General features: G+C 75.8%; 53 protein-coding genes. 23 read left to right on the top strand and 30 right to left on the bottom strand.

Features of this window, described 5'->3' with window-relative positions; genetic code table 11:
- Positions 1 to 187: 187 nt before the first annotated feature.
- Positions 188 to 976: a PP2C family protein-serine/threonine phosphatase gene (locus ACZ3J7_RS27880; RefSeq protein ID WP_465625682.1), complete on the top strand. Its 789-nt coding sequence runs from the start codon at positions 188 to 190 to the stop codon at positions 974 to 976.
- A gap of 39 nt (positions 977 to 1015) precedes the next feature.
- Here ACZ3J7_RS27880 and ACZ3J7_RS27885 read toward each other — a convergent pair whose 3' ends face one another.
- The 8 genes from ACZ3J7_RS27885 to ACZ3J7_RS27920 form a co-directional block, all read right to left on the bottom strand.
- Positions 1016 to 2377, bottom strand: coding sequence for a hypothetical protein (locus ACZ3J7_RS27885; protein WP_465625684.1), 1362 nt, complete (start codon positions 2375 to 2377; stop codon positions 1016 to 1018).
- The gene (locus ACZ3J7_RS27890) at positions 2374 to 3342 is read right to left on the bottom strand and encodes a hypothetical protein (protein WP_465625686.1); all 969 of its coding nucleotides are present in this window, start codon (positions 3340 to 3342) and stop codon (positions 2374 to 2376) included. Before ACZ3J7_RS27890 ends, ACZ3J7_RS27885 begins: the two co-directional genes overlap by 4 nt.
- Positions 3339 to 4829 (bottom strand): hypothetical protein, encoded by a 1491-nt coding sequence (locus tag ACZ3J7_RS27895; protein ID WP_465625688.1) that lies wholly within the window; start codon positions 4827 to 4829, stop codon positions 3339 to 3341. The genes ACZ3J7_RS27890 and ACZ3J7_RS27895 overlap by 4 nt, the downstream gene beginning before the upstream one ends.
- Entirely contained in the window at positions 4830 to 8390 is a 3561-nt protein-coding gene (locus ACZ3J7_RS27900) for a hypothetical protein (protein WP_465625690.1), read from the bottom strand.
- Positions 8387 to 11143 carry a hypothetical protein gene (locus ACZ3J7_RS27905; protein ID WP_465625692.1) on the bottom strand — a complete coding sequence of 919 codons (2757 nt, stop codon included), beginning with the start codon at positions 11141 to 11143 and terminating at the stop codon, positions 8387 to 8389. The genes ACZ3J7_RS27900 and ACZ3J7_RS27905 overlap by 4 nt, the downstream gene beginning before the upstream one ends.
- A gap of 179 nt (positions 11144 to 11322) precedes the next feature.
- Positions 11323 to 11910: a hypothetical protein gene (locus ACZ3J7_RS27910; RefSeq protein ID WP_465625694.1), complete on the bottom strand. Its 588-nt coding sequence runs from the start codon at positions 11908 to 11910 to the stop codon at positions 11323 to 11325.
- Entirely contained in the window at positions 11907 to 13754 is a 1848-nt protein-coding gene (locus ACZ3J7_RS27915; RefSeq protein WP_465625696.1) for a hypothetical protein, read from the bottom strand. Before ACZ3J7_RS27915 ends, ACZ3J7_RS27910 begins: the two co-directional genes overlap by 4 nt.
- Before the next feature lie 329 nt (positions 13755 to 14083).
- Positions 14084 to 16990 (bottom strand): ABC transporter substrate-binding protein, encoded by a 2907-nt coding sequence (locus ACZ3J7_RS27920; RefSeq protein ID WP_465625698.1) that lies wholly within the window; start codon positions 16988 to 16990, stop codon positions 14084 to 14086.
- Between the two features lie 480 nt (positions 16991 to 17470).
- Between ACZ3J7_RS27920 and ACZ3J7_RS27925 the strand changes: the two genes are divergently transcribed.
- Positions 17471 to 18493, top strand: a complete 1023-nt coding sequence (locus ACZ3J7_RS27925) for an ROK family protein (RefSeq protein ID WP_465625700.1) — start codon at positions 17471 to 17473, stop codon at positions 18491 to 18493.
- A 152-nt stretch (positions 18494 to 18645) separates the two neighbouring features.
- Here ACZ3J7_RS27925 and ACZ3J7_RS27930 read toward each other — a convergent pair whose 3' ends face one another.
- Positions 18646 to 20553: a PxKF domain-containing protein gene (locus ACZ3J7_RS27930; protein WP_465625702.1), complete on the bottom strand. Its 1908-nt coding sequence runs from the start codon at positions 20551 to 20553 to the stop codon at positions 18646 to 18648.
- Between the two features lie 910 nt (positions 20554 to 21463).
- Here ACZ3J7_RS27930 and ACZ3J7_RS27935 point away from each other — a divergent pair.
- The 3 genes from ACZ3J7_RS27935 to ACZ3J7_RS27945 all read left to right on the top strand — a co-directional run bounded on the left by ACZ3J7_RS27935 (position 21464) and on the right by ACZ3J7_RS27945 (position 24860).
- On the top strand, positions 21464 to 22264 hold the full coding sequence (locus ACZ3J7_RS27935) for an aminoglycoside adenylyltransferase domain-containing protein (protein WP_465625704.1): 801 nt from the start codon (positions 21464 to 21466) through the stop codon (positions 22262 to 22264).
- 312 nt (positions 22265 to 22576) lie between these two features.
- The gene (locus tag ACZ3J7_RS27940) at positions 22577 to 24247 is read left to right on the top strand and encodes a phytoene desaturase family protein (RefSeq protein ID WP_465625706.1); all 1671 of its coding nucleotides are present in this window, start codon (positions 22577 to 22579) and stop codon (positions 24245 to 24247) included.
- A gap of 121 nt (positions 24248 to 24368) precedes the next feature.
- On the top strand, positions 24369 to 24860 hold the full coding sequence (locus tag ACZ3J7_RS27945; protein ID WP_465625708.1) for an SRPBCC family protein: 492 nt from the start codon (positions 24369 to 24371) through the stop codon (positions 24858 to 24860).
- 42 nt (positions 24861 to 24902) lie between these two features.
- Here ACZ3J7_RS27945 and ACZ3J7_RS27950 read toward each other — a convergent pair whose 3' ends face one another.
- Complete coding sequence (locus tag ACZ3J7_RS27950; RefSeq protein ID WP_465625710.1) at positions 24903 to 25898, bottom strand: hypothetical protein; 996 nt, start codon at positions 25896 to 25898, stop codon at positions 24903 to 24905.
- A 239-nt stretch (positions 25899 to 26137) separates the two neighbouring features.
- Between ACZ3J7_RS27950 and ACZ3J7_RS27955 the strand changes: the two genes are divergently transcribed.
- Both ACZ3J7_RS27955 and ACZ3J7_RS27960 read left to right on the top strand, forming a co-directional pair.
- Positions 26138 to 26716: a hemerythrin domain-containing protein gene (locus ACZ3J7_RS27955; RefSeq protein WP_465625712.1), complete on the top strand. Its 579-nt coding sequence runs from the start codon at positions 26138 to 26140 to the stop codon at positions 26714 to 26716.
- 369 nt (positions 26717 to 27085) lie between these two features.
- On the top strand, positions 27086 to 28249 hold the full coding sequence (locus ACZ3J7_RS27960; protein WP_465625714.1) for a carboxylate-amine ligase: 1164 nt from the start codon (positions 27086 to 27088) through the stop codon (positions 28247 to 28249).
- Between the two features lie 39 nt (positions 28250 to 28288).
- Here ACZ3J7_RS27960 and ACZ3J7_RS27965 read toward each other — a convergent pair whose 3' ends face one another.
- Positions 28289 to 29518 (bottom strand): amidohydrolase, encoded by a 1230-nt coding sequence (locus ACZ3J7_RS27965; RefSeq protein WP_465625716.1) that lies wholly within the window; start codon positions 29516 to 29518, stop codon positions 28289 to 28291.
- Positions 29519 to 29813: 295 nt separating this feature from the next.
- The gene (locus tag ACZ3J7_RS27970) at positions 29814 to 31133 is read right to left on the bottom strand and encodes an MFS transporter (RefSeq protein ID WP_465625718.1); all 1320 of its coding nucleotides are present in this window, start codon (positions 31131 to 31133) and stop codon (positions 29814 to 29816) included.
- A gap of 55 nt (positions 31134 to 31188) precedes the next feature.
- Here ACZ3J7_RS27970 and ACZ3J7_RS27975 point away from each other — a divergent pair, with 55 nt between their 5' ends.
- From ACZ3J7_RS27975 to ACZ3J7_RS27995, 5 genes are all read left to right on the top strand, one after another.
- Positions 31189 to 32190, top strand: coding sequence for an ArsR/SmtB family transcription factor (locus ACZ3J7_RS27975; RefSeq protein ID WP_465625720.1), 1002 nt, complete (start codon positions 31189 to 31191; stop codon positions 32188 to 32190).
- A 267-nt stretch (positions 32191 to 32457) separates the two neighbouring features.
- The gene (locus ACZ3J7_RS27980) at positions 32458 to 33564 is read left to right on the top strand and encodes a serine hydrolase domain-containing protein (protein ID WP_465625794.1); all 1107 of its coding nucleotides are present in this window, start codon (positions 32458 to 32460) and stop codon (positions 33562 to 33564) included.
- Between the two features lie 70 nt (positions 33565 to 33634).
- Complete coding sequence (locus ACZ3J7_RS27985) at positions 33635 to 34816, top strand: serine hydrolase domain-containing protein (RefSeq protein ID WP_465625722.1); 1182 nt, start codon at positions 33635 to 33637, stop codon at positions 34814 to 34816.
- 170 nt (positions 34817 to 34986) lie between these two features.
- Entirely contained in the window at positions 34987 to 35952 is a 966-nt protein-coding gene (locus ACZ3J7_RS27990; protein ID WP_465625724.1) for an acetylxylan esterase, read from the top strand.
- Positions 35953 to 36011: 59 nt separating this feature from the next.
- Positions 36012 to 36833, top strand: coding sequence for a PhzF family phenazine biosynthesis protein (locus tag ACZ3J7_RS27995; protein WP_465625726.1), 822 nt, complete (start codon positions 36012 to 36014; stop codon positions 36831 to 36833).
- Between the two features lie 31 nt (positions 36834 to 36864).
- On the opposite strand, the gene ACZ3J7_RS28000 is transcribed toward ACZ3J7_RS27995, so the two are convergent.
- The gene (locus tag ACZ3J7_RS28000; protein ID WP_465625728.1) at positions 36865 to 37392 is read right to left on the bottom strand and encodes a hypothetical protein; all 528 of its coding nucleotides are present in this window, start codon (positions 37390 to 37392) and stop codon (positions 36865 to 36867) included.
- Between the two features lie 478 nt (positions 37393 to 37870).
- Between ACZ3J7_RS28000 and ACZ3J7_RS28005 the strand changes: the two genes are divergently transcribed.
- Positions 37871 to 50236, top strand: a complete 12366-nt coding sequence (locus ACZ3J7_RS28005) for a LamG-like jellyroll fold domain-containing protein (protein WP_465625730.1) — start codon at positions 37871 to 37873, stop codon at positions 50234 to 50236.
- 35 nt (positions 50237 to 50271) lie between these two features.
- Positions 50272 to 50883: an SMI1/KNR4 family protein gene (locus ACZ3J7_RS28010; protein WP_465625732.1), complete on the top strand. Its 612-nt coding sequence runs from the start codon at positions 50272 to 50274 to the stop codon at positions 50881 to 50883.
- 6 nt (positions 50884 to 50889) lie between these two features.
- On the opposite strand, the gene ACZ3J7_RS28015 is transcribed toward ACZ3J7_RS28010, so the two are convergent.
- The 12 genes from ACZ3J7_RS28015 to ACZ3J7_RS28070 all read right to left on the bottom strand — a co-directional run bounded on the left by ACZ3J7_RS28015 (position 50890) and on the right by ACZ3J7_RS28070 (position 74251).
- Complete coding sequence (locus ACZ3J7_RS28015) at positions 50890 to 51702, bottom strand: class I SAM-dependent methyltransferase (protein ID WP_465625734.1); 813 nt, start codon at positions 51700 to 51702, stop codon at positions 50890 to 50892.
- Between the two features lie 90 nt (positions 51703 to 51792).
- Positions 51793 to 53022: an ATP-grasp domain-containing protein gene (locus ACZ3J7_RS28020; protein ID WP_465625736.1), complete on the bottom strand. Its 1230-nt coding sequence runs from the start codon at positions 53020 to 53022 to the stop codon at positions 51793 to 51795.
- Positions 53019 to 54638 carry an amino acid adenylation domain-containing protein gene (locus ACZ3J7_RS28025; RefSeq protein ID WP_465625738.1) on the bottom strand — a complete coding sequence of 540 codons (1620 nt, stop codon included), beginning with the start codon at positions 54636 to 54638 and terminating at the stop codon, positions 53019 to 53021. The genes ACZ3J7_RS28020 and ACZ3J7_RS28025 overlap by 4 nt, the downstream gene beginning before the upstream one ends.
- Positions 54635 to 56218, bottom strand: a complete 1584-nt coding sequence (locus tag ACZ3J7_RS28030; RefSeq protein ID WP_465625740.1) for an ABC transporter substrate-binding protein — start codon at positions 56216 to 56218, stop codon at positions 54635 to 54637. Before ACZ3J7_RS28030 ends, ACZ3J7_RS28025 begins: the two co-directional genes overlap by 4 nt.
- Positions 56215 to 57285, bottom strand: a complete 1071-nt coding sequence (locus ACZ3J7_RS28035; RefSeq protein WP_465625742.1) for a MupA/Atu3671 family FMN-dependent luciferase-like monooxygenase — start codon at positions 57283 to 57285, stop codon at positions 56215 to 56217. Before ACZ3J7_RS28035 ends, ACZ3J7_RS28030 begins: the two co-directional genes overlap by 4 nt.
- 10 nt (positions 57286 to 57295) lie before the next feature.
- Positions 57296 to 57499, bottom strand: coding sequence for an MbtH family protein (locus ACZ3J7_RS28040; protein WP_465625744.1), 204 nt, complete (start codon positions 57497 to 57499; stop codon positions 57296 to 57298).
- A 76-nt stretch (positions 57500 to 57575) separates the two neighbouring features.
- Positions 57576 to 58895, bottom strand: coding sequence for an MFS transporter (locus ACZ3J7_RS28045; protein ID WP_465625747.1), 1320 nt, complete (start codon positions 58893 to 58895; stop codon positions 57576 to 57578).
- A gap of 44 nt (positions 58896 to 58939) precedes the next feature.
- Positions 58940 to 62929: a non-ribosomal peptide synthetase gene (locus tag ACZ3J7_RS28050; RefSeq protein ID WP_465625749.1), complete on the bottom strand. Its 3990-nt coding sequence runs from the start codon at positions 62927 to 62929 to the stop codon at positions 58940 to 58942.
- A 78-nt stretch (positions 62930 to 63007) separates the two neighbouring features.
- Positions 63008 to 69694, bottom strand: a complete 6687-nt coding sequence (locus ACZ3J7_RS28055) for an amino acid adenylation domain-containing protein (protein WP_465625751.1) — start codon at positions 69692 to 69694, stop codon at positions 63008 to 63010.
- Positions 69694 to 72876: an amino acid adenylation domain-containing protein gene (locus ACZ3J7_RS28060; protein WP_465625753.1), complete on the bottom strand. Its 3183-nt coding sequence runs from the start codon at positions 72874 to 72876 to the stop codon at positions 69694 to 69696. Before ACZ3J7_RS28060 ends, ACZ3J7_RS28055 begins: the two co-directional genes overlap by 1 nt.
- Positions 72873 to 73169: an acyl carrier protein gene (locus tag ACZ3J7_RS28065; protein ID WP_465625755.1), complete on the bottom strand. Its 297-nt coding sequence runs from the start codon at positions 73167 to 73169 to the stop codon at positions 72873 to 72875. The genes ACZ3J7_RS28060 and ACZ3J7_RS28065 overlap by 4 nt, the downstream gene beginning before the upstream one ends.
- A gap of 473 nt (positions 73170 to 73642) precedes the next feature.
- The gene (locus ACZ3J7_RS28070) at positions 73643 to 74251 is read right to left on the bottom strand and encodes a TetR/AcrR family transcriptional regulator (RefSeq protein ID WP_465625758.1); all 609 of its coding nucleotides are present in this window, start codon (positions 74249 to 74251) and stop codon (positions 73643 to 73645) included.
- Positions 74252 to 74388: 137 nt separating this feature from the next.
- On the opposite strand from ACZ3J7_RS28070, the gene ACZ3J7_RS28075 reads away from it, so the two are divergent.
- Complete coding sequence (locus ACZ3J7_RS28075) at positions 74389 to 75180, top strand: phosphatase PAP2 family protein (protein WP_465625759.1); 792 nt, start codon at positions 74389 to 74391, stop codon at positions 75178 to 75180.
- A 72-nt stretch (positions 75181 to 75252) separates the two neighbouring features.
- Here ACZ3J7_RS28075 and ACZ3J7_RS28080 read toward each other — a convergent pair whose 3' ends face one another.
- Entirely contained in the window at positions 75253 to 75927 is a 675-nt protein-coding gene (locus tag ACZ3J7_RS28080; protein ID WP_465625796.1) for a CBS domain-containing protein, read from the bottom strand.
- Between the two features lie 29 nt (positions 75928 to 75956).
- Positions 75957 to 76457: a universal stress protein gene (locus tag ACZ3J7_RS28085; protein WP_465625761.1), complete on the bottom strand. Its 501-nt coding sequence runs from the start codon at positions 76455 to 76457 to the stop codon at positions 75957 to 75959.
- Between the two features lie 216 nt (positions 76458 to 76673).
- Here ACZ3J7_RS28085 and ACZ3J7_RS28090 point away from each other — a divergent pair, with 216 nt between their 5' ends.
- Positions 76674 to 77561, top strand: coding sequence for a universal stress protein (locus tag ACZ3J7_RS28090; RefSeq protein WP_465625763.1), 888 nt, complete (start codon positions 76674 to 76676; stop codon positions 77559 to 77561).
- Positions 77562 to 77667: 106 nt separating this feature from the next.
- Here the strand turns inward: ACZ3J7_RS28090 and ACZ3J7_RS28095 are convergent, their stop codons facing one another.
- The gene (locus tag ACZ3J7_RS28095) at positions 77668 to 78102 is read right to left on the bottom strand and encodes a DoxX family protein (protein WP_465625765.1); all 435 of its coding nucleotides are present in this window, start codon (positions 78100 to 78102) and stop codon (positions 77668 to 77670) included.
- Between the two features lie 291 nt (positions 78103 to 78393).
- On the opposite strand from ACZ3J7_RS28095, the gene ACZ3J7_RS28100 reads away from it, so the two are divergent.
- Positions 78394 to 79002: a GNAT family N-acetyltransferase gene (locus tag ACZ3J7_RS28100; RefSeq protein ID WP_465625767.1), complete on the top strand. Its 609-nt coding sequence runs from the start codon at positions 78394 to 78396 to the stop codon at positions 79000 to 79002.
- Between the two features lie 187 nt (positions 79003 to 79189).
- Positions 79190 to 80257 (top strand): phosphatidylinositol-specific phospholipase C domain-containing protein, encoded by a 1068-nt coding sequence (locus tag ACZ3J7_RS28105; RefSeq protein ID WP_465625769.1) that lies wholly within the window; start codon positions 79190 to 79192, stop codon positions 80255 to 80257.
- A 30-nt stretch (positions 80258 to 80287) separates the two neighbouring features.
- Here ACZ3J7_RS28105 and ACZ3J7_RS28110 read toward each other — a convergent pair whose 3' ends face one another.
- Complete coding sequence (locus tag ACZ3J7_RS28110) at positions 80288 to 81316, bottom strand: TIGR03617 family F420-dependent LLM class oxidoreductase (protein WP_465625798.1); 1029 nt, start codon at positions 81314 to 81316, stop codon at positions 80288 to 80290.
- A 191-nt stretch (positions 81317 to 81507) separates the two neighbouring features.
- On the opposite strand from ACZ3J7_RS28110, the gene ACZ3J7_RS28115 reads away from it, so the two are divergent.
- The 4 genes from ACZ3J7_RS28115 (at position 81508) to ACZ3J7_RS28130 (ending at position 90126) form a co-directional block, all read left to right on the top strand.
- A complete protein-coding gene (locus ACZ3J7_RS28115) occupies positions 81508 to 82071 on the top strand; it encodes a dihydrofolate reductase family protein (RefSeq protein WP_465625771.1) in 564 nt (187 codons plus the stop codon).
- A gap of 228 nt (positions 82072 to 82299) precedes the next feature.
- Entirely contained in the window at positions 82300 to 83733 is a 1434-nt protein-coding gene (locus ACZ3J7_RS28120; protein WP_465625773.1) for an esterase/lipase family protein, read from the top strand.
- Complete coding sequence (locus tag ACZ3J7_RS28125; protein WP_465625775.1) at positions 83730 to 88970, top strand: tetratricopeptide repeat protein; 5241 nt, start codon at positions 83730 to 83732, stop codon at positions 88968 to 88970. Before ACZ3J7_RS28120 ends, ACZ3J7_RS28125 begins: the two co-directional genes overlap by 4 nt.
- Before the next feature lie 187 nt (positions 88971 to 89157).
- Positions 89158 to 90126: a hypothetical protein gene (locus tag ACZ3J7_RS28130; RefSeq protein ID WP_465625777.1), complete on the top strand. Its 969-nt coding sequence runs from the start codon at positions 89158 to 89160 to the stop codon at positions 90124 to 90126.
- Between the two features lie 97 nt (positions 90127 to 90223).
- On the opposite strand, the gene ACZ3J7_RS28135 is transcribed toward ACZ3J7_RS28130, so the two are convergent.
- Positions 90224 to 90466 (bottom strand): chaplin, encoded by a 243-nt coding sequence (locus ACZ3J7_RS28135; RefSeq protein WP_465625779.1) that lies wholly within the window; start codon positions 90464 to 90466, stop codon positions 90224 to 90226.
- Between the two features lie 448 nt (positions 90467 to 90914).
- Between ACZ3J7_RS28135 and ACZ3J7_RS28140 the strand changes: the two genes are divergently transcribed.
- Positions 90915 to 92172, top strand: a 1258-nt coding sequence (locus ACZ3J7_RS28140; RefSeq protein ID WP_465625781.1) for a putative Ig domain-containing protein, incomplete at its 3' end; no start/stop codon positions are given.

Genomic DNA, 92172 nt, shown 5'->3' on the forward strand with positions numbered 1-92172 from the left:
GCCCCCCGGCCCAGGGCCCCCCACCCGCCGGCGGGCGCCCCGCCAACGCCCCCTTACCGGCGCGCCCCCCCCCCCCGGGGGGGCCCCCGCCCCCCGGCGGCGGGGGCCCCCGCGACACGCCCGGGGAACGGGATGGGCACAATGGCGGCGACAGTTCCGTCGGGGGCTCGGTGAAGGGGCAGTGGAGTTGCCGTACGTCGTCGTCAGCGCGCTCAGCCATGACGGAGTGGTCCGGGACCACAACGAGGACAGCCTGGTCCTCGGACCGTGGACGCTCTGCGCCACCTCGACCGACAGCCCGCAGAGCCTGGTCTTCCCGTACGGGGAGACCCCGGTGGTGGTCGCCGTCGCGGACGGGCTCGGCGGGCACCCGGCCGGGGACGTCGCCTCCGCGCTGACCGTCCGCCACCTCGCCGCCGCCGGGCCGCACCTGCGCGGCGAACAGGACGTCACCGACGAACTGCACGCCTGCCACGCCGCCCTGCGGGAGGCCGCCGAAGCCGACCCCGCCCTGGCCGGGATGGCGACCACCGTCGCCGGGGCGGTGTTCGGCGACGGCCACGTCACCGTGTTCAACGTCGGCGACAGCCAGGTCTACGAGATCACCCCGGACCTCGGCGAGGGCGTCGGGCTGCGCCTGCTCAGCACCGACGACAGCCCGCCGCCCGCCCCCGGCCGGCGCACCAGCCACCTGGTCACCCGGACCGTCGGCGGCGCCACCTCCCCCGAGGACTTCCGGCCGCACCTCACCCGGCTGCCCGCCGGACCCGGCGCCCGCTACCTGCTGTGCACCGACGGCCTCACCGACCCGGTCGCCCCCGAGGAGCTCGCCGCCCTGCTCACCGAGGCCGACGCCGAGGCCGACGGCGACGCGCAGGGCGATGACCAGCGCGCCCTCGTCGACCTGTGGCGGGCCGCGATCCGGGCCGGCGGCCCGGACAACGTCACCCTCGCACTGGTGCGGATCGAGGAGTAGCGGGCGCCCCGGGCGCTCCGGGCACCGCGGGCACCTCGGTCACCGGTCGGCCGCCGGGGCGGCCCGCTCGGCGAGGCGGGCCTGCCCGAAGTCCCAGACCGCGACCAGGCTGCGGTCACCGCCGGTGTCCGTCCGGGCCGCCAGGTTGACGTCCGCCAGGAACGCGGTCAGGTCCGGCTGGCGGCCCGTCCAGCGGTCGGCGAACCAGCCGCCGGTGTCCGGGTGCGCCAGCAGGTCCGCCATCGCCCGCCCCGCGACCACCAACACGTCACCCGGCACGGTCTGGAACCGCGTCCAGGTCACCGCCGTCGGCGAGGCCGGCAGCCGGCGCGACCGCGCCGCCGCGTCCGCCTCGAACACCGGCACCCAGCGCGGCCCCGCGCCCTCGTCGCGCAGCCGCATCACCACCCCGTCGCCCACGCCGAACGCGACGTGCCGCCGCACCCCGCCGTCCCGCTCCAGGTCGTCGACCTCCGACAGCACCGCGAACAGCGAGGTCGCCGCCGCCCGGTCGCGCTGCGCGTCCCGGCCGCCGAGCGACGCCGTCGCACCGTCCGCGATCAGCCGCACCGTGTGCGCCGTGCCGCCCAGCGCGACGCTCAGCATGCCCGCCACCTCCGGGTCGTGCCCGGCCGCGAACAGCTTGCCCTGCAACCTCGGCGCGTAGTCCGCGAGTTGCTGCGCCAGCGCGCGCCCCGCCGCCGAGGCCGCGGTCTGGCTCAGCGGCTCGCCCGGCACGCCCGAGGCCACCGAACCCAGCAGCACCGGCGAACCGAAACCGTCGATCCGACTCAGCAGCACCGCGTCCCGCCGGTGCTCCTTGCCCCGGCGGTTGGCCTCGCCGCGCACCGACGCCGCCCGCACCACCAGCGGCCCCAGGTCCGCACCGTCGACCAGGCTGTCCGCCACCGCGTCCCGCCCCAACGGCAGTTCGCGCGGCACCGCAGGCGAAGGCAGCTCCAGTGGAACGGACTTGGTGGCCACCAGGTCGTCCAACTCGGCCCGCAGCGCCAGCGCGTCCCGCTCGGCCCGGGAGCGCCCGGCCCGGGCCTGGTCCAGCTCCGCGTCCAGCGTCCGCACCCCCTCCTCCGCCCGGGCGCGCCCGAACGCCTCCGCGTCCCGCTCCGCCCGCAACTGCTCGACCAGCCCGGACAGACTGCTGTGCTGCGCCGCCGTCTGCGCGTCGGCCGACCGGCCCGCCGACAGCTGCGCGTTCAACTGGGCCCGCAGATCGGCCCGTTCACGATCCGCCAGGACGAAGTCGTGCCGCATCCGGGCGATCAGGTTCTGCTGCGCCTCACCGGTGGCACGGTGCTGCGCGACCGTACGGGTGCGGTGGACGGCCTGCCAGGCGTTGGCCGCGACGCTGAGCGCCAGGAGCACGAGCAGCAGGACGGTCACGGTCTCTCCTCTCGGGGGCCGCGACCGGAAGCGCCGCGGCGGGGGGAATCGGTAACGTGCGGAAGGGAATCGGGGTCCGGACGGGGAGCCGGGCGCACGCGCCGGGACGCCCGGCGGGCGGCCGGGGGCGCGGCGAACACGTCCAGGCGGTGCCAGTGCGCGGCCGGGTCGGCCAGGTCCGGCGGGCGGTCGCGGGCGAGGACCGGGCGGGGCAGGCCGCGGGCGTCCAGCGTCCAGCCGAGCACCGCCGCCTGCGCCCGGCCCTCCAGCCGGACCTCGCGCAGCGCCGAGGCCAGCCGCGCCAGGGTCAGCGCCGTCACCACGCCCCGGGCACCCGTGACGGCCGGCCGGACCACCTGCGCCAGCAGTTCCGGCAGCCCCGAGTGCGCCCGCTCCCCGTCCCACCAGCCCGGCACCACGGCGTGCACCGGCAGGCCGGCCGTCGCCGGGCCCCACCACTCCCGCCGCCAGCGGCGGTGCCAGCCCGCCACCGCCGCCAGGCCGACCCCGCGCCAGTCGTCCGCCGCCACCACCACCAGCGCCGCGCCCGGTGCCCCCGCCCCGCCCAGGACGGCCGTCACCGGCGCGGCCAGCCGCCGCTCCGCCTCGCTCGGCGGGCCCTCGTGGTCCGCGACCGCGAACAGCAGCAGGTGACAGCCGGACGGCGCCGCCGCGCAGTCCGGGGGCTCGGGGACGTCGTGCGCGCCTGGTGCGGGGTTGGGGCCGGGGTCGGGGCCGGGGCTGGAGTTGTGGGCGGCTTCGGCGGTCAGTGCGGTGGCCAGCCACTCCCGGACCGGCCCGGCCGCCGGGCCCGCCACCGCGATCCGCAGCCGCGGTGCGCCACCTGCCGCCAACAGCTCCGCGTCCCTCGCCAGTTCGGGGTCCAGGCCGCAGGAGCGCCCCAGCGGCAGCGCCGCCAGCAGGGCGGCGACCCGTGCCGTCAGCGGGTCGACCGGGCCGGTCATCCGGTGGTCCGGGCGCGGCCGAGCAGGAGCCTGCCGCGGCCGACGGACTCGGCACCGGCCCGGGCCGGGGCGGGCAGGGCCGGGGCGGCCAGAGTCGGGGTGGGCAGGACCGGCGTGGTCAGGACCCACAGCACCGCCAGCCGGCTGTCGTGGACCGGCACCACGTTGTCGGCGCTGTGCGCGTCCCGCAGTTCGTCCCCCCAGCCCGCGACCTCCGTGGGAAGGGCCGGCCGCAGGTCCAGGGCGGCGGCCGGCACGGTCAGCAGGTCCGCGACCCGAGAGCGCCACTGCCACCACCAACTTCCCTGCTGAGCAGGTACCTTGTGGCACATCCGGCCCAGCGTCCCGTCGAGTTTCCGGGCCAGTCGGAGGAACAGGTCGGCGCTCTCCGGGTCCCCCAGCACCCGGCGTAGGCCGTCCCCGGCGGACGGATCGGCCTGCCCGCTCCGGGAGACCGGGAGGGCCAGGCTCTTCAGCTTCTCGTTCCACGCCGGGGGCAGTGCCGGGTTCCGGGACCACGACCCGCCGCGTTCGCTGTACCCGCCGAGCGTGGTGTCCCACGCCCACAGCCGGTGGGCCTGGGCGATCCGCGCCACCCAGGGCAGCAGCCCCGCCCGGTCGGCCCGCGCGGCCGGGACCGCCGCGAACACCGCTGCCACGTCCGCCCGTTCGGCTTCGGACGGCTCCCCGTCGGGGGCCAGGTCGAGCGGTACCACCAGCGCCGTCCCGCACACGCTCGGCAGGGCCGGGACCAGCACATCCGGGTCGTACGGCCCGTCGAAGCCCGCCGGGTCGAGTCGCCGTGCCGCCTCCGCCAGTCGCAGCCGTCCGGCGTGCGCCTGTTCGGCCGGCAGCTTCAGCAGCGACAGGTGCAGGACCCGCCAGAGCGTCGCCGGGTCCGACCCCGCGACCCGCTCCTGCCAGGGCGGGGTGGACGCCAACTCCACCAGTTCGGCGGCGAACTGCTCCCGGTCCCCCTCGTCGTCGCCCGGCGGGGGAGGGGTGTCGGTCGACTCGGGGTCGTCTGACGGACCGTCAGTGTCCGCCGGAGGAGGCTCGATCGCGGTCACGGCCTCGTCGACGGCGGTGACCGGTTCGGCCGCGTCGGCATCGGCCTCGGCTTCGACCTCGGCATCGGTGCCGGTCATGGTGGCGGCGTCGACTCCCGGCTCCACGATCGGGTCCGGCTGGGTTCGGCCCGCGAGGCGGAGCACCTGGTAGAGCTGGGTGTCGAGCAGGAAGAGCAACTGCTCGGCCTCGTCGGCGTCCCGGTCCGCCGGGGGCGGCGCGGCCGGGTCGACGGCGGCGAGAGCGTGCGCGTCCAGGCGGCGCAGCAGGGCGTACAGCTCGGCCAGGAAGACCGTCCGGGTGGGGGAGGGGAGGGCGAGCAGGTCGTGGGCCAAGTCGGCGCTCCGGTGCAGCAGTTCGTACAGCCGGTCGCCGTCGGCCGCAGGTGCGGTGGTCGTGCCGCGGTGGTCGTCGTCCATTCAGTGCCTCCCGCTGGTGGGGTCCCAGTAACTGTTGAAGTCGCGTCGCCCGGGCTCGAGTTCGATCCGGTGGACCCATCCGGGCCGCTGCTCGATGTGGGCGAACGCCTCGGCGTCGGCGTACGGCACGTGGCCGCGGTGGACCCGGAGCCAGCCGTGGGCGTCCAGGGTGAAGCGCAGGTCGCCGTCGGCGGACTCCGGGTTCGCGGGCGGGACGGGGACCCGGCCGAGCCGGACCGGCTCGCCCCGGGCGGGACGGAGGTGGACGTCGAGGTGGTCCTCGGTGCCGGCCGGGCGGGGCAGGCGGGCGATCCGGCCGGGGACGGGCGGGATCTGCGGGTCGGGGCGGACGGAGGTGTGGAACAGAAGGTCGAGGTACTCGCGCGGGGCGTGGCCCTCCGGGTGGGCGGGGAAGACCTCGGTGAGCGGGCCGGGCTCGCCGTCCGGGCGGGTCGGGGAGACGCAGAGCGCGCCGGGGACGGCCAGCCGTCCCAGCCGATGGTCGAAGGAGAGCGCGCCGCCCGCCGCCCCGTCCAGGGCGAGCCCGCCCTCGCCGCCCGCCTCCCCGGAGGCCACGTGGTAGTGCGGGTCGCCGTGGCAGAACAGCACGAACAGCCGTAGCCGGTTGTCGACCTCAGCCTGGTACCGGATCTCCGGGCTCCCCTCGAAGTCCCACACCGACGGGGTGGCGTGCCGCTTGTAGTCGGGGATCCGCTCGATGTGGATCTGCCCCCACTGGATCGCCTTGCTGCCCGCCCGCGGCCGCTGCACCACGATCCAGCGCACCACCCGCAGCCACTTCGACCGCAGGCCGAGCCGCCCGTCCGGGGTCAGCTCCTCGTACGGGGTGCCGGAGCGGAACAGGCTGTACGACTCGCCCTCCTGGCCGAGCCGGTCGAAGTCGCAGGGCAGGCAGGCGAACAGGCCCTTGGTCTCGACCGACAGCTCGGAGGCCTGGGCCTCGGCGTTCAGCGGGTCCTCGTCCTGGATGCCCTGCACGGTGCCCTGGAACGCCCGGATGGTGTGCAGCCAGGCCGCGCCGATCGAGGTGGCCTGCTTGGCCAGGTAGCCGGTCTCGGTGTGGATCCGGGACGCGTTCCAGACCGAGGTGCGGCGCGCGCCCGCGCCCTGGGTGGTGAGCAGCCGGGCCGCCAGCCGGCTCTCCAGCGCCCGGCGGACGCCCTTCATCGCGCTGGTCCGGCCGGACAGCACCACCTGGTCGAGCACCGGATCGGCCCGCCCGTCGGCGGCGGCGATCCGGGCGAAGGCGTCGGCCACCAGCGAGGCGGCCATGGTGGCGGCCTGGTCGAGCACCGGCTGCACCAGCAGCCGGAACTCGGCGAGCGGCAACTCCACCGCCGAGGTGGGCTGTTGGAGCTGGACGCCGCCACCCTCGGTGAGCTCGATGATGTCGGCGAGGTCGATCCGGAACGACTCCTCCTCCTGCCCCAGCACCCGCTTGGCCTGCTCGGCGATCCGCCACAACCGGTCGAAGCGCTCCTTGCGCACCGCCCGCTCGGCGGCCTCCTCCGGCGGCAGGTCGCGCCAGTCGGTGGGCAGCACCCGGCGCAGCTCGGCCCGCAGCTCGGGGGAGACCAGGTGCTTGCGGTGCTCACCGGTCTGCTCGGCGACCTGCGCGGACAGCGACTTGGTGCCGGTGCCGGTGCCGGTGCCGGTGCCGGTGCCGGTACCTGTGCCACTGCCGGTGCTTCCGCTGCCGCTGCTCCCGGGGGTGTTCCGGCCGGTGGCGTGCGGGCCGAGGACGTCGGCCAGCCGGGCCTTCACCCAGTACAGGACGTGCAGGGTCAGCAGGTCGCCGCCCAACTGCCCGTGGCCGATGGTGCCCAGGATCCGCGGGCTCAGCTTGTAGTGCCGCCCCACCACGGACGCCCGGGCCGGGTCGGGCGCCGGGGTGTCGTCGGTCAGCGTCAGCTCCAGCAGCGCGATGTCGCTGGTTCCGCCGCCGATGTCGACCACCAGCATGATCCGCTGCCACTGGTCGGTTCGGCCCGGCACCGGCCGGGACGCCGCCCGGATCGCCTCCAGGCCCTGCTGCTGGTTGGCCGACAGGTCCCGCATCAGGAAGTACAGCCCGGCCGCCAGCCCCTCGTCCACCCGCAGCTCGACGGTGTCGATGGACAGGCCCTCCTGCACCAGCCGGCGCAGCTTGTCCCGGTCCGGCGGCAGCGCCGAGGTCGGGTAGGTCAGCAGCGCGGTGCCCATCCGGGGCGTCTCGGCGTCCTCTCCGTCGTGGACGTGCCGCTCGGCTCCTTCGATCATCAGCCGCAGCAGGTGCTGCGTCAGGTGCACCGGCGCCGGCAGGCCCTCGCCCGCGTACGAGGTCTGCCGCTCGAAGAACATCCGCTTCAGGCCGGTCACCCCGCCCGCGTCCTCCGCGCACATCTCCCACCCGGTGTCCCCGTACGCGGACACCCCCGGCCGCTCCAGCGGCTCGGCGGCGCGGCGCACGGCCGTCGCCGGGGCGAAGGTCGTCCCGCCGTGCCCGTCCGGGTACGGCACCGGCGTCAGCGAGTGGAAGTCCAGCGGCGGGGTGGAGACCGTCGCCCGCACCAGCCGGTGCAGCCGGTCGGCCAGCCAGGAGCGCAGCTGCTCGTCGGCGACGGCGCTGCCGCGGACCGCCTCGATCCGCAGCAGGACGGCGGTGGCGATGTCCAGCTCGTCGAGCCGGCCCAGCGCGTCCGCACCGGTGATCGTCCGGTACTGCTGCTGGTCGATCCGCAGGTGTTCGGCGCGCAGCTCCTGCAGCGCCCGCCGCCAGGAGTCCGGGGAGTCCGGCGGCGGCGCGGTCAGCTCCTTCAACTCCCTGGCCAGGGTGCGCTGCTGGTTGGCGTCCACCGGGCGGTCCGAGGTCTCCGAGACGTCCACCACGGTGGCCGTGGACGCGGTGGTGCCGAAGTCCACCGCCACCACCCGGCCGTGGTCGCCGCGCGCCCGGTGCCCGCGGGTCCGGGCGTCGCGCAGCACCAGCAGGGCCGGCTCCGCCTCCGGGACGGCGGCACGGCTCGCGCCCGGCGGCAGGAAGGTCAGCAGCACCGCCTCGTGCGCCGTCCCCGGCGCCGACGTGCCCGTGTAGCGGATCGTCCAGGTCACCGACAGCACCAGCGGCTCGGCGTCCGGCGCCGCGTCCGTCCCCTCCGGGTGCACCACCTCCAGCGGCAGCACCGCTCCCGAGACCAGCACCCGGCGGCCGGTCACCGTCAGCCGGGCCGCCTCCGGCGGCGCCCACACCGCGCGCAGCGCCTCGCCGAGCGCGGCCGAGGACGGCGCGTCCTCGTCGTCGACCGCCTCCAGCAGGGCGGGCAGGTGTGCCGTCAAGTTGCCCTGGTAGCCCGCCGGTTCGAGGAACACGTCGGGCAGCAGGTAGCCGGCGGCCGACGGCGTCAGCGAGAACTGCCGGGGGCCGTCCGCGACGACGGTCGCACCGTAGGCGGGCGAAGCCGCCCCGGGCATCGAGGCGGGCGGGCCCGACGAGCCGGTCGGGACGGCCCGGGGGGCCGAGGTGTCCGGGGCGGCGAACGCGATGGTCAGTGCGGTGCTCATTGCTGGTCCTCGTCCTCGTCCTCGTGGTCGCTGCTGCCGTGGCCGTCGCTGCCGTCGCTGCCGTCGCTGCGGGCGTGGCCGGTGCCGGTGCCGGTGCCGGTGTCGTCGTGGCGGTCGCCCGGTGCGGCCGGTCCGCCGCCGCCCCACTCGCGCAGCAGCGCGTCGATGTCCCGCACCTGCGGGGGCAGCGGGCGTTCCTCGGCGGCGTCCGGGGCCCCGGCCGGGACGCGGAAGTCGGCCGGGCCGAGCAGGGCCATCGACGCGTCGGCGAACACCTGGGTCAGCTGGGCCAGCACGAAGTCCATCAACCGGTCCAGCTCGTCGCCGACCCGGGAGGCCGCCGCCTCCGCCATCGCCGCCCGCAGCTGGGCCACCGCCAGCGGGTGCCGCCGGCGCCGGTCCACGGACTCGTTCGGCACCGCCATCGCGTGGTGCCAGGGCAGCGCGTGCCGCGACTGCGCCGGGAACGCCCCCGACCAGTCGACGGCCCGCCGGGACGCCTCCTCCCGCGCCGCCTCCTTCAGCTCCTGCGCCACCTGGTCCACGTCCAGCGCGAACTCGACGTACTCCAGCAGCGTCTCGTCGTGCCGGCGGCGCCGGTACACCTCGGGCAGCAGCAGCGCCGACTCGTCCTCCTCGTCGCGCAGCCAGCGCAGCAGCCGCCCGCACTGGCCCTGCCAGTACTCGGCCCACTCGTCCAGCCACTCCTGCACCGCGCCCAGGCAGCGGCCCGTCGCGTCCTCGACGGCCGCCTGGAACGCCGCCTCGTAGACGGTGGTGAAGTCCGGCGACAGCGACTCGTCCTGCTGCCGGGAGCTCCGCGCGCCCGGACCGATCGTCCGGCGCCCCGGCGGCACGCTCCGCGACACCAGCGACTGCGGGTCGCCCGCCGCCCGCTGCATCAGCTGCGTCCACTGCTGCCAGTCGTACACCTCGGCCCGCACCTGCCGGCCGATCTCCGCGAACGACGGCGGCGGCGGGCCCTCGGCCGGCTCCCCGCCCGGATCCCGCAACTGCCGCAACTGCAGCGCCGTCCGCTGGAACAGCACCCGGATCGACTCGAACCGGGACGCCGCCCCGCCGTACTCCGCGCTCGGCACCGCCAGGTCACGGCACATCCGGCGGCGCAGCTCGCGCAGCGCCGCCTCCAGCTTCTCCAGCGACTGCTCGGCGCGCTCCGCCTTCTGCCGCACCCCGTGCTCCCGCACGTGCGTCTCCAGCAGCCGCCGCAACGCCCGCAGGCCGCCGTCCTCGTCGTACCGGCGCAACCGGGCCGCCCAGTCGTCCCCCGGCAGCTCGGCCTCCAGCCGCGCCGCGACCGCCCCCCAGTGCGGCAGCGGCGCCAGCTCCAGCACCGCGCCGAGCGCGGCCAGCCTGGTCCGGGTCTCCGGCGAGGCGTCCTCGTAGGTCAGCCCGGCGGTGGCGATCGCGGCCGCGGCCGACACCGCGACGATCCGCTCGGTGCGGCGCCCCACGTACTTGCCGCCCTGGGTGCGGATGCCGTTCAGCGCGTCGGTCAACGGGCCCGCCGCCGCCCGGTCGCCGTTCCGCACGGGTCCGCTCCGCGCGGCCTCCGGGGCGGTGTCCGGTCCGACGCTCGACCCGGTGCCCGGACCGGATCCCGGCTCGGCCAGGTCCGGTACGCCGATCAGGTCGAACAGGTTGGCCGCGACCAGCGCCGCGTCGGCCAGCGCGGCCGGTGAGCGGTTGTCGTCCGTCAGCATCTCCCAGAACGACAACGCCTCCCGGGAGTAAGGTCGTTGGGCGTGCAGCACGACCAGGATGGTGTGCATGTCGGCCAGCACCCGGCGGCTCAGGTTCCGGTCCCGCCCGTACGAGCCGACCGCGCCGATCCCCGGGAAGTCCAGCACCTGCACCTCGTGCTCGTGCAGCAGCCCGCCGATGTCCCACTGCTCGGGCGACACGCGTACCGTCTGCACCACCCGCTCGATCAGCGGGAAGCTCGCCCGCAGCGCGTCCCCGCCCTCGGCCACCCGGGCCCGGTTGAACCGCAGCGGCGCCTGCAACCGGGGCGCCTCCTCCGGCGTCGCCTGCACGGGCGGCAGCAGCAGCGCCGCCCGCACCGCGGCCGAGTCGATCTCCAGCGGACCGGAGTCCACCAGCCCGCTCTGCCGGCGCAGCGCGTCCCGGATCCGGCACAACTCGACCGCCGCGTCCCGGTGGGTCGGCGCGATCTTCGCCGGGTTCACCGGCTCCACCCCCGGCACCGAGTTCCCCCACAGGCACGGGTACCAGCTGTCGAACGCGGCCCAACCCCCCTGCTCCAGCACCGGGTTGCGCCCGCCGATCAACTGCCGCGCGCGCAGCGTCGGATGGCGCGCCTCGATGCCCTCCACCAGCTCCGTCAGGATGTCCTCGACGCAGGACGCCAGCTGCGCGGTGCTCATGTAGTGCACCACCGTCCGCGGATCCACCCCCGTCCGGCTCCCCGCCGGCCCCTGCACCAGCCGCAGCACCGTGATGTTCCCGGTCGCCGGCCGCTCCTCCACCGCGAGCAGGTCCGGCCGCCCCAGCAACGTCCCCACCAGCAGCGACTTCCCGACGCTGTACTCGCCGACCACCGCGATCGACACCGGAGCCTCGGCCCGCTCCCGCAACTCGTCCGCGAGATCCAACACCCGCTCCCGCAACGCGGCCTCCTCGGCCCCCTCCGGCGGATCGAACCCCGCCACCAACGCCTCGACGGCCCGGGCACGCCCGCTCAGCGTCGAGAAATCCATCGGACGTGACAACAGACGACTCCTTGGCCTGGCTGGATGACGCACGACACCCGCACCCGGCCCACCCCGCCCACCCCGCCCCGTACGGGAGGCGAGGGGACGGGACCGGGCGGAGCGGGCCGTACGGCGGGACGGTGGTGCTGCGTGTGCTGCGTGGGCTTCGGGGTTCAGGGCTTCGGGTCTTCGGGGCTTCAGGTACGGAGGAAGAACAGCTCCAGCCGGATCGTTCCGGCCTGCCCGCTGCCGTCCAGGTACGGGCGGATCAGCCGCGGATCGTCCGCCGGGAAGAACGCGGGGGCGACCGCCTGCACCAGCGGCGCGGCCGCCGCCGCCAGCGCCTGACTGCGGTCCAGGTCCGTCCGGCAGGAGCCGCAGTCGCGCACCGTGCCCCAGACGAACACCATCGCCGCCTTCCGCCCGGCGTACGGCCCGATCTCCGACTTCAACCGCTCGGCGAACGCGCTCCGGGCCCCTGCGGAACCCGCCAGCAACCCGTCCACGTCCACCTGCACCACCACCGAGGTGCTGTTCGGATCCAATCCCGGCGGGGGAGCGGGCGTCACCACCGGGGTCGGCGACGGACGCGGGGACGGAGACGGGGTGGGGGAGGCCGACGGGGTGGCCGCCCCCGACGGCGGCGCCGAGGCCGCCGTCGGCAGCGGGGTGCGCTGGCCGCCGAGGACGACCAGCACCATCACCACCATCAGGTCCGCGAACAGCCAGCCCGCTCCGGCCAGCAACCAGTCACCGCCCGCGCCTCCACGCCGACGCCCGCTCACTCGGTCTCCCGGTCGGAGCGGCTGTTGCGCGTCGTCTCGTGGTGCGGCGGGGTGGCGCGGGCCGGGAGGGCGTCCGGCACGTGGTTCGGTGTCGTGTCATTTGTTGTCGTGTCACTAGGTGACGTGTCATTTGATGCTGCGGCATTTGATGTCACGTCCACTGATGACACGTCACGTGTCGTGCTTCCGTCGCCGCCCGGCTGCGCCTTCTGCAACCGGTCCGCACCGAGGCGTCCCAGCCGGTCCAGCCGGTTGCCGGTCTCGGCCAGGGCCGTCCGGAGGCCGTCCGACGAGGTCAGCAGGTCGCCGCAGTGGGTGCCGAGTTCGGCGACGCCGGTGCGCAGGTGCCGTTCGTGTCGGGCGAGTGCGTCCCCCAGGTCGGTGAGGCGTCCGCCCAGGGTGTCGCCGTGCGCGGTCAGGGAGCCGATCCGGCCGGTCAGGGCGTCCACCGCCGCGCGGGCGTGCCCGATCGCGTCGAGCAGTGCGGTGCGGTCGGCCGAGGCGTCCTGCCGGCCCGCGGCCCGCCGGTCGGCGTCCACCCGGATCAGTTCGTCCAGTGCCGCCACCCGGTCGCCGATCACGGCGGCGGCTTCCTCCACCTCGCCGCGCAGCGACGCGGCGAGTGCGGTGACGGCCAGTTCGTAGGCGGTGCCGATCCGGTCGGCGCCGTCCTCGGCGGCGGTGCCCAGGGCCTGCGGGAGGGACGCCACCGCACCGCCCAAGCCGCCGACCGCGTCGACCAGTTCGCGGGTACCGGCCGTCAGGCTGTCCGTCGCGGACAGCAGCAGCCGCTCCGCCGCCAGGCTGCGCTGCTCCAGCCCCTCGGCGTGCAGCACCGCCTGCTGCTCCTGGGCCTCGACCGCGCCCGCCAGGACGCGGTCGAACCGTTCGGCGGCCGACTCGGCCGCCTCCGCGATCCGTACGGCCGTGCGTTCGGCGCTGCGTTCGACGCCCGCCGCCAGGCCGGTGACCGCCTGGGCCACCCGGTCGCCCAGCAGTTCGCTGCCCCGGGTCAGTCCGCCCGTCGCGTCGGCCGCCGTGGTCGCGGCCTGCGAGACCCGCTCGGTGCCCGCCCGCAGCGCGGCCGTCGCCTCCTCCATCGACCGGGCGGTGTCCACCGCCGCCCGAGTGGCCAGGGCCGCCTGCGCCAGCACCTCGCGGGAGCGCTCGCCCGCGTCCGCCGCCAGGGCGACGATCTCCCGTAGGCCCTCCGCCGCCGACTGCAGCTCGGCGGCGAAGCGGCGCGGCTCGGTGTGCGCGGCGGCCGTCGCGGTGATCTCCACCTGGGCGAGGGCGAACGCCAGCCGACGGGCCAGCGCCCGGCCGGACTCCTCCTCGCGGCGGGCCAACACCTGCCGGACCACCCCCGCCGCGATCAGCCCGAACAGCAGCAGCACGGTGTACACCACCAGCCAGTCGAACCTGGCGGGACCGATCAGGTGCCCCCCGAAGCCCTGCTGCCACAGCTCCAGGAAGGAGGCGCTGTCCGGCCCGCCGGTCACCCGCCCCGCCACCCGGTCGTCCAGCAGTGCCCGGTACGCGGCGACGGCCAGCCCCAGCCCGCCCCAGGTCAGCATCAGCGGGAACAGCACCATCACCGAGGACGCGGTCTGCAGGCCCCCGGCCCACCGCCCGCGCCGCCCCGCGGCCGGCCCCAGCGCGGCCTCCGTCCCGTACGCGACCACCAGGCTCCCCCCGGCCCACCGCGCCAGCCCCTCGCGGAGCCGGACCGCCCCCGCCAGCTCCGTCAGCACCGCGCTGAACGCCGCCGTTCGGGGCTCGTCCGCCAGCGCCTCCAACTCCAGGGCCAACCCGGCCGGATCGGAAGCCCGCGGCGAGACCACGACCGCGGTCCCGCCCCGTCCTCCGGAGTTCGTCTGCGCACGCTTCGACAGGACCACGCGTCCCAGCCCTTCCGTCCACCCCGACCGGTTCTCTGTACACGCCGAATGGGCTTGAGAAGCAAGCAAGTTGACGACCCGTCGGCAAATCCCCCGGGCACATCGTAGGGACCTCCGGGCAACCGGACGCCACGCTTTCCTTTCCATTTATGAAATCGACACACACATTCCGGATGTGACATGACCTTGCAGACTCGGGGAATCGCGGAACGGGCCGCCCGCGGGCGCTCCGGGGAGGCCCCGGGGGCGTCCCGGGGCCGGACGCCGGTCGTTCAGGGCGCGCAGCCGGTGAGCGGGGCGGTGTCGCCGGCCGGGCGGCCGCAGCGGTGGTCGGTGACGGGGACGCCCTGGGCGTCGCGGTGGACGCGGATGACGTGCAGGCCGTGTCCGGGCTGGGGGTCGGTGGAGAGGGGACGGACCTCGCGGAAGTCGACGGTGCCGGTGGGGCGGTTGTTCAGCTGGACGGCGCGCAGCGCGGCCATCACCGAGCCGGTGCCGGTCAGTTGGGAGGCGCCGGCCTTCGCGGCACCGGCCTGCAGGGCGGCGGTGGCGTCGTAGGCGAGGGCGAGCGAACCGTCGGAGAAGACGTCGTCCTCGTAGGGGTTGGCCGTGCGCGGGACCAGGTGCAGGACGCTGGCGGCGGTGTCCGCCAGGTCGGAGCCGCGCGCCGTCTCGGCCGGGTCGCTCAGGGCGGTGTAGTACAGGGTGGCCTGCGGGGCCATCGAGGTGCCCCCGGTGCGGAACTGGGCCTTGGTCAGGTCGTCCCCGGTCAGGACGGCCAGCGGCCGGGCGCAGCCCTTGTCGTCGGCGAGGCGGCGCATCAGCTGGTTGACGTCGTCGGCGCGGCCGGCCAGGTACAGCACGGCGGGCGGGTGCCCGCCGTGGCAGGTGGCGGCGAGGGCGGCCTCGTAGTCCGGGTCGCCGTTGCTGGTCAGCCCGTACTGGAGGGGCTGACCGCCGATCAGCCGGTAGCCCGCGTCGGTGAGCATCGCGCTGCCGTACGTGGCGTGCTCGGCGCTGTAGCGGTCGTCCGGCGTGGGCGTACGGGTCAGTACGGCCGCCCAGCGGTCCGCCGGCGGCGTGTTCAGCCCGTCGACGATCAGGCGCAGCGCCGCCGCCTCCTCCTGGTCGGTGGCGGCCAGCCCGAAGTAGTTGACGTGCCCGGGGGCCAGGTAGCTGGCCGAGTTGGTGGTGCTGACCACCGGCAGGCCGGCCTGCTGGAGCAGGGTGAGCGCGGCGTCGCTGTCGGCGGTGTCCCGGCCGAGGCCGACCACGCCGGCGATCGAGCGGTCACGGGCGGCGAGGTCCACGATCCGGCGGACCATGTCGGTCTGGAAGTACATGTCCTGCCCGCCGTTGGCGACCAGCACCTTGAGCTTCAGCGGGTCCCCGGCGTTGTTGCGCACCTGCGCGAGGTGCACGCCGGCCAGCTCCTTCAGGCCGTTCAGCGCCCGCCCCTCCTGCCCCGCCGCGGTGGTCAGCGACCCCGCGTACACGACGGTGACGTAGCGGACGTCCGGCAGCGCCGCCACCCGGTCGTTCTCGCGGCGGATCGCCTCCTCCAGTGCCCCGAGGCCGATGTCCGCGCCGGTGCGGTCGCTCTCCCGCCCGGGCAGCGCCCCGTTCAGCCGGATGCCGCCGCCACCGCCGTCCCCGCCGCCGCCCGCGAAGGTCACCGACCCGGTGGCGACGCCGACGCACTCCGGGGTGCCGGCGGGCCCGGTGCGCCAGACCGCGTCCGGGTTCGAACCGACCAGCCGGGCCTCGCAGTACTGCCCGTCCAGCTGCTGCACCCGCAGCCCCGCACCCGCCGCCACCAGCACCAGCGCCAGCAGCAGCGTCCAGCGCGACCACAGGAACCACCACGAGCGGCCCACCGGGACGGGCGCCAGCCGGGTGGTCTCGCCCGCCTGCAGCTGCATCCTGGTCAGCCGCACCGGCAGCGTCCACGCCAACGCCCGCCCTCGACTCGGTGACTGACGGACCCTCAGGTCGCTCACCCAGTCCTCGTACGGGCCCCGGCGCGGACCGAAGGCGTGTCCGACCAGCGGCGCGGTGCGCTCGTCCTCCAGCCAGGCGGTCACGTCGGCGTGGGCGACGGCGGCCAGCACCAGCAGCGGGTCCTGCTCGCTGCGGCGGCTGCGCACGTCGGAGATCGCGCCGAGCACCCGCAGCGCGCCGCCGGACGCGTCCGCCCCGGGGACGAACACCACCGGCGGGACGCGGCGCTTGCGCCCCCGGGCGTCCGGCGCCCACGAGCGGTGCGCCCAGCGCAGGTCCTCCAGCAGGGCCAGGGTGCGCAGTTGGAGGTGGAACTGCTGGGCGCGGTCCCGCTCCGGGGCGGCGGTGCCGGGCAGTTGGGCCTTGAGGATCTCCCCGGCGACCTCGCGGGCCCGGGCCTGCGTGACGTCCCAGGACATCCGGGGCCGCCACAGCGACCAGGCCGCCGCCTGCCGACCCGAGGCCGCCAGGAAGGTCGTGGTGGCGAACCAGCGGCTGGCGGGCCCCAGCCAGGACAGCGGCGCGGTGTTGCGCCGCACCCAGCCGGTCGCCCCGAGCACCGCCACCGCGCCCAGCAGCACCGCCGTGACCAGCTGCCAACTCGCCTGCGTCAGCAGGCTGGTGAGCGCCGCCAGGACGAACGCCCCGATCAGCGTGGTGGAGTTGAGCACCGGTGACAGCAGGCGCTGTAGCTCCCCGGCGCCGCGGGCCGGCGGCTCGGGCCGCCAGTGCAGGTCGCGCAGGCGGGCCAGGACGGCCTCCACCAGATCGTCGAACGGCCGCGCAGACGAAGGGAGTTCGGTCTCCTCGACGTCGTTCAGGACGTGCCGGGTGGCGGCCTCGATCGCCGCGATCAGCCGCGAGCGGGGCGCCGGGTAGCCGCGGTACCAGGACGGGCCGCGACGCGCCCAGCCGCCCTTCGCCAGACCGTCCAGGACGGCGATCGCGTTGTCGTGCGGGTCGCCCTCCGCCGGGTGCGGCACCGAACGGTGCGGCAGGTCGCCGCCCTCCTGCGCCTCCTGCACCGCCCGGACCACGGCCCGCACCTCGGCGTCCAGCCCCGGGTCGTCCTCCTCGGCGTACAGCACCACCACCGGCATCGGCAGCCGGGCCGCGCTGAACTGCGCCACGAGGTCCTGGAGCAGCGCGTCCACCTCGTACTTGGCGGTGGTCCGCACCCCGCCGATCCCCGCCCCGCCGCCACGCACCGAACCCGACGCCATCCGCCACCCCCGTAGCCGCCGCCCCGCGGCCGGAGCCGCGCCGGTCGTGCCCCGACCGTGCCCTGACCGTGCCCCCTGCCGCCGGGCCTGAACCCGAACCGGCACCCGTCGGTCCCCGCCGGTCCCCGTCGGCGCGCGCGGGCCGACGGTCCGGCCGCGCGCACGGGTGCACGCAGGGGTTCACGCACGGAGGGCCGCAGCGGTTCCCGGGCCTCGGGGAGTGATTGTGGGAGCGCTCCCATATTTGCTCCCGGCCGTGTACGATCACGCCGCGGACGCCGGACGAACCGGCCTCCGACCTGCTGGCCTGCCGACCCGTGGACCGTTCGATCCGCCGTTCGATCCGCCGGCCGGTCGGCCGGCCGATTTGCCGACCTGTCGACCTGCCGACACACGCCCAGCGGCGCGCGAGCGCCGAAGCCCGGGGAGTAAGCCTTGTCCGACCTCGCGTACACCGTCATCGACCTCGGCGGCACCACCCTGCGCACCGCCCGCTACGGGGCGGGCGACGACACCGTCACCGACGTCCGGCGGGTGCCCACCGACGGCATAGCCGCCCGACCCGGCCTGCCGGTGGCCGAGTTGCAGGACCGGGTGGTGGAGCAGGTCGCCGTGCTCGCCGCCGAGGCGGTGGAGCGGCACGGCAGCACCGCCATCGCCGTCGCGTTCGCGGGCCCGGTCACCGCCGACGGGCGGGCGCTGGCCGCGCCCACCGTCTGGGGCGGTCCTGGCGAGCCGGTGCCGGTGCGGCAGCTGCTGGAGGAGCGGATCGGCCGCCAGGTGGTCGTGGTGAACGACCTGACCGCCGCGGTCTGGCGCTACGTCGACCCGGCGGACGACCGGCCGTTCTGCCTGATCACGGTCAGCTCCGGCATCGGCAACAAGGTCTACCGGGCGGGCGAGGTGCTGCTCGACACCGAGGGCCACGGCGGCGAACTCGGCCACTGGACCGTCGACCCGTCGCCCCGGGCGGCCCCCTGCGACTGCGGCGGCCGCGGCCACCTCGGCGCCCTCGCCTCCGGCCGCGGCGCGCTGGCCGCCGCCCGCCGCGCGGCCCTCGCCGACCCGGCCGGCTACGCCCGCTCCGCGCTGGCCGACAGCGCCCCCGATCCCGAACTCCTCGACAACCACGCCCTGGTGGCGGCCGTCCGGGCCGGCGACCCCTTCGCCACCGAGGCCCTGCGCGGCGGGATCACCGCGCTCGCCTCCGCGATCACCGCCGTGTTCACCTCGATCGGCGTCCGCCGCTACGTACTGATCGGCGGCTTCGCCCTCGCCGTCGGCCCCCGCTACGCCGAGCTGCTCACCGAGGAGCTGCAGCGCCTCGGCTGCTTCGGGCTCACCGCCGATGAGGTCCGCGAACTGGTCGTCCTGGGCGAGGCCGACGACGACTCCGGCCTGATCGGCGCCGGACGCCTGCTCGCGGCACGGGAGTCGGCGGCGACGTCCGCCCGCTGAGCGAACGGCCCGCCGAGCAGGCGTCCCGCTTCCGGCGGTCCTCGCACCACCCGTGAGGGCGGGGGCTGCGAGGACCGTGGACGGGAGGAAGCGCGCGGGACGCGCGTCCGGGACGCCCCGCGACCGTGCCGCGGGGCGGTGGGGCCGGTGGGTCAGCTGAACTGGAAGAGGGCGGTGTGGGTGGTGCCGTCGTCGAGGCCGAGGGAGAAGCGCTGGCAGGTGCCGGCGGAGGTGGCCGGGGTCTTCCAGACGTAGGTGTAGGTGCCGGTCGCCGCGTCGTACTGCAGGGCGCTGTCGCCCGGGGTGCCGGTGGGGGCGGGCTGCCCGGTCGGGGTGCCGGTGGTGCAGTCGATCTGCTGGGCGGTCGGCTGGCCGGGGGCGAGGACGTCCAGGCCATGGTCGCCGCCGAGGCCGAACTTGATCGGAATCGCCCGGCCTGCGCGGGCCTTGTTGACGGCGGGCGGGTTGCCGACCGGGGAGCCGAAGCCGAAGAAGGCGTAGGCGTAGCTGTAGCGGTCGGCGCCGGTGGCGGCGCTGGTGCCGGCGGGAGTGGTCACGGTGACGTCCACGCCGCCGACGCTGGCGGAGGGCGGGGCGGTGGCGGTGATCTGCGTATCGCCGTCCACGGTGAAGGAGGTGGCCGGGGTGGAGCCGAAGGCGACGGCGGTCGCGCCGGAGAAGCCGGTGCCGGTGACGGTCACGGTGGTGCCGCCGGCCTGCGGGCCCTGGTTCGGGGTGACGCCGGTGACGGTGGGGGCGGGCGCGTCGTAGGTGTAGCGGTCGGCGCCGGAGGCGGTGCTGCTGCCGGCGGGAGTGGTGACGGTGACGTCCACGGTGCCGGGGATGCCGGCGGGGGCGGTCGCGGTGACGGTGTGGTCGTTGACGACGGTGACACCGGTGGCCGGCGTGGTGCCGAACAGCACCGAGCGGGTGCCGGTCAGGTGGATGCCGGTGATCGTGACGGTGGCGCCGCCGGCCGCGGGGCCGTGGTTCGGGGCGACTCCGGTGACGGTCGGCGCGACGGTGGCGACGGCCAGGCCGAAGGGGGTGTTCCCGGTGCCGGCGGTGCCGGTGACGGTGTTGGTGGCGGTGTCGATCACCGACAGGCTGTTGGAGCCGCTGTTGGTGACGTAGGCGGTGCCGCCGGCCGGGTCGGCCAGTACGGCGACCGGGCCGGAGCCGACGGGGACGGTGCCGGTGACGGTGTCGGTGGCGGTGTCGATGACCGCCACCGTGTTGTTGGTGGCGTTGGCCACGTAGAGGTGAGCCCCGTCGGGGGTGATCGTCAGGCCCTCGGGGCCGGACAGGCCGGGGACGGTGGCGGTGATCGTGTTGGTGGCGGTGTCGATCACCGAGACGTTGTTGCTGTTGAAGTTGGCGGTGTAGGCGTGCGCCCCGTCGGGGCTGACCGCCACGGCGGCGGGGGTGCGGGCGGCGGCACTGCTGATCGTCGCACTGACGGTGTTGCTGGCGGTGTCGATCACCGACACCGAGCTGCCGACGAAGTTGGCGACGTAGGCGTGCGCGCCGTCGGGGGTGAGCGCGATGCCGAAGGGCTGGTTGCCGACCTCGACGGTGGCGGTGACCGTCTGCGTGGCGGTGTCGACGACGTCGACGCCGCCCACGCCCGGGCTGACGAACCGTCCGACGTAGGCGTGCGCGCCGTCGGTGGAGAACGCCACCGGGCCGGGCAGCCGGCCGACCGGGAAGGTGCTGGTGACGGTGTTGGTGGCGGTGTCGATCACCGACACCGAGTTGTCGCTGTCGTTGGCGACGTACGCCTGCGTGCCGTCCGGCGAGACCGCCACTCCCTCGGGGTTGCGACCGACCGGGATCGTCGCCACCGCCGTGTTGGTCGCGGGGTCGTAGGCCGTGACCGAGTTGCCGCGCAGGTTGGCGACGTAGACCAGCCGCTGCGCCGGGGCGGCGTGCGCCGACGTCAGCGGCACGACCGCTCCCAGGGTGCCGACCGCGCCGACCGCCAGGGCGGCCGTCGCCCGGCGTCCCAGCCGTCGCAGGCGTCCGGGAGGAGTGCTGCTGCGGTGACCGACCAATGCCATGTGTTCGACCTCTCCGTGGGGCACACCGGTCCGACCGTCCGTCCCGGGCGTTACCACGAGACGGTAGGGCGGACCACGCCGACGGCCTGCCACTGCGCGCCGGTCGGTGTGCGAATCGCTCTGGCGAAGAACCCGGTCGGCCGACCGGCCGCCCACGGAAGCCTGTCCTGCCCCGGCCACCGGCACCAGGGCGTGCGGGCGTACCGGCGCATCCCAGGCGCACGCCCCCCGGCGGCAGCAGCGCGCCACACCGACATCAGAGCGCGTCATCACGGGAGTCGTGTCAGTCCCTGTGCAACGCAAGGGAGTTCTGGCCCGGCAGCCGTGGCGCCGCGCAGCGGTCGCAGGGCCCGTTCGGGCCGGTGGGGTCGCAGGCGGGGGACCAAGGCTGCGGTCGGTCAAGCCGTCCGGCCCGCAGGCGAGGTCGAGCAGCACGTCGGGGGCGGCACGGCCGTCGGAGGCACGGCGTGTTCGTCTCCGGATCACTGGCCCGGGCCATGGCGGTGGACGGCTGCCGACCTGACCCGACCGCGCCGATGACACCGAGCCCCTGGACCGCCCGGCCGGTGTCGCCGTCACCACGGACGCCCCGCGCCGCCACCGCGCGATGCGATCTGCCGACCCGCACGACCAACGACGGCGGCCCCCATGTCGAACAACGGAGCCAGGGCTGCGAACCGCCCGGCGGCTGAGCGCTGTCACCCGAGGTCGACGGCCACTGGGTTCGTGCCATCGAAGGCTGAGCGACCGGGACTCGGGAGCGATGCGTGTCCTCGTCGGATGACTTGCGGGCCCTGCTGGGCGAACCGGCCCACCGGGCGACGTCAGCGGCGGTGGCCGTCCGCAGCTGCGGTGGGGTTCCCGGCCCGCAGGTGTCCGCGTCGCCGCCGAGCTGTTCCATACTGGCCGGATGAGCGCGGAGACCGAGCCGTTTCGTACCGTTCCTGCCGAGGTGCGGCCCTACCTGGCGGAGCTCGTGCGCCGCACGCGCGCGGTGTGCGGCCCCCGGCTGACCGGAGTGGTGGCCGTCGGCTCCCTCGCGCTCGGCGACTACCGGCACGGCCGCAGCGACGTCGACGTCACGGTGGTCCTGGAGACCCCGCCGCCGGCCGCCGTCCTGCGGGAACTGGCCGACACCCTCGACCACCGGCGGCTGCCGTGCCCGGCGGCAGGGCTGGAACTGGTCGTCTACGCGGCGGACTTCGCCCGCGTCCCGTCCGGGGAGGCCGGCTACCTGCTGGACCTCAACACCGGCGCGCAGCTGCCGGGCCGGTCCGCCTTCGACCCGGCCGGGGCGCCGTCGTTCTGGTACGTCATCGACCGCTCGGTGGCCCGACAGGACGGGATCGCACTGTACGGCCCGCCCGCGGCGGAGGTGATCGCGGAGCCCGGGCCGGCCGACCTGTACGCCGCGATCCGGGCCTCGGTGCGCGAACACGGTGACGGCGAGGGGCACCTCGCCGACAACCGGGTCCTCAACGGCTGCCGCTCCGTGGTCCACTGCCGCACCGGGCGCTGGTTCGCCAAGCGCGACGCGGCCGCGCAGGTCGCCGCCACGGAAGAGGACTTCCGTCCGCTGATCGAGGCGGCGGTCCGGAGTTTCGAACGCCCCCGTGCCGCCGCGCTGTCCCTGCCCGGGCCGGAGGTCCGGGAGTTCCTGGCCTGGGTGCGAGCCCGGGTGGAGGAGAAAGCCGCGACGGTCGGCGCCTGACCGGGCGTTGCCGCAGTGGGCGGGCGGCCGTGGGGGCGCTGGGGATGGATGACGTGACATGGGTGTCGCTTCATCGATGTTCTGTCATCCATGTCGCGTCATCCATGTCGCGTCATGCGTGCTGCGTCATGGATGACGCAGCACCTGTGTCGCGACAGGTATTGCCACGTCATCCATGACGACTCATGCGTGACACGTCATCGATGTCCTGTCACGGATATCCCGCGTCCGCCCGGTTGCCGTGTACGTCCACGGCAACCGGGCAAGCGCGGGCCGGACGACGCCCGGAGGAGAACACCGGAGGAGGCCGACATGGCGGACGCGATCGTGATCGGAGCGGGCCCCAACGGGTTGGTCGCGGCCAATCTGCTCGCGGACCAGGGCTGGCACGTGGTCGTGCTGGAGGCGCAGCCGTGGCCCGGCGGTGCGGTCCGCAGTGACCGGGGAGTGGATCCGCGCTTCGTCTCCGACCTGTTCAGCTCCTTCCACCCGCTGGCCGTCGCCTCCCCGGCACTCGGCTCGCTGGGCCTCGACGCCTTCGGACTGCGCTGGAGCCACGCCCCCGCAGTGCTCGCCCACCCGCTGCCCGGCGGCCGCTGCGCGGTCCTGCGCCGTGACGGCGGTGCCCGGGGAACGGGAGAACGGGAGCCGGGGGAGTGGGAGCCGGAGGAACGGCTGGAGCGGGAGTTCGGCCCGCACGACGCCCGGGCCTGGCGGCGGCTGGCACAGCGCTGGGACCAGCTGGAACCGCACCTGGTCGACGCGCTGCTCTCGCCGTTCCCCCCGCTCCGCCCGGCCGCGGCGATCGCGGCCCGGCTGCGCGTCGCCGGCCTGCTGGACCTGGCCCGCTTCCTGACGCTACCGGTGCGGCGGCTGGCCGAGGAGGAGTTCGAGGGGGACGGCCCGGGCATGCTGCTGGCGGGCTGCGCCCTGCACGCCGACCTGCTCCCGGACGCGGCCGGCAGCGCGGCGTTCGGTTGGCTGATGGCCATGCTCGGGCGGCGCCACGGCTGGCCCGTGCCGGTCGGCGGCGCGTCCGAGCTGACCGCGGCCCTGGTGCGGCGGCTGGAGGCCAGGGGCGGGGAGGTGCACTGCGACCAGCCCGTCCGGGAGGTGGTGGTGCGGGACGGCCGGGCGCTCGGCGTCCGCACCGCCGACGGCTGCGCCCACCGGGCCCGGCGGGCGGTCCTCGCGGACACCTCGGCCACGGCCCTGTACGGCGGCCTGGTCGCTCCCGAGCACCTGCCCGCCCGGCTGCGCCGGGACATCCGCCGCTTCGAGTGGGACTTCGGCACCGTCAAGGTCGACTGGGCGCTGTCCGGGCCGATCCCGTGGGAGGCGCCCGCCGCCGGCCGGGCCGGCACCGTGCACCTCGGTGCGGACCTGGACGAACTCGGCGACTGGGCCCACCAGGTCCGCACCGGCCGACTCCCCGCCCGCCCGTTCGCGCTGCTCGGGCAGATGACCGTCGCCGACGCCGGCCGTTCGCCCGCCGGCACCGAGTCCGCCTGGGCCTACACGCACGTCCCGCAGCGCATCACCACCGACCTCGGCCCCGACGGCGTCACCGGCCGCTGGGACACCCGGGAGGGCGAGGTGATGGCGGACCGGCTGGAGGCGCAGGTCGAACGGTTCGCCCCGGGCTTCCGCGCGCTGGTGACCGCCCGCCGCGTCCTCACCCCGCCCGTCCTCCAGGAACTCGACGCCAACCTGGTCGGCGGCGCCCTCAACGGCGGCACCGCCGCCCCGCACCAGCAGCTCTTCCTGCGCCCCACCCCCGGCACGGCCGGGGCCCGCACCCCGATCGAGCGCCTCTACCTGGCCTCCGCCTCCGCCCACCCCGGCGGCGGGGTGCACGGGGCGTGCGGCGCCAACGCGGCCCGCGCCGCCCTGAACGCGTACCGCCGCTCGCCCGCCCGTTACCTCCCGTCCGCCCCGTGCCCGCACCCGCGCCGAGGTCCGCACCAGCGCCCGCAGGCCTGAGCCGGGCACCGCAGGCCTGAGCCGGACCCTGCGCGAACTCGTACGAACCCGCACAATCCCCGTACGAACCTCGTGTGAACCCGCACGACGAACGACTGTCGCCCGAAGGAGGCTGACCCCCATGGCACAGCGCCAACGCCTGATCGACTCCCCGCCCGGACAGGTCTGGGACGTGCTGGCCGACGCCCACAGCTACGCGCAGTGGGTGGTCGGCACCCAGGACGTCCTCGCCGCGGACGACAACTGGCCCGAGGTCGGGGCCGAGCTCCGGTTCCGGGTCGGGATCGGCCCGGCCACCCTGGAGGACACCTGCGTGGTCCGGATCTGCGACCCGGGCCGTCGACTCGAACTGGAAGCCGAAGCCGCCCCCCTCGGCAGCGCCCGGATCGCGTTCTCCGTCATCCCCTGGGGCGCCCACACCCTGCTGCTCCTGGACGAGCACCCGCTCCGCGGCCTGGGTGCCCGGCTGGAGAACCCCCTGACCGAGCTGCTCCTCCACCTGCGCAACCGCCGCCTGCTCGGCAACCTCGCCCGCGCCGTCACCCGGCACTCCGACCCGCGCGACCCCGACGCGCGCCACTCCGGCGGACGGTACTCCGACGCGCGTCGGTGACCCGGGGGAGCCGGGGGGCCCGGAGGACCCGGGGCGGGCCGTTCAGCGGTGCCGGGACGGCCGGTGGGCCAGTATGAGCGTCAGGCCGACGGCACCCAGGGTGATCAGGACGACGCCGCTGACCAGCAGAGAGGCCGAAGGACGGCCGCCGTCGGCGGCGGTCGGCAGGCTCCCGGCCGCGACGGCGCGCTCGCTCGGGGCGGACGTGCCGCCGGTGGCCGGGGGCCCGGAGGTGCCGCCCTTGGCGGGCGCGGGACGGTCGCCGACGCCGAGCACCCCGGTGCGGGGCACCGGGGCGGCGGCGTCCGCGGCCGGGCCGGTCGGGGCCGGGCCGTCGGCGGGTGGCGCCTCCTCGGCGGGGGCCTGCCGGGTGACCAGGAGGGTGGTGTGCGGGGCGGCCTCGAAGGACTCCGTCGTGCCGGAGCGCAGGCCGAGCCGGACGTCCACCTGCTGCGCGGCGGCGTCGCGGGTGGTCACGGAGAGCCGGAAGGCGTAGCGGACGGTCCGGCCCGGTGCGACGTCCGCGGCCGCGGCGACCGGGACGCCGGAGAGCGAACCGTCGCGGCCCGCCGAGAGCGGGAGGGCCTCCCAGCCGGCGGCGGTCCGCACCTGGAGGAGCAACTCGTCGGCGCGCAGAGCATGCCGGGCGTCGCGGGCGGCGTCGTTGCGCAGCACCGGCAGCGGGGCCGCGGCGGGCAGGACGGCGGTGCCGTCGTTGCCGATCTCCGCGGTGAACTCGGCCGGCGCGCCGCCCGCGACGAGCGTCCGGTCCGCCGGCGGCAGGAGCGTCACCTCGGCGGCCGGCCCGGTCTCCCCGGCCGACGCGGATGCCGACGGGGACGGGGACGCGGACGCCGTTTCGGACGGGGCACCCGACGCGGGGGCGGAGGGGACCGCCGAGGACGACGGGTCCGCGGTGGTGGCGGCGAGCGGCCGTGCCGGGCCGGCCAGGGCGGGAGCGGCGCCGACGCCGAGGGTGAGGGCGCCGCCCAGGACGGTGCCGGCGCCGAGGACAGCGAGACTGGAGCGGACGGACACGGGATCTCCCCCAGCGACGGGAACGACAGGAACGACGGGAACGACGGACGCGACGCGAGCGGCCGACCGCACGAGCGGCGGCCGCGCTCCCCGTCTCCCCGGTGTCCTCCGGAGAATGCCGCCCGAACCCGACGGATCCGCCGGGCCGCGACCGGACCGGCGGGCAGCAAGGTCGTTTGGCCGCAGGCGCCCGGGTCAGACGACCGTCGACCCGATCCCACAGCGAGAGGAGCCGGACCATGAGCGACACGACCACCGCCACCGGTACGGAGCAGGCCCCGCAGGAGGACGTCGTGGCGGTCCTGCTGGCCCAGCACGAACGCATCCGGAGGCTGTTCGCGGACGTCCGCGACGCGCGGGGCGAGCAGCGGCAGCGGGCGTTCGACGAGTTGCGGGCGCTGCTGGCGGTCCACGAGACCGGGGAGGAGATGGTGGTGCGGCCCGCCGCCAAGCGCGCGCTGGGCGAGCCGGAGGTGGAGGCCCGCAACAGCGAGGAGGCCGAGGCCAACCGGGCCCTCCAGGAACTGGAGGAACTGGACGTCCAGAGCGCCGAGTTCGACGCCCGGCTGATCGCCTTCCAGCAGGCCGTCGAGGCGCACGCGCAGCACGAGGAGACCGAGGAGTTCCCCGTCCTGCGGGACTCGTACGACCCGGAGCAGCGCCGGACGATGGGCCGCCGCCTGCTGGCGGTCGAGCGGATCGCACCGACCCACCCCCACCCCGGCACGGCGGGCAAGCCCGCGCTGCAGTGGACGGTCGGGCCGTTCGCCTCGCTGCTGGACCGCGCCCGGGACGCCTTCGCCCGGAACGGCGACTGACACCCCTCCCGAACACCCTCCGCCGTGGGGGGGGGCCCCCCCCCCCCGGGGCCCCCCCCCCCCCCGGGGGCCCCCCGGCCCCCCCCCCCCCCCCCCCCCCCCCGGCGGGGCCCCCCCCCCCCCCCGGGGGGGGCCGTGCGCCCGGGGGCGGCCCCCCCCCGGGCCCCCCCCCCCCCCGCCCGCGCACCCCCCCCCCCCCCCCCCCCCGGCGGGGGGGGGGGGCCCCCCCCGGGGGGGGGCCCCCCCCCCACGGCCGTGTCCGCTCGTCCGCTCGTCCGCTCGTCCGGCCGAGCGGAGTGCCCGGCGACGGACGGAGGTTGGCGGAGGCCGACGGAGGTTGGACGTCCGTACCGGGGGTAGCCGCCGTCCATGGCGAACGTGACCGTGGGTGTGGAAGAGGAGTACCTGCTGCTGGACGCGACCACCGGGGTGCCGGTGGCCAGGGCCGAGCAGGTCAGGAAGGCGGCCGGCCGACAGCCGGGACTGGACGACTCGGAGGTGCAGCGCGAACTCCTGCAGGCCCAACTGGAGGTCGCCACCCCGGTCTGCCACTCCCTCGACGAGGTCGGCGCCCACCTGGAACGGTTGCGCCACGGGCTCGCGACGACCGCCGCCGCCCACGACTGCCTCCTCGCGGCCAGCGGCGCGGCCCCCTTCACCGACCGCCTGGCGGTGCCCGTCAGCGACACCCCCCGCTACCGGGCGATCCGCGCCGACGCCCCGCGCCTGACCGACGAACAGCTGATCACCGGCATGCACGTGCACCTCGGCGTGCCCGACCGCGCCGCCGGCGTCGCCCTGCTCAACGGCCTGCGCCCCTGGCTGCCGCTGGTCGTCGCGCTGTCGGCCAACTCGCCGCTGTGGAACGGCACCGACACCGGGTTCGCCGGCTGGCGGACCGTGGTCTTCAGCCGCTGGCCGGTCAGCGGCGTGCCGCCGCTGTTCGACGGCGCCGCCGACTACGACGAGCGCATCCACGCCCTCGTCGACGCGGAGCTGATCGCCGACCTCGGGCAGCTCTACTGGCAGGCCAGGCTCTCCGAGCGGTACCCCACCGTGGAGGTCCGGGCGATGGACGTCCAACTCCGGGTCGACGAGGCGGTGATGCTGACCGGCCTGCTCCGGGCGGTCGCCGCCACCCTGCTCGCCGACCCCGACGCGCTGTCCACCGCCCGCACGCCCCAGCCCGAGGCACTGGCCGCCGCGGTCTGGTACGCCGCGCGCCACGGCTGCACCGAACGGCTCCACAACCCCCTCACCGGCCGCCTGGACACCCCGCCCGCGGTGGTGGACCACGTCCTGGACGCCCTCGCCCCCGCGCTTCGCCGGGCCGGCGACACCGACCACGTCGTCCCCGTCCTCCAGCGCTTCCTCAGCGAGGGCAACGGCGCCGTCCGCCAGCGCCGCGAACTGCGCCGGGCCGGACGCGAAGGGCTCGTCGCCCTGGTGAGCGGCGGAGCGCCCCGGGACGGCGGGACCCCCGAGGACGAGGCCGCGGCGGACGGCGCCCCGGCCGACGCCCCGGCCGTGTGAGGCCGTGACGCCGTGAGGCGGTGAGGCCGGGACGCGCGACTACTGGGCGCGCGTCCCGGCCTCACCGCCGTGTCCCTCCCAGGCGGCCCGCCGCAGCTCGGTGTCGACCAGGACGTCCACGGCGGTGCACGCCAGCGCCTCCGTGACGGACGCCAGGACCGTCCGGGCCCGGGGCGAGGCCGCCGCGAGCGCGAACTCGGGCGTGTGGTCGGACCCGTCCTCGCCCGTGATCGCGACGAAGGGGTGGATGGCGGGCACCCGCGCGCTGACGTTGCCGACGTCCGAGGAGCCGAGCAGCACCCCCGGGCGCGGCGGGGTGAGCACGGTTCCCGCGCGTGCCAGGTGCGCGGCGAAGCGCTCGGAGAGCGGCGCGCTGTCCCGGAAGTGCTCGTAGCGCACACCGGCCCGTTCCACCGTCACCGTGGTGCCGGTGGCCGCGGCCACGCCCTCGGCGCAGGCGCGCACCCGCGCCGCCAGGTCGTCGAGTTCGGCGGTGGTCGCCGCCCGCAGCCCGAACAGGCCCTCGGCGAGGTCGGGCACGATGTTGGTCGCCGTCCCGCCGACCGTGACGATGCCCTGCACGTGGGAGGCGGGCGGGAGCCGCCGACCCACGGCGAACAGCACGTTGAACAGCTCCACCAGCGCGGCCAGCGCGTCCACGCCCGCCGTCGGGTCGCCGGTCGGGTGGGCGGCGCGGCCGTGGAAGGCGATCCGGTACTGCTCCTGGGCGGTCAGCACCGCCCGGGCCCAGTCGTGGACGCCCGGGTGGAACATCAGCGCCGCGTCCACGTCGTCGAAGACCCCGGCCCGCACCTCCAGCGCCTTCCCGCCGCCGCCCTCCTCCGCCGGGCAGCCCACCGCCAGCACCGTCCCGGCCGTGCCGCCGAGGACCGCGTCGGCGGCCAGTGCGGCCCCGAGCCCGGCCGCCGCGATCAGGTTGTGGCCGCAGGCGTGCCCGAGCCCGGGCAGTGCGTCGTACTCCAGCAGCAGCGCCACGGTCGGACGGCCCCGGCCCGCCGAGGCGGTGAACGCCGTCGGCAGCTCCGCGACCCCCCGGCGCACCGCGAAACCGGCCCGCTCCAGCTCGCCGGTCAGCAGCGCGGCCGCCCGGTGCTCCGCGAACGCGCCCTCCGGATCGGCGTGCAGCGCGCGGGCCACCTCCCACAGCCGCGCCTCCCGCTCCCGGACCGCCGCCCGGACGCGCCGGTGGAGGTCCTCGTGCGCACCGGACGCCCCGGCGCCCTCGGTCGTCCCGGTCGTCCCGGTCATCTCGACTCCCCGCTCCCGTGCGTGCGTTCCTCCCTCCCGTCTGCCACCCGTGGACCGCCCCACACCTCGCCCCGCCGACGGCCGCGGGTCGTACGCCGCCCCGGGGCCCCGAACCGTCGGCGGCGGCCGGCGGCATGCTGAGGGGGGCATCGTCCGGCTGGCCGAGGACCGGCACCTGCCCGCCCTGCGGACCGGGGCCGTCCCCGAGGACGGCTTCCGGTCGACGAGCGGCCGCGCGCTGCCGCGGGAGGCGGCCGGGGCACCGGGCGGCGGGGACCCGCCGAGTGACCGGGGCTCACGTCGCCGTCGTGGCAAGGGCCGTGCGGTCGGCCGGGGCGCCCGCCGGGGCGTCCGCCGGAGCGTCCGCCGGGGCGCCCGCCGGGGCCCGGTGGGGCCGTCGTCGTTCGGCCCAGCGGGCGGTGGGTGGCATGGCGCAGGAGGCGGCGGCCAGCAGCGCGGCGAGGGCGGCCCAGCCGAGCAGGCCGTGCGGAAGGACGAGGGCGGTCAGCAGGACGGGCCCGGCGGCCCCGGCCACGGAGATCCCGAACTGGTAGACGCCCTGGTAGGCGCCGTGCGCGGTGGGCGGCGCCAGGTCGTACCCGAGGGTCCAGCTGCCGGCCTGGGACCTGACCTCGCCCAGGGTCAGCAGGACGACGGCCGTTCCCATCGCCAGGGTGGCGGCGACGGGCCCGCCGTAGGAGGCCAGGGCCGCCGCGGGCGCGCACGCGGCCACCAGCAGGCCGCCCCCGCGGAAGGAGCGCCGGGCCGAGGCGAGGGTGTGGGCGGAGCGGGTGGCACGGACCTGCAGCAGGACGACGAGCACGGTGTTGGCCATCAGCAGCGGCCCGACGAGCGCGTGCGGCGCGCGGGTGTGGCCGACCGTCCAGAGCGGGAACAGCACCTCCAGGATCACGTACACCCAGTTCACGACGGCGTTCAGGCCGGTGACCGCGAGGTAGGGCAGGTCGCGCAGCGCCGACCGGGACGGCGCGGACCCGGCCGTCCGGCCCCGGGCACCCGGGGGAGCGGGCACCCGGCGCAGCGACCCGGCGGCCGCGGTGAGGCAGGCGGCGGTGGCGAGCAGGGCCCCGGTGTGGGCGGCGCGGGTGTCCCAGGCCAGGACCAGGGCGCCCGCACCGGCCCCGGCGCCGATGCCGCAGTTGGTGACCGCGCGCAGCAGCCCCAGGGTCGCGCCCCGCCGCCGTCCGGTCAGCACCTGGGCGTACAGGGCGGAGCGGGTGGCGGCGGCACCGCGCTCGCCCGCGGCGGCCAGGCAGGCCAGGGCGACGAAGGCGGCGTACCCGGACACCAGCGGGTACAGCGCCGTGCAGGCGGCCTGGGTGAGCTGCAGGGCGGTGAGCACGGCGCGGCTGCCCCACCGGTCGGCCAGCCGCCCGGCGGGCACGGTCGCGGCCGCGCCGCACACCCCGGCGGCCGTCAGCGCGACCCCGGCGGAGGCGGCGGAGAAACCGAGGCCCCGGGTGAACCAGAGCAGGGCGGTGGTCAGGTACAGGCCCTTACCGAGGGCGGACAGCGCGGCGGTGGCCGCGAGGCGGCGGACGAGCGGCTCGTCGAGCCCGAGGCGCGCCAGGAGCGGGGAGGAAGTGCGGTGCATGGCCCCACTGCACCGCCGGCCCGGCGGTCCCGGAACGGATTTAGACTGGCGCTTAATGATCCGGTTCCGGCTGTCCCTCGCCGACCTGGCCGCGACGAGCTTCGCCTGCTCCCCGCTCCAGGAGACCGTGCTGAGCCTGCGCATGTGGACCGGCCACGCCGCCCGGTTCCCCCTGCTCGTCCCGGTCTTCGCCCGGATGCGGCCCGGGTTCGAACGCCTGGACACGCAGCTGCTGACCTCGCTGGTGGCGCGCAGCCGCTACTGGGTGCCCGACCTGCTCACCCCCAGGCCCACCAGGCCCGCCCCCGACGTCCGGGACGAACTCGCCCTGCTGCGCGCGACCGACCCCGAACTGCTGCCCGGTGCGCTGGAGGCGGTCTTCGCCCCGCTCGGCGAGGCCGTGCCCGAACGGCTCGCCCGCGGCCTGGCCGACCCGGCCCGGCTCCTCGGCGAGATCGCCGACGCGCTGGAGGCGTACTGGGACACCTGCCTGGCCACCGACTACTGGCCGCGCGCCCGCTCCCTGCTGGAGGCCGACCTCGTCCACCGGGCCCGCGTGCTGGCCGAACAGGGGGCCGGCGCCCTGTTCGCCGGCCTGAGCCCCCGCCTGTCCTGGCACGACGGCCTGCTGTCCCTGGTCTCCAGGGGGCCGCGCCGGCACGAGGAGGAGATCCCGGTCGCCGGACGGGGCGTGCTGCTGACCCCCACCTGCTTCGTCGACGGCATCGCCACCATGATCGCCACCGACCTGCCGCCCCACATCGTGTACCCCGCCCGCGGCACCGCGACGCTCGGCCACGCCCCCGCGCCGCCCTCCCCCTCCCTGGCCAGGCTGCTGGGCGGCCCCCGCTCCACCCTGCTCGAACTCCTGGCCGAGCCCGCCTCCACCACCGAACTCGCCCGCCGCCTCGACGTCACCCCCAGCGCCGTCAGCCAGCACCTGTCGGTCCTGACCGCCGCCGGACTGACCACCAGCGCCCGCCACGGCCGCCTCGCCCTCTACCGCCGCACCCCGCTCGGCGAGGCACTCGTCCGCGGCGGCGCACCGCGACCGTGACGCCCTGACGGCCGGGCCGGGGGCCCGCCCCGAACCGGGAGCACGGTCCCGGGCCGGAGCCCGCCCCGGAGCGTGTTCCCGGGTGCCTTATCGTCCTCGGCGCGGACGGATTGACGGTCCGTCGGATGGTCCTCTTGGAGGGCGCCGGGAACGACCCGGCGCCCTCCCCAGAAGGGCTCTCCCGTGAACGAACACGCACCGCGCCGGCGCCGTCCGAACCACCTCCGCGAGGGCCGTCGCGCAGGCCGGCGACCCGGCCGCGGCGGGGTGGCGGTGACCGTGACCGCCGTGGCCGCCGCCGTGCTGGCCGGGGTCCTGGTGCCGGTCGCGGCCTCCGCCGCGCCGCGCCCCGACACCGTGCAGCAGCGCCTGGACGCGCTGGTGCAGCAGGACGGGGTGCCCGCCGCGCTCGCCACCGTCCGGGGCCGCGACGGCCGCAGCCGCACCTACACCGCCGGCGTCGGCGACATCACCACCCGGGCCAAGGTGCCGGTGGACGGACAGGTCCGGATCGGCAGCAACACCAAGACGTTCACCGCCGTCGTCGTCCTGCAACTGGTCGCCGAGGGCAAGGTCGGCCTGGACGCGACCGTCGACACCTACCTGCCCGGCCTGGTGCGCGGCGACGGCGTCGACGGTCGGAACATCACGGTCCGCCAACTGCTCCAGCACACCAGCGGCCTGCCCGAGTACGTGGACACCGAGGCCGTGCTCGCCCACCCCGAGCGGTACCTCGAACCGCGCGACCTGCTCGACGCCGCGCTCGCCCAGCGGGCCCACTTCGCCCCCGGCACCCGGTGGGAGTACAACAACACCAACTACCTGCTCGCGGGCATGATCATCCAGAAGGTGACCGGACGTCCGCTCGGCGAGGAGATCACCAAGCGCGTCATCGACCGGATCGGCCTGCGCCACACCGCCTTCCCCGCCCCCGGGGACACGGCGATCCACCAGGCCCACCCCAAGGGCTACCTGCGCACCCCGGACGGGACGCTGCGCGACACCACGGAACTGGACCCGTCCTGGGGCTGGGCGGCCGGCGCGATGGTCTCGACCACCAGCGACCTCAACGCCTTCTACGGCGCGCTGCTCGGCGGCCGGCTGCTGCCCGCCGCCCAGCTCGCCCAGCTGCGCACCACCGTCCCCGCCGAGGCGCTCGGCCCCGGCGTCCGCTACGGCCTCGGCCTGATCAGCCGCCCGCTCTCCTGCGGCGGGCTCTCCTGGGGCCACGGCGGGGCGCTCCCCGGCTACGAGACCTTCGGCGGCGTCACCGACGACGGCCGCGCCGCGAGCGTCGCGGTGACCGCGTTCCCGGGCGACGAGGCCACCGCGAAGCACGGGGAGCAGGCCGTGGACGCGGCGCTCTGCCGCTGACCGGACACCCCGGGGGCGGCCGCACCGCGCCGCCCCCTTCCCCTCGCCCTTCCGTAGGAGTGGAACCCCGATGAACGAACCCGCCCCGCAGCGCACCGCGCGCCGCATCCGCACGCTGCGGCACGCCGTGACGGCCACGGCCGCCGCCGGCCTCGCGCTGACCGGCCTCGTCCCGGCCGCCGCCTCCGCCGCACCGCGCCCCGACACCGCACCGCGCCCCGACACCGTGCAGCAGCGCCTGGACGCGCTGGTGAAGCAGGACGGGATGCCCGCCGCGCTCGCCACCGTCCGGGGCCGCGACGGCCGCAGCCGCACCTACACCGCCGGCGTCGGCGACCTGGCCACCGGGGCCGGCGTCCCGGTCGACGGGCAGATCCGGGCCGGCAGCAACACCAAGACGTTCACCGCCGTCGTCGTCCTGCAACTGGTCGCCGAGGGCAGGGTCGGCCTGGACACGGCCGTCGACGCCTACCTGCCCGGCCTGCTGCGCGGCGACGGCGTCGACGGCCGGAACATCACGGTCCGCCAACTGCTCCAGCACACCAGCGGCCTGCCCGAGTACATGGCGGCCCCCGCACTCGCCGACTTCACCACCATCCAGTACCGGTACTTCGAGCCGCGCGAACTCCTCGACGGGGCACTGGCCCAGCGGGCGCAGTTCGCCCCCGGCACCGCCTGGGGGTACAGCAACACCAACTACCTGGTCGCCGGCCTGCTGATCCAGAAGGTGACTGGCCGCCCCTACGGCGAGGAGGTCACCCGGCGGATCATCGACCGGATCGGCCTGCGCCACACCTACCTCCCCGCCACCGGGGAGACCGCCCTCCGCGAGCCCCACCCGCACGGCTACCTGAACACCGGCCCGGGCACGCCGCCGGTCGACTACACCGCGATGGACTCGTCGATGGCCTGGGCCGCGGGGGCGCTCGTCTCCACCAACACCGACCTCAACGCCTTCTACGGCGCGCTGCTCGGCGGCCGGCTGCTGCCCGCCGCCCAGCTCGCCCAGCTGCGCACCACCGTCCCCGCCGAGGCGCTCGGCCCCGGCGTCCGCTACGGCCTCGGGATCCAGAGCCGCCCGCTGACCTGCGGCGGCCTGGTCTGGGGCCACGGCGGCACCGCCCCGGGCCACCGCTCCCGGGGCGGCGTCACCGAGGACGGCCGGGCCGCCACCATCACCGTCACCACCGTCCCGGAGGAGCCCGCCGCCCGGCACCTGACCGACGCGGTCGACGCGGCGCTCTGCCGCTGACCCGGACGGCCCGGCGGGGGCGTGGCGGGGCGCGCCCGGCGGGGGCGGGGCGGGCCCGGTGTAACTTTCACGGCGGCGGGCGGGCGGTGGGCAGGCGGCGCCGGTGCCGGCGGGGGCGGCGCGCCGCCCGGTGTTGGCGCGGCCGCGTCCCGCCCCTACCCTGGCCCGTCATGGCCTTCCTTTCCATGGACCTCCCCGAGCTGCGCGGACACCGGCCGGAGCGGACCGAGCCCGACGACTTCGCCGCCTTCTGGGCGGACACCCTGGCCGAGGCCAGGGCCGTCCCGGCCCGGCTCGACACGGTCGAGGTCAAGACCGGCCTCGCCACCCTCACGGTCGAGGACGTCACCTTCCCCGGGTACGCCGGTCAGCCGATCAAGGGCTGGCTGGTGCGCCCGCGCGGAGTCGAGGAGCCGCTGCCGGTGGTGGTCGGCTACATCGGGTACGGCGGCGGCCGGGGCCTGGCGCACGAGCACCTGCTGTGGGCGAGCGCCGGGTACGCGCACCTGGTGATGGACACCCGGGGACAGGGCGGCGGGTGGGCGGTCGGCGACACCTCCGACGAGGCGCCCAGTGCGGGCCCGGCCCACCCCGGGTCGATGACCAGGGGAGTGCTCGACCCGGCCGCCTACTACTACCGGCGGCTCTACACCGACGCGGTGCGCGCGGTGGACGCGGTGCGCGCCCACCCCGGGATCGACCCGTCCCGGGTGCTGGTGGCCGGGAGCAGCCAGGGCGGCGGGCTGGCGCTGGCCGTCGCGGGCCTGGTGCCGGACCTGGCCGGGGTGATCGCGGAGGTGCCGTTCCTGCAGCACATCCGGCGCGCCACCGAGATCACCGACGCCTTCCCGTACAAAGAGGTCGCCGAGTTCTGCAAGGTGCACCGCGACAAGGTGGAGACCGTCTTCGCCACCCTGGCCTACTTCGACGGCCTCCACTTCGCGGCCCGCGCCACCGCCCCCGCGCTGTACTCGGTCGCGCTGATGGACGAGGTCTGCCCGCCGGAGACCGTCTTCGCCTCCTACCACCACTACGCCGGCCCGAAGGAGATCGCCGTCTACCCGTACAACGGCCACGAGGGCGGCGGCGGGCACCACGTCCCCGCGATGCTCGCCTTCGCCGCGTCGGTGCTCTGAGCCCCGGCGCCCGCGTCCGTCCTTGGCCGGGGGCCGGTTCCTGCCGTACGTTCCCGGGCATGCGGATTCGAATCGTCGACGCTTTCACCGACCGCCCGTTCGGCGGGAACCCGGCCGGGGTCGTGCTGCTGGACTCCGCCGGGTTCCCGGCGGACGACTGGCTGCAGCGGGTGGCCGCCGAGGTCAACCTCTCCGAGACGGCCTTCGCCCACCCCCTGCCGCCCGGCGGGGACGCGGACTGGGCGCTGCGCTGGTTCACGCCCGTCGCCGAGGTGGACATGTGCGGCCACGCCACCCTGGCCACGGCGCACGTCCTGCACACCACCGGCACGGCCACCGGACCCGTCCGGTTCACCGCCCGGTGCGGGATCCTGACCGCCGGGGCCGGGCCCGACGGCGCGATCACCATGGACTTCCCCACCTCCGACCTCACCCCCGTCGCGGTGCCGGACGGGCTGGCCGCGGCGCTCGGCGCCGAACCGGTGGCCGTCCGGGACACCTCGGCCGACGTCGGCGACCTGCTGGTCGAACTCGCCGACGAGAGGACCGTCCGCGAGCTGGCCCCCGACTTCGCCGCGCTGGTCGCCCAGCCGCTCTCCGCCCGGGGGATCATCGCCACCGCCCCCGCCGACGACCCCGACGGCGCCTACCAGTTCGTCTCGCGCTGCTTCTTCCCCGCCTACGGCATCGACGAGGACCCGGTCACCGGCAGCGCCCACACCGCCCTCGCCCCGTACTGGTCCGCCCGCCTGGGCCGCGACGACCTCACCGGCCACCAGGGCGGCTCCCGCACCGGCCTGGTCCGCACCCGCCTGCGCGGCCCCCGCACCCTGCTCACCGGCCGGGCCGTCACCGTCGTCGACGGCGAACTGCACGCCTGATCCCGCCCCGGCGCCGGGGCGGGACGCCGGGTCAGTGCTGCACGGCGAGGTCGCGGACGCTCCGGGCGAGGCGTTCGGGGAGCTGCTCGGGAGTCACCGCGGTGGCGCCCTTCAGGGCGGTGCCGGCCGGCGGGTCGACCGCGACGAAACGGACCTGCGGCGCGCTCCCGGCGACCTCGGGCACGGCGCCGTCGAAGGCCGCGCCGACGGTGACGACCAGGGTGCAGCGCTGGGCGACCAGCCCGGAGAGGTAGGGGGCGGCCTCGACGGCGTCCCGGGCGGGGACCACCAACTGCTGGACGTTGACCCGGTTGTCCTGGCCGGACCGCTGGAGCACCGTCCAGGTGCGCTGGACGAGCTGCGCGGAGGCCGCCGAGTCGTCGGCGGCCAGGCAGGCCGACGGGCGGCCCGAGTAGTCGTTCGCCACGACCCCAGCCGGGGCGCTGTCGCCGCCCCGCGGCCACAGCCAGACCGCCAGGGCCGCCCCGAGCAGCACGGCGGCGGCCGCGGACGCCAGGGCGAGGCGGCGGGAGGGGCGCGGGAGAGCGGGGAGTTTCACGGGAGCACCGGTTCCTGTTCCTGTTTTCGTCGCGTCGGGTGAAGCCGTTCCGGTCGGGCCGCGCGGAATCCCCGGCCGATTATTCGCGATCATCCCGCTCTTCGGTACCCGTTGCCCCGATGGCGGGTCAACTGATGGTGGTTCGGCGGCAATGAAAGGGTTTATTCCGCTTCCCCGTCCTTTGGGGACAATGCGGATGATGAACGGAAGTTTGCGGATGGCAAAGCTTCGGTAAAAAGCAGACGGAATTCGGTGGACCTTCCAGGCGGAAAGATCCGAAACCGGGCGGACGGGTGGATCCGTGTGAGTGCGCCCGGAAGGGCCGTCCGCTATCAAATAGGTCGCTGTCGCCGCCCGGGCGACGGATGACTGGCTTGTCTGGTGGGGGATATCCGTGCGTCTTCCGTGGCTTCGTGCTGTCCTGGTGCGGCTCGTCCCCGATGGTCCGCCCCGTCGCCGGGGCCGCGGTGGCCGGGCGGTGCGGACGGCCGTGCGGCGGACGGCGATGCTGCTCGGCCTGGTGATGGTGCTGACGCTCGGCACCGAGAACGCGCTCGCGTTCGCCGCCGGCCGGGCGCCCTCCCCGCAGAGCGGTCAGCAGCCGCGCACGCCCCGGCAGCCGGACGGCTCGGCGGACGGCAAGGGCTCGTCGCGGACCTCGCGGAACGCCGCGGTGGGCGACCCCGGCAAGCACGCGCCGGGCAAGGGCGAACTGGACCCGGCGGACGGCGGCCCCGAGGCGGCCGACCCGCAGGCCGTACCCGCGCAGCGGCCCGTCCCCGCAGGCCGGGAGGCCGCGCGGCCCGACGCCCTGAAGGAGATGGACCGCGCCGACGGCCGGGCCGGCAAGGACGCCCGGGACGGGGGCGGCAAGCCCGGCTCGACGCTCCCCGGCCCGGCCGGCGCCGAGGGCGTGGAGGACACCGGCAAGCGCACCGGGAGTACGTCGCTGTTCACCAACCCGGACGGCACCAAGACCGTCCGGGTCTACTCGCGCCCGGTGCACTACCAGGCCGCCGACGGCAGCTGGGCGGACATCGACACCACCCTCGCCAAGGACCGCGACGGCCGCTGGAAGGAGGCCGCCAACGACCAGGACGTCACCTTCGCGGCCGGCACCGCGGACGAGGCCCTGCTGCGCTGGCGGCTGGACGCCGGCCACCAGGTCTCCTACCGGCTCAAGGACGCTGTCGCCGGCACCGGCCGGGCCACCGGCGAACAGCTCACCTACCCCGGGGCCCGACCCGGCGCGGACGTGGTCTACAACGGCATGGCCCAGGGGATCAAGGAGTCCCTGCTCCTGCACGACGCCACCGCCCCCGCCGTCTGGGACTTCCCGCTCACCCTCACCGGCCTGAGCGCCTCCGTCGGCGCCGCCGGCCAGGTCGACTTCCGCGACGAGCGGGGCGACGTCCGCCTCACCATCCCCACCGGCTTCATGGAGGACTCCCGGATCGACCCGGCCTCCGGCGACGGCGCCCGCACCGGCGGCGTGACGTACTCGCTCCTCACCGAGGGCGGCGCCCAGACCCTGCGGATGACCCTCGACACCGCCTGGCTCAAGGCCTCCGAGCGGGTCTACCCCGTCAAGGTCGACCCCACCACCACCGGCAACGTCAACGTCGGCAAGTCGACGTTCGTCCAGAACACCGCCAAGGCCAACAACTCCGCCGACTCGGTGCTGCGGATGGGCACCTACGACGGCGGCGCCGACCGGTTCAACACCTACCTGTACTTCCCCGCCGTGTCGAACATCGGCTGGAACTACCTGGAGGCCGTCAGCCTCAACCTGAACAACACGCACTCCTACGAGTGCTCGGCGCACCCGGTGAACGTCAGCCAGATCACCACCCCCTGGGACCCGAACACCATCAACACCTACCCGGGCGTGTCGATCGGCCAGCAGCTCGGCTCGCGCTCCTGGTCGCACGGTGACACCTGCGGCGGCGCGGCCTGGGACTGGGTCAGCCTGGGCGGCAGCCACGGCGACGCGGGCGTGCAGCTGGTCGAGAGCTGGGCGCACGGCGGCGCGAACTACGGCCTGGCCGTCACCACCAGCAACACCGACACCAACAGCTGGAAGAAGTTCGCCAGCGTCAACACCTCCTACCCGCCCTACCTGTCCATCGTCTACTCGGACTGGGCGGCGTCCTACAGCGTCGACGCGGAGTACATCCCACCGACCGCCGCCACCGCCGGCTCGCAGCGGGTCACCATGACCAACCTCGCCGCGAACTGGTGGAACTCCACCAGCATGCAGCTCAAAGCCCGGATCTTCGACGGCAACTGGGTCGAACAGAACGTCAACGCGCCCCTGGTCGGCGTCCCCGGCCTGGTGCGCACCGGCGAGTCCGTCACCGTCACCGGCGTCATACCGCCGCTGCCCGCCAACACCTCGTACATCCTGTGCTGGGACGGCTACGTCGGCGGCACCGCCTCGCTGCAGAACTCCTACGGCGTGCCGGGCGCGCCCTGCCGGTGGATCACCAGCTCCAACCTCTCGCCGCAGGTCGACACCGCCCTGCCGCAGTCCGGCACCACCGTCGGCAGCCTGTCGCCGCAGCTGTACGCGACCGGGCACGACCCCGACAACAGCCCCGGCACCGGCGTCGACTACGACTTCAAGGTCTACACCGACCCCTCGCTCGGCGATCCGCAACTGCTCGCCGAGTCCGGCTGGCAGCCGTCCAACTCGTGGAAGGTGCCGACCGGGTTGCTGGCCTGGAACTCGTCCTACCTGTGGACGGTGAAGGCCGGCGACCACCGGGGCGAGAGCTCCGACTCCCAGCCCATCCGCTTCACCACCTCCGTGCAGCAGCCGCTGATCACCTCCCGGATCGGTGGCGAGGTCGGCAACGGCACCACCCGCAGCTTCGACCCGCAGGCCGGCAACTACACCACCAGCGCCACAGACGCCGCCGTCACCGCGATCGGCCCGGCCCTGGCGGTGGCCCGCACCTACAACTCGCTCGACCCGCGCACCGGTTCGCTGTTCGGCGCGGGCTGGTCCTCCTCCTACGACCTGAGCGTCGTCCCGGACGGCGACGGCGACGGCGGCGTCGTCCTGACCACCGGCAGCGGCCGCACCGAGCGCTTCGGCCGCAACGACTTCCAGCTCACCCAGATGGCGACCGCGGGCGACCAGACCGGCGACCACGTGGACGACGCGATCGCCGTCGACTCCAGCACCGGCAAGCTCTGGCTCTACCCCGGCCCGGACTTCTCCCAGGCCAAGCGCCGCTGGAACGGCGACGGCTGGAACGGCGTCTCCCAGATCACCGGCGGTGACCTGACCGGCGACGGCGTGGGCGACGTCATCGCCGTCGCCAACTGGAACGGCGCGCTCAACCTCTACCCCGGCAACGGCACCGGCGGCATCACCACCATCGGCAGCAGCGGCTGGAACGCCATGCGGAACCTGGCGATCACCCCGCCGCTGGCCGCCGACGGGAAGAAGGACGTCATCGCGGTCGAGAGCTCGACCGGCTACATGTACGCCTACCCCGTCGGCACCGGCGGCACCCTGGGCGCCCGGGTCTACCTCGGTAACGGCTGGACCGGCGACTACCGCGACGCGGTCGGCGGCGACTTCAACCACGACGGCCGCGGCGACGTGGTCGTCGTCGACGGCACCGGCCGCCTGATGCTCTACCCCGGCACCGGCAACGCCGCCCTGGGCACCTCCACCTTCGGCGGCCCGTCCGTGCTGGCCACCGGCTGGCAGAACCTGCGCGACCTGGCCGCCGTGAACGGCATCCCCGGCGACGCGGGCACCGACGTCCTCGCCGTCGACAAGGCCACCGGCGTCCAGTACCTGTACCACTCCGGCGGCACCGCGCCGTGGTCCACCACCACCCGCACCACCACCGGCACGTCCCTGTACACCTCCCCGGCCGGCGAGTTCGAGACCCTGGCCACCGAGGCCGGCGGCGGCTTCACCCTCGCCGACAAGAGCGGCACCGTCTACACCTTCAACCAGCCCTCCGGCGCCGGGTACCTGCTCTCCCAGGTCACCGACCGCCAGCAGCACACCCAACTGCTGCACTACACCGGCGGCAAGCTCGACACCGCCACCGACCAGGCCTCCGGCCGCGCCCTGCACTTCACCTGGACGAGCGACGGCAGGCACGTCGCCAGCGTCTTCACCGACCCCGCGGTCGGCACCGACTGGAACACCGCGCTGACGTGGACCTACAGCTACGACAGCGCCAACCCCGACCGGCTCGCCCAGGTCTGCACCCCGCCCGCCGGCACCGCCACCACCCGCCCCTGCACCACCTACACCTACAGCCCCGGCTCGCACTTCCGCAGCACCGTCCTGGACGCCGGGCCGTCCTCGTACTGGCGCCTCGGCGACGCCGCCGGCAGCGCGAACGCCGCCAGCGAGAACCTCGCCAACCAGGGCGCCGACAAGGCCACCTACACCTCCGTCACGCTCGGCGGCGGCAGCGGGCCGCTGAACGGCTCCGCCACCACCACCGCCACCTTCGACGGCAGCACCTCCGCCGTCACCCTGCCCAACGCCACCCTGGGCAACAGCTACCTCGCCGTCGGTCTCTGGTTCAAGACCAGCAGCCCCGGCGCACTGGTCGGCTACCAGAACCAGCCCCTGGGGACCGCCCCCTCACACGCCTCCCAGCCGCTGTACGTCGGCACCGACGGCAAGCTCCGCGGCGAGTTCTACGGCGCCGCGATCGGCTTCAACCCGATCACCTCCACCAGCACCGTCACCGACAACCAGTGGCACTACGCGGTGCTCTCCGGCGCCGGCGACACCCAGACCCTCTACCTCGACGGCACGGCCGTCGGCACCCTCAACGGCGCCATCGACCACCTGGACACCGACTACACCTACCTCGGCGCCGGCTACACCCAGGGCATCCCCTGGCCCGCCGCGCCCGCCCCCGGCACCGCCGGCGTCAACCGCTTCAACGGGCAGCTCGCCGAAGCCGCCGTCTACCCGCACGCCCTCGGCGCCCCCGTCGTCGCCGCGCAGTGGGCCGCCGCCCGGCAGCCCTCCGCCGAACTCACCACGCTGGCCCTGCCGTCCGGCAAGACCAAGCTCGCCGTCAGCTACGACACCGTCAACGACCGCGCCACCCAGTACACCGACGAGATCGGCGGCGTCTGGAAGCTGAACCAGCCGACCGTGTCCGGCACCGAGCAGCAGTACCGCAGCGCGGTCCTCGCCTCCCGGCCCTCCGGCTACTGGCGCCTGTCCGAGGGCAAGGCCGCCCAGGCCTTCAACACCGTCGCCGTTCCCAGGCCGACACCCGACAACGGCACCTACTCCAACGTCGCCCTCGGCGCTCCCGGCCCGACCGGCGGCTCCACCGCCGCGAGCTTCGACGGCAGCACCTCCTGGGCCGAACTGCCCGCCTCCTACGTGCCCACCACCGGCACCGGCGCCCTCGCCCTCTGGTTCAGGACCACCAAGCCCGGCGTCCTGCTCTCCTACCAGTCCTTCCCGCTCGGCACCGCGCCCGTCACCGGCCAGGCCTGGAACCCGGCCCTGTACGTCGGCACCGACGGCAAGCTGCACGGCCAGTTCTGGACCGGCGACGCGAGCACCACGCTCGCCACCGGCGCCACCGTCACCGACGGCAACTGGCACCAGGCTGTGCTCTCCGCCGCCACGCCCACCAGCCAGACCCTCTCCCTGGACGGCCAGGCCGCCGGCACCCTCAACGGGACGATCCGGCCCAACGGCACCTCCACCCACGTCTACCTCGGCGCCGGCGCGGTCAGCTCCGGCTGGCCCAACTCACCGACCGACCCGAGCGGCCACTTCACCGGTCAGATCGCCGACGTCGCCGCCTTCGACCACGGCGTCGACGCCGCCGCCCTCCATGCCCAGGCCGCCAACGGCGCCGCCGCCTACGACGCCGCCGTCGTCGACGCCCACCCGTCCGGCTACTGGCGCCTGAACGACACCACCGGCAGCCAGGCCACCGAACTGCTCAGCTCCCAGGCCCTCGCCCAGAACCAGGGCGGCTACACCAACGTGACGCTGAACGCCGGCGGCCCCTACGGCACCGGCAACACCACCGTCGCCACCTTCAACGGCACCACCTCCCACCTGAAGCTGCCGGCCGGCGCCGTCCCGCGCACCGGCGGCAGCGCCAGCGTCGAGGTCTGGTTCAAGACCGCCACGGCCGGCGTCATCTACGGCACCCAGTCCTTCCCGCTCGGCGGCAACACCAGCGGCCAGGACTGGAACCCCGCCCTGTACGTCGGCACCGATGGCAAGCTGCACGGCGGCCTGTGGACCGGCAGCGCCGCCAACACCGCCGTCTCCGCCGTCTCCGTCAACGACAACGCCTGGCACCACGCCGTCCTGAGCGTCTCGTACTCCGGCTCCAGCCTGGCCCAGCAGCTGTACGTCGACGGTGCGGCCAGCGGCAGCCCGGTCACCGGCACCACCAAGTACAACGGCGACCAGTACGCCTACCTCGGCGCGGGCAACATCAGCAGCGGCTTCCCCGCAGCCCCCACCGACCCGAGCGGCCACTTCAACGGCCAGATCGCCGACTTCGCCTACTACAACTACTCGCTCTCCGCGGCCAGTTCCGTCGCCCGCCACTACGCGTACGCCACCGCCCCCGCGGGCGGGGCCGGCAGCCAGTCCGCGAACTACCGCACCGGTGTCACCACCGCCAACCCGGCCGGCTACTGGCGCCTGAACGATCCGGCTGGGGCGACCACCGCCCAGGACACCCTCGGCACCGCCCTCCCCAACCAGGACCACGGCACCTACACCGCCACCGTCAACGGCGTCACCGGCCCCTCCGGCAGCTGGGACGGCACCGCCGTCACCTTCGACGGCACCACCTCCTCGCTCCGACTGCCCGCCTCCGCCGCCCCCGTCCGAGGCGCCGACAGCCTCGAACTGTGGTTCAAGACCGGCGGATCCGGCGTCCTGTACGGCTACCAGTCCTTCCCGCTCGGCACCGCCCACACCCCCGGCACCGACCAGTGGAACCCGGCCCTGTACGTCGGCAGCGACGGCAGGCTGCGCGGCACCCTGTGGACCGGTGACGGCGCCGCCGCCCTGGCCTCGGCCGGCACAGTCAACGACAACGCCTGGCACCACGCCGTCCTGGCCGGCGACGACAACGGCCAGACCCTCTACCTCGACGGCGCCAAGACCGCCGCCAGCACCACCAAGCGCACCGTCTACCACAACGGCAACAGCTACGCCTACGTCGGCGCAGGCACCGCCGACAACTGGCCCGCCGCCCCCACCGGCCCGGACGGGCGCTTCAACGGCGCCATCGCCGAGGTCGCCCACTACCCCTCGGTGCTGGGAGCCGACGCCGTCGCCGCCCACTACCAGGCCATGGGCAAGGGGGGCACCCAGGCCAGGACCACCAGCGTCACCGTCACCGAGCCCAACGGCAACGGCGTCTCCTGGCGCTGGGACACCGGCACCGGACGCCTCGTCACGTCGACCGACGCCACCGGGGCCACCACCCGCTACGGCTACGACACCCACGGCTTCCTGTACTCCGTCACCGACCCGAACGGGCACACCACCACCACCGGCCACGACGAGCGCGGCAACGCCGTCTCCACCACCACCTGCACCGACGCCGCACACTGCCACACCTCGTACGCCAGCTACGCGTACGACGAGGCCAATCCGTTCAACCCGGTCAACGACAAACCGCTGACCAGCAGCGACGCCCGGGCGAAGGACGCCGGCGACGCCACCTACCGGACCTCGTACACCTACAACGCGTCCGGCGACCCCACCAGCACGACCACTCCCGCCACCCCCGACTTCCCGGCCGGCCGCACCAGTACCGTCACCTACACCACCGGTACCGAGGCGGCCGCCGGCTCCACCGGCACCCAGCCCGCCAACCTGGTCGCCAGCACCACCGACACCGCCGGCGCCACCGCCTCCTACGGCTACGACCGGGCCGGCAACCTCGTCCGGGTCACCGCGCCCGGCGGCGCCGTCGCCACCTACGCCTACGACAACCTCGGCCGTCGCACCGCCGACACCGTGCTCTGCGCCGACTGCGGCCCCGCCGCCGCCACCACCACAACGACGTACGGCTGGGACGGTCTCGGCAACCTGCTGACCCGACTCGACCCCGCCGCCACCGATGCCGTCACCGGCACCGTCCACACCCGCCGGACCGCGACCGACTACGACGCGGACGGCAACCCCGTCACCCGGACCGTCTCCGACACCACCGGCGGCGACCTGCCCCGCACCACCACCTGGACGTACAACAGCCACAACCAGCTCCAGAAGACCGCCGACCCGGCGGGCCGCACCACCAGCTACGGCTACGACCCGGCGGGCAACACCACCGGCGTCACCGACCCGGCCGGCACCATCTGGTCCTACAGCTACGACGCCGCCCACCGCCTGCTGCGCACCAGCCTCTGGAACTACACCGGCAGCCCGCTCGACCCCGTCCCCGCCCGCTTCCAGACCCTGGAGTCCCGGGCATACGACCAGGCCGGGCGCCTGGCCACCGTCACCGACGCGATGGGCCGCACCACCCACACCTACTACAACGACGACGGCACCGTCGCCGAGACCGACGTCGACGGCTACCGCAACCCGGACGGCACCCAGCGCACCGTCGTCCTGCAGCAGAACGCCTACGACGCCGCGGGCCAGCTGGTCCAGCACACCACCGGCGGCGGCAGGACCACCACGACCGCCGTCTACGACGCGGCCGGCCGCACCACCTCCACCACCCTCGACCCTGGCGGCCTCAACCGCACCACCACCAACACCTACGACGCCGCCGACCGGATCCTGAGCACCACCGCCACCGGCGGCGGCCTCAGCCAGCGCGCCGAGAACACCTACAGCCCCGCCGGCCTGCTGCTGAGCCGCACCGCGAAGGGCAACGGCACCGACGCCACCACCACGTTCACCTACAACCAGCTCGGCCTGCGCACCGGCACCACCACCCCCAACGGCCGCGCCGCCGGCGCCGACCCGGCCGCGTACACCAGCACCCAGGCCTACGACGCGCTCGGCCGGCCGACCGTCGCGGCCGGACCGCTGGTGAACGCCGAGACCTACGATCCGGCGACCCGCACCACCACGCCCACGGCCCTCCGCGCGCTGACCACCACCGGCTACGACACCTTCGGCGAGATCACCGCCACCCGCGACCCGCTGGGCGCCGTCACCACCCACACCTACGACGTGGCCGGCCGGCGCACCGCCACCACCGGCTCCGCCTACACCGACCCGCGCACCGGCACCACCTTCACCCCCACCCTCACCAACGGCTACGACGCCCTGGACCGGGTCACCTCCACCACCGTCGACCCGGGCGGCCTGAACCTCACCAGCACCAACCGCTACGACCAGTTCGGCAGCCTCGTCGAACGCAAGCAGCCGACCGTCGCGGGCACCACCCCGACCTGGACGTACTCCTACGACCTGAACGGCGAACTGCTCGCCACCGTCAGCCCGCTCGGCGCGCGCGCCGAGGCCACCTACGACGACCTCGGCCGCAAGGCCACCGCCACCCAGATCGAGCGCAAGCCCACCCCCACCGCCCTCACCAGCACCTTCGGCTACGACGACGCGGGCAACCGGACCAGCTTCACCCAGCCCAAGGGCGGCACCAGCAAGGCCACCTACAACGCGGCCGGCCAACTGGTCACGGCCACCGACCCGGCCGGGCGGACCACCCGCACCGACTACGACGCCCTCGGCCGCCCCAGCAGGACCACCCAGCCCGACGGCACCGCCACCACCGCCGTCTACGACGCCCTCGGCAACAACACCTCCGTCAGCCGACTCGACACCACCGGCGCCACCACCGGCACCAGCTACGCCGGCTACGACCTGGAAGGCGCACTCACCGGCAGCACCGACCAGATCACCAACCCGGCCGACGCCGCCGCCCACACCACCACCCGCGCCTACGACCCGGCCGGGAACCTGATCCGCCAGGTCGAACCCGTCACCGCGCAGTCCGCCCTCACCACCACCTTCGGCTACGACGCCGCCGGCCACCGCACCCGCTTCACCAACGGCAAGAACACCGCCACCTACTACACCTACAACCGGCTCGGCCTGCCCGAGTCCACCGTCGAACCCGCCACCGCGGCCGCCCCCGCCGCCGCCGACGGCACCTTCACCACCAGCTACGACGCCGCCGCCCGCGCGGTGGCCCTCACCGAACCCGGCGGCGTCCTGCGCCAGCGCACCCACGACCCGCTCGGCCGGATCACCAAGGAGACCGCCACCGGCGCCGAGACCGCCACCCCCGACCGGATCCTCGGCTACGACCTCGAAGGCCATCTCACCAGCGCCAGCGCCCCCACCGGCACCAACACCTACACCTACAACGACCGGGGCTCCCTGCTCACCGCCACCGGACCCGGCGGCACCTCCTCCTACGCCTACGACGCCGACGGCAACATGACCGTCCGCACCGACGCCGCCGGCACCTCCTCCTACACCTACAACACCGCCGGCCAACTCCTCACCGCCGCCGACCCCCTGACCGGCACCGCCGTCGGCTACGACTACGACGGCGCCGGCCGCCTCAAGACCACCCGCTACGGCACCGGCGGCACCACCCGCGACTACGGCTACGACCAGGCCGGCCGGCTGACCACCGACACCGTCAAGAACCCGGGCGGCAGCACCGTCGCCTCGACCACCTACACCTTCGACACCAACGACCGCACCACCGGCAAGACCACCACCGGCACCGTCGGCGCCGCCCAGAACACCTACGCCTACGACCTCGCCGGCCGCCTCACCTCCTGGACCAGCGGCGCCACCACCACCGCCTACACCTGGGACGCGGCCGGCAACCGCACCAGCGCCGGCGGCGTCACCGCCACCTACGACGAACGCAACGAACTCCTCGACGACGGCACCACCAGCTACACCTACAGCGCCCGCGGCACCCTCAGCAGCCAGACCACCCACGGCGCCCAGCCCTCCACCGTCCGGTTCGACGGCTTCGACCGGATGACCGTCCGGGGACCCGTCGGCTACGCCTACGACGCCCTCGACCGCGTCACCCAGTCCGGCACCACCGCCTTCGGCTACGACGGCGGCTCCAACGACCAGGTCTCCGACGGCACCGCCCGCTACACCCGCACCCCCGGCGGCACCCTGATCGCCACCGCGGGCACCACCGGCACCACCGGCGCCCGCCTGGAGATCACCGACGCCCACAACGACGTCGTCGCCGCCCTCGACCCCACCACCAACACCCTCACCGGCAGCACCGCCTACGACCCCTTCGGCAAGCCCACCGCCAGGACCGGCACCACCGGAGCCCTCGGCTACCAAGGCGCATGGACCGACCCGACCACCGGCGACGTCGACATGGCCGCCCGCTGGTACCAGCCCGGCACCGGCACCTTCACCTCCCGCGACTCCTGGACCCTCAACCCCGAACCCTCCGTCCAGGGCAACCGTTACACCTACGGCAACGGCGACCCGCTCGACACGGTCGACCCCAGTGGCCACAGTGCCGTGTGCGGGCTGCTCGGCCGGATCCACAAGGGCGCGGGGTCGGTCTGCGAGGCCGGCGAGATCGCCTGGTGCATCGTTGCCTGCTACTCGACCGGGTCCACCGACACCTGCACCGCGTGGCCGGAGATGTGCATGACCGGCCTCAAGTGCCAGGTCTCCGCCAACGAGCGCCCGCCGGGCTGCGCGAAGAGCCCCGAGACGACCGGGCCCAACCGCTGCAACGTCAGCGCCAGTTACCGGCCCTCCGACTGCGGCGGTTACAGCGGCGGCGGTGGGAGCGGCGGCGGTGGTGGCGGCGGTGGGAGCGGTGGTGGCGGCGGTGGCAGCAGCAGTGGCGGCAAGCACAAGACCCCCAAGCCCCCGCGCGCGCCCGTCGACCTCACCCCCAAGCCGGCCCCGGACATCCGGCCGGTCAACGACTCCGACCGCCCCACCGCCCACGCCAACCCCATCGGCTGGTTCTTCGACGCGGTGGTCGCCGTCGGCACCCCGCTGCTCTCCGGCCTCGCGGGCGGCGCCTCCTTCGTGGCGACCACGGCGGCGGGTGGCGCGGGACTGCTGATCACCGCCTTCGTCGACACCGTCGGCGACCTGCTGACGGGCCCCACCACCACCCCGACGCCCACCCCCGCGCCCGGACCGGCCCCCGGACCGGCCCCGGGCCCGGGCACCGGACCGACGGCGCGCCCGTGGCCCATCCCGCTCCCGCTACCCGACCCGGGCCCGGGCGGCACGGGCCCGCGCGGGAACGGCAACCGGCGCGTCCCCACCTGCGAGGACCTCAAGCCCGCGGGAGCCGTCGCCCTGAACGGCGGCGGGTGGGTCGAGTACCTCCCGGCGGACGAACTGGGCCGCAACCGGGGCGTCAACGCCTGCCTCGAAGGGGCGCCCAGCTCCAGCCGGGGCGAGTCCGCGACCGGTGCCGGCGACATCCCGGGCTGGACCGACGCCCAGGCGCGGGCGACCGCCCTCGGCTTCGACTCCGACAAGGACATCGCCCGCTGCCACTCCGTACCGCGGATGGCCGGCGGAACGGCGGACGAGCGGAACCTGACGCCGTGCTTCCAGCGCGGGGCCAACATCAACCAGCGGTCCGGCGGCGGCGGCCACCAGATCACCAACAGCATGCGCACCTTCGAGCGCAGAGCGGAGAAGATCATGGGCACGGGCCCCGGCAAGGGCCCGGTGCTGTACGGCGTGCACCCGCAGTACGAGGGCACCAAGAGCATCCCGGACAGCTGGGGCATGGGCCTCTACGGCTGGGACGCCACCACCGGGGCGACCACGGACATCGGCTGGACGGTGGTGGACAACGCGAGGTACCGCTCCGACGGCACCCTCCAGCACCTGGGACGCTAACCTCCGGTGGGAACCGGTGACCGACGGGAGTGGACGTGCAGATCGAGGAGATGCTGGAGCGGCTCGGCACGGTGATCGGGCCGCCGCCCGAGGGCGGCGTGACCCCGGTGCCGTGGGAGCTCGCCCCCGAGGCGATGGGCTTCCAACTGCCCTCGGACTACCGCGCGTTCGTCGACCGCTACGGGTCGGTGAGCATCAGGGACGAGCTGCACGTCTTCGCGCCGTCGGCGGTGCCCGGCCCCCAGGTCGGGCAGCCGCTCGGCTTCCAGGGGTTCCTGCACGACACGACGGATCCCCACGGGTACTGCGGCATGCTGGCCCAGGCCTACGCGGAGGGGGACTACGAGGAGTGCCCGTACCCGCTGTTCCCGGCCGAGGGCGGGTTGCTGAAGTGGGGCAACAACCACAGCTCCGACCACTTCTTCTGGCTGATGCGGGGTCCGGACCCCGATCGGTGGCCGGTCGCCGCCAAGTTCGACTCGATGCAGGAGTGGGACCTGTTCGAGGGCGGTTTCCTGGAGTTCGTGCTGGCGGCGGTGACGGAGGCGTACCCGTACCACGGGGACGTCGTTCCCAGCGGGGCGAAGCAGGCCGGTCACCTCCGCGCCTACCGCCGCCGGCACGACTGGGCGGACAGCTTCCGGTGACGGCCGTCAGGCCGGGCGGGCGCGGAACAGCAGCGCGGTCATCGGCGCGGTGACCGGGTCCGCCCCCAGGCGGGCGGTCAGTTCGCCGGTCAGGGCGGCGTGCAGCGCGGGGTCGTCGGGGTCGCCGCCGCGCGCCTCGACGGCGGCCCGCAGCGGGGTGCCGGCGAGGAAGCCGGTGGCGACCGAGGCCGCCGACCCGGCGGTGCCCTCCAGGGTGAGGGTGTGCCGCCACTCGGTCTCCAGGCCGCCGCCGGCCAGGTCGGCGGTGACCGCGGCCGGGTCGTGGTAGCCGTGCGGGAGGTCGGGCAGGAAGCGCGGCGGGTCGGTCGGGAAGGCCCGCTCCAGCCCGGCCTGGACGGCGGCGCCGAAGCCGTGCGTCCCGACCGGCCCCCAGGTGTTGAACAGGAACCGTCCGCCCGGCGCCAGCACCCGCCGGACCTCGGCGAACGCGGCCGGCCGGTCGGGGAAGAACATCACCCCGAACTGGCACGCCACCAGGTCGAACGAGCCGTCCGGGAACGGCAGCCGCTGGGCGTCCGCCTGCCGCCAGGCCGCCCCGGGCGCCCGGGTGCGGCCGAAGTCGGCCATCGCCTCGTTGAGGTCGGTCGCCACCACCTCGGCGGCGGGCAGCCCGGCCAGCAGACAGGACGTCAACGCGCCCGTCCCGGCGGCGAGTTCGAGCACCGTACGGGGGGACAGGGCGGCGGCGCGGGCGGCCAGGTCCGCGGCGAAGGGGCGGAACAGCACCGGGACGAGGTGGCGCTCGTAGGCCTCCGGCATCGCGGGGGACCAGCGCCGGTCGGACGGAACACCGGTCATGCCCCCGACGGTACCGCCGGCGGCCGGACGCGGCCCACCGGCGACGGCCCCGGCCCCGGCCGTCCGGGGCCGGGGCCGGGTGCCCCGGGCTCAGGCGTCGTCGGCCAGCAGCGGGCGGACGGTGCGGACCAGGGCGGCCAGTCCGTCCCGGGCGGCCCGGTCCGGGTGGGCGAGCAGGGCCCAGCCGAGCCGGTCGGCGGACGACCGGGGCGGACGCACCGGTGACCCGGGGACGGCGTCCAGGCCGTGCCGGACCACGCCCGGCAGCCCGGACCACTCCGGGGCGCGCAGCGAGCGCAGCACGCCCGGGCGGTCGGCGACGACGTAGGCGCTGCCGGTCCACGGCCCGGGCCGGCCGGCGGCGGCGAGGGCGTGCTCCGGGTCCCGGCCGAGGGCCAGCCGCCAGACCTCCGCGAACAGGTCGAAGCCGTGGGCCAGCCCGACCGCGTCCACGCAGTGGTCGCCCGGGGCGCGGACCGCCGTCTCCATCACCGCCGGGGTGCCGTCCGGGCGGAGCCGGAACTCGACGAACATCACGCCGGTGCGCATCCGCAGCGCGTCCGCGACGGCCTGGCCCAGCCGGTCCGCGAGCCGGCCCAGCTCCGGGTCGACCCGCTGGTGGGCGCAGAGGTGGGCCAGTTCGACGAAGTGCGGCGCCCCGGTGGTGACCTTGAAGGTCAGGCTGCCGAAGCGCACCCGCCCGTCCTGGACCAGCCCCTCCCAGGAGAACTCCTGTCCCTCGACGTACTCCTCCACCAGCAGCGGCCCCTCGCCGTCCCGGCGGCGCACCGCGTCGGCCCAGCCGACCGGGTCCGCGACCAGCTCGACGCCGTCGCTGCCCGCCCGGTTGAACGGCTTGACCACCACCGGCAGCCGGGGCAGCGCCCAGTCCGCGGCCTGCCCGAGCCGGGGCGCCTTGCGGTGCGCGGGCTGGCCGACCCCGGCGGCGGCGAAGCGGTGGCGCTGCTGCGACTTGTCACGGGAGACCGCCGCCGCGTCCAGGCCGGGACCGGGGAGGCGGCGCTGCTCCTGGACCAGGGCGGCGGCCAGCACGTGGATCTCCGAGGAGGCCAGCACCGCCCGCGCGTCGAGGCGCCCGGCCAGCGCGGCGGTCGGCTTCATCCAGCCGTCGTCGCGGCCGGCCACCGCCGGGTCGACGGTCTCCACGTCGGCCAGCAGCGCCCCGTACCGGCGCCGGAGCCGCTCGGCCCGGTCGGGCGTCTCGACCAGGCCCACCGTCAGACCCAGGTCGCGGGCGGCCAGCAGGTACCCCTCGGCCATCGGCGCGGCGCCGACCAGCACCACCGGCGGGCCGCTCATCCGGCCACCTCCGCCCGGCTCGGTCCGGCCGCCCCCGCCGGGTCCGGTCCGGCCGCCCCGGCCTGGGGCCGCTGGACGAGGGCGGCCAGCGCGCGGCGGTCGGTCTTGCCGTTGGCGTTCAGCGGCAGCTCCTCCAGGTGGGTGATCGCCCCCGGGACCATCGCGGGCGGCAGGGTGCGGGCGAGCGCGGCGCGCAGCTCGACGGGGTCCAGCGGGACGCCGGTGTGCAGCGCGTGCAGGGACGTCTCGCCGTGCGCGTCGGGGACGGCCAGCACCACCGCCTCCGCCACGCCCGGCCGGGCCCGCAGCGCGGCCTCCACCTCGGCGAGTTCGATCCGGTGGCCGCGGATCTTCACCTGCTGGTCGGTGCGGCCCAGGTGCAGCAGGCCGTCCGGGGTGCGGGCGACCCGGTCGCCGGTGCGGTAGTAGCTGGTGGCGGGCGGCGGCGAGGAGAGCGTGCGGACGGTGGCCCGGACGCCGTCGAAGTCGGCGAACCGGCCCGGGTTGTCGGCCGGGTCGAGGTAGCCGGGGAAGCGCTGCGCGCCGCGCAGCAGCAGCTCGCCGCGGTCGGCGGGCCGCCCGTCCTCGTCCACCACCAGGTGCTCCAGGCCGGGGTAGACGGTGCCGATCGGCACCGTGCCGTTCCCGGCGGCCGGCCAGTCGGCCGGGTCGGGGGGCAGCCGGTACTGGGTGGCCGAGACGGTCGCCTCGGTCGGCCCGTACAGGTTCTCGATCACGCTGCCGGGCGCGGCCCGCTGCCAGGCGCGGGCCTGCTCGACGGTCAGCGGCTCGCCGCCGAACAGGCTCCAGCGCAGGTCGGGGAGCGAGCCGGGGGCCAGGTCGTGCAGCCGGGCCGCGTAGGTGATCACGGACGGCACCGAGAACCAGTGGGTGATCCGCCGGGCGGCGGCGAACCGGGCCGGGCGGACCAGCTCGCCGCGCACCGGCACCACCAGGGTGCCGCCGCCGGACCAGGTGGTGAACAGGTCCCACAGCGCCGGGTCGAAGGTCAGGTCGAAGGACTGCGAGACCCGGCTGTCCGGCCCGTACCCGTACCGCCCCAGCGCGTGCGCCAGCAATGCCGCCGCGTTGGCCTCGGTGACCGGCACCCCCTTGGGCGTGCCGGTCGAGCCGGAGGTGAAGACGGTGTACGCGATCCGCTCCGGCCGCCAGACGGCGCCCGGGGACGGCTCGTCCGCGCCGTCGTCCGGGCCGGTGGGTGCGGGCAGCTCGTCCAGTGCCACCACCGGCGGTGCGGTGCCCGGCGGCGGTGCGACCGCCCGGGTGTCGACCACCAGCACGTCCGGGCGGGCCAGCGCCAGCACCGCCGCCTGCCGGGCGGGCACGGCGGACGGCGAGAGCGGCAGCACGGTCGCGCCCAGCCGGGCCGCCGCCAGGTAGCCGAGGTACGCGGCCGGGCTGCGGTTGGCCAGCACGCCGACCCGCGCCGGGGGCCGCCCGCCGGCCGCCGAGGTCAGCGCCCGGGCCAGTCGGCCCGATCCGGCCAGCAGCTCGCCGTACGAGTGGCGTTCGGCGCCGACCTCCAGCGCGGGGTGCCCGGGCGCGGCCCGGGCCGAACGCTCGAACCGGGCGAACAGGGAGACGGGGGTCGTCACGGCCGCTCCTCCAGGTGGGCGCGGTAGTAGACCGGGGTGCCGAGGTACGCCGAGGTGAACACGCCGCGGACCCCGGAACCGCTGAGCGCCACGTGCATGTAGCGGAACAGCGGCACCAGCGGGGCGTGCTCGCGCAGCAGCAGCTCGTCCAGCTCGCCCCAGCCCTCGGCGGCCTTCTCGGCGGGCAGTCCGGCCAGCCGGTCCAGCGTCGCGTCGACCTCCGGGTCGGCCAGGTAGACGAAGTTGTCGTTGCCGTGCGGGCGGATGCTCCGGCCGTCGAACATGCCGAGCAGGGTGGAGGCGCCCGGCCAGTCCCCGGCCATGCACATCAGGGCCAGGTCGTGGCCGTGGCCGCGGGTCTTGATCAGCGCGTTGTGCGCGGGCCGGTCGACCTCGACGACCTCCACCGGCAGGCCGACCCGCTCCAGGTCGGCCGCGATCAGCCGGGCGGGCGCGGCGAAGTACGCGCCCTCCCGGGAGAGCAGCCGCAGCCGGGGCGGCTCGCCGTCCGGCCCGACCGCCGCGCGGACCAGCGCGGCGGCCGACTCCGGGTCGTACGGGTGCGGGTCGGGGTAGTCGCGGTGGCCGATCACCTCGGGCGGCAGCAGGGTGTGCAGCAGCCGGCCCTGGCCGGTGCCGACCATGCCGTCCCGGACGGCGGCGCGGTCCACCGCCCGGGCCACCGCCTGCCGCAGCCGGGGGTCGGTCAGCCGCTCGGCGTTCACCGCCAGGTACCAGACCAGCGGGGTCGGGTCGCGGCGCAGCCGGTGCGCCAGCGCCGGGTCGGCGCTCAGCTCGTCGGCCAGCGCCTGCGGGGCGGTGTTCTCGGCGACCGCGTACGCGTCCGGGCCCTCGTCGCGCCGCACCCGCTCGTTCTGCGGCCCGGACTCGACGTCCAGCTCGATCTCGATCCGCTCCGGGTGGTCGGTGCGCAGCGGGTCGCCGCCCGGCTCCCAGTGCGGATTGCGGACCAGCGTCAGGCGCTCGCCCGGCCGGTGCTCGGCGATCCGGTACGGCCCGCTGGCCAGCGGGCGCCGCCCGTAGTCGGCGCCGGTGTCCAGCGCGCGGGGGACGGGTGCGGTGGTGCCGAGCGAGGCGGCGTACGGGAGTTCGGGGCGCGGACGGGGGAAGCTGAAGCGCAGCCGGCGGTCGTCCAGGGCGCGCAGCCCCGGCACCTCGGCGTCCGGTTCGGCGTAGGGGCCCGCGTAGTCGCCGTTCTCGCGCAGCCAGGACTGCAGGTGGGTGGGGCCGTCGGCGATCTCGGGCGCGAACGAGCGGGCCACGCCGTGCACCACGTCGGCGGCGGTCACCGGGTTGCCGTCCTCGAAGCGCAGCCCGGGCCGGAGCGTGAACTCCCAGACCCGGCCGTCCCCGTGGACGTCGCGGCCGGTGTCGTCGGCCAGGTCGCCGACCAGCCGCAGGCCGCCCGCGCCGTCCTCGGCGAACGCGGTGAGGGTGCGGAACAGCAGCTGGCCCAGCGCGATCCCCTGGAGCGTGGTGGTGCGCTGCGGGTCGAGCTGGTCGTAGTCGGCGTCGCGCAGGATGCGCAGCACCCCGCCGCGCGACGGCTCGGTGGTCACGTGGGGTTCTCCGTTCGGGAAGGGGCCTGGGTCAGGGCGCGCAGCCGGTCGAGGTGGTGCAGTCCGTCCAGCACCTGCGCGTCCGGGATGCCGAAGTCGATCAGGCAGGCCAGCTCGTCCACCCCGGCCGCCTCGGCGCGGGCCACCACGGCGGCGGCCTGCTCGACCGTGCCGAACAGGCCGTTGGCCCGGTAGTAGGTGTCGAAGGAGCGGCGGACCAGGAAGTCGACGTCCTGCGGGCGGAGCTTGGCCGGGTCGAAGTCGGCGAGCCTCCCGGCCGCGTTGCGCGAGATCAGCTCGAACGAGCTGGCCAGGTAGGCGGTGAACGGCTCGCGCACCCGCTCCCGGACCTGCTCCGGGTCCTCGCCCAGGTGGGTGTGGACCATCAGCGCGACGTGGCCCGGCCGGCCGTCGTGCCCCGGGCGGGCGGCCAGTGCCTTGCGGTAGCGGGCCACGTTGGCCGTCAGCGCGTCGAAGTCCTGCCCCAGCAGGTGGGTCAGCACGCCGACGCCGGCCGCTCCGGCCGCTTCGAAGGTCTGCGGGCTGCCCGCGCTGGTCACCCAGAGCGGCAGCTCGGCCTGCACCGGGGGCGGCAGCGCCCGCACCGAGGCCGGCCGGCCGTTGCCGTCGGTGACCTCCAGCGGCTCGCCGCGCCACAGCGCGCGCAGCCGCTCCACCGCGTCCAGCACCGCGTCCTTGCGGCCCGGGTAGCCCTCGGGGCGCAGGGCGAAGTCGACCGCGTTCCAACCGGAGGCGAGCGAGAGCCCGGCCCGGCCGTGCGAGAGGTTGTCCACCACCGCCCACTCCTCGGCGATCCGCAGCGGGTGGTGCAGCGGGACGACCACGCTGCCCGCCCGGACGCCGACCCGGCTGGTGACGGCCGCGACCGCCGCGCCGGTGACCGCCGGGTTCGGGTACGGGGCGCCGAACTCGTGGAAGTGCCGCTCGGGCGTCCAGACGGCGCTGAAGCCGTGCGCGTCGGCGAACCTGGCGCCCTCCAGCAGCAGTCCGTACCGGTCGGCGGGGTCGCCCGCGCCGTCGGCGAAGTAGAAGAGGGAGAAGTCCACGGCCCGCTCCTCAGCGCACGCCGAGCGGGCGCAGGTCGGTCCAGACCGTCTCCACGTGCTCCAGGCACGCGGCCCGGCTGCCCCGGAACCCGGTCTCCTGCCAGCCGCCCGGCACCGGTACCGCGACCGGCCAGACGGAGTACTGCTGCTGCGCGTTGCGCACGACGGTGTGCACCGGCCCGTCGGCCGGTACGGGGTGCTGCTGCTCGGTCATGAACTGGCCTTTCGGAGGGCGCGCCGGGCCGACGGGGCCCGGCGCGCGGGGAAGGGGGGTGGTCCGGGAGCTGGGGTCAGGCGGCCGCGGGGGCGTCCTCGTCGGCCAGCGGCTGCGGCAGCTCCTGCCGCAGCCGGGCCAGCGAGGAGAACACCAGCGGCACCAGCGCCGAGCACAGGCCCAGCGTGGTCACCACGATCGTGGTGCGCAGGCCGAGCGCCGCGCCCAGCGCACCGCCGACCAGCGCGCCGACCGGGGCGATGCCCATGGCCAGGAAGCGGTTGGTGGCGGCGACCCGGCCCTGCAAGCGGTCCGGAGTGATCACCTGGCGGATCGTCAGGATGTTGATGTTGTTGGCGGTGCCGAACGCGGCGAACAGGAAGTTGATCAGCGTCAGCACGACCACCGCGAACACGCCGTTGCCGTGCACCAGCGCGATGAACGGCGTCACCAGGTTGGCGATCAGCCCGGTCAGCACCAGCGTCGGCCCGTAGCCGAACCGCTTCGGCAGCCGGCCGGCGAACAGCGCGCCCAGCATGAACCCGGGCCCGAGGCCCGCCAGCACCAGGCCGATCGAGAACGCCGACAGGCCCAGCGTGCGCGGCAGGTACTGCAGGTAGGCCACCTCGAACGCCGCGTAGGAGAGGTTGAACAGCGAGGCCATCAGGCTCATCGCCCGCAGCGGCTCGTGCCCGAACACCACCCGCAGGCCGTCCCTGACCTGCCGCAGCGTGCCGCGCCAGCCCGGTGAATCGGCCTGCTCGGGCGCGTCCTCCCGGTGCCGGATCAGCACGATGTTCAGCACCGACAGCAGGTACGAGACGGACGCGGCGACCACCGCGACCGGCGCCGTCAGCCACTGGATCAGCACACCGCCCAGCGCCGGGCCGCCGATGGTCGCCGCCGACTGGCTGGCCCCCAGCAGCGAGTTGCCCGCGCCCAGGTCCTCCCGGTCCACCAGCCGGGGCAGGTACGCCTGCCCGGCCACGTCGAACAGCACGGTGAAGCAGCCCGCCGTGAAACCGAGCAGGTACAGCCAGCCGATGCCCAGCGCGTGCAGCCAGTACAGCACCGGCACCACGGCCAGCACCGCGGCCCGGCCCAGGTCGGCACCGATCATCAGCGAACGGCGCCGCACCCGGTCCACCAGCACGCCGGCGAACAGCGAGACCAGCAGGTACGGCAGGTTGATCACCGAACTGAGCAGGCCCACCTCCCGGGACGACGCGGACAGCGCCAGCACCGCGGTCAGCGGCAGTGCGATGGTGCTGATCTGCGCGGCGAACAGCGACGCCGTCTGCCCCGTCCACAGCTTGACGAAGTCGGCGTTCCGCCACAGGTTCGGGCGTTTCGGCGGCCGGACGTCGGCCTGCGGGTCGGTGGTGGCGCTGGACATGGGCGGCTCCCGGATCGTTCGGAGGGGTGGTTGTCGACAGGGGGTCAGCGGGGGGCGGGCACGCCCTGCGGGCGGCCGGCCAGCGAAGCCTCGACGCGGGCGGCGACCTGCCCGACGTTCGGCGGCTCCAGCATCGAGAAGTGCGTGCCGGGGGACTCGTCGATCAGCAGCCGGCCGTCGATCCGCCCGGTCCAGCCGAAGTCCCAGCCGGTGAACAGCTCGGTCTCGGCGCGCACCAGCAGCACGTCGCCGGGCAGCGGATCGCGCGGCGCGTCCCGGTAGGCGAGCAGCGCGCGGGCGTGCCGCTGGTAGAGCCGCACCAGCCGGCGCAGGTCCTCGGCGTTGGCGGCGTCCGCGCGCTCGTCCTCGGTGCCCCGGGTCAGCTCCAGCACCCGGCGGATCCGCTGCTCCTCGTCCAGTGCCGCCAGCTCCTCCTCGGTGACCGGCAGCCGGTGGCCGAACGCGCCGATGATCGCGGCCGCCTCGGAGACCGCGTAGCGCGGCGGCACCGGGTCGTCGATGCTCGCGCTGACGATGGTCAGCGAGGCCACCTCCTCGCCGCCGGCCCGCAGCTGGCGGGCCATCTCGTACGAGACCATGCCGCCCATGCACCAGCCGCCCAGGTGGTAGGGGCCCTGCGGCTGCACGGCGCGCAGCTCGGAGAGGTAGAACGCGGCGATCTCCTCGACCGTCTCCGGCCGGGGCACCTCCGGGCCCGCGTACTCGGGGGCCTGCACCGCGTAGAACGGCCGGTCCTCGTCCAGCACGCCCACCAGGTCCGTGTAGCAGAAGACGCTGCCGCCCAGCGGGTGCACGAAGAACAGCGGCGGCTTGCCGCCGGTGGAGCGCAGCGGCACCAGCACGCCCGAGCCGGTCGCCGGCGCGGCCGCGCCGGGCTCGGCGGCGGCGTCGATCAGTGCGGCGAGCTTCGCCACCGTGCCGTTCTCGAACAGCGCCGCCACCGGCACCTCGGCGTCGGTGAACTCGCCCAGCCGCATCACGACCCGCAGCGCCGAGATCGAGTCGCCGCCCAGCGCCAGGAACGAGTCGGCGGCACCGACCCGCTCCACGCCCAGCACGTCCGCCCACAGTTCGGCCACCGCCCGCTCGGTGTCGGTGCGCGGCGCCACGAACGCGGCCGCCGCCGAGTCGTCGCGCTCCGGCGCGGGCAGCGCCGCCCGGTCGACCTTGCCGTTCGGCGTCAGCGGGAACGCGTCCAGCAGCACGAACGCGCTCGGCACCATGTACGCGGGCAGCGCGGCGGCCGCCAGCTCGGCCAGCTCCGCCGGGGTGGGCGCGGACCCTCCGCCCGTGGTCAGGTACGCCACCAGGCGGGTCTCGCCCGGCTGGTCGTGCCGCGCGGCCAGCACCACCCGGCCCACGCCCGGATGGGTGGCCAGCACCGCCTCGATCTCGCCCAGTTCGATCCGGTAGCCGCGCACCTTCACCTGGTGGTCGGTCCGGCCCAGGAACTCCAGCTCCCCGTCGGGGAGCCGCCGCACCACGTCGCCCGTGCGGTACAGCCGGGAGCCGTCGGCCGCGAACGGGTCCGGCACGAACCGGTCCGCGGTCAGCCCCGGACGCCCCAGGTAGCCGCGGGCCAGCCCGTCGCCCGCGACGTGCAGCTCGCCCGGCACCCCGTCCGGCACCGGCGCCAGCAGCGCGTCCAGCACGTGCAGCCTGGTCCGGGCCACCGGCGTGCCCAACGTCACCGGGTCGCCGGGCCGCAGCTCGCGCAGGCTCGACCAGATCGTCGTCTCGGTCGGCCCGTACGCGTTCCACACCCGGGCGAACCGGGCGGTCAGCGCCGCCGCGGTCTCCGGCGGCAGCGCCTCACCGCCCGACACCACCCGCAGCCACGGGTCCGACTCCAGGCCCGCCTCCAGCAGCAGCCGCCAACTCGACGGCGTGGCCTGGACGATGGTCGGCGCGCTGGCCCGCAACCGGGCCAGCAGCGCGGGCCCGTCCACCGCCCGCTCCGCCGCCAGCACCAGCTCGGCCCCGGCCAGCAGCGGCAGGTACACCTCCAGCGCCGCGATGTCGAAGGACAGCGAGGTGACCGCCAACCAGCGGTCGGCGGACGTCACCTCCAGGTCCCGCTCGAAGGACAGCAGCAGGTTGCGCAGCGCCCCGTGCGGCACCTGCACGCCCTTCGGACGGCCGGTGGAACCCGAGGTGTAGATGGTGTACGCCAGGTGCTCCGGGCCGGCCGACGGCGGCGGCTGGTGCCCGGGCCGGTCGGCGGCGGTCGCGGCCGTGACGGTCAGCACCTCGGGGCCCCCGGCCGTGCCGGTGCCCAGGGTGCCCGCCAACTCCGGCGCGGTGAGCAGCAGTCGCAGTCCCGAGTCGGCCACCATGTGGGCCAGCCGGTCGGCCGGGTAGTCCGGATCCAGCGGCACGTAGGCGCCACCCGCCTTCAGCACCGCCAGCAGGCTCACCACCAGCTCCACCGAACGGGGCAGGTGCACGCCCACCAGCACGTCCGGCCCCACCCCCGCCTCCTTGAGCCGCCACGCCAGCCGGTTCGAACGCTCGTGCAGCTCCCGGTGGCTCAGCAGCACGTCGCCGAACCGCAGCCCCGGCGCCTCCGCCGCCGCCCGGGCCGCCGCACCGCCCGGCCCGCGCGCGGCCAGCAGCTCCGGCAGCGTCGCCGGATCCGCCGCGAACACCTCCCCGTCGCGCGGCCCGGTCCGCAACCGCTCCCGCCGCTCCGGCGCCAGCAGGTCAGCGGCCAGCGCGGGCGCCTGCGGGTCCGCCGCCAGCGCCACCAGCGCCCCCGCGTAGTACCCCGCGTACTCGGCGATCCGCTCCGGCGCGAACCTCGCCTGGTCGTAGTTCAGCCGCAACCCGATCCGCCCGGAGACCGGGTCGGTGGAGAAGTTCGCGGTGAACGGGAAGTTCGTCTGCTCGAAGAACTCGCCACCGGCGACCGTCAGCTGCTCCAGCTTCAGGTCGTAGCCGCGGAAACTGCGGTGGTCCACCACCGTCTCGAACAGCTCCGGCCGGTCCAGGTCCTGCAGCAGCTGCGCCATCGGGTAACGGCGGTACGGCAGCGCCTCGCTCTCCGCCCGGTGGATCCGCCGGGCCACGCCGATCCAGCTCTCGCCCGCCAGCTCCACCACCAGCGGCAGCGTGTTGAGGAAGAGCCCGACCACCCGGTCCCCGTCCGCGGTCTCCGGCCGGCCGTTGCCCACCCGCCCGGTCACCACCCGGGTCCGGCCGGACAGCAGCGCCAGCACCCGGGCGTGCGCCGCGAACAGCACCGCCTTCACCGGCAGCCGGGCCTCCCGCGCCACCCGGTGCAACGCGTCCGAGAGCCCCGCCGACAGCGGCACCTCGTACAGCCGCGAGGTGCGCACCGCCGCCCGCCCCGGATCCTCCAGCCGCGGCAGCCCGGTCAGCTCGGTGCCGGCCAGCTCCCCGGCCCAGTAGGCCCGGGCCGCCGGATCCGCCAGCGCCTCCCGCTCCAGCGCCAGGTAGTCGCGGAACCGGGTCACCGGCGGCGCGACCGGCTCCGGCACCCGGCCCGCCAACCGGGCGTCGTAGCCCGTCAGCAGGTCGGCGGTCACCAGTGACAGGCTCCACCCGTCCAGCACCGCGTGGTGGAAGCTCAGGTGCAGCAGGTACTCGCGCTCGGCCAGCAGCTGCGCGTGCAGCCGCAGCAGCGGCGGCGCGCCCAGGTCGAACGGCCGCGCCTTCTCCGCCCGCACCCACTCCTCGGTGCGGCGGCGCTGCTCGGCCGGCTCCAGGTCGCGCAGGTCCTCCACCGTCAGCGGCGTCGGCACGGCCGCGTGCACCAACTGCACCGGCTCGCTGAACCCGGCCAGGTCGACGGCGCTGCGCAGGACGTCGGCACCGGCCAGCACCCCGGCGAGCGCCGCCCGCAGCGCCTCCTCGTCGAAGCCGCCGAGCAGTCGGACGGTGGAGATGTCGTGGTACGTCGGGGTGTCGTGCTCCAGCAGGCTGTGGAAGAGCATGCCGGCCTGCAGCCTGCTCAGCGGGTAGGCGTCGGTGATGTCGGCGATCGAGGACACTTCTGGCTTCTCTCCGGCAGAAAGGGCGGACGGGACGGGGACGTTCGGCGGAACGGCGGAACGGTGGAACGGCGGGGATCAGCGGCGGCGCAGGCGGGCCAGGTCGGCGGGGGAGAGCAGGCCGAAGTCGGCCGGCTGCCTCGTCCCCCCGGCGGCGGCCGGGGCCGGACCGGGCCGGTGCGCGGCCAGCCGGGCGGCCAGGTCGGCGACCGTCCGGTGGGCGAACAGGTCGGCCAGCTCCAGCGGCAGGCCGCGCTCGCGGGCCAGACCGGTGATCCGGACGGCGTGCATGGAGTCACCGCCGAGAGCGAAGAAGTCGTCGTCCGCCCCCACCCGGTCCAGCACCAGCACCTCCTGCCAGAGCTCGGCCAGCACCCGCTCCGCCCCCGCTCCCGGCGCCCGGTAGCGCTGCTCCGGTCCGGCCTCCCGCGAGGGCGCCGGCAGCGCGGCCCGGTCGACCTTCCCGCTGGGCGACAGCGGCAGCCGCTCCAGCACCACGAACGCGCTCGGCAGCATGTGCTCCGGCAGCGACCGCGCCAGCGCGGCCCGCAACCCGGCCCGGTCCGGCAGCGCCTCCGGGGCGGCGTCCGCGCCCGCCGGGGCCGCCGTGCCCGCCGGGGCCAAGTACGCGGTGATCCGGCGGTCGCCCGGATGGTCCTCGCGGACCGTCACCACCGCGTGGCCGACGCCCGGCACGGCGGCCAAGGCGGCCTCGATCTCGCCGAGTTCGATCCGGAAACCGCGGACCTTGACCTGGTGGTCGGTCCGGCCCAGGTACTCGATCAGGCCGTTCGGCAGCCACCGCGCCAGGTCCCCGGTGCGGTACAGCCGGGAGCCGTCGGCCGCGAACGGGTCCGGGACGAAGCGGTCGGCGGTCAGCCCCGGACGGCCGCCGTAGCCCCGGGCCAACTGGACTCCGCCGAGGTGCAGTTCACCCGGAGCGCCGATCGGGACGGGGGACAGGAAGCGGTCCAGCACGTACGCCCGGGTGTTGGCGATCGGGGTGCCGATCGGCAGCGACGGGCGGTTCCAGGACGGACTGGAGGACCAGCGGGTGACGTCCACCGAGGCCTCGGTCGGACCATACAGGTTCTCCAACCCGGCCCCCGGCAGCGCGCGGTGGAAGCGCTGGGCGAGTTCGGCGGGCAGGGCCTCGCCGCTGCACACCACCAGCCGGAGCGAGGAGCAGGCCGCGGCCTCCGGGACGTCCAGGAACCCGGCCAGCATCGGCGGCACGAAGTGGCAGACCGTCACCCCCTCGGCGCGGATCAGCCCGGCCAGGTAACCGGGGTCGCGCTGCCCGCCCGGCCGGGCCAGCACCAGCGCGGCGCCGGACAGCAGCGGCCAGAACAGCTCCCAGACCGAGACGTCGAAGCTGATCGGGGTCTTCTGCAGCACCACGTCCCCGGCGTCCAGCCGGTACGCCTCCTGCATCCAGCGCAGCCGGTTGACGATGCCCCGGTGGGGCACCTGCACGCCCTTGGGACGGCCGGTGGAACCGGAGGTGTAGATGGTGTACGCCAGGTGGTCGGGCCCGGCGGACGGCGGCAGCGGGCCGTCGGGCAGGCCCGCCGCCGGGTCGGCGTCCGCGCCGAGCAGCAGGACCTCGGCGGCCCCGGCATGCTCGGCCAGGCCCTCCCGGGTCCCGGTCAGCAGCACCCGGGCGCCGGAGTCGGCCAGCATGAACTCCAGCCGGGCGGGCGGGTAGCCGGGGTCGAGCGGCAGGTAGCTGCCGCCCGCCTTGAGAACCGCGAGCAGCGCCACCAGCAGCTCGGCCGAGCGCTCCAGGTGCACGCCGACCACGCCGTCCGGACCGACACCCGACGCGCGCAGCCGCCGCGCCAGGCGGTTCGCCCGGCGGTGCAGCTCCGCGTAGTCGAGGGACCCGCCCGCGAAGCGCAGCGCGGTCGCGTCCGGGGTGCGCCGGGCCTGCTCCTCCAGCAGCGCGGTCAGCGTGTCCGCCGCGTCGCGCCCGGCGGGCCGGTGCGGGGCGGCGTCGTCCTCGGCGGGCCGGTGCGGGGCGACGTCGTCCCCGGTGGGCCAGCGCACCGCCGTGTCGTTCCAGCGGTGCAGCAGCAGTTCGCGCTCCTGCGGGCCGAGCAGGTCCAGCAGCCGCACCGGGCGGCGCGGATCGGCGACGGCCTCGGTGAGGGCCCGGGAGAAGTGGCCGAGCAGCCGCTGCGCGGTGGCCTCGTCGAACAGGTCGGCGTCGTAGTCGAGCCAGCCCAGGATCTCCGTCCCGGTGTCCCACATCCGCAGCGCCAGGTCGAACTGGCTGTTCGCCTCGGTGGCCTCGACCAACTCGGCCCGGACCCCCGGTGCCTCGAACGACCCGAAGCGGACGTTCTGCAGGGCGAACAGCACCTGCGTCAACGGGCCCCGGGAGAGGTCCCGTTCGGGCGCGTGCGCGCCGACCAGCGGACCGAAGGGCGTCTCCTGGTGCTCCAGCGCACCCAGCGCGCTCTCCCGCACCCGGCCGAGCAGGTCGGCGAAACCGGGCTCGCCGCTCAGGTCCAGCCGCACCGGCACGGTGTTCACGAAGCAGCCGACCACCCGCTCGAACTCCGGCCGGGGCCGGTTCGCCGCCGGGGTCGCCACCAGGAACCGGTCCTGCCCGGCGTACCGGGCCAGCACCGTCGCGAAGCCCGCCAGCAGGGTCATGAACAGCGTGCCGCCGTGCTCCGTCCCGAGGGCCCGCAGCCGGGCCGCCGTCCCCGGACCGATCCGCACCCGGCTCCGCCCGCCCCGGTGCGCCTGCACCGGCGGCCGGGGCCGGTCGGTCGGCAGGTGCAGCACGGTCGGCGTGTCACCCAGGTAGCCGGCCCACCACTCCAGCAGCTCCGCCAACCGCGCCCCGCCCAACTCGGCCCGCTCCCACCGGGCCACGTCCGCGAAGGACGGCACGTCCCCGGGCACCGGGCCCTCCCCGGCCGGGTCGTCCCCGGCCAGCGCACGGCGGTAGGCGGCGGCGAGGTCGTCCACCAGCACCCCGAAGGACCAGCCGTCGAAGACCAGGTGGTGCGCGGTCAGCACCAGCAGCGCCCGCTCCGGTCCGGCGCGCAGCAGCGCCACCCGCAGCAGCGGCGGCGCGGCCAGGTCGAACGGCAGCTTGCTCTCCCGCATCGCCTCCGCGAGCAGCGACTCCCCGTCCGCACCCGCCAGTTCGGCCACCCGCACCCGGACGGCCGCCTCCGCGTCCACCACCTGCACGGGGGCGCCGTCCACCAGCCGCACGGCGGTCCGCAGCGCCCCGTGCCGGGCCACCACCGCGTCCACCGCCCGCTGCAGCGCGGACGGTTCGAGCGGACCGGTGATCCGCAGCACCAACGGCATGGTGTATGCGGTGTCCCCGGGACGCAGCTGGTGCTCCAGCCAGATCCGCTCCTGGGTCCAGGAGAGCGGCGCCGGGCCGGCACCGCGCGGGATCGGGAGGGGGATGCCGGACCCGGAGCTCCCGGGAACCGCGGCGTCGAGCAGCGCGGCCAGCGCGGCGACGGTCGGGCGCGCGAACAGCTCGCGCAGGGTCGGCTCGACCCCGAACTCCCGGGCGATCCGGGCCCGGACCTGGCCGAGCAGCAGCGAGTGCCCGCCCAGCGCGAAGAAGTCGTCGTTCGCGCCGATCCGCTCCCGCCGCAGCACCTCGCCCCAGATCCCCGCCAACCGGGCCTCGGTCCCCGGCGCCGGCACCACGTGCTCCGCCACGGCGGCCTCACCCGCACCCCTGGCCGCCAGCGCGGCACGGTCCGGCTTGCCGTTGGCGGTCAGCGGCAGCGCGGACGGGAACAGGTACCCGACCGGCACCTTGTACTCCGGCAGCCGGGCCGCCAGCGCCCGGCGCAGCGCGCCCGCGTCCACCCCGGGACGCCCCGCCTCGCGCACGACGTGCGCCACCAGGCGACGCCCGCCCTCCGGCGCCGGGAGGTCCACCACGGCCGCCGCCCGGACACCGGGCAGCGCCAGCAACTCCCGCTCCACCTCGGCCGGTTCGACCCGGAAGCCGCGGACCTTCACCTGCCGGTCGGCCCGCCCCAGGTACTCCACCAGCCCGTCCGGCCGCAACCGCCCCAGGTCACCGGTCCGGTACACCGGCCAGGCGTCACCGAACGGACTCGCGGCGAACCCGCTCCGGACCACCCCGGCCTCGCCGTCCTCGCTCCCGCCGGTCCTGTCGGCCTTCCGGCCCTCCGCCGCCCCGCTGGCGGCGTAGCGGGCCAGGTGCGGGGTGCGGACGACGATCTCGGCCACCTCCCCGACCGCCGCCGGCCGGTCGCCGGCGAGCAGCAGCAGCTGCACGCCCTCGATGCCGGGGCCGACCGGGACGGTGCCGTGGTCGGCGGGGGCGGGGCGGCCGCCCGGGCGGGCGAGGTGGGTGGAGACCGCCTGGGGGGTCTCCGTGGTGCCGTACAGGTTGAGGAGGTCGGCGGCGGGGGCGAGTCGTGCCCAGCGTCGGACGGTCGTCCAGGGCAGTTCGGCCCCGCCGAAACCGGCCAGCCGCAGGGCCGGCCAGGCGGGACGGGCGGTCCCGGGGTCGCCGGTCCGTTCGGCGGCGTCCGCCAGCGCGGCGCCGAGGCCCGGGGTCAGGTGGGTGACGGTGACGGCGCGGTCGGCGAGTTCCGCGGCCAGGGCGTCGAAGTCCCGGACGTCGGCCGTCGGCAGGACCGCCGCCGCGCCCGCCCACAGCGGGGCCAGCAGGTCGCGCAGCAGCGGGTCGTGGCCCAGGCCGGACAGGACCGAGAAGCGGTCCCCGGGGCCCACCTCGAAGGTGTCGGCGTACCAGTCGAGGAAGTGCAGCAGCGGTCCGTGCGTGCCCACGATCCGGCGCGGCCGGCCGGTGGTGCCGGAGGTGAACGACACGTACGCCGGGTCGCCCGGGGCGGAGCGCACCGGCCAGTCGGCGGCGGGCGGCTCGGCACCCGTCCCGCTCGCTTCGGTGAGGAACGCGGCGAGGTCCAGCACGGCCGAGCCCCGGGCGGCGGCCGGGGTGGGCGTGTCGGGGGCGGCCGACAGCCAGGCGCGCGGCGCGAGTTCGGCCGCCCGCAGGGCGGTCTCGGCGGCCGGGTGGTCCGCGTCCAGCAGGGCGAACGCGGCGCCGGCGCCGAGCGTGCCGAGCAGGGCCGGGACGAGCAGCGGGGTGCGGGCGGCGTGCACGGCCACGGTGTCGCCGGGGGCGACCCCGTGCCGCCGCAGCCAGTGCGCGACCCGGAGCGCGGCCGTGTGCGTCTCGGCGTAGGACCAGGTCCGGTCCGGGCCGATCAGCGCGGGCCGGTCCGGGGCGGACCGGGCGTGGGCCGTGATCCGGTCCACCAGCGGTTCGGGGTGGCGGGCGGGCAGCGGCAGCGAGGTGTCCGGGTGCAGCTGCCGGGCCAGCGGGGTGCCCGGGTCGACCGCGGACAGCGGGAGTTCGGGGTCGGCGACGGCTCCGGCCAGGACGGCGGCCAGCTGGTCGAGCAGGTCGGCGATCCGTTCCGGCCCGAACAGTCCGGCGTCGTACAGGGCGTCCAGCCGGAGCCGGCCGTCCTGCTCGGAGACGTAGAGGGTCAGTTCGAACTTGCTGTCCAGGGTGGTGAAGGGCAGCTGTTCCACGGCGCAGCCGGGGAACTCCGGTGCGGCGACCGGCGGCAGCACGTTGAAGAACACCGGCACCGGTTCGGCCGGGCCGCCGTCGGCGCGCTCCGCGACCAGCCGGTGCACCGGCACCCGGGCGTGGCCGAAGGCGCCCCGGGTGCTGTCGCGGACCCGGTCGAGCAGCTCGGCGAAGTGGGCCGCGCCGGTCAGGTCGACCCGCAGCGGCAGGGTGGTGAGGAAGCAGCCCAGCAGCCCGTGCTGGGCCGCGCCGCGGGTGGAGACCGGGCTGCCCACCAGCAGGCGCTCCCGCCCGGTCTGCCGGGCCAGCACCAGGCCGAACGCCGCCAGCAGCACGCTGTGCCGGGTGGCCCGCCGGCTCCGGCCCAACGCGTCCACCTGCTGGGACAGTTCCGCCGGGAGCAGCAGCCCGGCCCGGCCGCCGGGCCGCTTCCGCCCCGGCGTGCGGGCGGCGTCGGCCGGCAGCTCCAGGGTGCGCGGAACACCGTCCAGGTACGCCCGCCACCACTCCAGGTCGGCCGCCGCCCGCCGGTCGAGTCCGTGTTCCGCACCGTCTCCGGTGTCCGCCCAGCCGGTGCCTCCAGCGCCGCGCTCGGCCCGGGCCGCGTCGGCGAACTGCTGGCGCACCGGCGGGAGTTGCGGCTCGATCCGGCCCAGGGCGGCCCGGTAGGCGGTGGACAGCTCGGCGAAGAACACCCCGAACGACCAGCCGTCGAACACCAGGTGGTGCACCACCACGACCAGCAGCCACTCCTGCGGACCGGTGCGCAGCAGCTCGGCCCGGGCCGGCGGCCCCTGCTCCAGCGGGAACCGGCCGAGCGCCAATTCCCGCACCGCCCGGTCGGCCTCCTCCGGTCCACCGGCCTCCCGCAGGTCGCGGACCCGGAGCCGGATCCGGGCCTCCCCGACCGGCAGCACCCGCTGGCGGGGCTCGCCGTCGCCGGGTTCGAACACCGTGCGCAGCGCGCCGTGCCGGGCCACCACCGTGTCCAGGGCGGTCTGCAGCGCGTCCGGGTCGAGGACGCCGCGCACCCGGTGCACCACCGGCATGTGGTAGCCGGTGCCGCCGGGGCTGAGCTGCTCCTCGAACCAGATCCGCTCCTGGGTCCAGGAGAGCGGGGCCGGTTCGGGGACGGCGGCGTCGGACGTGCGGAGCCCGGCGGGCGCGAGGGTGTCGCTCATCACAGGTCCTTCTCGATCAGGGAGGCCAGTTCGGAGGTGAACAGACCTGCCAGCAGGGCGAGTTCGTCATGGGGCAGCAGGCCGGCCGGGGCGATCAGGGAGCCGGAGAGCAGGTCGCCGTCCTCCCACAGTTCGCAGCACAGCTCCGCCTGCGGGCCGAGCGGCGGGGACGGCCGGGGCGTGAACCGCAGCTCTCCCGCGGCCGCCGGCGGGGTGACCCGCTGGAGCACCAGCAGGTTCTGGTAGAGCGGCATCCGCCCGCCGGCGGGGCGTGGCGCCAGCGCGGCCAGCGCGTCCGTGGGCAGGACGGCGTGCTCCAGCGCGGCCAGCAGCCGCTCCCGCACCACCGCCGCGGCCCCGGCCCCGGAGAGGCCCGTCCCGCCGGAGAGCCGGACCGGGACGCCGTTGGCGAAGTAGCCGACGGCGTGCTCCTGCTCGGGGGTCCGCCCGGCCACCACGGTGCCGACGGCCAGGTCGTCCTGCCCGCTCCGGGCGGACAGCGCCCGCCACCAGGCGGTGAGCAGCGGCACCAGCGCCGGACTGCGCCCCCGCGACGCGGCCCGGCGCAGCCGGAGCCCGGTGCCCGCCGGCAGTTCCAGCGGCAGGGACACCGCCGGGGAGGTCCACAGCCGGCGCAGCGGCAGCCCGCCCCCGGCGGGCAGCGCGAGCGGTGGCAGATCCGCCAACTCGGCTTCCCAGAAGGCACGGTGGACGCCGTCCGGATCCGGGTCGGGGGCCGGAGCGGGCGGCGGGACGGCCTGCACCGGTCGGCCCGCGTAGGCCGCGGCCAGGTCCCGGAGCAGAATCTCCTCGGAGCGGGCGTCGTAGCCGCTGTGGTGCACCGCGAGCAGCAGCAGGTGCCGCCGGTCCGGGCCGAGCAGCAGCCCGGCGGCGAACAGCGGACCGTGTTCGAGGTCGTGCACGGCGGCGGCCACCTCGGCCGACAGCTCCTGCTCGTCCGGAAGGCGCGGGCCGTCCGGGGAGGCCGGCCGGACCAGCAGCGGCACCGCCCCGGCGCCGTCGGCGGTCTCCCGGACGGGCCGGCCGTCGCGCAGCGGATAGCGGGCGCGCAACGCCGGGTGGGCGGACCGGACCTCGGCCAGCGCCCGGGCCAGCCGGTCGGGATCGACCGGGCCGGTCAACTCGACCCGGCCGAGCGCGACGTGGCCGGGGGCCCCGGGCGCCAGCCGCTCCGCCAGCCAGAACCGCCGTTCGCCGGGGGTGAGTTCGTGGGACGCGGTCGCCACCGCCGGGCCCCGCCCGGAAGCGGTCCGCGCCGGGGTGCGGGCGGCCAGCCGCTCCAGCGCGCCGACGCTGCCCTCCCGGTAGATGTCCGCGGCGCTCAGCTCGACCCCGGTGAGCCGGCCGACCCGGGCCACCACCTGGAGCAGTCGCAGCGAGTTGAGGCCGAGCGCCACCAGGTCCTGCTCGGCGGTGAGTTCGGGACGGCCGAGCAGCGCGCGCACCTCCGCCAACACGTCCGTACCCCCGGCTCCGGTCCGGTCCGGGGCGACGGCTGCGACGGCGACGCCGGGGACCGGTACCGGCCGGGCGGCGCGCACCAGGCGCTCGACCGCCCGCAGGTCGGCCTTGCCGTTGCCACCCAGGGGTGCGGATGCCAGTGGCAGGTACTCCTCCGGGCGCAGGTGCGCGGGCAGCAGTTCGGCGGCCCGCCGGGCCACCGACTCGGCGGGCGGGGCGGGTTCGGCCTCACCGGTGTAGGCGCAGACGGTGCCGGTGACGGTGCCCGCCGGGTCGCGCAGCGGCACCAGGAACGCCTCGCGCACCCCCGGCACGGCCGCGACCGCCCGCTCGACCTCCCCGGGCTCGATCCGGTAGCCGCGCAGCTTGAACTGCCGGTCCGCGCGGCCGACGTACGCCAGGCGGCCCCCGGCGTCCATCCGCACCAGGTCGCCGGTGCGGTAGGCGCGCAGCTCCCGGCCGTCGGGCAGGGCGAGCCGGGTGAAGCGGCGGGCGTCCTCCTCCGGCCGGTTCAGGTAGCCGAGGGCCAACCCGCTCCCGCCGACCAGGAGTTCGCCCGTCTCGCCGACGGCGACCGGCCGGTCCCCGGTGTCCACGACGGCCAGCACGGTGTCCCGCAGGGCGCGGCCGATCGGCACGCCGTCCGGGGCGGCCAGGTCGTCCGGCGAGACGTCGTGCGCCGAGACGAAGACCATCGACTCCACCGGCCCGTACCCGTTGCTCAGCCGCAGCCCCGGTACGGCGGCCAGCACCCGGCCCAGGTGCGGCGGGGAGACCCGCTCGCCGCCGGTCAGCAGCTGGTCCAGCCCGGCGAAGGCCGCCGGATCCTCGTCCGCGATCAGGTTGAGCAGCGAGCTGGTCAGCCAGAGCGTGGTGACCCCCTGCTCGCGGACCAGGCGGCGCAGCGCCTGCGGGGTGAGCAGCGGCTGCTCCGGCTCGACGCAGCAGCCGCCGTTCAGCAGCGGGCCGAACAGCTCCAGCGCGCCCGCGTCCCAGGACGGCGCGGCCAGCAGCGGCATCACCGTCCGGGGGCCGAAGGAGGCGTACTCGGCGTCCAGGAAGGTCCGCAGGAACGCGCGGTGCGGCACCAGGACGCCCTTGGGCCGACCGGTGGAGCCGGAGGTGAAGAAGACGCAGGCGGGGCTCGCCGGGCCGGTGCCGGGGTGCGGCAGCGGCAGCGGCAGCGCCTCCGGCTCCCGCCCGGTCGGCCCGGACGGCTCGGGCGGCTCGGGCGGCAGGGTGCGGACCCCGCCGGGGAGCCGGTCGAGCACGGTGTCCAGTTCCGGGTTCCCACCGCGTGGCAATCCCGTCGCACCCGCCGCACCCGCCGCACCCGTCGCGTCCAGCAGCAGCGGGGCGTCCAACTCGGTGAGCACCTCCGCCAGCCGGGCGGCGGGCCAGCGCGGGTCCAGGGCGGCGTACGCGCCGCCGGCCAGCCAGATGCCGAGCGCGGCCGCCGCGAAGTCCGCACCGGGGCGGGCCAGCACCGGCACCAGGTCGCCCGGGCCGACCCACGGCGTCAGCAGGTCGCGTAACGCACCGGCCCGCCGGGCCAGCGCGGCGTAGTCGACGTCCTGCCGCCCCGCGCGGCGCAGCGCGGGTGCGGCGGGTGCGTGGCGGACCCGGGCGAGGAACGCCCGGTCGGCGGTGGCCTGCTCCGGAGCGCCCGGCCGGGGGCCGACGGCGAGTGAGGGGTTCACGGCGCCGACGGTCCCGCGACGGCCCCCGGCGCGGCCGGCCCGGCGGACGGGGCCCAGGCCCGCGCCACCGTCGCGGCCAGCTCGTCCGGGGTGGACTCCAGGACGTCGAGGAAGTCCACCTCGACCCCCCAGAGCTCCTCGATCCGGGCGACCACCAGCACGGCGCGGAACGAGTCCCCGCCGTGGGCGACGAAGGACCCGTCACCGGGTATCCCGACGCCCAGCGCCTCGGCCACGAGAGACCGGACCAGGGCGGGGTCCGGTGCTTCTCCGGTGCGGACCGGGTGTGTCATCGAATCCACCTTTCCCACATATTGAAAAGACGTCGGCGCGATTCCGGACAGCGCGATATTCGGGCGCCCGTCGCGTTGATTGCGCATGTGTGTCACGCGTTTCATGGCAGGCGTGTGAACGCGCGTGAAATCTGCCTGAAGCGGCCCCGGTGCACGGCGCGCCAGGAAGGAAAATCCCTGCTCAGAGCAGGTGTGGGTCGTCAAGAGCCCGCAGCGTCAGGGCTCTTCAGTACGTGCGACAACAGGAACGGCGGACGGGCCGGCGGCCCTGCCCGGTGCCGAGCGGAGCGGCCGTGCTTCGAATCCGGTGAAATGCGCGTTCTGCTGCGCCGGTCACGGCTACCCCCTTTTCCCGTCGGCTCGCCCACTCTATGCGGATCTACCCGGAACCTGTCAACGCGCGCCGGGTAAAGGCGAATGTGAATTTCCCGGCCGGAATGTGTACGGCCGGGCGGGGGAGGGGAACGGGCCGGTCAGGCCAGGCCGAGCGCGGGCAGGACGGCGGCCTCCACGTACCGCGCCAGGTACTCCGCGTCGGCGGGTCGGCCGGAGACCAGCGGCCTGATCCGGGTCATGCCGAAGATCATCCCCGGTACGAACTCCAGGGCCGGGTGGTCGGCGGCCACCTCGCCGCGCCGCACGCCGCGCCGCAGGACGTCCTCCAGCGCCGCGACCTCGGGGGCGATCACCGTCTCCCGCACCGCGTCCCGCAGGTCGCTGTCGGTCATCACCGCGTAGCCGAGGGCCTGCAGCAGGGCGGTGTCGTGCTCGGACCAGGCCCCGGCGGCCGCCGCCGCCCGGCGCAGGTCGCCGGCCAGCGAGCCGGTGTCGATCCCCGCGCAGCGCGGCTGCCGCCCGGCCCGCAGGGCGGCCGCGACGAACCGGGCCTTGCTGCCCCACCGCCGGTACAGCGTCGACTTGCCGCACCGGGTGCGGGCGGCCACGCCCTCCATGGTGACGGCCTGGTAGCCGTGGGTGCGGACCTCGTCCAGCACCGCCTCGAAGAACTCCCGCTCGCGCTCGGAGCTGATCTTCGACCGGGAGGAGGCGGCGTCCGGGCGGGGGGCGTTCGGTGGCGTCATGCCGTCCCCGTCGGGTCGGTGCGGTGAAGGACGAATGTACGATGCACAAACCATCGATACGTTCACGTATCGATACGTCAGCGTATCGACAGACCGGGGCCCCGTCCAAGCGGCGCGCCCGGGACGGAGGGGGCAGGGTGCACGTCCGAACGGAACCCGCCGAACCCCGGGCGGGAGCGCGAACGGCGGCGGCCCGGCCGCCGCTGGTACGGGAGCTGCTGCTGGTGGCGGGGTTGTTCCTGGTCTACAAGCTCGGCCGCCGCCTGGCCATCGGCCACACCACCGCCGCCTTCCACAACGCCGACCGGGTCTGGGACCTGGAACGCGCCGCCCACCTCCCCGGCGAGGGCGGCGTGCAGTCGCTGCTGCTGCACAGCGGCACGGTGGTGCACCTGGCGAACACCTACTACGCGACCGTGCACTTCCCCGCGACGGTGCTCTTCCTGGTCTGGCTGTACGTCCGCCGCCCCGCCCACTACCTCTGGTCGCGCCGGGTGCTGGCCGCCGTCACCTCGGTCGCGCTGGTGCTGCCGTTCGCCTTCCCGCTGGCCCCGCCGCGGATGCTGGCGTCCACCGGCCTCCAGGACACCGCCCGCCTCTACGGACCCTCGGTGTACGGCCCGCCGAGCGCCGACCACCTCTCCAACCAGTTCGCCGCGATGCCCTCGCTGCACTTCGGCTGGGCGCTGATGGTGGCGATCGGCCTGATCACCGCCACCCGCTCGCGCTGGCGCTGGCTGTGGCTGCTGCACCCGCTGGTCACCCTGACCGTGATAGTCGGCACGGCCAACCACTACTGGCTGGACTCGATCGCGGCGACCCTGATGTTCGTGCTCGCCCTCACCTTCATCCGGGCCCCGGACCGCACCGGCCGCCCGCGCCCCCGCACCCGAGGCCGCCGGCACGCCCTGGCGACCGCCGCCGGCTGACCGCGCTCCCGGCCGACCGCGCTCCCGGCCGAGGAGCCGCCGGGCGGTGAGCGACCTGGGAGGGGCGGCCGCTCACCGCCCCGAGGCCGGGCGCGCCGCGTCCTCCTCGCGGTGGTCGACCAGCACGGTGACGTCCACGACCCCGTCCACGCCCCGGCACAGGCGTTCCAGGACCTCGACCAGGCCGCGCCGCTCCACCGTCCCGGCCAGCGTGACCCGGCCCTCCGCGACGGTGACGTCCAGGGCGTCCGGGGCGAGGCCCAGCGTCCGGTCCAGCAGGTCGTGCCGGATCTCCTCCCGGATCGCCCGGTCCGGCCGCAGGAAGAGCCGCAGCAGGTCGCTCCGGCTGACGATGCCGATCAGCCGCCCGGCCTCGTCGACGACCGGGAGCCGCTTGAGGTGCCCGTCCCGCATCCGGCGGGCCACCTCGACGGCCGTCCACTCCGGCCGGCAGCACAGCGCCGGCCGGCTCATCAGCCCCTCCGCGGTGGCGGCCCGGCTGCGGGCCGCCTGCCCGGGGGAGAGGCGCGGCGCGAGGATCAGACCGGACGGGTCCTCGCGCGCGCACTCGTTGAGCAGCAGGTCCGCCTCGGAGACGATCCCCAGCGGCCGGTCCTCGGCGTCCAGCACGGGCACCGCCGTGATGTCGTGCGCGGCGAGCAGCCGGACGATCTCCTTGAAGCCCGTCCCGGGCCGCACGCTCACCACCGGGCGGGTCATCAGCTCGCCCACCCTCCGGTGCCGCAGCGTCCCGCTGCCGGCCGCACGGTCGCGGATCACCGGGCACCCGCCCGGTCCGGGGCGTGGCGGACCACGACCACCGGGCACGGCGCGTGCTGGACGCACTTCCGGCCGACCGACCCCAGCAGCGTCCCGGCCGGTCCGCCCAGGCCGCGACTCCCGACCACCAGCAGCTCGGCGCCGCGCGCCGCGGCCGGCAGCGCCTCGACCGCGTCGCCCCGCACCACCCGGGTGGCGAACCAGACCGGCCGCCCGGGGTCGGACACCTCGGCGACCGCGCCGTCCAGCGTCCTGCGCGCCACGCCGGCGCCGAACCCCTCCTCGCCGGGGTGCCCGCCCCAGCCCGGCGCCGCCGCGTGCTGCCAGGCGGTCACCGCCTCGACGGCCGCCCCGACCGGGTGCGCCTGCCCGACGGCCCAGCGCAACGCGTCGACCGAGGCCGGCGACCCGTCCACCCCGACCACGATCCGCCGCGTCACCACGCCCTCCTCCCGCACGTCCCGTTCCCGTGCGTCCCGCTCCCGCACACCCTGCATGGCGGTTCCCTCCTCGCTCCGGTCGCTCCCGCTGCCGTGCCCCCAGCCTCGCCCGCTGGTGCCCGGCGGCGTAGGGCCGCCGGGGCCGACTCCGGGGACCGACGGTCCCGCCCCCGGAACGGGCCGGTCGGCCCTCGCCGGGTCCGGCGGGCCCGCCTACCGTGGGAGGTGATCCGGCCGTCACCGGACAACGGCCGCCGCAGCGGTGGAGGAGCCATGACGTCGCTCACCGGACCCCGCCCGATCGTGCTGGGCGTCGACGCCCGGCAGGTCAGCCCCGTGGTCGTCGGCTGGGCCGCCGACCAGGCCGAACGGCGCGGACTGCCGCTGCGGCTGGTGCACGCCGTCCCCGACGAGCCCCGCGACCGGCGCGGCGACGGCCCCGGCTACCTGCAGTCCCTGCGCGAGGCCGGGAGCGCCGCGCTGGAGAAGGCCGGGGGCATCGTGGCCGAACGCCACCCCGGGCTGCGCCCCGAGCCGGTCCTGCGGGACGGCGCCCCGGCCCCGGTGCTGTGCGCGGAGTCCGAACGGGCCGCGCTGGTGGTGCTGGGCACCCGCCGGCTGGGCCGCCTGGCCGAGGTGCTGAGCCGCTACTCGGTGACCGTTCCGGTCAGCGCCCAGGCCCGCTGCCCGGTGGCCGTCGTGCGCAAGCCCGAGCACACCACCCACCAGCCGCCGTACGTGGTCGTCGGCGTCGACGGCTCACCGGACTGCGGCCGCGCGGTGCGCTTCGCCGCCGACCTGGCCGCCCGCCGGGGCGCGGCGCTGCGCGCCGTCTGGGTCCGGCGCACCCCCGTGCGGCCGTTCGAGCCGCTGGAGGACGAACCGGAGGTCCGGCGGCGGCTGTTCGAAGCCACCGCGGGCTGCGCCGCCGACGAGCCCGACCTCGACCTCACCCACGAGGTCCTCGCGGGCGACCCCGTCGAGGAACTCGTCCGGGTCTCCGCCCACGCGCTGGCCGTCGTGGTCGGCCGCCACGGCCGGGGCGGCCTCACCGGCCTGCGGCTCGGCTCCGTCCCGCGCGGCCTGGTGCGCGGCGCGCCCTGCCCGGTGGTCACCGTCCCCGCCGATCCCGACCCCGACCCCGATCCCGACCCCGGCTGACGGTCCGACCGGGCGGGGTGGCCGGGCAGAGGCCCACGGCTCGGCCCCCCGCCCGGGGCCGAGCCGCGGGCGGGGGGCCGGTGGCCCGTGGCCCGGGGCCCGCGGGTCAGGCGACGGCGGGCTGCCGCACCGGCCGCCGCCGCAGCAGCCCGCCCAGCGCGAGCCCGCCCGGCCCGACGGCGGCGATCAGCAGGAACGCCCAGCAGAACATCGCGGACGCCTCGCCCCCGTTCTGGATCGGCCACAGCGCGTGCTCCTGGTGCACGCTGAAGTAGGCGTACGCCATCGACCCCGAGCAGATCAGCGCCGCCGGCCGGACGGCGATCCCGACCAGCACCAGGGCGCCGCCCACCAGCTGGATCAGCGCGGCCCACCAGCCGGGCCACTCGCCGACCTCCGGCGCCTTGCCGTGCGCGCCGCCGAGGACGCCGAACAGGGTCGCCGCCCCGTGGCAGGCGAACAGCAGCGACACCGCGATGCGGGCCAGACCGTGGACGGTGGGACGGGCGCGCTCGGCGAGCCGGGACAGCTCTTCGGACATGACGACTCCTCGTGTGGGACAGAACCTCGAACGGACGGGGGGAGCTCCCGGCGGCGGAGGGTGGCGCTGCCTTGCTTGATGGAGCGCCGACAATTCTGACGCGGCGTCATCTCCCGCGCCAAGCTCGGAAAGCTATGAGAATCCTCTGAGAATCGGCTGGACGCCCGCCGCGCGCCGCCGCCCGCCGCACGTCGCGCCGTCGCGGTGCCGCACGCCGTGCCGTCGCGGCGACGGCCGACCGCGACGGATTCCGTCGAGCGCCGGACCGCCCCGTCCGGCTACGGTGCGGCGGTGACCAGCAACGACCGGCCCGGCCCCGCCCGGCCCGCCATTCCCGCCGACCTCGACGCCGTGGTCTCCACCCTGACCAGCGCCTTCTTCCACGACCCGCTCTGGGGCCCGGCCTTCCCCGACCCGTCCCGGCGCGCCCGGCAGGCCGCCGCGATGTGGCGGCTGTACGCGACCTCCGCCCTGCGTTACCCCTGGACCCTGGTCACCCCCGGCGCGGAGGCCGTCGCCGTGTGGATCCCGCCCGGCGGCACCGAACTCACCGCACGCGAGGCCGAGGAGCTGCCGGAACTGCTCACCACGGCGGCGGGACCGGAGGCGGCCCGGGCCATCCTCGCCGTCTACGACCAGCTGGAGGCCGCCCACCCCGGCGTGCCCTGCTACTACCTCACCCTGCTCGGCGTCCACGCCGACCACCGCGGCAAGGGCCTCGGCATGGGCCTGCTCGCCCGCAGCCTGGAGCGGATCGACGCCCTCGGCGCCCCGGCCTACCTGGAGTCCTCCAACCCCGCCAACCTCGCCCGCTACCGCAGCGTCGGCTTCATCCCGCGCGAGGAGATCACCACCGCCACCGGCCACGTCGTCACCACCATGTGGCGCCCGGCCCGCTGAGGCGGCTCCCTCCCGCCGACCGCCCCCGTCGGACGCCCCGACCGTCCCCCGACCGCCGTGCCGGTTTCGTCCGGGCTTTGTTGTCATGTCACCTCAAGGACCCCCCGGATGGGCCATCCTGTTCGCTGACCGGCCGTCAGCCCGCGCCGGCCGTCCGACCGAACGACCGACCGTCCAGGGGGACCGCATGAACGTCCGTCGCACCGCAGCCCGTTCCGCCGTCACCGGGGCGGTGCTCGCCGCCGCCCTCCTCGGGCCCGTGCCGTGGGGGGCGGCCGCCGGCGCGGGGACGGCCGGGGACCGGCCGTTCGCCGGGAGCACCGGGGTGGGGCTGCACAACACGTACGACCCGGGCGCCTTCGGCTACCTCGCCCAGGCGTTGGACACCGGTACCGCGATGATCGAGCTGGACGTGTGGACCGATACCGTCACCAGGGAGTGGAAGGTCAGCCACTCCAACCCGCTCGGCAACGGCAACAACTGCGTCGCCGCCACCACCCCGGCGCAGCTGTACGGCGGCGGGACCAACAAGAACCTGGAGCACTGCCTCGACGACGTCCGGGTCTGGCTGGCCGCGCACCCGGCGGCCGGACCGCTCACGATCAAGCTGGAACTCAAGGGCGGGTACGCGGCCAACCTGGGCATGGGCCCGGCCCAGTTGGACGCGCTGATCGCCGCCCACCTCGGCGCCGCCGCCTTCCGTCCGGCCGACCTGCTGGCCAAGCCCGGCGGCGGCAGCTACGCCACGCTCGACGACGCCGCCCGGGCGGGCAACTGGCCGAGCCGGGCCGCGCTGGCCGGGCGCGCCCTGGTGTACGCGATCCCCGGCACGGTCGAGGAGGGCAACCCCTTCGACACCCTGCACACCGACGTCGAGGAGGCCCGCCACCTGCGCGACCTGGCCGCCGCCGGCCGGATCGGCGAGGCGCGGGTCTTCCCCGCCGTGCACGGCGCCGCCCCGGGCGACCCGCGCGGCGCGTACCCGGAGGCCACGATCCGCCCCTGGTTCGTGGTCTTCGACGGCGACGCCGCCGCGTACCTGAACGGCGTCGACACCGCGTGGTACGACCAGCGCCACTACCTGCTGACGATGACCGACGCGCAGAACGTCGCCCCGGCGATCAGCGCCACCGACCCGACGGCCGAGCAGGCCCGGGCGCGGACCGTCCAACTGGCCGCGGCGCACGCGTCCCTGGTCTCCGCCGACTGGCGGCACCTGCCCGAGGTGCAGTCACTGGTCCTCCCGCGCGGCTGACCCGTGGCGGGCCGGCGGGCCCGTGGCGGATCAGTCCAGCGCCCGGGCCGCCGCCAGGGTCTCCAGCAGCGGCGCCGGGTCGGTGCCGTCCGGGACGGTCAGGCAGAGGCGGTCGGCCAACGGGCCGTAGCGGTAGCGCAGTTCGCGGGCGGCCTCGGCGGGCGTGCCGGTGACGGCGAAGGCGCGCAGGACGGTGTCGTCCAGGGCCTCGCCCATCTCCTGCCAGCGGCCCCGGGTGGAGAGCCGGTGCAGCTCCTCCTGGAGGCCGCCCCAGCCGTGGGTCTCCAGGACCGGGCGGTAGGCGGGGGTGGAGGCGTAGAAGGCGAGCCGCTCCCGGACCAGGCGCAGGTTGGCCAGGTACTCGGGCTCGTCCCGGCCGGTGGCCACCAGCACGTTGGCGACCACCTCGAACGGGCGGGCGGTCCACGGCTCGCCCGCCGCCTCCGCCCCCGCCCGGGCCGCCCGGACGCCGGGCAGCACCCGCTCGGCCAAGTGCCGCGGCGTGCAGAACGGGTGGGCCAGGAACCCGTCCGCGACGGACCCGGCGGCGGCGGTCATCAGCGGCCCGACCCCGGCCAGCAGCAGCGGCGGCGGGCCGTACGGCAGCGGGTCGGGCGCGAACACCGGCGTCATCAGCGTGTGCCGGTAGAACTCGCCCCGGAACGCCAGCCGTTCACCGGTCTGCCAGCTGTGCCAGACCGCCCGGACCGCCGCCACGTACTCCCGCATCCGGGCGGCCGGCCGGTCCCACGGCATGCCGAACCGGCGCACCACGTGCGGCTTGATCTGCGTCCCGAGGCCGATCGCGGCCCGCCCGCCGGAGCTCTCGTGCAGCCCCCACGCCTGGTACGCCAGCACCATCGGGGTCCGGGCCAGCGCAACCGCCACCCCGGTGGCCAGCCCGATCCGCCCGGTCCGGTCCGCCGCCCGGGCCAGCTGCAGGAACGGGTCGTGCGAGGTCTCCGCGAGCCAGATCCGGTCGGCCCCGGACTCCTCGGCCAGCCGGGCCAGCCCGGGCGATTCGGCGGGCAGGGCGGTGGCGGCGAGATCGAATCGCATCACGGGGACTTCCTGGACGACGGGACGGCACTGACCGCCCGATGCTATGCGCCCGGCGCCCCCCGGGCGTCGCCGCAGATCCGCGCACCGGCGAACGGCCTTGACCGCGAACCCACTTGGGGCGTGTCGGTCCCTGGCCCACCGCCCCGCGCCCGTAGGGTCGGAACCCGGCGACAAGGAGGACCGGCGCGATGCGCAGCGTGACCTACTCGATGAACGTCTCGCTCGACGGCTACATCGTCGGACCGGACGGCGGCTTCACCTGGACCGCCCCCGACGCGGAGGTCTTCCGGCTCGCCACCGAGGAGGTCCGGGGGCTCGACGTCCACCTGCTGGGGCGGCGGCTGTACGAGACGATGCTGTACTGGGAGGACGCCGACCAGGACCCGGAACTCGACTTCTCCACCCAGGAGTTCGCCACGATCTGGAAGGCCCTCCCCAAGGTGGTCTTCTCCCGCACCCTGACCGCCTTCCGGGGCAACGCCCGCCCGGCCGACGGCGGCCTGGCCGAGGAGATCGCCCGGCTGCGCGCCGCACCCGGCGACGGCGACATCGCGATCGGCGGCGCGACCCTCGCCGCCGAGGCCGCCGCCCTCGGTCTGATCGACGAGTACCGGGCCACGGTCCTGCCGGTGCTGGTCGGCGGCGGCATCCCGTTCTTCCCCCGCGCCGAACGCCGCGTCGACCTCGAACTCGTCGAGAACCGCAACGTCGGCCCGCGCACCGTCCGCCTCCGCTACCGGGTGGTGCGCTGACCGCCCCGCCCGGCCCGGGCCGAACGCGGTTCCGGCGGAAGGGACTTGTCGGCACGCGGGCGCGGACTCCCGCCCCCGGAAGTCCGCGGGACCCCCCGCCCAGGTGGTCATTTCGCCGAACGACGACCGGTCGGCCGGTCGTTCCGGTAGGAAGGGGAGTTCCGGCCCGGGGCGCCGCGCGCCGGGCGGACGGCGCGACGGACGGCGCCGGCCGGGGGAGGGGGAGCGGTGCGACGTGAGCGGGTCGAGGACCTGGTGGTCGTGGTCCCGGGGATCACGGGCAGTCGGCTGGCGGTGGACGGCCGGGAGGTGTGGGGCCCCTCCCCGGGTGCCCTCCGCCGGGCCATCGGCACGTTCGCCGGTTCCGTGAAAGCCCTGCGGCTCCCCGGGGACATCGGTGACGCACACCCCGGCGACGGCGTCGTCCCGACCGGGCTCGTGCCGTCCCTGCACGCGCTCCCCGGCGTGTGGCCGCTGGTCAACGGCTACGGCGACCTGCTCGACTGGCTGGAACGCACCTTCACCCTGCGTCGCGCACTGCCCGGCGACCGACCCGACGCCCCGGTCAACCTGGTCCCGTTCGCCTACGACTGGCGGCTGTCGTGCCGCTATAACGCCGGCCGACTGGCTGCCCTGGTCGACGTGGCGCTCGGACGTTGGCGGGCCACGGCCCCGCACCGGGCCGAGGCGAAAGTGCGCCTGATCTGTCACTCGATGGGCGGCCTGGTCGGCCGCTACTGGACGGAGTGCCTCGGCGGCGCCGAGGTCACGCGCCAGCTCATCACCCTCGGCACCCCGCACCGCGGATCGATCGGAGCCCTGGAGTCCCTGGTCAACGGGCACCGGATCGGCCTCGGCCCGCTGGCGGCGGACCTCACCGCCTTCAGCCGCAGCCTGCCCTCCCTGCATCAACTCGCGCCTGTCTACGCCTGCCTGGAAAGCCCCCGGGGCCTGCGCCACCCGCAGGAGTCGCCCACCGCACTGGCGGGCGTCGACCCCGCCCTGCTGGCGGACGCCGGCCGGTTCCACCAGGAGATCCGCGACGCCGCCCTGCACCGGGTGGCGCGGGGCGGCTCGGACCGGCTCTGCCTGCCGGTAGTCGGAGTCCGCCAGCCGACCCCCGCCACCGCCACCGTCCGGGACGGCCGGCTGGAACCGCTCGACACCATCGAGGGCACGGACGAGGGCGGCGACGGCAGGGTCCCGCGCTTCGCCGCCCACCCCGCCGAACTCGCGCCCGGCGACACCACGACCGCGCGCTCGTCCTTCGCCAACCACGGCGCGATCAAGAGCCACCCCGGCGTCCGCGAGGACCTGTACGACTGGCTCGCCCCCGCCCCGGCCGTCTACCGCGGCTCCCGGCCCACCCACCCGCTGGGCGTCCGAACCCCCGAGTACCTGGCGGCGGGCGAACCGTTGCACGTCCGGGCCGAGGCCGCCACCGGTCGGGACGGCGCGGACGAACTCGCGGTCCTGGCCGCCGTCACCGACGAGCACGGTGCCACCGTGACCGCCCGCACCCTGCGCAACCTCGGCGGCGGCCACTACGCCACCGCCTTCCCCGACCTCGTCCCGGGCGCGTACGCGGTCTCCCTGCACGCCGCCGGCGACCCGGCCGCCGCCGTGACCACCCTGACCCTCGTCCTCGAAGGCGATGCATGACCGAGCGGAACACGACCCCCGACACGGCTTCCGACGCCGCTCCGCACACCCCCGCCGAGGCCGCCGACGCGCTGCCCGACGCCACCCCGCCGACCGGGGGTACCTTCCTGGCAGTGGTGTACGACGACTACCGGGCACCGGAGTTCACCCCGCTCCCGGGCGCGGTTCGGCAGGTGGACGAACTCGCCGCCGCCCTCGCCGGGTTCGGCTACCAGCCGACCGTCCTGGTGAACCCCGCCCAGGGTGCCCTGGTCGACGCCCTCACCGACTGGTCCGCCGCCTGGGCCCGGCAGGGGCGGCACGGCCCGGCCGTCGTCGCCTGGTCCGGCCACGCCGAACTCGACAACGCCCGCGACCTGCGGCTCGTCACCCACGCCACCCCGAAGGGCAGCGCCAACAAGGACCGCTCCTACTCCCCGGAGCACCTCGTCGGCCAAGCCCTCGACAGCCGCGCCGACCAGATCCTGGTCCTCCTCGACACCTGCCACTCCGGCGCCGGCACGCTCACCGCCGTCAACCACGCGCTCAACAGCTGGGACGACCACACCCTGCCCGCCCCCCGCACCGCCTGGATCGGCGTGCTCGCCGCCTGCCGGACCCGGGAACGGGCCGTCGGAGGCCGCGGAGCGCTCCTGGAGACCGTCCTGGGACTGCTGCGCGACGGGCCCGGCCGCACCGGCGGCTACCGCCACGAGTGGAGCGTGCGCAACGAGGGCGTCACCGGCGAGACCCTGGCACTGGCCGCCATCGAGGAGATGTCCGACAGCGGCCAGACCCCCGTCCGCGCCTCCGCCGGCCAACCCGCCCCGATCTTCCGCAACCCCCGCTGGCGCCCCTCCTCCGGCGAGGCGCTGGTCGAACACCTGGTGCTCGCCGCCCGCGGCATCGACCCCACCGAGGAAGGCTGGTTCTTCACCGGCCGCCGCCGCGCCCTGCGCGCGATCACCGACCGCCTCCGCACCGGCGCCGCCGGCCTGCTGCTGCTCACCGGCCGGGCCGGCGCCGGCAAGTCCGCCGTCGCGGGCCGCATCGCCGCCCTCTCCGACCCCGCCGAACGGAGCGCCCTCCAGCGGCACGCCCCCCTCACCGCCGACGATCCCGACCCGGGCGAGAACAGCGTCGACGCCGCCGTCCACCTGCGCGGCATGGACGTCCAGGCCGTCGCCGACGCCCTCGCCCACCGCCTGGGCCTGCCCGCCCCCAAGACCCCCGCCGACCTGATCGCCCACCTCGAACGCGCCGGCACCGGTCTCGGCCGCCGCCACGTCCTGGTCCTCGACGGCCTCGACGAAGCCGCCCCCGGCCAGGCCACCCCGATCGTCGAGCAACTCCTCGTCCACCTCAGCCGCCTGTGCACCGTGCTGCTCGCCTCCCGGGACCGCCCCTTCCGCCCCCACCAGAAGCCCGGCGAGACCCTGGCCGCCGCCCTCACCCGTACCGCGGGCGCCGCCGTTCAGGTCCTCGACCTCGACCTCGATGGCGACACCACCGCCGACATCACCGCCTACGTCCGCCGCCGCCTCCACGCCGACCGCGTCCCGGAACGGACCGCCGCCGAGATCGCCCCCGTCCTCGCCCAACGGGCCGGCACCGCCGGCGGCGGATTCCTCTTCGCCCGGATCGTCGCCTCCCACCTCGCCCGCACCCTCGCCACCGACCCCGACCGCCCCTGGCGGGACCTGGTCCCCTCCGGCATCACCGAGGCCCTCACCCTCGACCTCGCCGCCGTCCCCGCCCGGCACCGCGAGGGCCGCCGACTCCCGCACGCCGCCCTCGACCTGCTCACCGCCCTCGCCTGGGCCGCCGGCAACGGCATGCCCGCCCACGGCGTCTGGCAGGCCGCCGCCACCGCCCTCCGCGACGACGACACCGTCTACGACCCGGACGACGTCGACTGGCTCCTGCAGCACTACGGCCGCTACATCGTCGAGGACGGCGACGGGACCCAGGCCGTCTACCGGCTCTACCACCGCGAACTCGTCACCCACCTGCGCACCGCGGCCACCGGCCGACGCGCCGGACCCGCCCCGTCCGCCATCGTCGACGCCTTGGTCGACCTCACCCTCGCCCAGACCCAGGACGGGGCTCACCCCGACCAGGCCAACCCCTACCTGCGGCGGTATCTGCGGTACCACGCCGTGGTCGCCGACCAGCCCGGCATCACCGCGCTGCGGCGACTCGTCCGGGCCGACCCCGGCACCCACCTCCCCGAGCTGGCCGTGGTGCTGAACGACTCCTCCGCCCGCTGGAAGGGCGCGGGACGGCGCCAGGAAGCACTGGCCGCGGTCGAGGAGGCCGTCGCCATCTGCCGCGAGCTGGTCCGAACGGACCCCGACGCCCACTCGCCGGTCCTGGCTGCGGCCCTGCACAACCTCGCCATCCGGCTGGCGGAACTGGGCCGTCACCAGGAGGCCGCCGTCCCGGCGGAGGAGGCTGTCACCGTCTACCGCGCACTCGTCCGGGCCGACCCCGACGCCTACCGCCCCGAGCTGGCCCGGGCCCTGAACAACCTCGCCGACCAGCGGGCGAAGCTCGGGCGACGAGGGGAGGCGCTACCGCTGGTCGAGGAGGCCGTCCGGCTGTGCCGCGCACTCGTCCGCGGCAATCCCGACGCCCACCTCCCCGAGCTGGCCCGGGCCCTGAACAACCTCGCGGGCCGGCTGGCGGGACTGGGCCGCCACCAGGAGGCCGTCGCCCCGGCGGAGGAGGCCGTCGCCCTCCACCGCGCACTCGTCCGGGCCGCTCCCGCTGCCCACCTCCCCATGCTGGCGATGGCGTTGAACAACCTCGCCAGCCACCTCGCGGGCGCGGGACGGCGCCAAGAGGCCCTGCCCCTGACCGCGGAGGCCATCGCCACCTACCAGAAGCTCGCCCGGACGAATCCCGAGGCGCACCTCCCCGACCTGGCGATGGCGCTGAACAACCTCGCCGTCCGACTGGCCGAGGCCGGACGGCGCCAGGAAGCCCTGATCCCGGCGGAAGCGGTCGTCCGGCTGCGCCGCGCACTCGTCCGGACCGACCCCGACACCTACCTCCCCCACCTGGCCACCGCGCTGAACAACCTCGCCACCCACCTGGCGGAGGCGGGGCGCGGGCCGGAGGCGCTGGAACCGGCCGAAGAGGCCGTCGCCGTCCACCGCGAGCTCGCCCGGACGAATCCCGGGGCCTACCTCCCCCACCTGGCGATGGCTCTGAGCAACCTCGCCACCCACCTGCCGGAGGCAGGGCGGGGGCGGGAGGCGCTGGCCCCGGCCGAGGAGGCCGTCCGGCTGCGCCGCGAACTCGTCCGGCTCAGCCCCGGGGCCCACCTGCCCGGCCTGGCCACCGCCCTGAGCAACCTCGCCATCCGGTTGGCGGAGACGGGACAGAGGGCGGAGGCCCTGACCGTGGCCAGGGAGGCCGTCCAACTGCGCCGCGAACTCGTCCGGCTCAACGCCGAGGTGCACCTCCCCGACCTGGCGATGACGCTGGGCAACCTCGCCAGCCTACTGGCGGAGCTGGACCACCTGCCAGAGGCGCTGGCTCCGGCGGAGGAGGCCGTCGCCATCTGCCGCGCACTCGTCCGGGCCGCTCCCGACGCCCACCTCCCCGAGCTGGCCCGGGCCTTGAGCAACCTCGCCGTCCTGCTGGCGCAGGCGGGCCGCCCGGAGGAGGCGCTGGCCCCGGCCGAGGAGGCCGTCCGGCTGCGCCGCGAACTCGTCCGGCTCGGCCCCGGGGCCCACCTGCCCGGCCTGGCAAGCGCGTTGAACACCCTCGCCGTCCGGTTGGCGGAGGCGGACCGGACAGGGGAGGCACTGCCCCTGGCCGAGGAGGCCGTCCGGTTGTGCCGTGAGCTCGCCCGGGTCAGTCCCGGAGCGCACCTGCCCGGCCTGGCAAGGGCGTTGAACACCCTCGCGGATCAACTGGCGCGGGCAGGACGGCCGGGGGAGGCGCTGGCCCCGGCCGAGGAGGCCGTCCGGCTGCGCCGCGAACTCGCCCGGGCCGACCCCGACGCCCAACTCCCCGGCCTGACCTCGGCGCTGAACACCCTCGCGACCCGGCTGGCGGAGGTCGGCCGGACCGGGGAAGCCCTGGAGCGCTACCAGGAGGCCATCGCGGAGTGGTCCGGCCCGGTGCGGTCGGCAGCCGAGATCGCCCTCCACCGGGCCCTGTTCCTGCTGGACCACGACGGCCCCGCCACCGGCATCGCGGCACTGTGCGCCCTGCTCACCGGGCCGGAGCCGGTCGGTGTCGAGACGGTCCTCAAGGTCCGGCAGCGGCTCCGGAAAGCCGTCGAAGCCGACCCAACCCTGCGTGAGGCCGTCGTACGGCACTGCCCGGACGCGGGAGCCCCCGCCGGCCCGCCCGGCTGGCTGGACGTCACGGAGCCCGCCCTCCGGCTGACCAGGGACTGGATCAACACCGGCACCTGGATCGAGTCCCGCGACTTCGTCACCGCGCACCCCGAGCTGCTGGCCGCCGCGTCCCGCACCGCGATGGGCGAGTGGGCGCTGTTCGGTGAATCCGTCCTGCGTCACCTCGGGCTGCTGGAGCGCCTGCTGGCCGGGGAGCCGGTGGCGGAGGTGTACCGGCCGCTCGTGCTGCCCCAGCTCCTGCTCGAGTGGATCCGGGTCAGCGTCGCGGAGGAGGACCGGCTCGCCTCCGCCGCCTACCTGGCCGAGCACGCGGAGGACCTCCTCGCCCCCGAAGCGGACGAGGCGCTTGCCGACATGCGCGTGCACGACGGCTCCGGAGCCGCGAGCCCGGTCGCCGCCGTCCTCCGGGCCGTCCTCGCGGCGGTCCGCAGCGACGGCATCGAGGCCGCCTACCGCCTGCTGGACGACCGCCGGGCCCTGCGCGCCCGCCTCGGGCGCGCACTGGAGGGCGCCGACGCGGCGGCGCTCGGCTGGATCGCCTTCCTGGAGGACAGCGTGCACGACGCCCCGTGGACCGCCGCGGTGCACTGGCTGCTGGCCGGGCTGCTCGCCGACGGTCCTGCGGTCGACGGTCCCGGTGCGCCGCCGCGCAGGCCGCAGCCGGCGGTCCGCGCGGCCGGGGCCGCCGAGTCGGCTGTCGACCCCGGGCCGGCCGCCGTCCTGCGCGCCGCAGCCCGGGAGCGGGCACCCGGCCCGGAAGAGCACGACCGGGCTGTCGCCGAACTCGCGGCCCTGATGGCCGCGCACCCGGGCCGGGCCGCCGCCGTCGGCGAACTGCTCCGGGCGGTCCTCGCCGCCCCGCCCCGGACGGCCGAGGAGTGAGCGGACGGCCGAGGAGTGAGCGGAGGGCGGCCCGCCGCCCCTACCCCCTCCGGGCCGGCCCCGGTGCGGGAATGCCCGCATCCGCCCCGAACGGCCTTCTCCTGCGGGAGGATTGGCCCCGGTGGCAGCCGGCGTACGCCGGAACGGAACGCGGGAAGCACCGGGGGGCACGACGATGTGGCAGGCCGTGACAGCGAACGGCGGGTGGGACCTGGCGACGGTCTGCCTCTCCTACCTGACCATCGTCTTCGTCACCAGCCGGGGGCTCATCGCGGCCCCGCGCTACCGCCAGCTGCAGGGCCGGATCCTGGAGGCGAGGGCGCAGGCGGCGGTCCTCGCGGTCGGCGCCGCCGGGGACCCGGTCCGCACGGCGTCGATCGCGGCGGCCACCGCGCAGCTCGACGAGCTGGAGAACACCGACCGGGTGGTCTGGCGGGTGCGGCCCAGCACCTGGGTGATCGCCATACCGCTGTCGAAGCTGGCCGCCGCCTGGCGGGTCCTGCACGGCGCCGAACGCCGCCTGCTGCGGCTCCAGCCGACCGAGGAGGTGGCGACCCAATTGCACGCGCTGCGACTGCGGTTGGCCGACTCCGCGGTTCCGGGCGACGCGGAACTCGCCGTGGAACTCGTCACCCAGGCCGCCGCCGCCACCACCGGTGCCGAGGCCGCCGCGCTGCTGTCCAGCACCACCGAGCAACTGCACGCCCGGGAGGACACCGAGGCGGAGCGCGAGTACGAGCACCAGCGGACCGCCCTGTGGCTCGCGGCGACCGGCCTCGGGGCGGTGTTCCTGATCGGGGCCACGCTCGACCACCGGCCGACGATGCTGCTCGGCGCGCTGGGCGGGTTCCTGTCGCCGCTGATCGGGGTGATGCGCTCCCAGCGGCCCTCGTCCTGGGGCGTGCTGGTACTGGCCCCGGTGGGCGGGGCGCTCGCCGCGGTCGGCGGGTTGCTGCTGGTCAGGATGCTGGCCGATCCGGAGCTCAGCCTCCTCGGCCACGTCTTCCTGGAGAACTCCTGGGACGCGCCGGCCAGGCCCGTCGCCCTCGCGACCGCGCTGCTCTTCGGATTCTCCGGGACGCTCTTCTCCCGCCTCGCCCTGACCGCCACCGGGCAGCTCGTCTCCGGCGCCCCGGCCGCCGTCCGGCAGCCCTGACGGCCCGGCACCGGACGCGCGCGGGCCCCTCCCGTTCCCGGAAGGGGCCCGCGTCCTGCGGACGGGCCGTGGCACGGGCCCGTCGACGGGAGCTGGATCAGCCGATGTTGGCGCAGGAGTTGCCGAACGCCGGGTTCAGCGCGCTGATCACGCCGATGCTGTTGCCGCACACGTTGACCGGGATGTGCACGGGGATCTGGATCAGGTTGCCGGAGAGGACGCCGGGCGAGCCGACGGCCACGCCCTGGGCACCGGCGGACGCGGAGGCAGCTCCGGCGGTGCCGAGGACGGCGGTGGCCGCCAGCGCGACGACGGCGAAGTACTTGCGGGTGCGGGACATGTCGACTCCTTGGTTCCTCATGGGGCGCCGCCCCGGGTGGAGCGGTGCCGGTGATTCGGGTTCGTGCCGGCGGCGCGGTCGAGGGGCGTTGCTCCCCCCCGACGGGCGCGCCGTCCGGCGGGTCGGCCGATACGAACTCTTCACCGCCACCGCGCGCGCTCCGCCCCGGACCCGCCCCGGCCACCCGTGCGGCCCAGCACGATCACCCGGGCGGCGGTGCGCCGCGGCCCCCGCCGAACGCCGTCCGGCCGGGTCGGGGTTGACGGGGGGTCAGGGGGCGGTCGGTCCGGCGCGGCCGACGGCGGGGTCCGTTCCCGTGTTCCGTCCGCGTGTTCCGCCCGCGAGTTCCGTCGGCACTGTTGACCAAATTGAAGTGGCCATGGCACTTTCGTCCGGCGCGGGCGTGCACCGACCGGTCACACGCCTGCAATCCCCCACGAGGAGAGCCATGTTCAAGAGATCCGCCGCCGCACTCGGCGCGGTCGCGGTCGCCGCGGGCGCCCTGACCCTCGGCGCCGCCCCCGCGCAGGCCGTCCAGGCCGGTGACCTGACCTCCACCATCGCGCTGAGCAACTGCTCCGCCGCGCTGGTCCGCTACCCGAGCTCGGTGGACACCGACCGGGCGATGATGCTGACCAACGGCCACTGCCTGCCGACCATGCCGTCGGCCGGCCAGGTCATCCAGAACGCGAGCGCCAGCCGCAGCGGCACCCTGCTGAACTCCGCCGGGAACTCGCTCGGCACCGTCCAGGCGGACAAGGTGCTGTACGCGACGATGACCGGCACCGACGTCGCGCTCTACCAGCTCACCGACACCTTCGCCTCCGTCACCTCCAAGTACGGCGCGACCGCGCTGACGATCAGCGACACCCACCCGGTCGACGGATCCGCCATGTACATACCCTCCTCGTACTGGAAGCAGGTCTGGAACTGCTCGATCAACGGGTTCGTCGGAACCCTGCGCGAGGACCAGTGGACCTGGCGCGACTCGCTGCGCTACAGCGCGGGCTGCAACACCACGCACGGCACCTCCGGATCGCCCATCGTCGACGCGACCAGCCGGAAGGTCGTCGGCATCAACAACACCGGCAACGACGACGGCGCGATGTGCACGCTCAACAACCCGTGCGAGGTCGCCGCGGACGGCACCACGACCGCCACCAAGGGCCAGAGCTACGGAGAGGAGACCTACTGGTTCACCACCTGCCTGGGCACCGGCCGGGTCATCGACCTGAACGTCAGCGGCTGCCTGCTGACCAAGCCGGCCGGCACGGCCGTCACGGTCACCAACCCGGGCAACCAGTCGACCGCCCTGAACGGCGCCGTCAACCTGCCGATCAAGGCCACCGGCGGCACCGCGCCGCTCAGCTACTCGGCCACCGGCCTGCCCGCCGGCCTGTCCATCAACGCCTCCACCGGCGTGATCAGCGGCACCGCCACCACGGCCGGCGGCTCCACGGTGACCGTCACCGTCAAGGACGCCGCCAACAAGACCGGCACCACCACCTTCAGCTGGACCGTCACCAGCAACCAGGGCACCTGCACCCCGGCCCAGCTGCTCGGCAACCCCGGCTTCGAGACCGGCACCGCCAGCCCCTGGACCACCTCCAGCGGCGTCGTCGACAACTCCAGCTCCCAGGCCGCCCACGGCGGCTCCTGGAAGGCCTGGCTGGACGGCTACGGCTCCGCCCACACCGACAGCCTCT

Source organism: Kitasatospora sp. NPDC015121, assembly GCF_055562955.1.

Bases quoted from the DNA above. Each gene is read 5' to 3' on its own strand.
- ACZ3J7_RS28020 (WP_465625736.1), bottom strand. From the start codon at position 53,022: ATGAGCGGCCCGCCGGTGGTGCTGGTCGGCGCCGCGCCGATGGCCGAG.
- ACZ3J7_RS27990 (WP_465625724.1), top strand. From the start codon at position 34,987: ATGGCCTTCCTTTCCATGGACCTCCCCGAGCTGCGCGGACACCGGCCG.
- ACZ3J7_RS27890 (WP_465625686.1), bottom strand. From the start codon at position 3,342: ATGACCGGCCCGGTCGACCCGCTGACGGCACGGGTCGCCGCCCTGCTG.
- ACZ3J7_RS28110 (WP_465625798.1), bottom strand. From the start codon at position 81,316: ATGCGATTCGATCTCGCCGCCACCGCCCTGCCCGCCGAATCGCCCGGG.
- ACZ3J7_RS28055 (WP_465625751.1), bottom strand. From the start codon at position 69,694: ATGAGCGACACCCTCGCGCCCGCCGGGCTCCGCACGTCCGACGCCGCC.
- ACZ3J7_RS27935 (WP_465625704.1), top strand. From the start codon at position 21,464: ATGAGCGCGGAGACCGAGCCGTTTCGTACCGTTCCTGCCGAGGTGCGG.
- ACZ3J7_RS27960 (WP_465625714.1), top strand. From the start codon at position 27,086: ATGGCGAACGTGACCGTGGGTGTGGAAGAGGAGTACCTGCTGCTGGAC.
- ACZ3J7_RS27955 (WP_465625712.1), top strand. From the start codon at position 26,138: ATGAGCGACACGACCACCGCCACCGGTACGGAGCAGGCCCCGCAGGAG.
- ACZ3J7_RS28090 (WP_465625763.1), top strand. From the start codon at position 76,674: ATGACGTCGCTCACCGGACCCCGCCCGATCGTGCTGGGCGTCGACGCC.
- ACZ3J7_RS28125 (WP_465625775.1), top strand. From the start codon at position 83,730: ATGACCGAGCGGAACACGACCCCCGACACGGCTTCCGACGCCGCTCCG.
- ACZ3J7_RS28115 (WP_465625771.1), top strand. From the start codon at position 81,508: ATGCGCAGCGTGACCTACTCGATGAACGTCTCGCTCGACGGCTACATC.
- ACZ3J7_RS27940 (WP_465625706.1), top strand. From the start codon at position 22,577: ATGGCGGACGCGATCGTGATCGGAGCGGGCCCCAACGGGTTGGTCGCG.
- ACZ3J7_RS28135 (WP_465625779.1), bottom strand. From the start codon at position 90,466: ATGTCCCGCACCCGCAAGTACTTCGCCGTCGTCGCGCTGGCGGCCACC.
- ACZ3J7_RS27930 (WP_465625702.1), bottom strand. From the start codon at position 20,553: ATGGCATTGGTCGGTCACCGCAGCAGCACTCCTCCCGGACGCCTGCGA.
- ACZ3J7_RS27965 (WP_465625716.1), bottom strand. From the start codon at position 29,518: ATGACCGGGACGACCGGGACGACCGAGGGCGCCGGGGCGTCCGGTGCG.
- ACZ3J7_RS28105 (WP_465625769.1), top strand. From the start codon at position 79,190: ATGAACGTCCGTCGCACCGCAGCCCGTTCCGCCGTCACCGGGGCGGTG.
- ACZ3J7_RS28045 (WP_465625747.1), bottom strand. From the start codon at position 58,895: ATGTCCAGCGCCACCACCGACCCGCAGGCCGACGTCCGGCCGCCGAAA.
- ACZ3J7_RS28040 (WP_465625744.1), bottom strand. From the start codon at position 57,499: ATGACCGAGCAGCAGCACCCCGTACCGGCCGACGGGCCGGTGCACACC.
- ACZ3J7_RS27945 (WP_465625708.1), top strand. From the start codon at position 24,369: ATGGCACAGCGCCAACGCCTGATCGACTCCCCGCCCGGACAGGTCTGG.
- ACZ3J7_RS27995 (WP_465625726.1), top strand. From the start codon at position 36,012: ATGCGGATTCGAATCGTCGACGCTTTCACCGACCGCCCGTTCGGCGGG.
- ACZ3J7_RS27975 (WP_465625720.1), top strand. From the start codon at position 31,189: ATGATCCGGTTCCGGCTGTCCCTCGCCGACCTGGCCGCGACGAGCTTC.
- ACZ3J7_RS28015 (WP_465625734.1), bottom strand. From the start codon at position 51,702: ATGACCGGTGTTCCGTCCGACCGGCGCTGGTCCCCCGCGATGCCGGAG.
- ACZ3J7_RS27970 (WP_465625718.1), bottom strand. From the start codon at position 31,133: ATGCACCGCACTTCCTCCCCGCTCCTGGCGCGCCTCGGGCTCGACGAG.
- ACZ3J7_RS28085 (WP_465625761.1), bottom strand. From the start codon at position 76,457: ATGCAGGGTGTGCGGGAGCGGGACGCACGGGAACGGGACGTGCGGGAG.
- ACZ3J7_RS28095 (WP_465625765.1), bottom strand. From the start codon at position 78,102: ATGTCCGAAGAGCTGTCCCGGCTCGCCGAGCGCGCCCGTCCCACCGTC.
- ACZ3J7_RS27895 (WP_465625688.1), bottom strand. From the start codon at position 4,829: ATGGACGACGACCACCGCGGCACGACCACCGCACCTGCGGCCGACGGC.
- ACZ3J7_RS28065 (WP_465625755.1), bottom strand. From the start codon at position 73,169: ATGACACACCCGGTCCGCACCGGAGAAGCACCGGACCCCGCCCTGGTC.
- ACZ3J7_RS27985 (WP_465625722.1), top strand. From the start codon at position 33,635: ATGAACGAACCCGCCCCGCAGCGCACCGCGCGCCGCATCCGCACGCTG.
- ACZ3J7_RS27900 (WP_465625690.1), bottom strand. From the start codon at position 8,390: ATGAGCACCGCACTGACCATCGCGTTCGCCGCCCCGGACACCTCGGCC.
- ACZ3J7_RS28070 (WP_465625758.1), bottom strand. From the start codon at position 74,251: ATGACGCCACCGAACGCCCCCCGCCCGGACGCCGCCTCCTCCCGGTCG.